The following is a 110,862-nucleotide window of genomic DNA, read 5'->3' as shown; positions in this document are numbered from 1 at the left end:
GCGCGGCGTGCGGGCAATCAGGCCCTGTTGCAACAGGAAGGGTTCGATCACCTCTTCCAGCGCGTCGCGCGGCTCGGCCAGGGCGGCGGCAACCGTTTCGATCCCCACCGGCCCGCCGCCGTAGTTTTCCGCAATCAGGCCAAGATATCGACGATCCGCCCCGTCCAGACCCAGCGTATCGACACCCAGCCGCGTCAAGGCGCGGTCGGCGATGGCGCGCGTCAGCCGCCCATCGCCCTCGACCAGCGCAAAAATCGATCACGCGGCGCAGCAGGCGCCCGGCGATGCGCGGGGTGCCGCGGGCCCGGCGCGCGATCTCGGCGGTGCCGGCCGGCTCGGACTCCAGCCCGGCGAGCCGCGCGCCACGCGCCACGATGTGATCCAGCTCGGCATGGGTGTAGAAATTCAGCCGCGTCGGGATGCCGAACCGGTCGCGCAGCGGCGTGGTCAGCAGCCCCAGCCTTGTCGTCGCCCCCACCAGCGTGAAGGGCTGCAATTCGATCCGCACGGTGCGCGCCGCCGGCCCCTCACCGATCACGAGGTCGAGTTCGAAATCTTCCAGCGCAGGATACAGCACCTCTTCGACCGCCGGGTTCAGGCGGTGGATCTCGTCGATGAACAGCACGTCGCGTGCCTCGAGATTGGTCAGGATCGCCGCCAGATCCCCCGCCTTGGCCAGCACCGGCCCCGATGTCATGCGGAAATTCACGCCCAACTCGCGCGCCATGATCTGCGCCAGCGTCGTCTTGCCCAGCCCCGGCGGGCCGTGGAACAGGACATGGTCCATCGCCTCGCCCCGCCGCCGCGCGCTTTCGATGAAGACGCGCAGGTTCGCGCGCGCCTCTTCCTGACCGATGAAGTCGTTCAGCGTCTGCGGGCGCAGGGCGCGGTCGGCATCCTCGGGCAGAGGGCCAGGACGCAGGGTGGGATCAGGCTCGGTCATGGGTGGGGGTTATGCCGCAAGTGGGGGTGTGTGGCCAGCATCACGCCTGGTCTCGCGGCGCCAGCAGGCGCAGGGCCGCGCGGATCAGGGCCGAGGTCTCGGCCGCCCCGTCATGGCCCGCGGCCTCGGCCACGGCGCGGGCCGCATCGGATGGCGCATAGCCAAGGTTCTGCAGCGCCGACAGCGCATCGGCCTGGGCACTGCTGGAGGGGGCCTGCGCCGGTGGGGATGGGGTGGCCACGGGATCGGGCGCGATCACCTGCGCTGGGGCATCGCCCATGGCCGCGCCCATGCTGCCGCCCATCGCCATCGTGGCCGGCGCCTTGTCCTTCAACTCGTTGACCACCCGTTGCGCCAGTTTCGGGCCGACGCCCGGCGCGGCCTTGACCGCCGCCGCATCGCCGAGGGTGATGGCCCGCGCGACCCCGTCGGCCCCCAACGTGCCCAGAATGGCCATCGACGCCTTGGCGCCCACCCCCTGAACCGAAACCAGCAGGCGGTGCCATTCGCGCTCATACGGGGTGACGAAGCCGAACAGCTGCAACAGATCCTCGCGCACCAGCAACTCGGTATAAAGCGCCACCGCCTCGCCCGGCCCCGGCAATGCGGCCAAGGTGCGGTCCGAACAATGCACCACATAGCCGACACCGCCGACATCGATCAGCACGTGATCACCCGCCTTGTAGTCAAGCCGCCCTGCCAGTTTGCCGATCATCGACGCCCCTCCGCCGCGGCCAACGCCGCCGACAAACGCCCGGCCGACTGTGCGTGAAAGGAATGGCACATCGCAATCGCCAGCGCATCCGCCGCATCGGGACCGGCCAGGGCCACACCGGGCATCTGCAGACGCACCATGTGCTGGATCTGGCGTTTGTCGGCATGCCCCACGCCGACCACGGCCTTCTTCACCGCGTTCGGGGCATATTCCGCCACCGACAGCCCGGCCTGCGCCGGCACCAGCATCGCGATGCCGCGCGCCTGCCCCAGTTTCAGCGTCGCCACGCCGTCGCGGTTCATGAAGGTCTGCTCGACCGCGGCGGCGGCAGGCCGGTGTGTGGCGAACACATCGCTGAGCTGCTGGTGCAGCGACAGCAGCCGTTGCGCCAGATCCGGTCCGGACGAGCGGCATTGCCCATTCGCAACATGCCTGATTCGCCCCTGATCGGCGTCGATGACGCCCCAACCGAGGCATGCCAGCCCCGGATCGATCCCGATGATGCGCATCTGCCGCCCGCCTGCCCCTGCTGCGTCGCCTTTTCCGCGACCTTTCCGCATCATTAGCACGAAAGGCGAACATTTGCCAAGCGATGCGCGTTTTCGACACCCCGCGATCCGGTTGCGACACGCGGCGTTTCCGGCGGTCGAAAATCGTCATTCGAAGGTTGAAAAACGACACGAGTCTAGGCGAATTTTTGCCATTTAATCCATTGGCTTAGGCGGAATTCGAGACATGCAGACCGCGCATGGAACCCATGCAAAAATCACGACTTGTGAGCGGGGTTTTCGGCAGCTAGTTGCGGAGTATTCGCACGGGCATCGTCTAGGTGCCCCAAACCGTGACTTCGACCGGAAAGGATGAGACCAATGGCCATCATCACCAACCGCCCCCTCGGCGCAGGGATCAGCGCCACGACCGTCCTTGCCGGGATGGTCGGCCGCATCGCCGCATGGAATGATGCACGCGTGACGCGCAAGGCGCTGTCGCAACTGACCGACCGCGAGCTGGACGATCTGGGCCTCGTGCGGGGCGACATCGACATGATCGCCGAGGGCCGGCACCGCTGACGCAGAACGCGCGGCAGGCGTGAACTGCCCGCCACCGATCCATCGACAGACAAGGCGCGCGGGCCAGGCCAGCGCGCCTTTCTTGTTGCCGGATGTCGGCCGGTATCGCTTAGGCGGCCGATCGCGCCAGAGCGTCAGTCACAAGACGCGACACCGCCTCGTACCCATCCACCACCCAAAGCGAGACAGCATCAGGCGCCAAGATCAGGCCGGCGACGCGCTCCAAATCGGACCCAGCCAGCAGCTGGGCCACGGCCGCGCCATATGCCTCCATGCCAATTGCCGACATCAGAAAGGCCTTTACGGCGACGATCAGCGCAAAGGCGAGCATCAGACCGCGCAAGGGAAAAGCGAAGCTGAAGCGTCGTTCCCGAGGTCTGTTGTAGGTGATCACACCATCGGGATGCATTACCACGCCCCGCGGCATCCTGCGGGCGCGACGGCGACGAAATAATCCTTTCGAGCGGGCACGCTCGATGCGCGCGACACGGTCTGCAAAAGTCGTTTCTTTATAAGCCATTAGGGCAACCTGACAATTCCAAGTCACCCCCACCGACGCTGTAGGTACCACAATTGCGGCTGAATTGCGACAAAATTTAAGCAATCAGGGTTAATGTCGTCCATTCGCCGATTTCCGACCGGGTCAGCACGCGCATGTTTTGCGCGGCGTAGGCGGCGATCACCTCGTCGGCCTGCTCGTTCAGAATGCCCGACAGGATCACATGCCCGCCAGGCGCGACATGGGCCGCCATGGCGGGGGCAAGGTCGATCAGCGGACCCTTTAGGATATTGGCAAAGACCAGATCGAAGGGCGCTTTCGCCGCGAGGTCGGGGTGATCGAAGCCGGCGGCCTCGACACAGCGGACGCGCCCCGCGACCCCGTTGGCCGCTGCATTGGCCAATGCGACCTCGACGGAAACAGGGTCGATATCGGAGGCGAGGACAGGGTTCGGAGAGGTCTTGGCCGCCGCAATGGCCAGCACAGCCGTGCCGCAGCCGATATCGACGGCATTTTCGGGCACGACCCCCTGCGAAAGCAGCGCGTCATATGCCTCGAGGCAGCCCTTTGTCGTGCCGTGATGCCCCGTGCCAAAGGCCATCGCCGCCTCGATCAACAGCGGTGTGGCCGTGGCCGGGACCGTGTCGGCGTCATGAGATCCGTGCAGATAGAACCGCCCCGCCGCGACCGGGTGCAACTCGCGGCGTACATGGGCGACCCAATCGGTTTCGGGCAGTTCAGAGACGGCAAAGGGCTGCGCGCCATGGGCCGCGGCCAGCAGCGCAAGGGCAACCTCATCGGGGCTTTCGGTGAAATACGCCCCGACCTCCCACAGGCCCGAGCCGTCCTCCAGTTCGAAGACCCCGACGCCGGTCGGCTCGGGCATGATATCTTCGAGCGCGAGGCCAAGCGCCTCGGCCTTGTCCTTTCCGGGAAGAGTGGTGAGCGCCGTGAAAGTGGGCATGGCGGGGCCTTTCCTGCGTATGTCACCCACCGCATAGCCTGCGCCGCCCCGTTAGGCCAGCCACGCGGTGCCCTCGGGCAACCATGCGCCGCGCTGCCGAGGATCGCGGCCCCGGGCCGTGTCGTGCCGGGCGCGTCTGTCGGGAACCCCGGAGGGTCGGAAAACCCGGCCTGCCCGCGCGCCCTCCGTTCGGGCTAGTATGGAATGACGGACGGCAGGAGGGACAAGGCCATGCTCAAGAGTCCAGTGGGCGTTTTCGCCGTCATCGGCGGGGCAATAAGTTTCGGCTTCCCGGATCAAAGGGGCGATAGCCGCACGGCGCGCGAATTCCTGGCCCTTGGCGGCTCCGGTCAGATCGCCGAGGCACGCGCGCTACTCCACCTCGGCACCGCCGACAGCCTGAGCGAGGACGCTATGCGCGCCATCTTCGACCCGCTTGCGGCCTTTTCGGAGGTCAGCTTCACCTCGGTCGCGTGGTCCATGTCGAACGGCGTGCGGCAAGGCCGGATCGAAGGCACCGGCACCATGGCGGACGGGTGCAGCAGCCGTTTGGCGTTCGAGATGCTGAACGGCGCGATCACGCATTTCTCGATCGCGCCCCTGTGCCAGCGGCAGCGGCGGTCTGTCTGATCTACTCGGCCGGGGCGGGGGCTACGGCGGGCCGACGAGCAACGTCTCGCGGCCCGGTTCGGGGTGGCGCGGCACCAACAGCGACAAGAGCAGCGACACCAGCGCCATGGCCGCCGCCAGCACGAAGACCGACACGGGCGAGGTCAGCCAGAGATACCCCAACCCCGCCGGCAGAAACACCGCCGCGATATGGTTGATGGTGAAGGCCACGGCGGCCGTGGGCGCGATATCGCCCGGCGCGGCGATTTTCTGGAAATAAGTCTTGATGGCCAGTGCCAGCGCGAAAAACAGGTGGTTCACCACGTAAAGCGCCCCGGCCATGACCGGCCCCCAGTCGAACCAGTAGAGCCCGGCATAGAGGATGAAAACCATCCCCAAGCCCGCATATTCGATGATCAGGGCCAGACGCTCGCCAAAGCGCGCGACCACCGCCCCCAACAGGGGCGCCGCCACCATGTTGGCCAAGAGCGTGCCCATGAACAGCGCGGTGATCTGGTGCACCTCGAACCCGTAGCGTTCGACCATCATGAAGCCCGCGAAGACGACGAAGATCTGCCGCCGCGCGCCGGACATGAATTGCAGCGCGTAATACAGCCAGTAGCGCTTGCGCAGGACCATCTTCTTGGTCTGCGGATTGGGGCTTTCGAATTGCGGGTAGGCGAGGAAACAGAACAGCGCGATGGCCGCCGTGGTGCCGCCCGCGACCCAGTAGACCAGATCGTAGCTGAGGTCATAGGCCCGCCAAGTCAGCACGATTAGCGCATAGGCCACCAGTGTCGCCCCCGACCCGATCGACAGCAACCACCCCAAGGTCTGCGGCGCCTTTTTCTTGTCGATCCATTGCAGCTGCAGCGACTGGTTCACCGTCTCGTAATAGTGAAACCCGATCGAACTGAGCAGGGTCACGAACAAAAGCCCGCCAAGCGACGGGAATTGCGCCGTCATCGCCGTGGCGATGCCCAACAGCATCAGGGAGATCAGCCCCAGCACCTGTTCGCGGATGAAGAGGATCAGCAAGATCACACCGATGGCCAGGAAGCCCGGGATCTCGCGCACCGTGTGCAGCCACCCGATGTCCGACCCGTCGAACCCCGCCATTTCGATGACGAAATTGTTCAAAAGCGCCGACCAGGTCGCAAAGGCGATGGGCATGGCAAAGGCCATGACCGCCAGCAGGGCCACGGGCCGCCGCCAGATCGGCAGCGCCTCCGCCTCGGACAGGGACAGGGTTTTCAGGGTATCACCAAGTGCCATCCCCGTGCAGATACGCCGAAACGCATCGCCTGACGAGGGGTATGTCTGTGCGCTGACGCAGAGAGGGATGGCCTTTTGGGGCCATCGCGCCATGCACCATGCGACCGACGCTGGGCAACAGGGGGGCCGACGCCCTGTTGCGGCGGTGAAATTCTGGTATGACTGCCCCCGTGAGGAGGTGACGCCGAATGATCACGCTTTCGGTGAACGGGCGGCAGGTGGACTGTGCAGAAGGCAGCAGCCTTCTGGACGCTGCGCGGGCGGCGGGCGTGCATGTGCCGACCCTGTGTCACTACCCCGGCCTTCCGGCCAAGGCCGTCTGCCGCATGTGCCTTGTCGAGATCGACGGCGCCGACCGCCCGCAGCCGGCCTGCAGAACCCTGGCGCGGGATGGTGATGTCGTGACCACCGACTCCAATGCATTGCAGGCCTTTCGCCTGGCCGATGCGCAATGGCTCTTGGCGCGCCACCCGAATGACTGCATGCGCTGCGAAGTGAACGGGGCGTGTCAGCTTCAGCGGCTTGTCAGCGAAAACCAATGGGACGAGTTCTGGCCCAAGGTCCCCGCGGGTCCGGCGGATGGCCCCGATACCATGGCGTCGGACCATACCTCGCCCAGCATCTGGCGCGATCTGTCCAAATGCATCGAATGCGGGCTCTGCGCCGAGGTGTGCGGTGACGCGGTGCAGGACCAGAACGTGATCGGCTTCGCGCAACGCGGATTTGACCGGCACCCCGTCACCGTGTTCGACCAGCCGCTGGGTCGAACCAAGTGCATTTCCTGCGGGCAATGTACCCTTGTCTGCCCGGTCGGGGCCCTGATCGAAGCGCCGCATTGGCACGAGGTTTTGCGCACGCTCGATGGCCATCGCCGTGTCTCGGTCGTGCAGGTGGCGCCGGCCACCCGCGTGGCCATCAGCGAAGAGTTCGGCCTTGCCCCGGGAACGGTCAGCACCGGCCGCCTGATCAATGCGCTGCGCGCGCTCGGCTTCGATTTTGTGTTCGACACCAATTTCGCCGCCGATCTGACGATCATGGAGGAAGGCTCGGAACTGCTTGCGCGCATTCGCGGCGGAAAGGACCTGCCGCTGTTCACCTCCTGCTGCCCGGGCTGGGTGAACTGGGTCGAACTGAACCGCCCCGATCTGCTGCCGCATCTGAGCACGACCAAATCCCCCCAGCAAATGCACGGGGCCATCGCCAAGCGCGGCATGTTCGCCCGGGCGCTCGGGGGGGATTTCGCCTCGGGCACCGCGGAACCCTATGTCGTCAGCGTCATGCCCTGCACGGCGAAAAAGGACGAGGCCCAACGCCCCGGCATGTCGGGCGACGTGGATCACGTGCTGACGACACGGGAGTTGGCAAGGATGATCCGAACGCGCGGGATCGCCTTCGGCGCATTGCCCGAGGATGGCGCGTTCGACAGCCCGCTGGGCGAAAGCACCGGCGCGGCGCAGATCTTTGGCGCATCGGGCGGCGTGATGGAGGCAATGGTGCGCACCGCGACCCATCTGCAGGGCGCGGACGAGTCCCTGCCATTGGAGTGGGAAGCGTTACGGGGCGTGCGCAGGGGCGTGAAAACGGCCACCATTCCCGGTGTCGGCACGGTGGCCGTCTGCAACGGCATCGCTGCGGCGCAACGGCTATTGGAGGAAGACACCTGGCGCGACGAGTTCGTCGCCATCGAGGTCATGGCCTGTGTCGGCGGCTGCCTGGGCGGTGGTGGAGAGCCGAAGTCGCTGGACCCGCACATCCTCGAAAAACGCGCGAGGTCGATCTACGCGGTCGACGCGCAAGCGCCGCGTCGCCGGTCGCACGAGAACACCGACGTCCAGACCCTCTATGCGACCGAGCTTGGCGCGCCGAACTCTCCGGCGGCACATCAGCTACTCCATACCCGCTATGCGGCCCGTCAGAGCCCGCGTGCCCTGCTGATGCAGTTTCTCGATTGCGTCGACCGACGCGACGGGCCGGCGGCGGCCCGCCTGTTCCATCCGGACGCCGTCTGGTCCACCGCCTCGCCCTTCGGTGAGATCGTGGGCGCCGAGGCGATCGAGGCGTTCATCGCCTCCGTGCTGCCGCCGCGCGGCTATGGCGCCCAATTCGCGCGCCATGTGATGGAGTCCGCCGCCGACCCCGAGGACCTGACCGTTCTGGCCCCGGATGGCAGCCGCTGCCGCTTTGAGGTCGAAACCTGCCCTTCGGATGATCCACAAAAGCCAAACCCGGCAATCAAGCGCCTGACACGTCACGTTCTATGAGGCCAAGGCGCGGGTTGGGGATGGCTGGATGATCACCCGCGCCACCCGAGCATGTCGTAGGCAAGGGGCCCAGCCGGGCGGCCAGTCTTTCGATGATGGTCATCCGCGCGCCTTGCAAGGCCACGGGGTGCGCGCATGTCACTTGGGGCACATGAGCGTCGACCGGTCTCACTTTCGGCCTGCGCGGGGGTTATCGGCACCAAGCAAAAAGCGCCGCCCCCCAAGGCCATCCACCACACGAAAAAGGCCGCCCGGGCGGGCGGCCTTTTGTCATTCGGATTGGCGCGAACCTTAGTTCTGCGCGTAGTATTCGATGACCAGGTTCGGCTCCATATGGACCGGGTAGGGCACATCGGCCAGGCCGGGGGTGCGCACGAAGCTTGCGGTCATCTTGGAATGGTCGACGTCGAGATAGTCGGGCACGTCACGCTCGGGCAGTTGGCTGGCTTCGAGGACCAGCGCCATCTGCTTGGACTTTTCGCGCACCTCGATCACGTCGCCTTCCTGCACGCGGTAGGAGGGGATGTTGACGCGCTTGCCGTTCACCAGAACATGGCCGTGGTTCACGAACTGGCGTGCGGCGAAAACGGTCGGCACGAATTTGGCACGGTAGACGACGGCGTCGAGGCGACGCTCGAGCAGGCCGATCAGCTGTTCACCGGTGTCGCCGCGCAGGCGCTCGGCCTCGGCGTAGATGCGGCGGAACTGCTTTTCGGTCAGATCGCCGTAGTAGCCCTTGAGTTTCTGCTTGGCGCGCAGCTGCAGGCCGAAATCCGACATCTTGCCCTTGCGGCGCTGGCCGTGCTGGCCGGGGCCGTATTCGCGGCGGTTGACCGGCGACTTGGCGCGGCCCCAGATGTTTTCGCCCATGCGGCGGTCGATCTTGTACTTGGCAGAGGTGCGTTTGGTCACCGTCTGATCTCCTTCGATAGGGGCCCCGGATGGGGCGCAAGTGAAGGGCGTTGTCCTTTGGACTTATCCGGACGGGGTCCGGGGCCCGACAGGCTTCCCCTCGCGGGGGCCGCCAACACCAAATGAAGACCCCGGCCTGAACGACCGGGGTTGAGGCGCGCTTTTACACCTTGGTGTGCAGGTGTCAATGGCCGGGGCGTCCGGCCGTCGCCTAGGCCGCCGTGCGTACGGCGCCGGGGCGCATGCGGGCGCCCTCCAGCAGGATCGCCGCCTCGGCCTGGGTCAGCGCGCGGCGCGCTGGCGCGCCATAGGCGTGGGGGTCGGCCTCCAGCTCGGGGCGCATGTCCAGCAGGCAGTCGCGCTGCAACCGGCTCAGGTGATCGAGCCCCATGAAACCGGGATGAAAGGTCTCGACCTCGAGGCCGTTGGCCCAGACGACCTGATGACGGTCGAGCATGAGGTGAATGTAATAGGTTTCCCGCAGCGAATGATCGACGGTCACCCGCGTATCGCCCACAAGGTCCGCGGCCCGCACAAGCACCTCGGGCTCGCCCCACAGATCGCGCGAGGCCGCCCCCCCCACCAGAATCCGGTGTTCCGGGCTGACCACCAGATCGGCGTCGGGCCGGTCCACGCCCAAGGCCCCGGCCCGCAGACGGATAGGGCGCTGGTCAGGCATGGCGAAAAGGCGGGCGCCCGACATGCGGCGGTTCCCGCTCCAGATTACCTCTTGCGGGCCGTCGTCACGGGTCAGGATGCGGTCGCCCGGCCCCAGATCCTCGATGGCGGCCTCGCCCTGCTCGGTGCGCAGACGGGTGCCGGGCGTGAAACAGATGACCGATGCCGCCGCCTGACGGTCCTGCGGCACGAACCGCTCGGACCGGGCGATGATGGTGTGGTCGCGGCCGGGGGCGGGCAGGCCATCGGGAAACATCAGGATCGGCGTGGCGCCATCCTCGACCGGAACGGGAACGGCCGTGAAAAAGCCGGCGCCGTCAGAGACGATGAACCCGCCCGACAAAAGCGGATCCTCGGGGTCGTCGGAAAGGTCGGCGGGGCTGCGCGCAGGGTGCTGGAGGAGTTTCCTCACCACCCGCGCCGCACGCGCACGGAGCTCTTCGTGATCCCGGCTGGCGGAGAGCATGAGGGCGGCGCCGTCGCCTTCCAGTGGCAGGGCGCGGCCGTGCCAGCGCCATGTCATCCCCTCGGCCAGTTCTTGATTTGGTTCTGCCGGTAATCCTTCGATCCAGGTTTGCGCCCATGCCAACATGAACGCGCCCCGCAAGCCCGTGCCCATTGCCCCGCCTCATAGGTTCTGTTCTTCGCCGGTTGTCCGGCGTTATGCGGGGCAACCTAGCATGTGCGAATCAGCCTGTGAAGCCGCTGATTCGCATCGGCGCCGGCGTTTCGGGTTTAGAACCGGATGTCGATGGACAGCGTTCCCACGACCTGGCCCGCCGGCTGGGCCTCGAATTCCTCGGACAGGTAGGTGACGCCGTAGAAGAAATTGCTGTCGCCGATCCCGTAGTTCACGCCGGCCCGCAGACGATGGCGGACCTCTTCCAGGGGCGCGCCACGGTCCTCGGGCAGAAAGACCGAGTCGCTGATGTATGCCATGTCGCCCCCGAACAGAAAGGACCAACCGCCCAGGGTTTCGGCCGAGTTGAGCCCCGCGATCCGCTGGCCGGTGACCTCGTCGCGCAGGCGCACGCCCCCCTGCCCCCAGATTGCCGAAGGTCAGGTCGACCCCTGCGCGGGCCAGGGTCTCGACCCCCGCCTGAACGGCGACGAAGGGGCGCAAGGCGAACCGATCGAATTCGAAATTGCGCGACACTTCGAGACGGCCGTGCAGATAGACCCCGTCATCGATCTCGAACGCGTCGATATCGACCGGGTTGTTGCCGAAAAACTCGTGCACATGGCTATGCAATCGCATCAGCCCCGTCTGCTGACCGACCATGACCACATCCGCCCCCGCGGCGATGTCAAAGCCCTGCCATCCGAAATGGGTGGCCGCACCCAGCCACCAGCTCGAGGCATAGGGCCTGTCGCCAGGCATGGGGGCCGCCAGGTTGTCAGGGGCAATCACCTGTCCGCGCAGACGATATTCCATCAGCTCGAAGGGGCGATCCGGCAGGGCGTCCCGCCACGGGTCGCCGTGCAGCAGCGAAACGGCGAAACTGCCCGTCTGCCAGCGATCGTAGCGGTCACCCACCGGGATGCCGTACCAGTCATTGTCGAAAATGCGCACCACACCCAGGATGCGCCGGCCCTCGTCAGGGTCGAGTGGCTGCGCCGTCACCGCAGGATCGACCTGCGGCGCCTCGGTCGAAAAGCCGTCGGCCTGTGCCGCGCCCGCCGCCACCACAAACGTGACCGCATAGAAGAAGGGGGCCGCCCAGGGGCCTTGTCCTGCCATCACCATGCCTCGTGTTTCTTTTATTCTTTCCGCGCTTGGTGGCGGATGATTGTGGCAAAAATAGTGCTGCACGGGTCCACAAGGCAAGAAAAGTCACCACTGCCGCCGCTGCCCCCCCTGTGCGCTGTGGGGTTTTCGTCACCCTTTTCCGTGTCCACCATGCCGCGACAACAGGGTCGCGCACAGAAGACGCGAGGCGAAAGCAACGACCTCGTCGGCGATCTGACCCATCCTCCAGCCGCATGACCGGGTCACCGGCCGCCCGGGTCCATCTGGTGCCGGGTCTGGGTCAGGATGCGCCCGATCCGGCGGAACACGTCCTTGCGCGCGCTCGTCTTGCGCCAGGCCAGAACGACCTGCCTCGGGCACGCCTCGGGCAGGGGCGTCAAGGTCACCGCCCCGCCCGCCGCCACGCCCGCGTCAACGGCAAGGTTCGGCAACAGGGTGATGCCCAACCCCTCGGACACCATGGCGATCAGGGTCGTCAGGCTGGTGGCAGAAAAGCTTTCGTCCCGTTCCAGATGCCGGTCGGGAAAGGCCTGCAGCGCGTGGCGTTGCAGGCAGTGACCCTTTTCCAGCAGCATCACCTGCCCGCCAAGGCCAAGCGCCTCGGGGCCCGAAGCGGCCATCGGGCCGGGCGGCGTGGCCAGTTGATAGCCATCTTCGAACAAGGCCATGTGATCGAGCGATCCGATCTCGAAGGGCAGCGCGATCAGGATCACGTCAAGCCGCCCCTCGCCCAACCCGGCGATCAGGCTGTCGGTGATTTCCTCGCGCAAGTAGATCTTGAGCTTTGGAAACGCCCCGCGCAACGCCGGCAGGGCGGGCGGGATCAGGTAGGGCCCGATCGTGGGGATCGCCCCCAGCCGTAACGCCCCCTCATCGGGGCGCAGATGCGCCTCGGCCAGCTTGTCGATCTCCTCGGCCTCCAGCAGCAGGCGCCGCCCGCGGGCCGCGATCTCTTCGCCCAGGGGGGTCAGCATCACGCTACGCCGCGTCCGTTCGACCAGTTGCACGCCCAGGCGCGCCTCCATCTCCTTGATCCCGGCGCTCAGCGTCGGCTGGGTCACGAAACACGCCTCGGCCGCACGGGAAAAATTCAGATGATCGGCCACGGCGGTGAGAAACCTAAGCTGGCGCAGCGTCACCATGTTATATCGCCTTTTTCTATATCTGATAGCTTTTTAATTGATTTCACCTCTCATTCGCCAGCCACTATCTCTGCCTCATCGCAACGCACCAACCCCGACGGAGACAGAGATGACCGATCAGATCCAGCCCACCGGCCCCCGCCTGAACGAAACCGCCCCGGCCTTTGACGCGCCGACCACCCACGGCCAGAAACGCCTCGAGGATTACCGCGGCAAATGGCTGATCCTGTTCTCGCACCCGGCCGATTTCACGCCCGTTTGCACCACCGAGTTCATCGCATTCGCGCGCAAACAGGATGAGTTCACCGCGCTGAACACCGAGCTTTTGGGCCTGTCCATCGACAGCCATTACAGCCACATCGCCTGGATGCTGAACATCAAGGAGAAGTTCGGCGTCGAGATCAAATTCCCGATCATCGCCGATCTGAACATGGCCGTGGCCCAGGCCTATGGCATGATCCAGCCCGGCGCGTCCGATACCGCCGCCGTCCGCGCCACCTTCATCATCGACCCCGAAGGCGTGCTGCGCGCCATGGTCTACTACCCGATGAACGCCGGCCGCTCTGTCGATGAAATCCACCGCCTGCTGGTCGCGCTGCAAACCGCCGATGAAAACGCCTGCGCCATGCCCGAAAACTGGAAACCCGGCGACGAGGTGATCGTGCCCACCCCCAAAACCCCCGAAGAGGCCGCCGCGCGCGCCGGCGAAGGCTACAACACGGTCGATTGGTATTTCTCGACCCGCGCGCTCTGACCGCAAGCGCCCCCTTCACGACCCCGTGAATGGGGCGAACCAAAGCACGGCCCGTGCATTAGCTTTGCAAAAGATTGACCAAGACAAGGAAAGGGACATCCCATGCCGAACCCGATCGTCAAACCCTTCTGGGACGAACCCACGGGCAGCTGGCAATACGTCTTTCACGACCCCCAGACCATGAAAGGCGCCATCGTGGACCCGGTCCTCGATTACGACGCCAAGGCCGGCGCGACCCAGACCACGAATGCCGAAAGGATCCTGTCTTATGTGCAGGACACCGGGATCGAGATCGAGTGGATCCTCGACACCCACCCCCATGCCGACCATTTTTCGGCCGGGCCGTGGCTGAAGGAGAAACTTGGCGGGAAGACCGCCATCGGCGAGAACGTCGTGGGCGTGCAAAAGCTGTGGCAGGAGATCTACAACCTGCCCGCCGATTTCCCCACCGATGGCTCGCAATGGGATCACCTCTGGGCCGATGGCGACAGGTTCAAGGTCGGCACGATCGACGTGCGCGTGATCTTTTCGCCCGGTCACACGCTGGCTTCGATCACCTATGTCGCCGGGGATGCGGCCTTCGTGCATGACACGCTGATGATGCCCGACAGCGGCACCTCGCGCGCCGATTTCCCCGGCGGCTCGTCCAGGGACCTGTACGAAACGATCCAGAAGATCCTGTCGCTGCCCGACGAGACACGCCTGTTCATCGGCCATGACTATGCCGATGGCCGCGAGGCGCAGTGCGAGGCGACCGTCGCCCGGCACAAGGCCGAGAACATCCACCTGCGCGACGCCCCCTCCGAGGCGGAGTATAGCAAGGTCCGCGATGCGCGCGATCAGACCCTGCCGTTGCCCAAGCTGATGCTGGCCGCCTTGCAGGTGAACATCCGTGGCGGGCGCCTGCCCGCGCCCGAGGGCAACGGGCGATCCTACCTCAAGGTGCCGATGAACTATTTCGAACCTCGATAGGGCGTGACTCGACGCAGCACCAAAGCCCGGCCTTAGCGGTCGGGCTTTGGCCGCCATGGCCACAGCCGCGCCTGCCACGCCACGTATCGCCCCGGCCCGCTGGCCGCCAAGATCAACAGCCCCCCGGCAATCGACCAGTTCTTGACCATGATCGTTACCTGCCACGGGTCGGCGCGCAGCTGCCAATGAAAGAAACTGGTGAACAGGCAATAGCCGGCCAGCACAAGGGCCCAGGCCCGCACCCATGGGCCCAGCACCAGCGCCACTGCCGCGACCAAGTTGAACACCGCCACCGGCCAGACCAGCCAGGTCGACAGCCCGATGCCCATCAGCATGCCCTGCACCTGCGTCGGGTCCAGCAGCTTTTGACCCGTGCCGCCAAGAAACAGCACGGCGATCAGCACGCGGCCGGCAAGGTTCAGGGCGTCCGACACGGGCGATTGTGACAGCGGCGCGCTCATTTCAACTGGCTGTCTTTCGAGCCACGCCGATTGATCCCGCCACGCGCCTCCGTCCGTCCGTCGCGTGCGCTTGCGCAGTCGATGCACAGCTTGACGCCAGGAATCGCGCGCCGGCGCGCCTCGGGGATCTCTTCCTCGCACTCGACGCAGCACATGGCGCTTTCACCTTGCGGCTGCGCGCGCGCCTTCATCCGCGCCAACTCGTCCTCGATCGAGGCTTCGATCTGTTCCGATACCGCGCCATCGCGCGCCCATCCGCCTGCCATGGCAAACCCCTTGTGACTGGTAAGGCCCAACCCGCCTGGGTCAGTCGAGTTCCGTCCACGGCCAAGGCTTCACATCCGAGGCCGCCGACTGGTAGCGCGCGGCCTTGGCCATCCAGATGCCAAGATCGGTGCCGAAATCGGCCAGACGCGCGTTCTTTTCGCCGTTATTGACCAGCATTATGATGAATTGCACCACGGTCAGCACCGTCAACACGGTCTGCGAGATCGACAGCATGAAGGCGATCAGCAGCATATAGATCAACCGCATCCCCATGCCGTCCTTGTCGGCATCCGGCTGGTCGCCATGAATGCGCCCTTCGATCTTGTCCTCGTCCGCCACGACCACAGCTCCCCTGACATACGGCACGGCGCGTATGGTGATCCTATTCTGGCCGCGCTGCAACACCCGCCGCGTCGCGCCCGTGTGGCCTCTTGCGACAGCTTTGCTTTCCTTGCGGCTGTGTCACCGGGCGCGTGGCCACTGCGCCGCGATCAGATCGCGCGCAGGACCGCGTCGATGACGGCCTGCGTGCCGCGCGAGAACTCCAGCGGGCAGGCAAAGGGCGCGCCATCCAGCAGACTGGCTGAAACCGCCTCGACCTGAAGCTTGTACTGATCGACGGCGGGGAACCGGATACGCAGCTCGTCCTGTCCCGCACGGCGCCAGTGCAGCGCCGCCTCGCCATAGCTGCCGGGATTGAAGGGCGCTTCGACCACGATCGAGCCGTCGCTGCCGTGAAACACCATCTCCTGCCGCAGATCCGCCCGCATGGACACGTAAAAGGAAAAGCGGACATCGCCGGCCCGCGCCTGCACCCATGTGCTTGCATCCACGCCCTGTTCGAGGACGGCCTCGGCGGCCGTGACCTCGGGCTCCAACCCTGTGGCCCGACGAAAGGTGCCGATCGGATAGACCCCCACATCGCGCAGCGCCCCGCCCCCCAGATCGGCGCTGTTGCGCACATTCGCGGGGTCGCGCAAGGGAAAGGCGAAGACGCCGGTGACGCTGTGCAATCGGCCGATGCCACCGTCGGACAGGATCTGCGCCACACGATCCCATTGCGGGTGATGGGCGGGCATCCAGGCTTCGGCCAGAAAGCGGCCGGTGGTGTCCCGCACGGCGATCAGATCGTCGATCTCGGCCAGGCTGAGGGCGATGGGCTTTTCACACAGCACCGCCTTGCCGGCCCTGACCGCGCGTTCGCACCATTCGGCATGCATCGCGTTGGGCAAGGGAATGTAGATTGCATCGATCTCGGGATCGGTCAGCAGATCGTCGTAGCTGTCATGCAGCCGCAGCCCCGGCGCAAAGGCCTGAAACGCGGCGGCCTTGCCGCGATCGCGCGTGGCAAGCGCGCTGAACTGCGCGCGCTCGGCGCGATGAATGGCCGGCGCCATGGTTTTGCGGGCAAAGGCCGCCGCGCCCAGAACGCCCCAGCGAAGACCGTCTTGCATGACACCCCCTCCGTTCGACTATGCGCCTTTCAGGCGTAGCGCCTGCGCCATGTTGCACGCAACCCATTCCGATCAAATGACAAAGGGCGCCGGATCCAGCCGGCGCCCGTTTTGGCCGCATCACGGGTCAAAACCTCAGGCCGAGGCCATCATCCCCTGCTCCCTGGCCAGGTCGCGCATGCGCTTTTGCAGCTTTTCAAAGGCGCGCACCTCGATCTGACGGATGCGTTCGCGGCTGACATTGTAGACGCCGGACAGATCCTCAAGCGTGACGGGGCTATCCTGCAGGCGGCGCTGGGTCAGGATATCGCGCTCGCGGTCATTGAGCACCTCCATCGCCTCTTCCATCAGGGCCATACGCTGGGTGAATTCGTCCTTCTCGGCGTAGTCCTCGGCCTGGTTCGCGCCTTCGTCTTCCAGCCAGTCCTGCCATTGCGCCGAGCCGTCATCTTCCGACCCGATCGTCGCGTTGAGCGAGGCATCGCCGCCCGACAGACGCCGGTTCATCGAGATGACCTCGGTCTCGGTCACGCCCAGGTCATTCGCGATACGGGCCACGTTTTCGGGGCGCATGTCGCCCTCTTCCAATGCCCCGATGCGCGCCTTGGCCTTGCGCAGGTTGAAGAACAGCTTTTTCTGCGCGCTGGTCGTGCCCAGTTTCACAAGGCTCCAGGATCGCAGGATGTATTCCTGAATTGCGGCACGGATCCACCACATCGCGTAGGTGGCCAGGCGAAAGCCCTTTTCGGGATCGAACCGTTTGACCGCCTGCATCAGGCCGACATTGGCCTCCGAGATCACCTCGGCCTGCGGCAGCCCGTAACCGCGATAGCCCATGGCGATCTTGGCAGCCAGACGCAGGTGACTGGTAACCATCTTGTGCGCGGCCTCGGTATCCTGGTCCTCGACCCAGCGCTTGGCCAACATGTATTCTTCTTCGGGTTCTAGCATCGGGAACTTGCGGATTTCCTGCAGGTAGCGGTTCAGCCCCTGCTCCGGCGACGGTGCCGGCAAATTTGCAAAATTGCTCATGTCTCGGTCCCCCTGTTCGACCGTTTTGAGACTTATGTAAACCGGATTAACTTTATGTCAAGTTAACCGGACTGATCACTAATCTCGTTATGCGCCTTGCGAAAACGAACAGCAACCATGTTTCAATCGCCATCACGTGCAATTGCGCACATCTCACAGGCCCGTTTCGCGCAGCATCGCCATCAACTCGGCCATGTCGGTCGGCAGATCGGCGGCAAAGCGCATCGCTTCGCCACTGACCGGATGAAGAAATCCCAAGGTTGCCGCGTGCAGGGCTTGCCGTGGAAAACCGTTCAACCCCGCCGCCGGTTCCGCGCCCAACACCTTTTCCGACACTTTGCGCCGCCCGCCATAGACGGGATCGCCGATCAGGGCGTGCCCGACATGGGCCATGTGAACGCGGATCTGGTGCGTCCGACCCGTCTCCAACCGGCAGGACACGCGCGCCACGGCCGCGGCAAAACTTTCCTCGACCCGCACCCGCGTCACCGCATGACGCCCGCCCGAAAACAGGACCGCCTGCCTTTGGCGGTCGGTCTTGTGGCGGCCCAGATGCGTGGTGATCTTCAACACGCCACCCTCTTCGAAGCTGACGCCGCGCACGCCGCGCAGGCGCGGATCGGCCGGCTCGGGCACCCCGTGGCAAAGCGCGACATACGCGCGCTCGGCGCTGTGGGCGGCGAACTGCTCGGCCAGGCCGTGATGGGCGCGGTCCGATTTCGCCACGACCAGCAGACCGCTGGTGTCCTTGTCGATCCGATGCACGATGCCGGGACGTTTCTCGCCCCCCACGCCCGACAGGTTGCCGCCGAAATGATGCAGCAGCGCGTTCACCAGCGTGCCCCCCGGCGTGCCCGGCGCGGGATGCACCACCATGCCGGCGGGCTTGTTGACCACGATCAGGTCGTCATCCTCGAACAGGATGTCCAGCGCGATGGCCTCGGGGCGGGTTTCCACCTCGGCGGCCTCTTCGACCGTGATCTCGATCAGGTCGCCCTCGGCCAGTTTGGCGCGCGCGTCCAAGACCACGGCCCCGTTCACGGCCACGGCCCCGGCCTCGATCAACCGCGCCAGGCGCGACCGGCTCAGGCTTGCGCCCTCTGGCACGTCGCGGGCCAGTGCCTTATCAAGACGCGGGGCCGGGTTCGGCCCGATGGGAAACGTGACAAGGCGGGCGGACATGGACATGGACGAAGCTCCGAAGGATCAAGCCGGCCTGCCACGCGATCTGCGTTTCCTGAAAACGCTGGTCACGGTCCTGACCGGGGTGATGATCGCAGGGGTGATAACGATCACGGCCCTGCTTGTCATCCGCCTGAACGACACGGCCGAGGCCCCCATCCTCACCGTCGCGCCGGGGGAGTATGCGGTGCCCGAGGGCGTGGGCGTGACCGGCTTTCAACTGGTCGGGCGGCATGTCGTCATCATCGGCGATGACAATGTGATCCGCGTGTTCGAGCGCGACAGCGGCCTGCAGGTGCGGGTGTTTGCGCTGCCCGAGGGCTGACCGAACCCGTATCGCGTGTGTGTGGGGGGGGGGGGTGGTACCAGCGCCCCGGCTCGAACGGGGGACCTCCTGATCCACAATCAGGCGCTCTAACCAACTGAGCTACGCCGGCACTGTGGGGCGGGATACTCGTGCCGCGCGGGCATTGCAAGGGGGTTTTGGGCAGGTTTTCGGACTCAGTCGGCGGTCAGATCCAGCCGCCAGGCCTGCTCGACCAGATCCACGCCAAAGGACCGGACAGGCTTGAAGGCAAGGCATGCGAACCCCGCCTTTTTGTACAGGGCACAGGCCGAGCGATGGCTTTCATGCGTCCAAAGGGTCAGCGCGAGATAGCCCTGCGCCCGCGCATGGGCGATACAGGCATCGAGCAGGCGTTGGCCCAACCCCGTGCCGCGCGCCTGCGGCATCACCAGAAACAGACGCAGTTTCGCCTCGTCGGGCCTCTCGCCCCGGACACAAAAGATCGACCCAAGGCGTTTGCCGTCGCACCAGGCGATCCAGGCCCGTTCGCAGGACGGATCGCGCGTTTCGATGAAATCCGCGAGAATTCGGGCCACCAGCACCTCGAAGCTGGCGTCGAACCCCTCGTCGCGGTGATACAACTCGGCATGGTGCTGGATCAGCCATCCGGCATCCCCGATCCCAAGATCGCGCAACTCGATCCCATCGCTGGCCATGCGACCCTCCCTTGCCTTGGCGGGGCGGAGCGACTACGCCCTTTCGTCAATGTGACGGAGGCCGGATATGAGCATCAACAGCGAAAGCGACATCGAGGCCAATCTTCAGATCGGGCCGACGACACTCGGGATGGTGCGGATCTATCTCGAGGGTCAGGGCATCGACCTGCCGCTGGATTTTGACCCCGAGGAAGCCGAGGAAATCGCCGAGGAATTGCGCGCCGCGGCCGCGGCCGCCCGCAAGATGGGCAAAAAGGCCAAGGGCTGATCCGCTGGGCGGCGGAAATCTCGAGAATTCCGCTCCGAAAAACCCGGGTTTTTCGGACCCCTGCCTGACCGAGGTCAAGGCATCAGACCGCACCTGTATCCAATCTGGCCGGCATGGATGAGATCGCGCGCCTGTTTCTGACGCTTGGGGGCCTGTTTCTGGCCGGGTTGGCCGCCGATGCGCTGGGGCGGCGCACCGCCCTGCCCCGCGTCACGCTGCTGTTGCTGATCGGGGTCGCGGCGGGGCAGTCGGGCCTTGGCCTGATCCCCGAGCAGACGACCGCGCTTTTCGAACCGCTGTCGGTGGCGGCCCTAACGCTTGTCGCGTTTCTGCTCGGCAATGCGCTAACCGCTCGAAAGCTTGCCGAACACGGGCGCAGCATCCTGATGGTGTCCTGGGCGGTGGTCCTCGTCACTCTATGCGTCGTGACACCGGGTCTGATCCTGGTTGGCCTCGACCCCGCGCTGGCGCTGATCCTCGCTGCAATCGCAACCGCCACCGCCCCCGCTGCGACCAGCGACATCCTCAGGCAGGCCGCGTCGACCAGCGCGTTCAGCGAGCGTATCCGCGGCATCGTCGCGGTAGACGACGCCTGGGGCCTGATCGTGTTCAGCGTGGCCCTGGTGGGTGCCGCCACCCTGGCCGGGACGGGGGCCGGATCGGCGGCCTTGGGGCACGCCGCGCGGGGTCTCGGCGGGGCGATCGCCGTCGGCCTGGTGGTCGGGCTGCCCGGCGCCGTGCTGACCGGGCGCCTGTCCCCGGGCGAGCCCTTGCAGACCGAGGCCCTGGGCCTTGTTTTCCTGACGGCTGGTCTGGCCTCGTGGCTGGACGTGTCGGTCTTGCTGGCCGGTCTGGTCGCGGGGGCCATCATCGCGAACTTCGCGCGGCATCACGACCGCGCCTTTCACGAAATCGAGCACCTTCAATGGCCGTTCATGCTGCTGTTTTTCGTGATGGCCGGCGCGGTGCTGGAGATCGGCAGCCTTGCCGAAATCGGCCTGCTGGGGCTGGCCTATGTCGTGCTGCGGGTGGCGGCCCGCATCGTCGGGGGCTGGCTTGGGGGATATCTGGCCGGATTGCCCGCGCCCCAACGGCGCTGGATCGGCCCGGCGCTGCTGCCGCAGGCGGGTGTCGCCGTCGGCATGGCCCTGGTGGCCGGCGATGCCTTTCCCCAGTGGCATGACACGATCGTGACCCTGACGGTGGGCACGACGGTGATCTTCGAAATCCTGGGGCCACCCCTGACCCTGCTGGCCCTGAAACGCGCCGGCACGGATCAGAGCACCGCGCCCGGATCGCGCAACATCTGAAGCCGCTGCGCGGCGATCCGCGCAAAACGCTGCGTCACCGCCTTGCGCCGGGCACCGGCCAGTTTCGCCTCGGGTCCCATGCGCAGGATCTCGGCATCATAGCCATCGGCGATGATCAGCCCGGTATCGGGCGGCAGCAGATCGGTCGGAAACGCCTCGTCCACGGCCCAGAAATATCGATCTCCCCAATCGAGATAGCCGGTCCATTTGCTGTCCGAGGTGAAGTCGGCGCGGCTGGACTTGCACTCGATCACCCAAAGCTCGCCCTTTGGCCCCAAGGCCATGACATCCAGACGCTTGCCGCGATCGGGGGTGAATTCCTCGAGCGTGGCAAAGCCATGCGCCGACAGGTGACGGCACACCCCCCGTGCAAGCACCTGGCCCGGCATCAAGGCGTCGATCGTTGGGGTAAGGGATGTGTCGGTCATGGGCCAAGACTGGAACATCCCGCGAACATGCACAAGCCCATGTGATCGCGCCACCCCTTGCCGCAGGCCGTCCGGCGTCATATGTCCCTGCGTGACGGGTGCTGCTCTTCCCGTATCTGTGGCAACATTCCGGTGGCCTTAAGCATTTCCGAGGGGGCTGGCTCTGTCCGGGCCGTGGTTCGGTTACCTGGCGCCCACCTGTCTATACAGGCTCTCGGGAATTCACGCCTCTACGGTCGCTGCGGGCCCGTCACCTTTCGCAAGACACAAAAAAAACGCCGACCGTGTTGGTCGGCGTTTTTTTTGTGTTTTACGGTGCGTTTCAGGCGCGGGGGCGCTTGCTTTCGACCGGGATCGGCACAGCGATGGCGTCAAGCGTCGGGATCGCATCGCGCTTGCCGCCGCTGCGATCATCGTCGTCGTTCTCTTCGCCCATCATCATGATCTTGTAGCCGATCTGGGCCGAACCAAAGGTGATCGTACAGAACACGATCAACATCACCGTCGCGATCGGCCCTTCGGCCGTGTGGGTCACGAGATGCCACAGATTTGCGACGTTCAGGTACAAAAGACCGCCGACAAAGGCCAGCGCCAGCAGAAAGCCGACGAATGCGTGGCGCAGGATGAACTTGATATGGTCTGGCATCGTGACCTCTCTGCTTGAGTTGCTTTCAAGGTAACACCGATCCGCCCGAGAACAACCCCGTGCGGCATTCCGGGCGCCCTACGGCAAAAACGCGCGGGCCAGCCACCCGACATAGGCCAGATACCCCGTCAGCAGGATCATCGCCGCGACGCGCCCGATGCGTCCGACCCACAGAAAGGCCGCCAGAAGCAACGCCGATCCGGCCAGCGTGACGGCATCGACCACCCCGATCGAAGCCGGCACGACAAGCGGCGAGGCCACCGCCGTCACACCAAGGATACCGGCGATGTTGAACACGTTCGACCCCAGGATATTGCCAAGGCTCATCGCACCCTGACCGCGGAACGCCGCCACCACGCTTGTCGCCAGTTCCGGCAACGAGGTGCCCACCGCCACAAGGGTCAGGCCGATCACCGCCTCGGGCACGCCCAGGTCGGTTGCCATGCGCGTCGCCGCGCCCACCAACAGATGCGCCCCGAGAATCGTCGCGGCGATCCCGCCGATGGCCAGTGCAGCCCCCGTCCATACCGGTGGCCGGGCGACCGGAACGGCGATGTCGGCGGGCACATCCACCCGTGCGCCAGACCTCAAGCTCACCCAGAGGTAAGCGGCCAGACCCAACAACAGGACCACCCCCGTACCACGCCCCGCCTGCCCCGATGCCAGCACGGCCAGGCCCGCCAGCGTCGCCAGCAGCATCGCGACCACATCGCGCTGCGATACGGCCCCGCGCGCGACCATCGGCGCGATCAGCGCCGCCACCCCCAGGATCAGCAGGATGTTGGCGATGTTCGACCCGACCACATTGCCCAGCGCGATGCCCGGTGCCCCGGCAAAGGCCGCCTGCAGCGATGTCACCAGTTCCGGCGTCGAGGTGCCAAAGCCCAGAACGACCGCCCCGATCATCGCCGGGGTCATGCCCAACCTGTGCGCCAGCGCAAGGCCACCCCGCACAAGGATTTCGCCGCCACCCAGCAGCAGGCCCAGACCGGCCAAAAGAACCACGATGTCCAAGGATGCGCTCAACGTCGCGATGCCACCGCGTCCCGGCGCGGCCCCCACGCATAGATGGGATGGCGGCCCCACGCCACAAGCACCGGGACCGCCCGTTCCTCAGATTTCCGGCACCTTGGACAGATACAGGCGCACGGCCTCCTGCACATGGCGAAAGCGGTCGCCGCCCAGATGCTTTCCGCCGTACCAGCGCGTCACGACGACGATATGATCCTGCCGCGCCGCCCGTTCCAGCATGCGCAGGATGACCATGCCGGCCCCGGCCTCGCCATCATCGTTCTTCAGCGGCCCGTCGGCCGTCAACACGCCCCAGCTGCTATGGGTCGCCTTGGCAAACTTCTTTTTGCGTTTCAGCGCCTTGAGAAAGGCAGCGGCGTCCTCGGCCGTGCTGCATGGCCCGCCCGAGACGGCATATTTCGACCCGCGGTCGCTGATGATATTCTCGAAGACCTGCATGGCCGTGGCCTAATGGCCGGTTCGCAGCCATGCAAGATGCCATGCTCTCGCCAAGGCGGGTTGGCCGATCAGAACGCCTCGGGCTGCGCCTCGCGCGCGACATGATCCAGAACGGCGTTCACGAATTTCACTTCGCGCCCCTCGGGGAAAAAGGCGCGGGCGACATCGACATATTCGGTGATGGCCACTTTGGGCGGGGTCGCGCCGTTGATCAACTCGGCCCCGGCGGCCCGGAACAGGGCCCGCAGGGTCGGGTCGATGCGGTCGATCGGCCATTTCGCCACCAGCGCACGATCCGTCATCTGGTCGATCCGGGCCTGGCGCGTCACCGCCCCCTCCAGGATCTTGGCAAAGAGATAGGGGTCGCCCTCGGCCATCTCGTCGCCTTCATAGACCGCGCCGAAGCGGTGCGTTTCGAATTCGCGCCGCACGTCGTCAAGGGTCTGGCCCGACATCTCCATCTGGAACAGCGCCTGCACCGCATAGAGCCGCGCGGCCGAGCGCATCTGGCGCTGTGCCTCCCGGCCGGGTTTGGGCATCTGACGCCGTGCGTCGTCGGTTTTCTGCTCGTCGCTCATGCGGTGCCGGGCCCTTCGCTGCCCCCCGCGATCTCGATCGTCTCGGCGCGGGGTTTGAATCCGACGCCGCCCTTAGGCCGTCCGAACCGGCGCGTCAACGCGATCAGGTGGAGCGCCGCCGCCGCCGCGCCGCCGCCCTTGTTCTGATCCTCGGGATTGGCGCGTACCGCGGCCTGGTCGTAATTCTCCACGGTCAGGATGCCGTTTCCGATGCAGGCCCCTTCCAGCCCCAGCAACTGGATGGCCCGCGAGCTGTCATTGCAGACAGTATCATAGTGGGTCGTCTCGCCCCGGATGACACAGCCCAACGCCACGAACCCGTCGAAATTCGACTGGCGATAGGCGATGCGGATGGCGGTGGGCACCTCCAGCGCGCCGGGCACCTCGATCACCTCGCAGCTGCCGCCGACCTTCTCGATCTCGGCGCAGGCCCCGGCGATCAGCCAATCGGCGATCTCCTTGTAATAGGGGGCCACCACGATGGCGAGTTTCACCGGCTTGTCGAACTCCGGCAGGTCAAGGACGTAGTGCGAGGCTCCGGCCATCAGTCCACCTCCGATATCTTGCGCGTGTCGAGGATGCTCAGCCCGTAGGCATCCAGCCCCACGACCTTGGGTTTCGGCGAGTTGGTCAGCAGGATCATCTCCGACAGGCCCAGCGACGACAGGATCTGCGCCCCCAGACCGTATTGCCGCAATGTCTGGGGCGAGGCCTCGCCCGCGACCGCCAGTTTCATGGTCAGGTCCCGCAGCAGCACCACGACCCCGCGCCCCTCGCTGGCGATCAACCGCATGGCGTCGGCGAATTCACCGGCCCGCCCCTTGGGTCCGGCGCCCACGATATCCATCACCGGGTCCAGCGCGTGCATCCGTACCAGCACCGGCTCCTCCGTCGTGATATCGCCCTTCGATCAGCACGATATGCTCGGCGCCCTGCGTCTCGTCGGTGTAGATGCGCATGCGCCATTGGCCACCGAACTCGCTTTCGATGACCTCCTCGGCGCGCACCTTGACCAGGTTGTCGTGTCGCCGGCGATACGCGATCAGGTCCGAGATCGTCCCGATCTTCAGGTTGTGGCGCTGCGCGAATGCGATCAGGTCGGGCAGACGCGCCATCGACCCGTCCTCGTTCATGATCTCGCAGATCACCCCCGAGGGGTTCAGCCCCGCCAAGCGCGAGATATCGACCGCCGCCTCGGTATGGCCCGCGCGCACCAGCACGCCGCCATCCCGCGCCCGCAGCGGGAACACATGGCCCGGCGTCGCGATATCGGCGGCGCCCTTGGACGCGTCGATGGCCACCTGCACCGTCTTGGCCCGGTCGGCAGCCGAGATGCCCGTGGTCACCCCCTCGCGCGCCTCGATCGAGATGGTAAAGGCCGTCTCGTGGCGCGACGAGTTGTTCGTCGACATCAGTTGCAGGCCCAGCTGCTCGATCCGATCGCCGGTCATCGAGAGACAGATCAGCCCGCGCCCATGCATCGCCATGAAGTTGATCGCATCAGGCGTCGCCCATTGCGCGGGGATCACCAGATCACCCTCGTTCTCGCGGTCCTCGTGATCGACAAGAATGAACATGTGCCCGTTCTGGGCATCCTCGATGATCTCCTCGATCGAGGAGATGGCGTCGGACCAGTCCCGCTCGACCGGGCCGGGGGTTTCGTATGCTTGCGTCATGGTCGCCCCTTCACGCGTCGGTTTGTGCTGGCAGATAGACCATGCCGCCGGACTTTGCCAGACGCGCCGGCCCGCGACGCGGGGGCGCGGGCGCGCGGGGCTGCCGGCTCAGGTCTGCCGGTCAAAGAACCGCTCTGCCGGGATCGTGCCGGCCAGGCCCGCCGTGGCGCACCATTCGGCCTCGATCCCCGTGGCCGCCACCAGCACCACACCATCCAGCGGCAGACGATGCGCGTGGAGAAGGCCGCGCAATCGCGCGCGTGCAGCGCCCCACGACACGCTCATCGCGGGCGCCTCGGCGGTGGCCTCCAGCCGTGCTGCGTTCGCCGCCAGCACCGCCTCCGGCGCCCGGTAAACCGCGCCCAGCCGCACCGCCGCCCCGGACAGGCCCTCCAGCCGGTCCGCCTCGACCGTCGGGATCGCGATGCGGCGCGCGGTCAGGCCCAGCGCGTTGCCCGAAAACAGAAAGGCCACGATATCCCGCCCCGCCGTCGCGCGGATCGTGGCATAGGTGCGATAGGGCAGGCCGAGACGCTCGGCCCGCGCCACGCGCACCCGCACCACCTCCAGCGGCAGGGCCGGCAACAGCGCCTTGCGCGCCTTGCTCCAGGCCAGTTTGCGAAACCCGTGACCTGCCTCAAACGACGGCCCGCCATTATGTCCGATGCCACTCATGCGCGATCCTCCTGGGCCAACCATGCCACCGCGCGCCGCGCCGCGACAAGGGCCTCGCCCTCCGATGCGAACCCGCCCAGGGGCGCGGTCACCCGCCGCCAGCCATGGTCATCTTCGGGATCGCGGCGGCATTCGACGAACGCCCAACCGCCCGATCCCAGCCGGATCAGGTCAACACAGCGTTGCGCCGAGCCATCCTCGATCGACCGCATCACCACGTCCCGCGCCATCCCGCCCCGATCTTTATCCCGCAAAATATGCCCGCCGGAGGCGCCCGCAGCCGACCTCGCACGCAACGACTGGACCGCCGCGAGCCGATCCGGGCCGCCGGCGACAGCCCGGCCAGCGCCCGCCAAATGTGCCCGCAGGGCGCGTGCGGCGGGCGCTCCCCCCTCTCGGCGCGCGGCCCGGCCCTCAGCCCGGCCAGTCCTGCAACCGCGCGACGTAGCGGGCCAGCGTGTCGATCTCCAGGTTCACCCAATCGCCCGCCCCGGCATCGCCCCAGGTCGTCATCTCCTTGGTGTGGGGGATGATGTTAACCCCGAACGTGGCCCCCTCGACCTCGTTCACCGTCAGGGAGGTCCCGTTCAGCGCGACCGACCCTTTCGGCGCGATGAAGCGTGCCAGAGACTCGGGCGCGCGGAAGGTGAAGCGCGTCGACTCGCCCTCGTCTTCCGTTGCCACGATCTCGGCCACGCCATCGACATGGCCCGACACGATATGACCGCCCAACTCATCGCCCACACGCAAAGACCGCTCCAGGTTCACCCGCTTGCCCTCGGCCCAGTCGCCCAGGGTCGTCTTCGAGACCGTCTCGGCCGAGATATCCACCTCGAACCAGTCGTCTCCCTTGGCCGTCACTGTCAGGCAGACGCCATCGCAGGCGATCGAGGCGCCGATCTCGACCGTGGCCATGTCATAGCCGGTGCCGATCCGGGCATGCAGGTCGCCGCGGTGATCCACACCGCGCAGGGTGCCGATATCGGTGATCAATCCAGTAAACATTGGGGGCCGCTCCCTAAGCAAACGAGTCCGCCCGACCTAGCGCCACCACCACCTTGGGGGCAAGTGGGTTTGCACCGTGGGCCGCCGGCCACAGCCGGGCCGCATTCCCGCCCCGCCCCCGCCGCAAGGAATTGTTCAGATCTGCCAGGCAGGCTATGGGTCTCCCGTCATCCGGCGGGTTCCCGGCTGTTTGAAAAGGTATCTTCGTTGACCCCGCGACCGACACAGCGCCGTTTCCTTTTTCTTCAGGGTCCGCATGGCCCTTTCTTCGCGCGCCTGTCACGCCTGCTGACCGATGCGGGCGCACGGGTCTGGCGTGTGGGGTTCAACCGCGGGGACGAGGTGTTCTGGTCCGATCGCGCAAGCTACATCGCCCAGACCGACCCGATCGAGACCTGGCCCGAGACGGTCGCGCAGCTGCTCGACGCCAAGGCGATCACCGATCTGGTGCTCTATGGCGACACCCGCCCGATCCACGCCACCGCCATCGCCGCCGCCCGCGCCCGCGGCCTCACCGTCCATGTCTTCGAGGAAGGCTACCTGCGCCCCTATTGGGTGACCTATGAACGCGGCGGCGCGAACGGGCATTCGCGCGTCATGACCACCGATGTCGCGGCCATGCGTCACGCCCTCACTGGGCTGGACCTCGACCTGCCGGACGCCCCCGCGCGCTGGGGTGACATGCGCCATCACGTCTTTTACGGCGCGCTCTACCATTGGTTCGTCATGGTCGGGAATGCCCGCTACGCCGCCTTTCGGCCGCATCGCGCGCTGAGTGTCCGGCAGGAGTTTCGCCTTTATCTCAGGCGGCTGGCCATGATGCCCTGGCACTGGATGGATCGTGTGCGGGCCACGTTGCGCGTCAAGACCGGCGGCTTTCCCTTTCATCTGGCCTTGCTGCAGCTGGAACATGATGCCAGTTTTCGCGATCACGGCCCCTTCGACAGCATGACCGACTTTCTCGAGGTGCTGATCACGGGCTTTGCCAATGGGGCACCCACCCACCACCATCTGGTATTCAAGGCCCACCCGCTGGAGGATGGCCGCGCGCCCATTCGCGCCGACATCCGGCGCATCGCGCGGCACCATGGTGTGGCGCACCGCGTCCATTACGTGCGCGGCGGCAAGCTTGCGCCGTTGCTCAACGACGCGCGCAGCGCGGTCACCGTCAACTCGACGGCCGCGCAACAGGCGTTGTGGCGCGGCCTGCCGCTCAAGGCATTCGGCCAGGCCGTGTATCTCAAGCCGGAATTCGTGTCCGACCAGCCGCTCAGCGACTTCTTCCAGATGCCGCAGCGCCCCGACAGCCGGGCCTATCGCGACTACCGCCACTACCTGCTGGAAACCTCGCAGGTCACCGGCAGCTTCTACTCGGCGCGCGGGCGGCGGCAATTGCTGCGCCAGGTCGTGGACATGATGCTCAGCGCCGAAGACCCCTATGACGCGCTCGAGGCCGGGCGTCCGGCACCGCGGCAACACCTCAACCTCGTGAAATGACACGAGGGCTTCCTTATGGGCGCGGAATTCGCTACCTTCAGCGGCAATAAAAAGACGACCCGAGGCAGTTTCAGAGCGTAAGGAGCCCACTCCGTGACATCGCAGGCGTTGAAAGCGGCCCGCCCGGTCGTGCTTTTTGCCGTTGTATCGGCTGTCTCGTCATGCGGGATGCTGAACGGTTTTCTGCCCTCGGCGGGCCCGACACGCAATCAGATCTACGCCGCCTCGGTCCAGCGCGAGGGCGACGCCTTCGTGGTCGAGGTCAACAGCCGCGTGACCGCCGTCACCTCGGCCGTGCCGGCCATGAGCTTTCCCGCGGCGCTGCTGAATGCGGGCAACGCCAATACCGAGATCATCCGCCCCGGCGACATCCTGCGCCTGACCATCTACGAAAACGTCACCGACGGCCTGCTGGCGGGCGAGGGGGCGAACGCCTCGGTCGTCTCGGGGGTGCAGGTCGATGGCGCCGGGTTCATCTTCATCCCCTATGCCGGGCGCATCCGCGCGGCCGGGAACACGCCGGAACAGCTGCGCGAAATCATCACCCGCAACCTCGACGAACAAACCCCCGACCCCCAGGTCATCATCGAACGCGAGGTCGGCGACGGGGCCACCGTGATCCTGTCGGGGCAGGTCGGCGGCGAAGGGGTCTACCCGATCGAACGCTCGACACGGCGTCTGTCCGGCGTTCTGGCCGCGGCGGGGGGCGTCACCCCCAACCCCGAGATCACGCAGGTCACGGTGATCCGCGGCAGCCATTCCGGGACGGTCTGGTATCAGGACATCTTCCGCGAGCCCGAGGTCGACATCGCCCTGCGCGACGGCGACCGCATTCTGGTCGAGGAAGACGGGCGCAGCTTTACCGCGCTCGGGGCCACCGCGTCGCAGACGATCGTGCCCTTCGAAAGCCAGACAATTTCCGCGATCGAGGCCATCGCCTCGGTCGGCGGTCTGAACACGGCCCAGGCCGACCCAACCGGCGTCTTCGTTCTCAGGAACGAACCCGAGGAAATGGCCAATGCCGTGCTCGGCCGCTCGGACCTGATCGGCACGCAGCGCTTCGTCTATGTTCTTGACCTGACGGCGCCGACCGGCATGTTCGAGGCACGCGATTTCGTCATCCGCGACGACGACACGGTCTATGTGACCTCGGCCCCGATCACCCAGTGGAACAGCGCCATCAGCGCTCTGACGGGCACTCTGACCAGCGCCGTGGGCACGGCCGACACGCTTTCGTCCCTCGGTCAGTAGACTGGTGCCCGGGGCTGCCGACATGCGCCCGCGATCCGCTTCCAACCACGCGGGAACCGGTGCGCGGCAGCGGGCCTACCATTTCAACGCCGGGTTTCTCACCAACGCGCGCGTCCGGCGCATCCTGACCCTAGCCGGATACGACCTGCGCCTGGGCAAACCGGGGCCGGAGGATTGCGTGCTTGTCTGGGGTCATTCGCGCTATGCCCCCCGCGGCGAGAAAGCCGCCACTGCCAGCGATGCCACCCTGGTGCGGATCGAGGACGCGTTTCTGCGCTCGCTGCATCCCGGCCGCTCGGGCGACGCCCCACTGGGGCTGGTGATCGACGGCCAGGGCATGCATTTCGATGCGTCGCGCCCCTCGGATCTCGAGGATATTCTGGCGCGTCATCCCTTGGACAACACCGCCCTGATGGACCGCGCGCGCGAAGTCATGGCGCGGATCGCCGACGCCCACCTGACGAAATATTCCGCCACCGATCCCGATCTTGCCCCGCCCCCGCCCGGCTACGTGCTGGTCATCGACCAGACGCGCGGCGATGCCTCGGTCCGGTTGGGGGCGGCCAATGCCGACAGTTTCGCCGAGATGCTGACCTGGGCACGGCAGGATCACCCCGACGCGCAGATCGTCATCAAGACCCACCCTGAGACGCGCAGCGGCCACCGCCACGGCCATTTCGATCCGGCCACCCTGCCCGAGGGCGTCGTGATCGAGGATCGTCCGATCTCGCCCCAGCGCCTGTTCGAGGGCGCGCGTGCGGTCTACACCGTGAGCTCGCAACTGGGGTTCGAGGCCATCATGGCCGGCCATCGCCCGGTGACCTTCGGCGTGCCGTTCTACGCCGGCTGGGGCCTGACCGACGACCGGCGGCCGATACCGGCGCGCCGCAACCGGACGCTCAGCCGCGCGCAACTGGTGGCCGCCGCGCTCATCCTCTACCCGACCTGGTACGATCCCTATGACGACCGCCTGTGCGACATCGAAACGGCGCTCGGCGCGCTCGAGGCGATGACCCGCGCCTGGCGCGAGGATCGCACCGGCCATGTCGCCGTCGGCATGCGGCGGTGGAAACGTCGGCATCTCAGGGCCATGTTCCAGACCTCGGGCGGCACGCTGGATTTCATCGACGAGCCCGCGCGCGCCGCCGCCGATGGCCGCCCCGTCATGGTCTGGTCCGGTCACGAGACCCGCCCCCTCCGCGCGGCCTGCGCACAGGCCGACCGCCCCCTGCACAGGGTCGAGGACGGGTTTCTGCGCTCGCGCGGGTTGGGCGCGGCCCTTGTTCCGCCATTGTCCTTGGTCCTCGACGATCTGGGCATCTACTACGACCCGACGCGGGACAGCCGGCTGGAACAGCTGATCGCCCAGGCCGCCCTCGCCCGGCCCGAGGCGCTGCGCCGTGCCGAGCGTCTGCTGGGCCGGCTGCGCAAACTGCGTCTGACGAAATACAATCTCGATGGCGCGACCGCGGTCACCCGCCCCCCCACGGGCCGCGCCATGATCCTCGTGCCCGGCCAGGTCGAGGATGATGCGTCGATCCGGCTGGGTGCCGGAGAAATCTGCACCAACGAGGAACTGCTGCGCACCGCGCGGCGGCTGCACCCTTCGGAATGGATCGTGTACAAGCCGCACCCGGATGTCGAGGCCGGATTGCGCCCCGGCCAGATCCCCGAGGACCGCCTCGCCGCGCTGGCCGATCACGTCGCGCACAGGGCAGATGCCGACGCCTGGCTGAACGCGGCCGATCGCGTCGTGACCATGACCTCGAACATGGGGTTCGAGGCACTGATCCGTGGTGTTCCCGTGACCACCCTGGGCGCGCCCTTCTATGCCGGGTGGGGCCTGACGACCGACCTTGGCGACGTGCCCGCGCGCCGGTCGGCGCGGGTATCGCTGCCGGCGCTGGTCCATGCCGCCCTGATCGCCTATCCGCGCTATCACGACCCGGTGACAGACCGGCCCTGCCCCGTCGAAATCGCGGTGGACCGTCTGTCCCGAGGCCAGACCGGCGCGCGCCCCGTGCGGCTCCGGGCGCTGGCAAGGCTGCAGGCTTGGCTTTCGGATTACAGCCATCTGTGGCGCGGCCGGGGCTGACCCGCGCCGGGCGGGCCGGCTACGCCTCGGCCGATCGCGACCAGAGCGACAGCACGTCCCCATCCAGCACCTGCGTATCGCGCAAGGCGAAGCGCGGCGCGTCCGACAGGGCCGCGATCCCCATCGCGCCGATCGAAGGCGTGCCCTCGGCCCCAAGCGCCAGACCGGCCGCCAACATGGCCAGGTCGTCCACCAGATCCGCCGCCAGCAACGTCGCGGCCAAGGCCCCGCCGCCTTCGCAGAACACCCGCGTCAGCCCCCTGGCCCCAAGGGCCGCCAGCGCCGCCGCACCGTCAAGCTGCCCCCCCGGCCCGGCCGCCACCTCGATCAGTGTCGCGCCCGCCGCGTCCCAGCGGTCGCGGGCCCTGGCCGGGGCATCGGGGCCATGGCAGATCCAGACCGGCACCTGCCGCGCCGTCCGGCCAAGGGTGCTGTCGAGCGGCAGGTCCAATCGCCGTGACAGCACCACGCGCACCGGCTGATGCACCATCCCCAGGCCCCGCACGGTCAGCGACGGGTCATCGGCCCGCGCCGTTCCCGCCCCGACCAGCACCGCATCATGCCGCGCCCGGGCGCCATGCACCCAGCGCCGCGCCTGCGGGCCCGTGATCCAGCGGCTTTCCCCGGTGGCCGTGGCGATCCGCCCGTCCAATGTCGCCGCCAGCTTCAGCGTCACGGCGGGCCGCCCCAGCCGGACACGGGTCAGAAACCCCGCGTGATCGCGCAGGGCCTCGGCCTCGCACACCCCGGTCTGCACGGCGATTCCGGCGGTGCGCAGCCGCGCCACGCCGCCGCCATCGGTGCGCGGGTCGGGGTCACGCGTGGCGACGACGACCCGCGCAAGCGCGGCCGCGATCAGCGCCTCGGAACAGGGCGGTGTCTGTCCATGATGATTGCACGGCTCGAGGCTGACATAGGCCGTCGCCCCATGGGCGTGCGACCCGGCCTGCGCCAGCGCCACCACCTCGGCATGGGGCCGGCCCCCCTGGCTGCGTCCAGCCGCGCCCGATGACGCGCCCCGCCTTGACGATCACACAGCCCACCGCCGGGTTGGGCCAGCACCGCCCCTGCCCCCGACGCCCCCAGCGCCAGCGCCAGACGCATCCAGCGCGCGTCCTGCTCGTCATGGTCCATGGGTCAGCTGCCGGGCTGCACCGGCGGTCGCAACTCGGCCAGGAAATCCTCGAAATCGTCCGTGGCCTGAAAATTCTTGTAGACGCTGGCAAACCGCACATAGGCGACAGTGTCGATCGCGGCCAGGCGCTCCATGACGATCTCGCCGATGGTTTTCGACGGGATATCCGTCTCGCCCATGCTTTCCAGACGGCGCACGATGCCCGAAATCATCTGGTCGATCCGCTCGGGCTCGACGGGGCGCTTCTGCAACGCGATCCGCACCGAGCGCTCCAGCTTGTCGCGCTCGAAATCCTCACGTTTGCCGTTCGACTTGACGACGACCAGATCGCGCAGCTGCACGCGTTCATAGGTGGTGAACCGCCCCCCACAGGCCGGGCAAAAGCGCCGCCGCCGGATCGCCACGTGATCCTCGGCCGGGCGCGAATCCTTCACCTGGGTGTCTACATTTCCGCAAAACGGGCAGCGCATGGCCGTCCCCTTTCCTGTCCCATCGCGCGGGGATCTCGCCGCGCCTGCCTCATACCTTGGGTCTGATGCCCACTTATCCACAGGCACTATAGGTCAGCGGTCAGGGCTTGGGTAGAGGTCAATTCCCGCCACAAGATCAAGGGGGATCAAGGGTGGCGAAACGGACTCACCCCGCCCGGTCGGGCAGGAAATGCGCCGCCACGCGCCGCCGATGGGGCCGCGCCCGATGCTCGACCAGGTAGATGCCCTGCCATGTCCCCAAACGCATCCGCCCGCCCAGCACCGGAACCTGCAACGACACCGGCAACAACGCCGCCTTGATATGGGCCGGCATGTCGTCCGGCCCCTCCAGCACATGGGCCAGCCACCGCATCGACGGGTCGTCGGCCGGCGGGACCAACCGGTCGAAAAACCCCATCAGGTCCGCCTGCACATCCGGATCGGCGTTTTCCTGGATCACCAGACTGGCCGAGGTGTGGCGCACCATCAGCGTCAGCACCCCGTCGCCCTGCCCTGCAATCCACCGCGCCACATCGCCCCGTGAACGCGACCATCCCGGCCCCGCGCGTCTCGATCTCGAATTCCGTCTGCATGGCATGCCTCCCCGCCCCCATCTTTATCCTTCAAATATGCCACGTGCGCAGCACGTCAGCGAGGCAAGGGGCTCGATGCCCCTTGCCTCGCTTCCCCGGGCGACGCCAAAGGCGGCGCAATCCCTCAGCCCGACAGCGCCGCCTGCCCCGCCGCGCTCAGCGCATAGATCCCCGTCTCGACCTTGACGAACCAGCCATAGTGATTGTCCCGCATGATCGTCGTGGCGCGCACGACCCCTGTCGCGGCTTTCACCGCCGCCCCCTTGCACGGGCCTTGACCCGCCAGATGCCGCGCGCAGGCCAGCGCGTCCTGCCGATAGGCCGTCATCCGCACCCCTTGCGTGCCGCCCGCACTCGGGTCGCCCCGGCGGCGCGCGAATTCCGACAGCATCGCATCGCGCCGCCGCGCGTTGCGGCGCGGTGCATAGGGCCCCGGATCGCAATGCACCTCGACCAGCCCCGTCTCCAGCCGCACCGTCAACAGGCCCAGGCCCAGGCGCCGCGCCAGTTTCACGTTGTCGGCCAGCGCCTTGCCAAAGGCCCGCCCCCGGCCGCGCGGCACGGCAAGATACACCGCCTCGCTGACCGCCAAACGCGCGATCCCCTGGTGAAACAGCGCCAGCGAAAAGCCCGTTTTCAACTCCACGATCACCGGCTCGGCGCCGTCCTTCACCGCCATCACGTCGGCCGGGCCGATCTCGCCCTTCACATCATAGCCGGCATCCTCGAGAAAGGCCTTGATCGGGGGGTAGAGGTCGGTCTCGCGCATGGTGGCGTCACTCTAGCGCCTGCACCGCGACGCACAATCCCGGGCGATGGAACCCGGCCCTGCGGCCCATGTTGACCCCGCAACCACCAAGGAGATCTCCCATGACCAAGACCCTCTTCATCACCGGCGCCTCCACGGGCATCGGCGCCGCCACCGCCCATGCCGCCGCCAAGGCCGGCTGGAACGTCGCGCTTTTCGCCCGCTCCGCCGACAAGCTCGACGCGCTGGCGGCCGAGATCGGCGAGCAGGCCCTCGCCCTGCCCGGCGACGCGACCTCCTACGACGATCAGGCCGCGGCCCTGCAGCGGGCTGTCGATCATTTCGGCGGCCTCGACGCGGCCTTCGCCAATGCCGGCCGCGGCCTTGGCACACCGGGCACCGAGGCCGGCGACCCCGAGGAATGGCGCGGCCTCGTCGATCTCAATATCATGGGGCTGCTCTACACGGCCAAGGCCGCGATTCCCCACCTCAAGCCGAACAAGGGCAGCCTCGTGCTGACCGGCTCGGCCGCCGGGCGCCGCCATATCAAGGGCTCGATCTACGGGGCGTCGAAATGGTTCGTGCATGGCTTTGCCGGCAACCTGGCCGAGGAGATGCGCGACTGGGGCGGGCGCTGCACCGTCATTGCGCCCGGCATGGTGGACACGCCCTTTTTCGACCAGGCCAAGCCCGATAAACTCAGGCCCGAGGACGTGGCCGACGCGGTGATGCACGCCCTTCGGGCCGACCCGCGCAACACGGTGCTCGAGATCCATCTCTTTCCGACGCATTGACCCCGATCGCGGCCGATTCCCGGCTTGACACCCCAGGGTGGCGCGCTTAAAGCCTGCGCAGATTTATCGGGCGTGGAGGCCCTCTCCGCGCCCTTTTGGTTTCCGCAGCTCCGGCACTTGGCCCCGATGGCCCGGTCCACCGGCCCGCTGCCCAGAACGAGGACGAAGACCATGTCGCGTGTCTGCGAACTGACCGGCAAGGGCCCGATGACTGGCAACAATGTCAGCCACGCCAACAACAAGACCAAGCGCCGTTTCCTGCCGAACCTGAGCGAAGTGACCCTCGGCTCGGACATTCTCGACCGCCGCTTCCGCCTGCGCGTTTCGAACGCCGCGCTGCGCACGGTCGACCATCGCGGGGGCCTCGATGCCTTCCTGTCCCGCGCGAAAGAGGCCGACCTGTCGCCCAAGGCCGTCAAGATCAAGCGCGAGATCGAAAAGGCGCAGGCCGCACAGGCCTGATCCAGCGATCCAGCGAAGTTTCGCACGCCCCGTTGGCCCCGGCCTGCGGGGCGTTTGCGTATGACCCGGCCCCATCCGCAGCCATTTTGCCGCAGCGCGGGCGCGCGGGGGCGTCATTAGACTGAGGGGGATGAGAACGACCCACTTCATCCTCGGCTTCGCGCTCGCGATGCTCATGTCTATCACGGGCCTTGCGACCGCCATGGCCCGTGGCGCGATGGCGGCCGATGGCGTGCTGTGCGGCTATGGCGGCGCGCAAATCGTTCTTGCGGTCGATGGCCTGCCCTTGTTCGACGACCGGGGCGATCCGGTCGAACTGACCGAACACCCCTGCCCCGATTGCGTGATCGGCGCGCTGGCGCTTGCCCCGGGGACACTCGTGGCCCCGCCTGTCACCGGCCCCGCCTCCGCGCTCTCCGACACGACCTTCTCCGCCCTCGCTCCGACGCTCTGGCGTCTGGGGGGACAGGGGCGCAGCCCGCCCCGCGCGGCCTGATCCCACCCCTCCAACCAAAGCCAGACCTTTTCGGACAGACGGAGACAGACATGTCCTTCAAATCCCTGATCCTCGCGGGCGCCTGCGCGCTCATCCCCGCGCTCGCCTCGGCCCAGATGGCCGTCGAAGACCCCTATGCCCGCGCTGCCAGCGCCATGGCGATTTCCGGCGCGGCCTTCATGACCATCACCAACGAGGGCGAGGTGGATGACCGCCTGATCGCCGCCGCCTCGGACGTGTCCGAGCGGGTCGAGTTGCACACCCACATCATGGATGGCGACGTGATGCGCATGGTCGAGGTCGAGGAAGGCTTTGCCGTGCCCGCAGGCGAAAGCATCCAACTGCAACGCGGGGGTCTGCATGTCATGTTCCTCGGCCTGCGCGAGCCGCTGGAAACCGGCAACGAGATCGAGGTCACCCTGACCTTCGAGAATGCCGGCGACATGACCGTGACCATCCCTGTCGACAACGAGCGGATGCCGGCCCAGATGGGCACCGGCGGCATGATGCATGGCGCGCCCGAGAACGCGGGCGGTCACATGATGATGGACAGCGACGGCTGACATCGCCCCATCCGGGCGCGGCGGCCTGTTCCTTGGTCACCGCCCCGGCCCCGTGCCCCGCGCCGGCAAGGGTGGGGCCGGCGACGGCGCGCCAGACTGTTCCATCCATCGACAGGCGCGCCGCCGTTATGCCCCCAGGACCTCGGCCACCCAGGCCGGCACCGCCTCGGTCGCCTTGCCCGCGATCATGCGGTCGAACCGCCCCGGCGCAGGCGCGGGATCGAGGTTGATCTCCAGCGTCTCGGCGCCCGCCTCCTGCGCGATCTCGACAAAGCCGGCCGCCGGATAGACCTCGCCCGAGGTTCCGATCGCCACGAACAGATCCGCCGCGCCCAGCGCGGGCAGGATGCGCTCCATGTGATAGGGCATCTCCCCGAACCACACGATATCGGGGCGCGTGGCGGGGGTGCCGCAGGCGGGGCAGGTATCGGCCGGGTCCATCACGCGCGGCGCGTCCCAGCGATGCCCGCAAGCGGCACACAGCGCGCGGGTGATTTCCCCGTGCATATGCACCACCGCGCCGCTGCCGCCGCGCTCGTGCAGATTGTCGATATTCTGCGTGACCAATAGCACCTCGCCCGGAAAGCCCGCCTGCAAGCGCGCCAGCGCCGCATGCGCGGCGTTCGGGCTGGCCTCCAGCGCATTTGCCCTTCGCGCATTGTAGAAATCCAGCACGAGACGCGGGTTGCGGGCGTAGCCCTCGGGCGTGGCGACCTCCGACAGGTCATAGCGGGTCCATAGCCCGTCCTTGTCGCGAAACGTGCCCAGCCCGCTTTCGGCCGACACGCCCGCCCCGGTCAGAATGACGATCCGCTCCATTGCGCCCCTCCGCATTCGCTGGCACTTCTTCCTGCATGACCGACCGTATCCTGTGCGTCTGCCTTGGCAATATCTGCCGCTCGCCCACCGCCGAGGGCGTTTTGCGCGCCCGCCTGCCCGACCACCACATCGACAGCGCCGGCACCGGCGACTGGCATATCGGCAAGCCGCCCTACGGCCCTGCACAGGCCGCGGCCCTGACGCGGGGCTATGATCTGTCCGGCCTGCGCGCACGGCAGGTCAGCCGGGCCGATTTCCACCGGTTCGACCTGATCCTTGCAATGGATTCGGAAAACCATGCCGATCTCGCGCGCATGGCGCCCGAGGGCGCGCGCGCCGCGCTGGCGATGTATCTGGATCCGCTCGGCGGGGGCGACGTGCCCGATCCGTATTTCACCCGCGATTTCGAGGGGGCGCTCGACCTGATCGAACAGGCTGCCCATCTCTGGGCGGCCCGCCTGCGCGGGGCGTCCGGCTAGCCGACGCTGCCTAGCGGCACATGGCCTCGGCCATCTCGCCGAAATTGCGCCAGCGCTGCCAGATCGCTTCGTCCCGCGGGGTATCGGAAAGCTGCACGCGTTGCGCCTCTTCCGGGTCGCGGAAAAACCGCGCGCCCAGGCGCATGTCGGCGCGCGTCAGGGTCCGGTCCGCCGCCTCGCCGATACAGGCGCACAGCACGCGCGAGGCCGAAGGCCGGTCGGAACTCAGGCAGGCGCGTTCGATAGGGTTGGCAAAGGCCGGGGCCGCAAGGGCCGCGCAGATCGTCACGGACGCGATCAGAATGCGTGTCATGTCACTGTGCCTCGGGTTGGTATGGGTCCACGGGTCTTGCGCCCGTTGGGGACAGAATGCGCCAAAGGCGTGATTCTGTCCATGGCGGGGCCGATCACATCAGCCCCGGCCATTTCGCGATCGGATCAGAACGACCAGACGATGGTGCCCTCGGCCGCCATGGCCCCGGCCATGGCCGGGGGCTGGGCCACGCCCACGCCGTCGATCAGCACGCTTTCATCCGCGCCCAGGCCCGGCAGGTAGATGGCGCAGACCTCGACCGTGGCGCCAGCCTCGATCAGGTTCATCAACAGGCCCTGCGGGCTGGCGCCGCGCGGAGGCTGCGGGGCGGTGGCGCTTTCGGGCGCATCGGCCAGCGCGAGGTCGCCGCCGGGGCCGCACAGCAGCACGCGCACCGGGTGGCCCTGCTGGGCGGCCTGGCCGGTCAGAACCATCGACATCAGCTGGGTCTGCGGGTTCTCGGCGGTCACGACCGTCACCAGCGGGGCGGCGTCCTGGGCCAGCGCCATGGGGGCGGCGGCACCGAGGGTCAGGCCGGCGGCAACGAGCATCGAAACGAAACGCATGGGGGTCTCCTGTGAAACATAAGCAATTATTTGCTATGTCACACATATACCTTATCGGCGCCCGGATGCCCGCGCGACCTCTCGCCGCGTGCCCGTCCGATCCCGTCAGGCGGCGCTGTCGTGTCGCAGCAGTCGCTCGGCCACCACGTCATCGGCCACGCGATGCGGGCTGACGGCCTCGGCCTCGGAACGGGCGAGGATGCGCGCGGTCATCACGCGCAGCGCGGCCAGCTTGTCGCTGACGAAACGGCGGCGGTCGGCCAGCCCCAGGATTTCCGTGGCCACATTCACGATGCCGCCCGCGTTGGCGACGTAATCCGGCACATAGAGGATACCGCGCGCCCGCAGCGCATCGCCGGCCGCGTCATCGGCCAACTGGTTGTTCGCCGCGCCACAGACGATTTCGGCCTGGACGCCCGCAACACTGTCCTGCGTCAGCACACCGCCGACGGCACAGGGCGCCAGGATATCGCAGGGCACGGACAGGATGGCCTCGGGCGCCACCACCTCGGCGCCGAAACTCGTCGCGGCCCAGGCGGCCCGCTCGGCATCCATGTCGGACACGATCAGATCGGCCCCCGCGGCCCGCAGCAGCTTGGCCAGGTGCCAGCCGACATGCCCCAGACCCTGGATCGCCACGCGACGCCCCTGCAACACGGGGCTGCCCCAACGCTGTGCGGCGGCCACGCGCATCGCGTAGAAGACGCCGCGCGCCGTCACCGGCGACGGATCGCCCGAGGCATGCGCCCCCTCGTCCAGCCCCGCGACATAGCGCGTCTCGCCGCGGATCACCGCCATGTCGGCGGGCGACATGCCCATATCCTCGGCCGTCCAGTACCGCCCCGCCAGCCCATCGATGGCCCGCGCAAAGGCGCGCAATTGCGCTTCGGTCTTCTGCGCCGGGTCGCCCAGGATCACCGCCTTGCCGCCACCCAGCGGCAGATCGGCCGCCGCATTCTTCAGCGTCATGCCGCGGCTCAGGCGCAGCACATCCTCCAGCGCCTCGTCCTCGGACCCGTAGGGCCGCATCCGCAAGCCGCCCGCCGCCGGGCCGCGCGCGGTGGAATGAATGGCAATGAAGCCGGTCAGCCCCGCCTCCGCGTCCTCGACGCGCAAAACGGTCTCGTGGGTGTCGGTGTCGATCCGGGTCGTGTGCATGGGAAACCTCCTGTTGGACTTTTCGTCCCTTCCTGCATCCAGCCTAGGCGACAACCGGCAGCGTGTTTCACCAAACTGACCCCAGAAAACTGGCCTCGCGCGCGCATTTCCACTATTATGGGGATATTCCTTAGGGGAATACGCCAATGGACAAGATTGACAGCCAGATCATCGCCCAACTGCAGCAGAACGCGCGCCTGTCGATCACCGACCTGGCCGACCGCGTGGGCCTGACCCCCACCCCCTGCGCCCGCCGCGTCCAAAGGCTCGAGGAAGACGGCATCATCACCGGCTACACCGCCCGCGTCGACGCCGCGAAACTGGGCCTGCCGCTGACCGTCTTCATCTTCGTCGAGCTGGAACGCCAGAGCCACGAAACCTTGCGCAATTTCGAAACCGCGATCCGCCGTTTCGACGAGGTCGTGGAATGCCACCTGATGACCGGCACCCGCGATATCCTGCTCAAGGTGGTGGCCCCCGACCTCAAGGCCTTCGATCGCTTCCTCGAGGATCACCTCGTCCACGTCCCAGGCATCCGCGCCACGCGCTCCAGCTTCTCGCTGCGCACGATGGTCAGCCGCGAGGTGTTGCCGAGGGGATGAGCCACACGCGAGGGGCCGCGGCGACGCCGGGTTTGCCGCGTGACTTGCCTGACGGTGCCGGGTAGAGGTCCATCATGACGCCGACGGTTTTCCGACCGGCGCCGAGTGAATGCAAGGGAAACGCAAATGCAGCGACTTGATGGAACCAGCTTTTCCTCGCCCCAGGCTTTCGCGGAAGCAAGCGATGGACAGGAACGGCTCATCACGACGTTGCACCCCAAGGACAACATGCTGCCCGCAGGGCAAGAAGGTCTGTACTATTGGATGGGTCGCACGGCCCTCGATTGCATCAAGGCGGTTGCGCCCGACCGAGACTTCGACCGCATCCTCGATCTACCCAGCGGTTACGGAAGGGTCATGCGCCATCTCCGCGCTGAATATCCGAACGCCGCCATCGTCGCGTGCGATATCGACACCGATGCGATTGCCTTTTGTGCCGAAACATTCGGCGCACGCCCGGTCCCGTCTTTCGCGGATATCAGCCGCACAGACATCGACGGCACGTTCGATCTGATCTGGGTCGGGTCTCTCTTCACTCATTTGGATGCGGCCTCGGCAGACGCTTTGTTCAAGCTGCTGCACGACAAGACGGCAGCTGGCGGTCTACTCGCATTTTCAATCGCCGGTCGTTTCGTCTACGAGCGGGCGGTCGAAGGTGAGTTGGGCGGCCTGCAACCGGCCACGTTCGCAGAGATGCGGGTGCAGTTCGAAAAGGACGGCTTCACCTTTGGCTCGTATCGCCCCGGCATCGTGGACGAAGCCAACTATGGGCGGGCTTTCATTGCCGAGGAATGGCTCGAAGCGAAGCGCAGGGAATTGGGCGGGTTCGACCCGCTCGCATATATCGACCGCGGTTATGCACGTCGCCAGGATGTCGTGATCTGGGAAAAGGCGTAGCCGGACTAGGCACAGGGCGAATTCGCCACACCTTGGGCCAAGATCCGCCGCCTAGACGCGGTCGTGACCTGTCATCTGATGATCGGCAGTCGCGCCATGCTTTGCAGCTTATCGCTGCCCGGAACGCTTGCATGCGGGCGGTTGCCGTGAAGCGGCCTGGGTGGGGCGGCCCCTGCGTCCGGGGCGAGGCGCCGGCACGTCACTGCGCGGCGCGTACCGCCTCGGTGCCAATATCCGGGTCGACGCGCAGCACCGGCTTGCACAGCCCCACGGCACGCCGCACGGCCTCGGCGGTCGGGCGCCCGCAGACACCATTCACCCGCAGCCAGTCCTCGTGAACCCCGACGATGCGCAAGGGAAATCCATGCCGGAGACCGACGATCCGTGCCGCGGCCAGGCGATGCGTCGCCCCGTTCTCGTGAACCAGACTGCCATCGTGCCAGACAATGGCCCGACCCAGGCCGCCGGTCCCGAAGGCCGACCTTTTATCGGCGCGATAGCCCTCACGCGACATGCTTTCGAGCAGATCGAGGTAACAGGCCTCAATCAAGGCCGGGATCTGCGACACCTCGGTAATCTCGTAACGCTTGTGCCGGTAATGCCCTGTCCGGGCCAGGGCGTCTTCGATGTCACGAAAGGTGGCGCTTGTCGCAAGATCCGCGCGGTGGATCCAGATATCGCGCATCCGGCGGTAGGTTTTGCCCGCCTCGAACGGGGTCGCGACAAAACGGCCACCGGTCACGACCATGCCCCGACTGGCCCGCGCGGCGCGGTTCACCGCGGCGGTCACCGGACGTGGCAAATACCGCACCCGCTGGGTCGTGGTCCAGACACGGCGCAGCGCCACATCCCGGACAGTTGTCACGATTTGAGAAGGATCCGCTTCGACAGTAAACGGTTTGGGACGATTGCTTTCTTTCATGCACCACACGCCTGCTGGTGCCCCCGGCGCGCAAAATGCGCACAAATCGACCCTCCAGACAAGCGTTTTCGCGTCGCATCGACCAAAGTGGCCCGGCGCGGCAATGGCGCTCCACCGCACCACGGCCGAACGGGGCAGTCCGCGCGCGACGTTCACCGCAAAGACAGGCGCGCCGCGCCCTTCCCTCTCGACATGCCTTAAGCTACATCCCCTCTTGACCCAATCCCATGCAGGCCGCCATGACCGACCTCTCCCGTATTCGCAACTTCTCGATCGTCGCCCATATCGACCACGGCAAGTCCACACTCGCCGACCGTCTGATCCAGCTGACCGGCACCGTGGCCGAGCGCGACATGAAGGAACAGCTGCTCGACGCGATGGATATCGAGCGCGAGCGCGGCATCACCATCAAGGCCAACACCGTCCGCATCGAATACCCCGCGCAGGACGGGCATACCTATATCCTCAACCTGATCGACACGCCCGGCCACGTGGATTTCGCCTATGAGGTCAGCCGCTCGATGCAGGCGGTCGAGGGATCGCTGCTGGTCGTCGATGCCACCCAGGGGGTCGAGGCGCAGACACTGGCCAATGTCTATCAGGCCATCGACGCCGATCACGAGATCGTCCCCGTCCTCAACAAGATCGACCTGCCCGCCGCAGAACCCGACCGCGTGAAGGAACAGATCGAGGATGTCATCGGGATCGAGGCCCATGACGCGATCGAGATCAGCGCCAAGACCGGCCTCGGCATTCCCGACGTGCTCGAGGCCATCGTGGCCCGCCTGCCCGCCCCCACGGGCGACCGCGACGCGCCGCTCAAGGCGATGCTGGTCGACAGCTACTACGACCCGTATCTCGGCGTCGTCGTCCTGATCCGCGTGATCGACGGCGTCATCAAGAAAGGCGACCGCGTCCGCATGATGAAGACGGGCGGCACCTACCAGATCGACAGGCTGGGCGTCTTCCGCCCCAAGATGCAGGACATCGCCGAGCTTGGGCCGGGCGAGATGGGGTTTCTGACCGCCTCGATCAAACAGGTGCGCGACACCCGCGTGGGCGACACGATCACCCATGAAAAACGGCAATGCGACACCGCGCTGCCGGGCTTCAAGCCCTCGCAGCCCGTGGTGTTCTGCGGCCTTTTCCCGGTGGACAGCAACGATTTCGAGGATTTGCGCGACGCGATCGAGAAACTGGCGCTGAACGACGCCTCCTTCTCCTCCGAGATGGAGACCTCGGCCGCGCTCGGCTTCGGGTTTCGCTGCGGGTTCCTCGGGCTGTTGCATCTCGAGGTCATCCGCGACCGTCTGGAACGCGAATACGATATCGACCTGATCACCACCGCGCCCTCGGTGATCTATCACGTCCACATGAAGGACGGCACCATGCAGGAGTTGCACAACCCCGCCGACATGCCCGACCTGACCCATGTGGACCATATTGAAGAGCCGCGGATCAAGGCGACCATCCTCGTGCCCGACGACTATCTGGGCGATGTGCTGAAACTCTGCCAGGATCGCCGCGGCATCCAGCTGGATCTGACCTATGCCGGCAGCCGCGCGATGGTGGTCTATGACCTGCCGCTGAACGAGGTGGTGTTCGATTTCTACGACCGGCTGAAATCGGTGACCAAGGGCTATGCCAGCTTCGACTATCAGATGATCGGCTACCGCGAGGATTTCCTCGTCAAGATGCAGATCCTTGTGAATGACGAACCCGTCGATGCGCTGTCGATCATGGTGCATCGCGACCGGGCCGAGATGCGCGGCCGCGCCATGTGCGAAAAGCTCAAAGAGCTGATCCCCCGCCACATGTTCAAGATTCCGATCCAGGCGGCCATCGGCGGCCGCGTGATCGCGCGCGAAACGCTGGCCGCCCTGCGCAAGGACGTGACCGCCAAATGCTATGGCGGCGACGCCACGCGGAAAAAGAAGCTGTTGGAAAAGCAGAAGGCCGGCAAGAAGAAGATGCGCCAGTTCGGCAAGGTCGAGATCCCGCAATCGGCCTTCATCAACGCGCTGAAGATGGATGGGTAGGGCGGGACTTGTCCCGCCGCCCCCCGGCCCGGGTGGGGCATTGATCGCAACACGATCTACAAAAGCTTTGGGTCGGCCCGGCGCCTGAGCAACGCTTGAAAACCCCGGCCGCCCCTGATCGGGACGGCCGGGGCGGGTCATGCCTCACCAATGGTGGTCGCAGGTCGCGTACATGGTGATCGACGCCTCGTTGATCGCCGTCGGGCGGCCCGAGCGGTTGGTCACCTCGATGCGCCAGCTGCGGGTCGAGGCCGGGTAGCTGGCCGTCACCACCAGCGGACCGGCCGGGTTGAGCTGGTCGTTGTTCTCGAACCCGCCCGCGACGACATAGTGATGCGCCGGGCAGGTGATCGTCACCTCCTGCGAGCCGCCCGCCGCGATGACCGGCAGCGTCATCGTTTCACTGAAGACCTCGTGAGCGCTCGCCTGTGTCGCGACCGCAAGACCGGCGGCGACGATGGTCGTAGCAAGGACGTTTTTTGAACAGAGCATGATAACCCCCCTTTGGTTGCAATAGGGGATCAGGGTCCCGATTCGTTGACCTAGCGTCAAGATTCGTACCGCCCGATTCGCGGTCAATAGCGGAATCGACGCAAGCCCCGCATCCGGCTCCGCACGCTCAGCCCGAGCCGCGCACCGCCTCGGGATGCGCTGTCATGTAGCCCCTCAGTACCGCGAACAACGCCTTGGCATGGGCCACGTCATCGGCGTGCAGCGCCGCGCGGATATCTTCGCAGATCTTCAGTTGAACCTTCTGCGGCCCGCCATGTTCGTGCATCAGCCGCTCGACCTCGGCGACGGCGGCGGCTTCGGTGATGTGGTCATGCTCGGCCACCGCCGCGATCTCTTCACGGGTCAGGCTGCACATGTCTTCCATGTCATCCAGCGTGATCATCTTCCCCCCTTTCCGGACGCACCACCCCCCGTGGTGCCCCGACGGGGGTAGTCTAGCATCATCGGGGCCCCTAGGTCTTGACCCCCGTCAAGGCGGCGCGGCGACCGCCGGGCGGGCGGGTCCATGTATGCACGGGGTGTGTACAGGGTGTGACGTCGTGAGTCCGGGCGCTTGATCGGGATCAAGGCAGTGTGACCGCGTATATGATTGACAGGGGCAAGGATACGTTTCACCCGTTCGGAGGGCTATTCATGCGCCTGTTCTTGCTGATTTATACCTTGGCCTCGACCGCGCTTGCGGGCATTGGCATCACCGCCGTCCTCGCCGCCGGCATGGACGGCTGGCAGCCCATCGTCATCGCCGCCGCCATCGGCGCCGTGGCCGGCCTTCCCGCCGCCTGGGTTTCGGCCAACAAGATCCGCGAACTCTGAAATTCCCCGTTTGCCTTGCGTATGATAGGCTGGACAGGACCCGCCTGAAACAGGAGCCTGTCCATGTCCGACGCTGCCGGTTACTCGCGCACGCAGATCCTGCTGCATTGGGGCACGGTCCTGTTGGTGGCGCTGCAATACCTGCTGCATGGCGGTGTCGCGACGGCCTATGATCGCGCCGTGGAGACAGGGGATTACGCCGTGACCCTGCCGGTGGCGCTGCATGCCGCCGGGGGTATGGCGATCCTGCTTCTGGCGACGGCGCGGCTGCTGTTGCGCAAGGAACACGGCACGCCCCCACCGCCCGAGGGCGAACCGCCCCTGTTCCAGAAACTGGGCCATGGCACGCATCTCGCCTTTTACGGCCTGCTGTTCTTGCTGCCGGTCACGGGGGCCGCGGCCTGGGGTGGCCAGATGGCGGGGGCCAGCACCGCGCACGAGGTGCTGAAAACCGTCCTTCTGATCCTGATCATCGCCCATGTCGGGGCGGTGGCCCTGCATCAATGGGTCTGGAAAACCGGGCTTATCCGGCGGATGACGGTGCCCCGCCCGGAGTGAGAAAGGCGCGCAGGGCGGCCTCGAACTCGCGCGGTTTGTCGGCGTGCAGCCAATGCCCCGCGCCGGGCAGCTTGGCAAAGCGCGCCTGCGGAAACAGCGCCTTGATGGTGGGGCGATCTTCGCGCTTCACGTAATCGGACCTGGCCCCGCTCAGGAACAGGCTGGGGCCGTCGAACGCGCCCTGGACCTTCGGAAAGGACAGGATCGCCGTCATATCGCGTTCCAGCACGTCGAGGTTCAGGCGCCAGCGCCGCCCCTTGACGTCGAGCGATTGCAGCAGAAAGGCCCGCACCCCCGCCTCGGGCACATGCCGCGCCAGTTGGGCATCCGCGTCGCGCCGCGTCGCGATCGCCGACAGGTCCAGACGCCGCATCGCATCGATCAAGTGCTGCTGCGTATGCGTATAGGCCACCGGCGCGATATCGGCGACCACCAGCCGGCGCACGGCGCGCGGCGTGCTCAGCGCCAGCACCATGGCCGCCTTGCCCCCCATCGAATGGCCCACCACGTCCGCCAGGCCGCCATGCGCGGCGATCACCTCGGCCAGGTCCCCAGCAAGATCGGGATAGGTATGGCTGGCCTTCCACGGGCTGTCGCCGTGATTGCGCATGTCCACGCACAGGACCCGGCGGGTATCGGACAACCGCTTGGCGATGACGCCCCAGTTCCGGCCCGAGCCGAACAGACCATGCACGATCAGGATGGGCGGCTGCGCCTCGTCCGCGCCATATGGGTACACCGTCAGCATGGCCGCCTTCTATCGCCGCCACGGACCGGATGCCAGCATGGGCTTGCGTCGCGCGGACAGGACGGTATGTGGAACGGACGAAACCCGAGGGCTGCCCATGGCGCAGGAGCGCGACGACATCCTTGCCGAGATCACGCCCCAACCGCTGCGGCGCGGCCTGGCCGTGGGCATGTTGGGGGCGCTTGGCGCGCTTGTGCTGAACCTGGCGGCCCAGCATCCGCCGCAGGAGCTGGGGTTCCTGGTCTTTCTGGTGGTCTTCGGGCTCGGCGCGCTATGGCTGGCCTGGCGCATGTGGCAGGCCAGCGCGGTGACGCTGGAACTGACGCGCGAGGACCTGCGCGAGGCGGGGCCGGAGGGGCGCATTCTGTGCCGCCTCGACAATGTCGTCCGGGTCGAACGCGGGCTGACCGCCTTCAAACCCGCGAACGGGTTCGTGGTGCGCCTGAAATCGCCCATGTCGCGGGTCTATGCGCCCGGTCTGTGGGTCCGCTCGGGGCGGCGTCTGGCCGTTGGCGGGGTCACGGCCGGCAGCCAGGCGAAATCGACCGCCGATCTGATGAACGTGCTGCTGGTGCAGCGCGCGCAACAGGGCGATTGATCAGATCCCCTTGGCCTGATAGCTGGCGGCCACCCTCTCGATCCCCACGATGAAGCCCGCAGTGCGCAGATCGGTAACATCGTCGCGGCCCCACCACACCTCGCGCATGGAGCCATAGGCCGCGCGCATCGTGTCATCGAGGCCCGAGCGCACCAGTTCCAACTCGTCAGCTCCGCGCAGGTATTTCTGCTTGAAATCCGGCGTCATGGACCACGCCCCGCCCAGATGCTCGTCCAGGCGCTGCAACTCGTCCACGATCAGCTGGTGGCGCGCCTCTTCCTGGCGGCGCTGCATCCGGCCAAAGCGGATATGGCTGAGGTTCTTGACCCACTCGAAATAGGACACGGTCACGCCGCCCGCATTGGCGTAAAGATCGGGGATGATCACCGCTCCCTTGTGGCGCAGCACCTCGTCGGCCCCGGCGGTGATCGGGCCGTTGGCGGCCTCGATGATCAGCGGCGCCTGGATGTCGGCGGCGTTGTGCATGTTGATCACCCCCTCCAGCGCCGCCGGGATCAGGATATCGCACTCGGCCTCGAGCACCTTGACGCCATCCTCGTGGTAGGTGCCGAAGGGGCAATTCCTGACGCCGCCATGGCCCAGGATCCAGTCATGCACGGCCTGCACGTCAAGGCCGGCCGGATTTTCCAGCGCGCCGTCGCGCTCGACCACATGGGTGATCTTGCACCCGTCCTCGGTGCTCAGAAACAGGGCGGCGTGATAGCCCACATTGCCCAGGCCCTGCACGATCACGCGCTTGCCGTCGAGAGACCCGGACAGCCCGGCCTGCTTCACGTCCTCGGGGTGGCGGAAGAACTCGCGCAGGGCGTATTGCACACCGCGGCCCGTAGCCTCGACCCGGCCCTGGATGCCCCCGGCATGGGGCGGCTTGCCCGTCACGCAGGCCCGCGCGTTGATGTCGGTCGTGTTCATGCGCTGATACTGGTCGGCGATGATCGCCATCTCGCGCTCGCCCGTGCCCATGTCGGGGGCGGGCACGTTCTGCGCCGGGTTGATCATGTCGCGCTTGATTAGCTCGTAAGCGAAGCGGCGCGTGATCTTTTCCAACTCGTCGGGTTCGTATTGACGCGGATCGATGCACAGACCGCCCTTCGATCCGCCGAAAGGGGCCGTGACCAGGGCGCATTTGTAGGTCATCAGCGCCGCCAGCGCCTCGACCTCGTCCTGATGGACGGTGGGGGCATAGCGGATGCCGCCCTTGACCGGCTCCATATGCTCGGAATGGACCGAGCGATAGCCGGTAAATGTGCGAATTTCGCCGCGCAGCTTGACGCCGAAGCGCACCGTGTAGGTGGCGTTGCAGACGCGGATCTTTTCCTCCAGCCCCGGTGGCAGGTCCAGCAGGGCCGCCGCGCGGTTGAACATCAGATCGACGGACTGGCGGAAACTCGGCTCTCCGGTGGGCGTGGACATGGCGCAACCTCCCCTTGCAGCGTGACGAACCGGGGGGCGCGATCCGGGCGACCGGGCCCCGTGCACATCCCGGAAGGTCGACATGATCGTCCCCGCCAGCACAACCCCAAAATGCGAAATACCGCCGAAATCGCCCGGCAACCGATTGGTCAGCTTTTGGAAACGTCGCGTTTCTTGCGCGGTCTCGCCCCAATTCCGCCTTGCTTGGCGAGGACAAGGTGCGGCGCCGCAATGTCTCTTGACGGACGTTCACGACGGTTCTTGGGAGAACACACCATGGGTGACCGAACAACGCCGGCCGGGCGCCGCGCCCGCCACCAGGCCAAGGCCCGCAGGGGCCGTCTGCTGACCCGGTTCATGGGGGACGAGGACGGAACGATCACGTCCTTCGCCCTGATGATCTTTGTTCTGATGGTCGGCGTCGGGGGCATTGCGATCGACATCATCCGCTACGAGACACAGCGCGCGCAGTTGCAATACACGCTCGACCGCGCGGTTCTGGCCGCGGCGTCCGTGACACAGCCGCTTAACCCCATCGGGGTGGTCGAGAATTATTTCGAGGTCTCGGGACTGCAGAACTATCGCCTGAATGTCGAATTGGACGAAGGCTTCAACTACCGCCGGGTCGATGCCTATGCCGAGATGGAGATCAACTCGCTGTTCATGCACATGTTCGGTGTGCGGGTCCTGACCTCGCCGGCCACGGGCGCCGCCGAAGAGCGGATCCGCAATGTCGAGATTTCCATGGTGCTCGACATCTCGGGCTCGATGCGGTCGCACAGCCGCATCCAGAACATGCGCAATGCGGCGCGCGAATTCGTCACGACCGTTCTGGAGGCCAACGAAAGCAACCAGGGCAACCTCGTGTCGATTTCCATCGTGCCCTATAACGGCATGGTCAATGCCGGCGACACGATCGCCTCGGTGTTCACCCTGACGAACGAGCACAGCCAGTCGAACTGCGTCCGCTTCAGCGAGGCCGAGTTCGCCCGGACAGAGATCTTCCCCGATCAGGCGCTGCAACGGATCGCGCATTGGGACCATGACGATCACAACCAGTATGACGATTTTGACGATCCCTATTGCCCGACGAACAATTACGGGGCGATCCTGCCCTGGGAGCATGACGAAACCACGTTGCACAACCACATCAACAGCCTGAACGCCGATGGCTGGACCGCGATCGACCTTGGCATGAACTGGGCCGTGGGCCTGCTGGACCCCGCCGCGCGCCCCGCCTTGAACGCGCTGATTGCCGCTGACGAGGTGGACGCGGATTTCGAGGACCGGCCCGCCGACTATACCGATGACGAGACGATCAAGGTCGTCGTGCTGATGACCGATGGCGAGAACACGAACCAGTACGATCTGCGCAGCCCCTACAAAAGCGGCAATTCCCCGATCTTCTATCACGCAGATCACGACCGCTATTCCGTCTATGTCGCGTCGCGCGATCAATACTGGGTGTCGCGCTACGACCCGGACGACTATTCGGGCTGGTGGTCGGACGAGCCCTATGACGGCGACGAGTCGGTCGCCCTGTCCTGGACCTATCTCTGGGCCAACTACACGGCGCGCTACATCGCCGATCGCTACCTCAAGGTGCCGGCGCATTATTCGGGCAACTGGTCGGTCTATAACGGCGTGCGCTACGACGCCGACTACCAGTATGCGGGCCGCAGTGCCGCGGATGCCAACCTGCGCTCGGTCTGCACCGCCGCGCAGAACGCCGGTATCCTGATCTTCTCGATCGGGTTCGAAGCCCCGGACGGCGGCCAGCGTGTCATGCGCGACTGTGCCAGCTCGGATGCCCATTATTATGACGTGGACGGGATCGAGATCTCGGATGCCTTCGCCTCGATCGCGCGCAGCATCAACCAACTCAGGCTGGTGCAATGACGCGAAAACCGACAGCGACAGGCATCCTGCCCTCCCGGCTGGTCCGTTTCCTGCGGGACGAGACGGCGACGGCGACGATGGAGTTCGTGATCATCTTTCCGGCCATCATGATGCTGTTCATCGCGTCCTTCGAGACGTCGATGATCATGACGCGGCAGGTCATGCTGGAACGGACGCTGGATCAGGCCGTGCGCGTGCTGCGCCTGGCCAAGGGGCTGACCGTGTCCTCGGATGATATCCGCGACACGATCTGCGCGAACACCAGCCTGCTGCCCGACTGCACCGAGTATCTGACCGTGGATCTGCAGGTCATCGACCGTGCGAGCTATGACACGCCCGACGACAATGACCTCTGCGTCCACCGGTCCGACGAAACGGCAAGCCCGCAGAACCAGTTCACGGTCGGTGTGGACAACGACATCATGCTGGTGCGCGTGTGCATGATCGTGGACCGCATCGTGCCGTTTTCGGGCTACGGGCTGAACCTGACACGCGACGACTCGGGCGGGCTGCACATGACCGCCGCCTCGGTCTTCGTCAACGAGCCGGATTGAAGGAGACCGCCATGCCCTCTCGCCTCCTTCGCCGTTTCTGGAATGATACCGGGGCCGCCGTGGCCTTTGAGACCGTGCTGGTTCTGCCCATGCTGATCTGGGCCTTTATCGGCAGCTTCGTCTTTTTCGATGCGTTCCGCGTCTACAACACGTCGATCAAGGCGACCTACATGATCGCCGACATGATCTCGCGGCAGACCTCGACCGTCTATGCCTACGATATCGCGGGCATGACCAATATCATGGGCTATGTCGTCCGCGACGTGCCCCCGGTCGAGATGCGGGTGACGCAGATCGGCATGGTGAGCGGGACGTACCGGGTGGATTGGTCCTATGGCGTCAACGGGGCGGCCCGGCTGTTCAATGCCAGCCTGTCCCAAGTCGAGCATCTGCTGCCCGAAATGGGCAATGGCGAGCGTATCGTTCTGGTCGAAACCACCGTGGCTTATGACCCGCCCTTCGACTTGGGGCTGACGGCCATCGACTTCGAGAATCAGACGCTGGTGCGGCCGCGCTATGCCGGCCAGGTTCCCTTCGACGACGACGACACGCCCCCCAACTCGTGACCGCAGTCCCGGTCGCCGCGCACCGGGCGCATGTCGCATGCAGGCTTTTGTTTTCGGCGTGATCGCCCAATAGTGGATCGGGGGCGTCGCGCGCGCCCCCATCGAGCCGAATTGGGGGCGAGGCATGCGGTATTCCGGCTGGCAGGTGCTGGCACAGGGGCTGACGGGCAACCGGGGCTGGCATCCTGCCTGGCGCTCGCCCGATCCCAGGCCCGACTATGACATCGTCCTGATCGGGGGCGGTGGGCACGGGTTGGCCACGGCCTTCTACCTTGCCAAGGAACACGGCCTGACCAATGTCGCGGTTCTGGAAAAAGGGTATCTGGGCGGCGGCAATGTCGGGCGCAACACGACCATCGTGCGCGCCAACTACATGCTGCCGGGCAATTCCGAGTTCTACTCGCATTCCCTGAAGTTGTGGGAAAAGCTGTCTGGCGAATTGAATTACAACGTGATGCATTCGCAGCGCGGCATCATCAACCTGTTCCATTCCGACGGTCAGCGCGACGCCTATGCACGGCGCGGCAATGCCATGATCAATCAGGGCGACGACGCGATCCTGCTGGATCGCGAGGGCGTGCGGCAGATCCTGCCCTATCTCAATTTCGACCAGACACGCTTTCCGATCTATGGCGGGCTTTGGCACAAACGCGGCGGCACCGCGCGCCATGACGCCGTGGCCTGGGGCTATGCGCGCGGCGCGGATCGGCGCGGCGTCGACCTGATCCAGAATTGCGAGGTCACCGGCATCGACATCGAGGCTGGCCGCGTGCGCGGGGTGCAGACGACGCGCGGCGCGATCCGGGTAAAAAAGGTGGGCATCGTGGTGGCGGGCCGCTCCAGCCAGGTGGCGGCGATGGCGGGGCTGCGCCTGCCGATCGAGTCCCACATCCTTCAGGCCTTCGTCACCGAGGGGCTGAAACCCGCGATCGACCATGTCGTAACCTACGGGATGGGCCATTTCTACATCAGCCAATCCGACAAGGGCGGGCTGGTTTTCGGCGGCGATCTGGATTTCTACGCCTCCTACGCGGCGCGCGGCAACCTGCCCATGGCCGAACATGTGATGGAGGCAGGCATGACCCTGATGCCGATGATCGGCAAGGCCAAGCTGTTGCGCAGTTGGGGAGGGATCATGGACATGTCGCCCGACGGCTCACCCATCATCGACAAGACGGGGATCGAAGGGCTCTACCTCAATTGCGGCTGGTGCTACGGCGGGTTCAAGGCGGTGCCGGGATCGGGCTATTCCTTTGCCCACCTGATCGCGCAGGACAGGCCCCACGCCCCCGCCGCGCGCTTTCGCCTCGACCGCTTTGCCACCGGCCACGGGTTGATGGACGAGGAAGGCACCGGCAGCCAGCACAACCTGCACTAGGGGGACCAGATGCACATTCCTTGCCCCCTTTGCGGGGAGCGCGACATCCGCGAGTTTACCTATAAGGGGCACGAGACCTATCTGGCCCGCCCTGCCGCAGGGTCGGCGCAGCCCCTGTGGGACGACTACCTGCACAACCGCGAGAACCCGGCGGGCCGCACGCGCGACCTGTGGTTTCACGGCCAGGGCTGTGGCGCATGGCTGCTGGTGACGCGCGATACGGTCACGCATCAGGTCTTGGGGGCGCACCTGTCGCGGGAGGCCGATGATGCGGGTTGAGGGGCGCGGTCGCATCGACCGGTCGCGCACGGTCAAGTTCAGCTTCAACGGCACGACGCTGTCGGGCTTTCCGGGCGACACGCTCGCCTCGGCCCTGCTGGCGCGCGGCAGGCGGCTGGTGGGGCGCTCGTTCAAGTATCACCGCCCGCGCGGCATCCTGACCGCCGGGTCCGAAGAACCCAACGCCCTGATGGAAATCGGCGAAGGGGCGGCCATGGTCCCGAATGTCCGCGCCACAATGCAGGAGATCCACGAAGGGCTGGTCGCCCACAGCCAGAACCACCTCGGCCCGCTGGAGCGTGACCTGCTGGCGGTGAACGATGTCCTCTCGCCGGTCCTGAGCGCCGGGTTCTACTACAAGACGTTCATGTGGCCGCGCGGGTTCTGGGAACGGGTGTACGAACCTGTGATCCGCCGCGCCGCCGGTCTGGGCCGGGTGACGCGCACGCCCGCCCCCAGCGACAACGAACGCGCCTATGCGTATTGCGATCTGCTGGTGATCGGGGGCGGGCCGGCGGGGTTGATGGCGGCACTGACCGCCGCGCAGGCCGGGGCGGATGTCATTCTTGCAGAAGAAAGCAGCGAGGTCGGCGGGCGGCTGCTGTCCGAGACGCAAGAGATCGACGGTGAGGCTGCGCAGCTTTGGGTCGACGGTGTCGTCAGATCGCTTAAGGCGTCTGGCCGCGTGCGCATCATGGCGCGCACCACCGTGACCGGGGTTTATGACGGGCTGACCTTTGGCGCCCTGGAACGCGTCGGCCTGCACCTGCCCGGCGCAGCCGACCTGCCACGCGAATGCTTCTGGCGCATCCGCGCGAAACAGGCCGTGCTTGCGGCGGGCGCATTGGAACGGCCCATCGCCTTTCCCGACAACGATCGCCCCGGCATCATGATGGCCAGCGCGGTTCGCAGCTACCTCAACCGCTATGGGGTCGCGGCGGGCCGGAACGTGACGCTGTTTGCCACCAACGACGCCGCCCATGATGTCGCGGTCGAGTTGCAAGAGGCCGGGGTGCGCGTCGCCGCCGTGATTGACAGCCGCGCGGGCGTCGCGGCCAAGGGCGATTACCACCTGATCGATGGCGCGCAGGTCGTGGGCAGCAAGGGGCGGCTGGCCTTGCGCGAAATCACGGTGCGCGAGGCAGGTGGCAAGACGCACCAGATCGTCACCGATTGCCTTGGCCTTTCGGGCGGGTGGACCCCGTCTGTTCATCTGACCTGTCACCTTGGGGCACGGCCCGTGTGGGATGCGGGGCTGAGCGCATTTCTGCCCGCCCCCAACGCCGTGCCGGGGCTGATCCCGGCAGGGGCCTGCAACGGGGCGTTTTCGACCGCATCCTGCCTGCAGCAGGGGCACGACGCCGCGCTGCGGGCCCTGGACGCGCTCGGCATCACGCCACAGACCGTCGACATCCCGCAGGCATCGGACGTGACCGGCGGGGGGCAGGCCCTTTGGTGTGTCGAGGGCAAAGGCCGCGCCTGGCTCGATTTCGCGAATGACGTGACGACCAAGGACGTTCGGCAGGCCGCAAAGGAAAACTTTGCTTCGGTCGAGCATATGAAACGCTACACGACGCAGGGCATGGCCCCGGACCAGGGGAAGAATTCCAACATTTCCGCGCTCGCCGTTCTGGCCGATACCACCGGGCGCGGCATTCCCGAAACGGGGACCACAACCTATCGCCCGCCCTTTGTCCCGGTTTCCATCGGGGCGATGGGTGCGGGCGCGACCGGCAAGGGGTTCGCGCCGGAACGCCTGACGACCTCGCACGCGGCGACATGCGCGCGCGGCGCGCCGATGATCGAGGCAGGGCTGTGGTATCGGCCCAGCTATTTCCCGCGCGAGGGCGAAAGCCACTGGCGCCAGTCCTGCGACCGCGAGGTCACGATGGTGCGGGAGGCCGTGGGCGTGGTCGATGTCTCGACCCTCGGCAAGATCGACATCCAGGGGCCGGATGCGGGCGCGTTCCTCGACCTCGTCTATTGCAACGCCTTCTCGACGCTCAAGGTCGGGCGCACGCGCTACGGGTTGATGCTGCGCGAGGATGGGCATGTGATGGATGACGGCACCACCGCACGACTGGGGGAAACCCACTACCTCATGACCACCACGACCGCCGCCGCCGGACAGGTGATGCAGCATCTGGAATTCGTGCACCAAGGCCTGCGCCCCGACCTGGATGTGCGCTTCATCAGCGTGACCGAGCAATGGGCGCAATTCGCCGTGGCGGGGCCAAAATCGCGCGAGGTGCTGAACGGGGTGCTGGACCAGCCCATCGATGACGCACGCTTCCCCTTCATGGCCTGTGGCGAGGTCGGGGTGTTGGGCGTGACAGGACGGCTGTTCCGCATCTCGTTTTCCGGCGAACATGCCTACGAGGTCGCCGTGCCTGCCCGCTACGGCGCCGCGCTGTTCGACACCCTGGTCGCCCGCGCCGAGCAGGTGGGGGGCGGCGCCTACGGAATGGAGGCGCTGAACGTGCTGCGTATCGAAAAAGGGTTCATCACCCATGCCGAAATCCATGGCCGCGTCACCGCCGACGATATCGGGTTCGGGCGCATGGTCTCGGCCAAGAAGGACTGCATCGGCAAGGTCGCCTCAGAACGCCCCGGCCTGTCGGGCGAGACGCGCGAGCAATTGATCGGCCTGCGCCCCATCCACCCGGCCAAGGATCTGCCGGCCGGCGCGCATCTGTTTCCGCGCGGGGCCGAACCGAAGGCGGCGAATGATCAGGGCTACATCACCTCGGCCTGCTATTCGCCGACACTGGAGGGGTATATCGCGCTCGGCTTTCTGCGCAACGGCCGCGCCCGGCACGGAGAGCGGGTGCGCGTCGTCGATCACCTGCGCGGCGTGGACGTGACCTGCGATGTCTGCGATCCGGTCATGTTCGACCCTGACGGAGGGCGCGCCCGTGGCTGACATCCCCCTGCCCCCCCGGTCCGCGGCGGCGGGCCTGCTGCCGGAAACGGCCGGAAATGTCACCCTGTCCGAGGCCGCTCAGGCCCGGATCTGGGCCATCCTGCCCTTTTCTGGCCAGGTGCCGAAGCTGTCCGACGCGATGCTGGCCGCCCATGGTGTGCGTTTCCCGTCCCCCGGCACACTCGCGCAAGCCGGTGACCTTCGCGCCGTCTGGAGCGGGCTGGACCAATGCTTTCTCTTCGGTGTGCCGGACCAAAGCCTCGCCGCCCATGCCGCCCTTGTCGATCAGTCCGACAGTTGGGCCCACATGATCCTCGAGGGGGGCGACGCGCGTGCCGTGCTGGCCCGCCTTGTTCCCGTCGACCTGTCGGACGCGGCCTTGCCGCAGGGGCGCGTGATCCGCAGCGGGCTGGGCCACATGCAGGCGTTGATCCTGCGCGCGGCCCCGGATCGCTTCGAGATCCTCGTGTTCCGCTCGATGGCCGGCACGGCGGTGCACGAGATCACGCGCGCCATGCGCACGGTGGCGGCCCGCGCCGCGCTTTAGTCGCGCAGCGGCGGCTCCGGCACAAAATCGATCCCGTCCGGGCCGTCCAGCATCTGCATCGCCTCGGACAAGGGGGCGCCGGGGGCAAGATGCTCGAAGCCGCGCAGCGCCGTGTGAAACGCGCTTTCGGTCAGGATCTCTTCGACCCGGTCGGGAAAGAGCGACAGGACGTAAACCGTGCCAAAGCTGCGGCTGGTGCGTTCGACGACGATCAACTCCGGGATCGTATCGCCGGTGTGATCGGACGCCCCGCTGACATAGAGTTGGAACCGGCCCGGATCGGGCGGCAGACGCCAGACCGGCACCCCATCGTGCAGAACACGCAAGCCGCCCTCGGGCGTGGTGCGCTCGACGGTGTATCCCGTCGCCCCCACCCCGCTGGCCGCATTTGCCGCGGTGGACAGGCCGACGAGGGCGACAAGGATGGCAAGTGATTTCGGCTGAAAACGGCGCATGACCCCTCGCAATCTGAAAAGCGGTTCGTCGTGCGAGGTGTCGCACCGAACCCGCCTGCGGTGCCTTGACGAAGGTCAAGCCCGGCCCGGCCGTAGCCATCGCAAAAGACTTGTGGATTATCCGGCATCCCGGTCGCCGTCTGCGTCGCGCGACTGGACTCGGGCATGTGGCGCCCCGATATATGGAACATGAGCCTGCCCCCCGGATTCCTTGACGAGCTACGATCGCGCACCTCGCTGGCGCAGGTGGTCGGGCGCAAGGTCATCTGGGACAATCGCAAATCGAACCAGGCCAAGGGCGACATGTGGGCGCCCTGCCCCTTTCACCAGGAAAAGACGGCCAGCTTTCACGTCGATGACCGCAAGGGGTTCTATTACTGCTTTGGCTGCCATGCCAAGGGCGACGCCATCGGCTTCGTGAAAGAGACCGAGAATGTCGGCTTCATGGAGGCGGTCGAGATCCTGGCCCGCGAAGCGGGCATGCAGATGCCCGCCCGCGACCCGCGCGCGCAGGAAAAGGCCGATCACGCCACCCAGCTTGCCAATGCGACCGAGGCGGCGGTGGCCCATTTCCGCCTGCAACTCAAGACCGCGGCCGCGGCCGAGGCGCGCGCCTATCTGGACCGGCGCGGCCTGAGCCAGGCCACGCTGGCCGTTTCGAGATCGGCTTTGCCCCGGCGCAGCGGCAGGGGGCCTTTACCGCCCTGACGGGCAAGGGGCTGCCTGCCGAGCATGTGATCGAGTCCGGGATCGCGACGCGCCCCGACGATGGCGGCGCACCCTATGACGCGTTTCGCGACCGCATCACCTTTCCCATCCGCGACACGCGCGGGCGCTGCATCGGCTTTGGCGGGCGCGCGATGGACCCCAACGCGCGTGCCAAATACCTCAACAGCCGCGAGACCCCGCTCTTCGACAAGGGCCGCGCCCTCTACAACCACGCCCCCGCCCGCGAGGCGGCGGGCAAGGGCCATCCGCTGATCGTGGCCGAGGGCTACATGGACGTGATCGCGCTGGTTCAGGCCGGGTTCGAGGGGGCCGTCGCCCCCCTTGGCACCGCCATCACCGAGGACCAGTTGCAACTGCTGTGGCGCATCGCGCCGGAACCCGTCATCGCGCTGGATGGCGACAAGGCGGGCCTGCGCGCCGCGATGCGGCTGATCGATCTTGCGCTGCCGCACCTGTCGCCCGAACGCAGCCTGCGGTTCTGCCTGATGCCCGAGGGGCTGGACCCCGACGACCTGATCAAGACACGTGGGCCAAAGGCCATGCAGGACGCGCTGGACGGCGCAGATCCGCTGGTCGACCTGCTGTGGCGGCGCGAGACCGATGGGCAGAGCTTCGATACCCCCGAACGGCGCGCGGCGCTGGACCGGCGGCTGCGCCAGGCGGTGGGCCGCATTCCCGACACCTCGTTGAAACGCCATTACGCCGAGGCGCTGGCCGACAAGCGGCGCGCGCTGTTTCGACCGGCCCGCAGCCCGATGGGTCAAAGGGGTGGCTGGCGGCCGCGCGGCTTTGCCGAGGCCGCCAGCCCCCTGGCCCATACGCGCGCACTGGCCACGACGCTGGATGGCGAGGCGCTGCGCGTCGCGCTGATCCTGACGACGCTGGTGCGGTTTCCCGACCTGATCGACCAGTACGAGGACCGTCTCGAGCGCCTTGCGCCCCGCGACGCCGAACAGGCCCGCCTGGCAAATCACCTGCTGGCCACCGAGTCGCGCACGCCCGATGCCCTGCGCAGTGAAATAATGGCCGCTGGCCTTGGCCCGACCCTTGAAAGCCTCGAGGCCACGGGCCATCTGCGCGTAACACCGTTTCTCATCGGTGCCGGAGATGTGGAACAGGCGGCGATCTGCCTTGGCGAGGAATTCGCGAAACACGCCGCGGCCCACGCGATCGAAGAGGAAATGGCCGAGGCGCTCGAGGATCTCGGCCAGACCACGGACGGAGAAGACGCGACACTGTCCTTTCGCCTGAATCAGGCCGTCCGCAGCAAGCACGCCGCCCTCTCGCCCCGCGATGACGGCCCCGCCGAGCAATTCGGCGACACACAGGAGGCCCGCGCCGCCTTCCATGAGTTGCTAAACAGCGCCGGTCGCGCGAAGAAAAGGCCGTGACCGCCCTATGCGAATCAGTGATTCGCGCTAAATGATTGGTTGCGAACGCAAGGGTCACGCCGCATGGTTCCCGAATCCGGGCGCGGCGCGCTCAAGCCGAACAAGGATATTTGCCCATGGCCAAAGACACCGACGATCGAAAGGCGGAAGGCGACGAGCCCGAAATCGGACTCGACATGAGCCAGGCCGCCGTCAAGAAAATGATCGCCGAGGCCAAGGCGCGCGGATACATCACCTACGACCAACTCAACACCGTTCTGCCGCCCGAACAGGTCAGCTCGGAGCAGATCGAGGACGTGATGTCGATGCTCAGCGAGATGGGCATCAACGTCATCGAGGATGAGGAAGCCGAAGACACCGACGAGCAAAAGGAATCGACCGACGTGGTCGAGACCTCGACCTCGCGCGAGGTGGCCGTCGCCCAGACCGAGACCGAGAAACTCGACCGTACCGACGACCCCGTGCGCATGTACCTGCGCGAGATGGGCAGCGTCGAGTTGCTGAGCCGCGAGGGCGAGATCGCAATCGCCAAACGCATCGAAGCCGGCCGCAACACGATGATCGCCGGTCTGTGCGAGTCGCCCCTGACCTTTCAGGCGATCACGATCTGGCGCGACGAATTGCTGGACGAGGACATCCTGCTGCGCGATGTGATCGACCTGGACGCGACTTTCGGCAACCAGCTGGACGATGAGGAGGATAGCGCCCCCGTCGTCGAAACCCTGACCCCCGGCGCCGCGCCCAAGCCCGAAGCCAAGAGCGATCAGCCCGAACTGGACGCCGACGGCAATCCGATTGCCAAGGACGACGACGACGACGAGGACGAGCAGGCCAATATGAGCCTTGCCGCGATGGAGGCCGCGCTGAAGCCGCGCGTGCTGGAAACCCTCGACCGTATCGCCGATGATTACGCGCGTCTGGCGGAAATGCAGGATTTGCGCATCTCGGCCACCTTGAACGAGGATGCCAGCTTTTCCACCGATGACGAGGCCGAGTATCAGCAACTGCGCTCGGAAATCGTCGAGCTGGTGAACGAGCTTCACCTGCACAACAACCGCATCGAGGCGCTGATCGACCAGCTATACGGCATCAACCGCCGCATCATGTCGATCGACAGCGCGATGGTGAAACTGGCTGATCAGGCCCGCATCAACCGCCGCGAATTCATCGAGGAATATCGCGGGTCCGAGCTGGACCCGTCGTGGGTGGACCGCATGACGGGCAAGTCGGGCCGGGGCTGGCAGGCCCTGATGGACCGTTCGCGCCCCAAGGTCGAAGAGCTGCGCGCCGACATGGCGCAGGTCGGCACCTATGTGGGGCTCGACATCCAGGAATTCCGCCGCATCGTGGCGCAGGTCCAGAAGGGCGAGAAAGAGGCCCGTCAGGCCAAGAAGGAAATGGTCGAGGCGAACCTGCGCCTCGTGATCTCCATCGCCAAGAAATACACCAACCGTGGGCTGCAATTCCTCGACCTGATCCAGGAGGGGAACATCGGCCTGATGAAGGCTGTGGACAAGTTCGAATACCGCCGCGGCTACAAGTTCTCGACCTACGCGACCTGGTGGATCCGGCAGGCCATCACGCGGTCCATCGCGGATCAGGCCCGCACGATCCGCATCCCGGTTCATATGATCGAGACGATCAACAAGCTGGTGCGCACCGGCCGCCAGATGCTGCACGAGATCGGCCGCGAGCCGACGCCCGAGGAACTGGCCGAAAAGCTGCAGATGCCGCTGGAAAAGGTTCGCAAGGTGATGAAGATCGCCAAGGAGCCGATTTCGCTGGAGACGCCCATCGGCGACGAGGAAGACAGCCAGCTTGGCGATTTCATCGAGGACAAGAATGCCGTCCTGCCGCTGGATTCCGCCATTCAGGAAAACCTCAAGGAAACCACGACCCGCGTTCTGGCCTCGCTCACCCCGCGCGAGGAACGCGTGCTGCGCATGCGTTTCGGCATCGGGATGAACACCGACCATACGCTGGAAGAGGTCGGCCAGCAGTTCAGCGTGACCCGCGAACGCATCCGCCAGATCGAGGCGAAGGCGCTGCGCAAGCTGAAGCACCCCAGCCGAAGCCGGAAACTGCGGAGCTTCCTCGATCAGTGAGTGGTTGTGGCAAGACTTGGCCGGCGGCCTTGACGTCTCTTGCCGCGGACCGACGGTCGCAGGTGTTGGCCCGCAAAATCCTGCTCTTGCGCCAGCTTCGGCGTCCATCCCGCAGAAACCTTTATTCGCATTGCACGCGGCCCTGTCTGTAAGGGCCGACTACGGCATCTTTGGCCGAGGGGTGTTTGCGACGCGACGCTGAGCCACTCCCCCGGACGGCGAGGCCCTGTGATTGATATCCGCGATGGCATTCTCGCAATATCAGACTGCAAAGATCCTTTTGAACACGCCATATCTCCTGCAAATGGCGCATCCAGATTGTGCCCAAATAGAACCGGGCGGTGGACTAACTATCGACTCGAAGTGTTTCAGCCCAGCCAAATCCGAGCACGTCCGGTCGCGTGGGCGGCCGGTTGATGCGCGCCAATCCTCGAGAAAGTGTCATGACGCCGGATCACGTACCTCGGCCCGCCGTCGCGCCGGATTCGACGACACCACGGATTTCAGGTCTTTGGCGTCCGGGCGCACGATGACCAATCACCGATGTGTCGGTTTATCTTTGGCTACACGCGAAAACTCCGCGTGAATTGCCTGACCATCCGCCACCGGCTTGCCATGACAAAGACAGCTGACTTTGACCGGGGCGAAGCGTGCCCCTGAAATGAATTGGTGCTGATGTATTCCGTATGGACGCGTTTGCTCTGAATGAGAAGTCGATCCGATTTCCCGAGGTCGAAACCGTGACATCGTGGGTTAGTGGGCCATCCTGCCAGCCATGTGAAACGGTTGCACGACCCGGTCGATTCAGATTGATAACGACCTGGTGTGGCATGAGCGACGCACTCGAATTGGGATCAAGCCTGCAGTCAAAGGTTTCCGCCGGCGAATTGGACGCAAGAATGCTGATGGCAGCGGCAGCGAGCAGGGTTTTTGTAGGCATCGTATCGTCTTTCTTCAGTCAAATCTTTTTATCGGCAAAAGGCCGATCTTTTCGGATGGCCGTTCTCTTGCTAGTCACAGTCCGTTAGCAGGAACATTTACGCATACTCGACAAAAATTGGCAAAGTATAGAATCGCATGTCCGCCATCCGCTCCTTCCTCGCTGACATCCCTTATTCCATCCTGATCGTCCTTTGCCTGACACTCGGCCTGTCGCCCTTTTTCCCCGAGCCGCATATCTGGGAGAAACTCAAGATGCTGGCCGCCGGGGAACTCACCCGACCGCTGGACATCTTCGACCTTCTGCTGCACGCGACGCCGTGGCTGGTGTTGATGGCCAAACTGACATGGGGACGACAGCGGGCCGGATGATCGCTCCGGTTGCGCGGCCCGGATAAGCCCCTACCTGTCGGGGGCACAGGCAAACGGAGGAATCGCCATGTCCCTGTTCTCGAAACTCTTCGGCGGCAAGGGCACGCCCGAGGTCGAGCCCGAACTCTACAAGGGCTTTCGCATCTATCCGGCGCCACAACAGGCCGATGGCGGCTATTTGCTGGGGGCCCGGATCGAGAAGGATCTCGATGGCGACACCAAGGTGCATCACCTGATCCGGGCCGACCGGTTCCAGAGCGCGGACGAGGTCGCGCCCTATGCGATCCTCAAGGCAAAGCAGGTGATCGACGAACAGGGTGACCGGCTTTTCGGGTAATCCGCTCGCCCAAAACCACTTACCTGTTGCAATTGCAATAGTTGGACTGCTCTCCTATCATGCCCCGGCGCGAATGTGGGAGGAGATGGGAGGGCAATATGTCCTTAAGTTCATATTTTGCGGTTGGCGCGGTGTGTCTGGCGGTCAGTGCCACGGCCGCCTTTGCCCAAGGCACGGGCGCCGGATACACCGGCTACGGGTTCAACCTGTTTCAGGAGAACTGCGCCGTATGCCATGGTACGATGGGGCATGGCGATGGCTCGGTTGCAGAGCTGTTTGCGGTTGCGCCAAGTGATCTGTCCATGCTGGCGGCGGCAAACGACGGAGTCTTTCCCTTTGACGCCGTGATGGCCTCGATCGACGGGCGCCAGATGGTGCGCGGGCACGGTAGCGAGATGCCGGTTTGGGGCACCTTGCTGTCGACCGAGGCGCAGGCCATGATCCTGCCCAACGCCGCGACGGCGGAGGAGGTGGTGCAGGGGCGTATCCTGGCCCTGACCTATTTCCTTCAGTCGGTACAGCGCTGATCGGAAAACCTGAGCGAGGTCAGGCCGAAGACAGCCGGGCAAGCATTTGCCCGGCCGCAGCGTCCGGCGTAAGCCGCCCCTCGGCCACGTCTTGCGCACGATCGGCCATGGCCGCGCGGATCTCGGGATCGGTGTGCAGCTTGCGCAACAGGCCCCAGCGGACCTCTTCCTCGAACCAATGGGCCGCCTGTTCGGCACGCCGCCGGTCCCACCAGCCGCTTGTCTTGCGCGCCTCGGCAAGGGTTTGCATATCTTCCCACGCGGCCGCAACCCGCTGCCCTCGACGGCCGAGACCGGCAGGGCCTTGGGAAACCCCTCGGGGTCCTGCGGGCGTTTGCGCAGCAGCCTGAGGGCCCCGGAATAGTCCGACACCGTGCGCGTGGCCGTCGCCTTGAGGTCGCCATCGGCCTTGTTGATCAGGATCAGGTCAGCCATTTCCATGATGCCGCGCTTGACGCCCTGCAACTCGTCGCCGCCCGCCGGCGCCAACAGCAGGACGAACAGGTCGCACATCTCGGCCACCATGGTCTCGGATTGGCCGACACCGACCGTTTCGATCAGCACCACGTCGAACCCCGCCGCCTCGCACAGGGCCACGGCCTCGCGGGTGCGCCGCGCCACGCCGCCCAGTTGCGACGACGAGGGCGAGGGCCGGATGAACGCGCCTTTCTCGCGGCTGAGGCGCTCCATCCGCGTCTTGTCCCCCAGGATCGAGCCCCCTGACCGGGCCGAACTGGGATCGACCGCCAGAACCGCCACACGCAACCCGGCCTCGGTCAGCATCATCCCGAAGGCCTCGATGAAGGTGGATTTGCCCACCCCCGGCGTGCCGGATAGACCGATGCGCAAGGCCTGCCGCCCCGACCCGCGCAACCCCTCCATCAACGCCGTCGCTTTTGCGCGGTGATCGTCGCGCGTGCTTTCCACCAAGGTGACCGCACGGGCCAGCGCACGGCGGTCACCTGACAGGATGCGCCGGGTCAACTCTGCGATTTCGGTCATGGATTGCCTGTCTTTCCCTGTTATCATGCGCCCAGTCTGGAAGGGAGTATTCCGACCGTGCCACCGTTGTTTGCCCGCATCCGCCCCTTTCTGTCCAGCCCGGTCAGGCGTGTGCGTCGCTGCGTTCTGGCGGGTCTGGCGGGCCTGGTCATTGCGATGGCGCCGCAGGCGAAGGCCCAGGACAATTTCGCCTTCGATGTCATCTACGGGCCGCTTACCGTGGCCCGGATCGCGGTCGCCCATCGCGAGAGCGGCAATGCCTACGCCGTCGGCGCGAACATTCGCGCGACCGGCTTGGCCGCCGCCTTTGCCCGGGTGAATTTCCGCCTGAACGCCGAGGGCGTGTTCGGATCGCCGCGGCTGAGTGCGCTCAGCTACCGCGAAACCGTCGATACCGGCCAGCGCCAAAGTGCGGTGGACATGATCTGGCGCGGCGGCACGCCTGTCGTCCGCAGCCAGCAGGCCGGTACGGCGACCCCGGTTCCGCCATCCCGCGCACAAGGATCGGTCGATCCACTGACCGCGATGTACCGTCTGGCTCGGGCCCGCCCGGAAAACCAGCTCTGCAACTGGAGCGCGTCGATCTATGACGGTGCGCGTCTGGCCTCGGTCACCGTCGGCAGCCCGCGGCGCAGCGGCGATGTCATCACCTGCAACGCCACGCATCGCCGGCTGGAGGGGTTTCCCGCCGACGATCTGGCACGGCACCCGCATTTCAACTTCACCGCGACATTCGAGCCCGTGGGCGATCTTTGGCATCTGACCGAGGTCGCTTCGCCCACGATCTACGGCACGGTCCGCATCGTGCGACGGAACTGACGCCGCGGTGACCCTGCCCATCGACACGATCCTGCCAGAGCTGATCGCGGCCCTGGAGGCCCAAGGATGCGCTGTTCTGCAGGCCCCGCCCGGCGCGGGCAAGACCACGCGCGTGCCGCTGGCGCTGTTGCAGGCCGGCAGTTTCAAAGGCCGGCTGTTGATGCTGGAACCCCGCCGACTTGCGGCGCGCGCCGCCGCCGAACGCATGGCCGACACGCTTGGCGAGACCGTGGGGGGCACGGTCGGCTACCGCATCCGGGGCGAGGCGCGCGTGTCCAAGGAAACACGGATCGAGGTGGTGACCGAGGGCATCCTGACCCGCATGATCCAGGACGATCCGGACCTTGCCGGGGTCGGTGCGCTTGTGTTCGACGAATTCCACGAACGCTCGCTCAATGCCGATCTGGGTCTTGCCTTGGCGTGGGAAGTGCGCGGCGCCCTGCGGCCCGATCTGCGCCTGCTGGTGATGTCGGCGACGCTCGATGCCGGGCCGGTCGCGGCGATGCTGGACGATGCCCCCCTCGTCACCTCGCAGGGGCGGGCCTTTCCGGTGACAACCCGCTGGCTCGACCGCCCGCTGCCCCGCGACACCCGGTGGGAGGGCGAGATGGCGCAACTGATCCAACAGGCCATGGCCGAGGCGCCCGGCGGTTGCCTTGCCTTCCTGCCCGGTGAGGGCGAGATCCGGCGCGTCGCGGCGCTGCTTGAGGGTCGTTTGCCGTCCGACGTGCATCTGCGCCCGCTATACGGCCCGATGCCTTTTGCCGAGCAGCGCGCCGCCATCCGCCCCGAGGCACGGGGGCGCAAGCTCGTGCTGGCCACGTCCATCGCCGAAACCTCGCTGACCATCGAGGATGTGCGCATCGTCGTCGATGGTGGCCGGTCGCGGCGGGCGCGGTTCGATCCCGGCAGCGGCATGTCGCGGCTGGTGACCGAACCCGTCAGCCGCGCCGAGGCCGAGCAGCGCCGCGGGCGTGCGGGCCGCGTGGCCGAGGGGGTCTGCTATCGCCTTTGGACCAAGGGGCAGGAGGGCGCGCTGCCGGCCTTTCCCCCGGCCGAGATCGAGGCCACCGATCTGGCGGGCCTTGCCCTGGAACTGGCCGCCTGGGGCGCGGATGACGGGCTTGCCTTTCTGACGCCCCCGCCCGAGGGCGCCATGGCCGAGGCCCGCGCCCTGTTGCAGGGGTTGGGGGCGCTGGACGCGGCGGGCCGCATCACCGCGCATGGCCGCGCGCTGGTGCGCCTGCCGCTGCATCCGCGCCTCGGGCATCTGGTCCGCCTTGGCGGCCCCGGTGCGGCGCGCCTGGCCGCGCTTCTGGCCGAGCGTGACCCCCTGCGGGGGCGGGGCGCCGATCTGGCGCTGAGGCTGCGCGCCCTTGATGACCCTGCGGCGATGGGGGCCGATCGCGGGGCCGTCGCCCGCATCCGGCAGGAGGCCAAGCGCCTCGCGCGGTTCGAGGATGGTCCACCCCTGTCGCTTGGCGCGCAGGCCGCGCTGGCCTATCCTGATCGGGTCGGCCTGCGGCGCAAGGGCGGTGCCCCGCGCTACGTCCTGTCGGGCGGCAAGGGCGCCGTTCTGCCCGAGGGCGACAGCCTGGCCGGTCAACGCCTGATCGTCGCGACCGACCTCGACGGCGACCCGCGCGAGGCACGGATTCGGCAGGCCGCCGTGCTGTCCGAGGCCGAATTGCGCGCCAGTCATGGCGACACCATCCGCTGGGTCGAGACCTGTCGCTGGTCGCGACGCCACCGCCGGGTCGAGGCGCGGCGCCAAGAGAGGTTCGGCGCCCTTGTTCTGGAGGACCGTGCGTGGAAAGACGCCCCCCCTCGAGGCGGTTACCGCGGCCCTGCTCGATGGCATCCGCGACCTGGGGCTGGATGCGTTGGGGTGGTCGACCCGCGCACGGCTGTTGCGGGCGCGGGTGCGTTTCTCGGGCGTCGCGGACATGTCCGATGCAACACTTCTGGCGCATCTGTCAGATTGGGCCGCGCCCTATCTCGCCGGCATCCGTGATGCCGAGGGGCTGGCCCGGTTCGACCCGGCCGAGGCCCTTATGGACTGGATCGGCTGGGACCGGATGGCCGAGGTCGATCGCCTCGCCCCGCGGGCCTGGACGACGCCGCTGGGGCGCGCCCTGTCCATCGACTATTCCGGCGCGGTGCCCGAGGTGGCCGTGCGCCTGCAAGAGGTGTTCGGCGTCACGACGCATCCGACCGTCGGACATGACCGCCTGCCGGTGCGCCTGGTGCTGCTGTCGCCGGCGCAACGCCCGGTGCAGGTGACGACCGATCTGCCGGGGTTCTGGGACGGCTCCTATGCCGATGTGCGCAAGGATATGCGCGCGCAATACCCCAAGCATCCCTGGCCCGAGGACCCGCGCAGCGCCGAGGCGACCCTGCGCGCGATCCGGCGCAAATCATGATCCGTCTCCTGATGTCGGCGCGACCGCCGCGCGCCAGCGCGGCCACCGCCGTCGTGGGCGCAGGCCGCAGGCCGAGCCACGCGGCAACGCCCCCGCTCAGGCTGGAACGGTCGGCGCGGGGGATGGCGCGTCGGGCAGGTCAGACCACGCGCCACCGCCGCCGGACGCGCGCTGGGGTGCAGGTATTCCGACGGGTCCAGCCCGACATGGCGGCGATGGCGCAACAGGAAATATTTGCCCGCCCCCATGAAGGTGCCGATCGATGGCGCGGTCGCGTCCGTCACGTAACGGTGCCGCCACACCATCGGGAGTGGCAGGCCCGCGGCCTCGGCCTCTTGCAGCATCCAGACCAGCGGGATGTTCGACAGGCCGCGCGCCGGCGACCAGCCGTCGATCTGCCCGCCCACATCGCCATGGGTGCCGCGAAACCACATCTGCTGCACATGGCGCGGCGCCGCGTCGTCCGGCGGGCAGGTCCACATGACGGGCGCATAGACATCCCGCGTCTCGTCCAGGGCGAGGGCCTGCCGCGCCGCCCGGACCGATGGCCCCAGGATGTGGGAATGGAACGGATGCGGCATGGGCAAGAGCCGCCACAGGATCGGCCAGCGGATGCCGAGGGCGCGCACCGTGTCGTAGACCCCCAGGAAATCCACGGTCACGCGCTCATGGCAGCGCGCGGCCCTCAGGGCACGCGCCTCGGCGCTTTGGGGGGCGTGGCGGTAGCAGTCATAGACCCGGTCCAGCGTGTCCTCATCGACCTGCGCGGGCCGCAGCAGGCCCATCGTGTCGATCAGCCCCGCCAAGGAACGCACCGCATAGGCCCCGCGCGAAAACCCCATCAGGATGATACGGTCGCCGGGCCGGTAATTGCGCGCCAGAAACAGGTAGGCGCGGCGGATCTGCCGGTTGATCCCGATCCCGGCGATGACCTCATGCGCGCGTCGCAGGCCGCGCCACTGGATCCCCGGTTCGTAATAGACCGTGACCGGGGCATCGGAGGGCAGGCCCAGCAGCAGCCGGTAGGTCAGGCCGATATTCGTCTCGTACCCTCGTCGCAGCGAAGACATCGTGCCATCCAGCAGCACCACATGGGTCTGTGGCGGGCGCACCTGTGGCAGGCGCGGCGGGGCGCTGCGGAACCCGACAAGCCGGGCCCATATGCCCCTACTCGGCCGCGATCTTCCCATCGGTCTGATCCTGCAACATCGCCCAGACGCGTGCGGGCGTGAAGGGCATGTCCACCTGCCGGATGCCGAGCGGCCAGAGGGCATCCTGCACCGCATTCGCCACCGCCGCCAGCGCACCGACCGTGCCGGCCTCGCCGCAGCCCTTCATGCCGAGCGGGTTCATGATCGAGGGGACCGGTTGGGTGTAAAAGGCCACAAACGGCGTGTCGTCGGCGCGCGGCATGCCGTAATCCATGAAGGTCGCGGTCAATAGCTGCCCGTCCTCGTCGAACACGACGCGCTCGGTGATGGCTTGCCCGATGCCTTGCGCCACGCCGCCATGGACCTGCCCCTCGGCCAGGCGCGGGTTCATCAGGTTGCCGAAATCATCCACGACCGTGTAGCGCACGACGCGCGTGTCCCCGGTTTCGCGGTCGATCTCGACCTCGGCCACGTGGCACCCGTTGGGGTAGGACCGGCCCGGCAGTTCCTCGTGGCGGGTCGCGCTGCAGAGTTCGGCCTTGCCGGCGGCGCGGGCCCGATCTGCGGCCTCGATCAGCGTCACGACCACGTTCGAGCCGGGCGCGCGGAACACACCCTCTTCCGCATCGAAACTGATCTCGCGCTGGTCCATCTCCTCGGCCAGGAACTCGGTCAGCCCACCGATCAACGCGGTTCCGGCCGACCGCATCGCCATGCCCTGCACCGTGACCGAGCGCGACCCGCCCGTGCCGCCGCCCGTGGCGATGCGGTCACTGTCGCCCTGCACGATCTCGATCGCCTCCAGCGGCAGGCCCGTCTGATCGTGCAGCAGTTGCGCATAGACCGTCTCGTGCCCCTGCCCGTTCGACTGGGTGCCCACATAGACGCGTGCGCCGGTTTCGGTCAGTTCGATGGTCGCGGTCTCGTCCGGGTCGCCCAGGATCGACTCGATGTAGTAGCACACGCCAAGGCCCCGCAGCCGCCCCTGCCCGTAGGACCCGGCGCGGCGATCCTCGAACCCGGCAAGGTCCGCCTCGATCACGGCGCGATCCAGCAACTTGGGGAAATCGCCCACGTCGTACAACTCGCCCGTGGCCGAGCGGTAGGGGAACTGGTCGGGCTTGATGAAATTGCGGCGCCGCAACTCCAGCGGGTCGAGGCCCAACTCGCGCGCGGCATAGTCCATCGCGCGCTCCAGTGCATAGATCGCCTCGGGGCGGCCCGCGCCGCGATAGGCGTCGACTTGCGTGGTGTTGGTGTAGACGCCGCGATTGCGCATGAAGACGGTCTGAATGTCATAGGTGCCGGTCAACACCTTGGAAAACAGCGAAGACTGGATGCCCTGCCCGAATTGCGAGTTGTAGGCCCCGAGGTTCGAGATGCTGTCGACGCGGTAGGCGGTCAGCTTGTAGTCGTCATCGAACCCCAACTCGCAGGTCACGTCGAGGTCGCGGCCCGCATTGTCCGACAGCATCGACTCGGTCCGTTCGGCCATCCAATGCACCGGCTGGCCCAGGTCGCGCGCGGCCAGGGACACAAGGAACTGCTCGGGGTAGCCCATGGCCTTCATGCCGAACCCGCCGCCCACATCGGGCGTGGTGACATGGACGCGCCCGGCCTCCCAGCCGAACCATTTGGCAAGGTCGCGCTTGGGCCCCCAGACCCCCTGCCCGTTCAGGGCAAGGTGGATGCGGTCGCCGTCCATCTCGGCATAGCAGCCGCGCGGTTCCAGGCTGTTGACGATGATGCGGTTGTCATGGGTCGTCAGCGTCACGCGATGGGCCGCGGTCGCCAGCGCGGCCTCGGTCGCGTTGGCATCCCCGATGGCCCAGTCATAGGCGACATTCTCGGGGGCCTCGGAATGAATGGCGGGGCCGCCCGGTGCTAGGTCCAGTTTGACCGGCAAGTCGTCGATATCGACCTCGATCAACTCGGCGGCATCGCGCGCCTGATCAAGTGTTTCGGCCACGACGAAGGCGATGGGGTCACCGACAAAGCGCACGCGCCCCTCGGCGAGGATCGTGCGGTCAGGCGCGGCGCCCTTGCTGCCATCCTGGTTCGGGACGGTGGAAAAGCGCATGGCGTTCTTCAGCCCCTGCGCGGCCAGGTCCTCGGCGGTGTAGACGGCCCGCACACCCGGCGCCGCGCGCGCCTCGGAGGCATTCAGCATCGTGATTTCGCCATGGGCCTGCGTGCTGCGCACCACAACGGCGCGCAACGCGCCCTCGGGGGCGGTGTCGTCGATATAGCGGCCCCGTCCGGTCAGAAAACGCGTATCCTCGACCCGCGTGACTGGCTGGCTGCTGCCGAATTTCGTCATCTCTGATGTCCCCGTGCCATGGCCGTCTTGTCCCATCGGACACTAGGGGATCGTGGCGCACTGTCCAGTGGGCGGCCGCGCACGAAGGCTCAGCTCAGGCTGCGCACGGTGGCAAGGCGCATCGCGCCGTAGCCGTTGAACCGCGTCACCGTCGCCGTGGAATAGGCCCCCATCCCGTGGATCAGCACATAGTCGCCCTCGGCCATGTCCTCGGGCAACGGCACTGCGCCGGGCATGCGATCGAGGCTGTCACAGGTCGGCCCCCAGATCAGGCGCGGCACGGGCGCGCCGGAGCGTGGTCTGCCATCGGGGGCCACAACACCCAGCCGGTCCGTCATGCCCATGACGGGCTGCTCGGCCAAGGCGCCATAAATGCCGTCATTGAGATAGACCATGCCGGGGCGCAGCGCCTTGACGCGCAGGGCAAGGCTGACCGCCTCGGCCACCATGGCGCGGCCCGGCTCGCAAATCAGGGCCGGGCGCGAGGTGCCGAAGGCGCGGGCCACCGCCCCGTCGATCGCCCGGAAAATCGCCTCGAGTGGCGGGGTATCGGCCTGCATCCGGCGCGAGGGAAAGCCGCCGCCGACATTCAGACGGTCGAGCGTGACGCCCGCCGCGCGGGCGATCCCGGCGCTCGCATCGATATAGGCGACCCATGCCGCGGGGTCGGTGCATTGCGTGCCGGGATGAAAGGTCAGCGATGGGCGATACCCGGCCTTGGCCACGGCGCGCAGCAGGTCGGCGGCAGCCTCGGGCGTCGCGCCGAACTTCTCGCCGAAATCATAGGCGGCACCGGCAACCGGCAGCTTGAAGCGCACGGTCATCTCGGCACCGGGGGCGACCCCCTCCTCGACCAGTTTGGCAAACTCGCCCGCGTCATCCACCGAGTAGGAGGTCACGCCCATGCCGATGGCCGCGTCGATCTCGGCGCGCGAGCGGACGGGGTTGTTGTAATGCAGCGCCGCCTCGGGCGCGATCGAACGCACCAGCGCGATCTCGGCGGGCGAGGCCACGTCAAAAGCCGTGAGGCCCGCGCGCGCCAGATTCTCGATCACCGGGCCCGCGGCGTTGGCCTTGACCGCATAGGTGACGAGACCGGGAAACCCGTCGATGAACTGCCGCGCCGTTGCGGCCAGGATCTCCGGCGACAGAAACAAGACCGGATCGTCGGGTCGTTCAGCCACCAGATACGCCTTTGGCGTCATGTGAAAGGGGCGGGTGACGGTCATGGCGCGTCTCCTGTTGTCCTGCTCGCAAGGACAGGATGACGCAGCACTCGGGCGGTTTCACTGGTCACTTTAAACATTTTGCGCAATGATTTCGGCAAAACGACGAAATCACAGGCCATTCTGATGATGGACGAAATCGATAGGGATATCTTGCGGCTGCTGGCGGGGGATGCGCGCATGTCCGTGGCCGTGATGGCGCGCAAGATGAAGGTCGCCCGCTCGACCCTGCAGGCACGGCTGGAACGGCTGGAAAATTCCGGCGTGATCGCGGGGTATACCCTGAAACTGGGCGAGGCCGCGCGCGCAGGCCGTATCCGCGCTTCGGTGCTGTTGAACATCGAACCGCGCAGTCAGGCCGCGATCCTGTCGCGTCTGCGCGCGGTGCCCGAGGTCGAGCGCATCCACACCACCTCGGGGCGGGTGGACCTGCTGTTGGAGGTCGCGGCCCCGACCACCACGGCACTGGATGCCGTCCTGGACCGCATCGGCGAGATCGACGGGGTCAAAAGCTCGGAAAGCCTGATCCACCTGTCGACCAAGCTGGACCGCGCGTTGTGACACTCAGATCAGGGTGATCCCGGCCGCTTCGGTCACTGTGCCGATGATCGCGGCGTCATGGCCAAGCGCGCGGATTTGCGGCAACACGCGTTGGGCGTCCGCCTCGGGCAGGGCGGCCAGCAATCCACCCGCCGTCTGCGGGTCAAAGCACAGATCGGCACGCGCTGTATCGGGGGCCGTGACCATCCATCGGAGCGTGGCGCGATTCTGCGGGTAGAGGGTCGAGCGGAGGCCATGAACGGCCAAGGCCTCGGCCCCGTCCAGCAGCGGCAGCGCGGCAAGATCCACGCGCGCCCCGACGCCCGACGCCGTGCAGATGTTCGACAGATGTCCCACCAGGCCGAACCCCGTCACATCCGTCATCGCGCGCGCCAAGGGCGCCAACAGCGCCGACGCGTCGCCCTGCGGGCGCGCCATCGCCTGCCACGCAGCCATGACCTGATCGCCCGGTGCCTTCGCCTGCATCTCGGCGGCCAGGATCACGCCCGTTCCCAAGGGTTTCGTCAGGATCAGCGCATCGCCCGGCCGCGCGCCCCTCAGCGTCAGGGTGGGGCCGTTCAGCAGCCCCGTCACCGTGAAGCCAACGGTCAGCTCCGTCCCCATCGAGCTGTGGCCCCCCACCACCTCGGCCCCTTCGGCGGCAAAGACCTCGGCCGCGGCAGCCATCACCTCGTCCAGCCACGCGCCCTGCATCTGCGTCGCCATGCGCGGCAGGATGACGGTCGCCAGTGCCGATTGCGGCACCGCGCCCATGGCCCAGACATCGCCAAGCGCATGGATCGCCGCCACGCGGGAGACCAGCGCCGGGTCCAGCGCAAAGGCGCGCAGATGGTCGGTCGAAATCACCTGACGCGTCTTTCCCATCACCAGCACGGCGGCATCGTCGCCGGGCACACGCTCCACATCCGCACGGCCCGCCGAGGGCAGGCCCGACAGCACGCCCGACAGCGCCCCCGCACCAAGCTTCGCGCCGCAGCCACCGCAGGGCGCCGGCCCCACCATCTCGGCCGACACGCCCCTGGCCGCATTGGCGGGGGGCAGGGGTTTGTCCATGCGCGGCAGCTGTCGGAACTGGTCCATGAATTTCTGGTCGATGGCGTTTTTCCACCGCCACAGCGCCCCGCCCGCCACGGCGATGCCCGATTTCTCGGCCACCGCGCGCTGCCCGCCCATCGAGATGAGTTTCAGGAAATCGCGCTGCGGCTTGAACGCGCGGCGCTGTGCCCCGATCAGATCAGCGCGCAGGTTATGGGCCAGAACAGGGGCCGCGCGCACGGCATAGACACCGGCCTTGGGGCGCGGATCGGGGGCGAAATGGGCGCAATCGCCGGCGGCATAGATCGTCGGGTCGCTGACCGAACGCAGGTATTCGTCGACCACAAGGAACCCGCCCTGCACCGCCAGCCCGGTGTCTGCCACCCAAGCCTGCGGCACGGCCGCGGCGGTGCCAATCGTCAGGTCAGAGGCGATACGCCGCCCATCTTCAAGCCGGATGTCGCTGGCCGTGACCTCGGCCGGGGCCGTTCCCTCGTGCCGGGTGATGCCCCACCCGGCCAGAGCGCCGAGCAGATGCCGCCGCGCCGCCGGGACCACCCCGCCAAGGATCGGGCCGCGGTCGATGACGCATATCTCGGCCGCGCGCCCCAGGGTCTGCATCCGGTGGGCGCAGACCATGGCCACTTCGCAACCCGCGACACCACCGCCGACGACGGAGATCCTGATCGGCCCGGTGCCGGCACAGACCTCGGCCCACCGATCGGCGAACCGCGCCAATGGCTTGGCCGCCACGCCATGCGCGGCAAAACCGGGCAGCGCGGGCATATCCGAGGTGATGCCGATATCGAGCGAACAGATGTCATAGGTCAGCGCCCGCCCCCCGGCGAGGGTCACGCGTTTGGCCGTCGGGTCCAACGCCACCGCCCGATCGCAAATCAGCCTTGCCCCGGCGAAGCGCGCCAGTTTCACGAGGTCGATCTCAAGCGCATCGCGCGCATAGTGCCCGGCGATATGGCCCGGCAACATCCCCGAATAGGGGGCGGTCGGACCGGGGTTGACCACCGTCAACCGCACCCCCGGCACCGGGTTCATCCCCCACATGCGCAGGGCCAGCGCATGGGCATGCCCGCCGCCCACGAAAAGCAGCTCTTTCACCAGGGGGACCGGGCCGGTTTCCATCGTCTCAACCTTGTGCAAAGGGATCTTCGGGGTAGCCGACCCCGGTCAGATACAGGCCCTGCGGCGGGGCCACGGGGCCGCATTGGGCGCGATCACAAGCGGCCAGCACCTGCCCCACCCGTTCGGGCGGCCACGCGCCCGCGCCGACGCGTTCCAGCGTGCCGACGATCGAGCGCACCTGATTGTGCAGGAAGGACCGCGCGCGCAGGTGGACCCGGATTTCCAGGCCATTGGCGCGCGGAACCGGCTCGACCACCACCGCGTCCATCGTCTTGACCGGGCTGGCGGCCTGACAGATGGACGCGCGAAACGTCGTGAAATCATGCCGGCCGACCAACGCCCTGGCCGCCTCGGCCATGGCCTCCGCATCCAGAGCGCCGCGCACATGCCACGCCTGCCCCGCGTCATGCACCAGCGGCGCGCGTCGTACGATCACGCGGTAGGTGTAGCGCCGTTCCACCGCCGAAAACCGCGCATGCCAGTCCTCGGCCACACGGGCGCAGGCAACGATGGCGACGGGGTCTGGTTTCAGATGGTGGTTCAACGCCTCGGACAGGCGGAACGGATCCCAGTCGCGGGCCATGTCGCACTGCGCCACCTGGCCCGTGGCATGCACCCCGGCATCCGTCCGCCCCGCCGCGGCAATCGAAGGCACACCCTCCTCCAACCGCGCCAGCGCAGCCTCGATCGCGCCCTGGACCGAGGGCTGATCGGCCTGGCGCTGCCACCCGGCAAACGGGGCGCCATCATATTCGACTTTCAACGCATAGCGTGGCATGCCCGCCCCGCTAGCGCATCGTACGGGCGGCGTCCACGGGGTCTGACGACGCGCGCCGGCTTCTCCCCTGTAAACGCCGCCCGCGAATACCTATTGTCAGGGTCACTCCAGTGGAAAGGGCGCAGCGGCGTGGTGATCGGACGAGTAGCAGACGGGTTGGGCCGCGGGGTCGAAGGGGTCACGCAAGCCGTATCCGAGGCGTTCTTCGAGCCGGTGATCCGGCTGGGCGTGACCGGTCTGGCACGCTCGGGCAAGACGGTGTTCATCACATCGCTGGTGGCCAACCTGCTGGATCGGGGCCGCATGCCGGGGCTGGAGGCGGCCCATTCCGGCCGGATCGAGGCCGCCTATCTGCAACCCCAGCCCGACGATACGGTGCCCCGCTTCGCCTACGAGGACCATCTGGCCGCCATGACCGGCCCAGCGCCTTATTGGCCGGACAGCACGCGGTCGGTCTCGGAACTGCGCCTGTCGCTGCGGGTGCGGCCCACGGGCCTGCTGGGCGGGGTGACCGGGCCACGGACGGTGCATCTGGATATCGTGGATTATCCGGGCGAATGGCTTCTGGACCTTGCCCTGCTGGACCAGGATTTCGAAACCTGGTCCCAGGCGGCGCTGGCCTCGGCCCGCGCCCGTCCCGAGGGAGCGGCCTATGCCGCCTTGATCGACCGGACGGACACCGCCGCCAAGCTGGAGGAACCCACCGCCGCGGCCCTTGCGCGCGCATGGACCGACTATCTGACCGCCGCGCGCGACGCGGGCTATTCCGACTGCACGCCGGGGCGGTTCCTGCTGCCCGGCGATCTGGAGGGCAGCCCCGCCCTGACGTTCGCGCCCCTGCCCGCCGGCGACAGCCCGCGCGGATCGCTGGCGCGCGAGTTTGCCCGCCGGTTCGACGCCTATACCGCGCAGGTCGTCAAACCCTTCTTCCGAAACCACTTTGCCCGGATCGACCGGCAGATCGTGCTGGTCGACGCGCTTGGCGCGATCCATGCCGGCCCGCCCGCGCTCGAGGATCTGCGCCGCGCGTTGGCGGGAATTCTTGGCGCGTTCCGGCCCGGGCGCAACACCTTCCTGACGGCGATCCTTGGTAAACGGGTCGACAAGATCCTGTTCGCCGCGACCAAGGCCGACCACCTGCACCACGAACACCACCCGCGCCTTGCCGCGATCATGGAGGCGCTGGTCGCCGAGGCGCGGCGGCGCGCCGATTTCAGCGGGGCCGAGACGCAAGCCATGGCCATCGCCGCCCTGCGCGCCACGGTCGAGGAGACGCGGCGCGTGCGCGGCGAGGATCTGGGCGTGGTGCGCGGCGTGCTGGAGGCGACCGGCAAACAGGCGGCCCTGCACCCCGGCGATCTGCCTGCAGACCCGGCGGCGCTGCTGGCCCCGGCGCGGGACGGCGCGCAAACCTGGCTGGATGGCGATTACGGCGTGATGCGCTTTGCCCCGGCGCCCCTCAGCCTGCGCGCGGGCGAAGGGCCGCCGCATATCCGGCTGGATCGGGCGGCGGAATTCCTGCTGGGCGACCGGCTGCGATGAGGACACCGAGATGAAAGAACGCAAAGGCCCCATCCTGATCGAGCTGGACGAGGACGACACCACCCCCCGCCCCGGCCCCGAAACGGCCGAGCCGGTGCCCGACCTGCCGGGCATGGCCCCCGAAGGACGCGCGATGCAGGTCGTGGCCACCCTTGGCGCGCGCAAACCTTCGCGTATCGCGCGCTGGTTCTGGGCGGCGTTGACGGCGCTGATCGGTCTGGTCGTGTCGCTGGCGGCATGGGATTTCGTGACCGGCCTTTTGGCCGCGAACCCGGTCTTGGGGTGGACCGCGACGGGGTTGATTGCCGTCGTGATCGGGACGCTGGCCATCATCTCGTTGCGGGAACTGGCGGCGTTTTCGCGCCTGGGGCGACTGGATGCCCTGCACCGGCAGGCCGAAAGCGCGCTGGCCTCGGGCGATCTGACCGAGGGGCGCGCGGTGCTGGACCGTCTGTCCGGCCTGTATCGCGGGCGGGCCGAGCTGCGGCTGGGGCGCGAGACGATCGACCGGCAGAAAGGCGACGTGTTCGACGTTACCAGCCTGTTCGCGCTGGCCGAGACACAGATGCTGGCACCGCTGGATGCCGCCGCCACGCGCGAGGTCGAGGCCGCGGCCCGACAGGTGGCGACCGTGACCGCGCTTGTGCCGCTGGCCTTTGCCGATGTCTTTGCGGCGCTGACGGCGAATTTGCGGATGATCCGGCGCATCGCCGAAATCTATGGCGGGCGCGCGGGCACCCTGGGCGCCTGGCGGCTGACCCGCGCTGTGCTGACGCATCTCGTCGCCACGGGCGCCGTTGCGGTGGGTGACGATCTGATCGGCTCGGTCGCGGGCGGATCGGTCCTGTCCAAGGTGTCGCGCCGCTTTGGCGAGGGGATCGTGAACGGGGCGCTGACCGCACGGGTGGGCGTGGCCGCGATCGAGGTCTGCCGCCCCATCCCCTTTACCACCGCCAAACGCCCCAGCGTCACCGCCACGGTGCGCCGTGCGTTGACGGGGCTGTTCGGGCAAAAGCGCTGACGCCGCCGTCGGATCGGACGTGACAGCGCCGCTGCCCCGTGCCACAGACTGGCGCATGAGCCAGCCCCACGCAGACCGCCCGCTTCTCGGCATTCTTCTGATGCTGGGATTTTGCGCCATCGTGCCCATCGCCGATGCAATGGCCAAGCTGTTGGGCGACTATCCCCTGACGCAGCTGGTACTGATCCGCTTTGCCGCGCAGGCGGTGCTGCTGCTGCCCTTGGCCTTGTGGCTGCGCCAACGCCTGTTTCCCAACTCCCGTGTTCTGGGCCTGACGCTGGCGCGCACGCTGTTGCAGATGTCGGGCATCGGCCTGATGTTCACGGCGCTGCGCTATCTGCCTTTGGCCGATGCCATCGCCATCGCTTTCGTCATGCCCTTCATCATGCTGCTTCTGGGCTGGTGGGTGTTGAACGAAGACGTCGGGCCGCGGCGGCTGGCGGCCTGTGCCGTGGGCTTTGTCGGGACGCTGATGGTGGTGCAGCCCAGTTTCGCCGAGGTGGGCCTGCCCGCGCTGCTGCCGCTGGCCGTCGCCGTCATCTTCGCCCTTTTCATGCTGGTCACACGCAAGGTCGCCAAGGAGATCGAGCCCATCGCCCTGCAAGGGGCCTCGGCGCTGTTGGCCTTGCCGATCCTGATCCCCTTTGCCTTTCTGCCCGTCGCCAGCGACAGTCCGCTGACGGGGTGGATCACGCCCATGGGAACGGACCTGGGGCTGTTCGCAATCCTCGGGTTTGCGGGGGCGGTGGCGCATCTCTTGATGACATGGTCGCTGCGCTTTGCGCCATCGGCCACGCTGGCACCGATGCAGTATCTCGAGATCCCGCTGGCGACACTGGTGGGGTTTCTTATCTTCGGCGACCTGCCCGACGGGCTGGCGGCCTGGGGGATCATGGTGACCATCGCCGCGGGCCTCTACATCGTCTGGCGCGAACGCGTGCTCAGTCGCGCGGCCCCGCCCGCCGCCTGATTGATCTGCCGCAAGGCGCGTGCGCCGATCGCGGACGCATGATCGCGCCATGGCGCACGCGCACGGACACAGCCAGGCCGAGGTCGAGGCCCGGATCAACGCCCCGACCGGGCATGGCTACCTGCGCGATCTGGTCTATGGCGCAATCGACGGGGCGGTGACGACATTCGCCATCGTGGCGGGCGTGGCGGGGGCGGGCCTGTCGCCCGCGGTGATCGTGGCCCTTGGACTGGCCAATGTACTGGCCGACGGGCTTTCCATGGCCGCCGGCAACTATTCAGGCACCAAGGCCGAGCGGGACGATGCGCGCCGACTGGCCGATATCGAACGGCGGCATCTGTCCGAGACGCCCGAAGGCGAACGGCGCGAGATCCGCGAAATCCTCAAGCAAAAGGGCCTGTCGGGCGATGTGCTGGAGGCCGCGACAGATCAGATCGCGGCGAACGAGGATGCCGCCGTACGCCTGATGCTGACCGACGAATACGGGCTTGCCCCGGTCGAGCCGCGCCCGATGCGGGCCGCGCTGGCGACCTTCGGTGCATTCCTTTTGGCAGGCGCGGTGCCGCTGATCCCGTTCTTGCTGGGCCTGTCCGATGCCTTTCGTTTGTCGGCGATCATGACGGGCGTGGTCTTCTTCGGGATCGGGGCGGCCAAATCCATCTGGTCGGTCGCCCCATGGTGGCGATCGGGGGGCGAGACCTTGGCCATCGGCGGCGCGGCGGCGGCCGTCGCCTACATCGTGGGGACGGTCTTTGCCGTCTAGAGCACCCCCAACCCCGCCTTGCGTGCCCGACATACCGGGCGACCAGCCGCCCCCGTTTCCCTCGTAGAAAGCGTACCCATGTCCTATTCCCATCTCACCACACTGTCGAAACTGGCCCTGCTGCTCTCGGTCCTCGGTCTTGTCATCGGCGTCCAATCCCTGACCACCAGCACGGTGAACGGCGTCACCCAGTGCAGTTTCATCGATTACGGCGCGCTGCTTTTCGGGGCGGCGGGTGCCTTTGCCGGTTCGCTCGGCGAGGTCCGGGCGCTCGGCATGGCCGAGGGCAAACTGGAGAACCTGATCGTCTCGGGCGCGGCGGTGATGATCGGCATCTTCAACGTGCTGCGCGGCCTTGGCGTGATCTGGGGGCCGTGCTGACGCATCCGCCCGCCCTGCCCTTTACGCTGCGCCCGAGCGGGCCTATACCCGCGCCCATGATGACGTTTGCCGCGATCCTCATTCGAATTAGCAGCCCGGCGCTCTGACCCGATCAGGCCGCCGGGACAAAGGTGCTTGAGCTATCGCACCGCCCTGCTATTCCCCTTTTGACATCCGCAAAGCCCGAGGAGCGCCCGACCATGTGCGCCGACACGCCCGACCAGACGGTCGATTACAAGGACACGCTGAACCTTCCGAAAACCGACTTCCCGATGCGCGCCGGCCTGCCCAAGCGCGAGCCGGCCTGGCTGGAGCGGTGGAACCGGATCGGCATCTACGACCGCCTGCGCGACAAGGCCAAGGATGGGTCGCGCAAGCCCTTCACCCTGCATGATGGCCCGCCCTATGCGAACGGGCACCTGCATATCGGCCACGCGCTGAACAAGATCCTCAAGGATTTCGTGGTGCGCAGCCAGCAGATGATGGGCCGCGATGCCCGCTACATCCCCGGCTGGGACTGCCACGGCCTGCCCATCGAATGGAAGATCGAGGAAGCCTACCGCGCCAAGGGGCAGGACAAGGACAAGATCGACGTCGTCGATTTCCGGCAGGAATGCCGCCGCTTTGCCGAGGGCTGGATCGACATCCAGCGCGAGGAATTCAAGCGCCTTGGCGTCACGGGGATGTGGGACAAGCCTTACCTGACGATGGATTTCCATGCCGAGCGTGTGATCGCCGAGGAGTTCCAGAAATTCCTGATGAACGGGTCGCTCTACCAAGGCTCCAAACCCGTGATGTGGTCGCCGGTCGAAAAGACCGCGCTGGCCGAGGCCGAAGTGGAATATCACGACCGCCAGACGGACGCGGTGTGGGTGCCGTTCGACATCGTTGACGTGGCTGTGCCCGGGATCGACTCGGGCGCGATGAAAGCGTCCGACATGGACCCGGACACGGTCGAACGCATCGCCTCGCTCGCGACGGCGAAGGTCGTGATCTGGACCACCACGCCCTGGACCCTGCCGCAGAACCGCGCGATCTGCTTCGGCCCCACGATCAGCTATGGCCTCTATGAAATCACCGGCCGCCCCGAGGAATGCTGGGCGCGGATCGGTGACCGCTACCTCCTGGCCGATGCCTTGGCCGAAGAGGCGCTGTCGGCCATGCGGCTGGAGCCCGAGATGTATCGCCGCCTGCGCGACGTGACGCCTGACGAGCTGGCCACGCTGAGCTGTGCCCATCCCCTGCGCGGGGCCGAGGGCGCGGGCGGCGAATGGGACTACGACGTGCCGCTCTTCCCCGGCGATCACGTCACCGACGACGCGGGCACCGGTTTTGTCCATACCGCGCCCAGCCACGGTGACGACGACTACCAGATCGGGCGTCAGCACGGGCTGGAGATGACCTACAACATCCTCGACGACAGTTCCTTCCGGGCCGATCTGCCGTTTTTCGGCGGTGAGCGGATCATCAAGGAAAACGGCAAGCCGGGCGGTGCCAACAAGGCCGTCATCGACAAGCTGGTAGAAACCGGAAAACTGCTGGCGCGGCGACGCATCACCATCAGCGACGCGCATTCCTGGCGGTCCAAGGCGCCGGTGATCCGCCTCAACCGCCCGCAATGGTTTGCCGCCATCGACCGCGAGATCGGCGGCGACGGCACCTATGGCAAAACGATCCGCGAACGCGCGCTGACCTCGATTGACACGCTGGTCGAGTGGACCCCGCAAACGGGCCGCAACCGCCTGCATTCCATGATCGAGGCGCGGCCCGACTGGGTTCTGTCACGCCAGCGCGCCTGGGGCGTGCCGCTGACCTGCTTCGTCAAGAAAGGCACCGCGCCCACCGATGCCGATTTCCTGTTGCGTGATCCGGCGGTCAACGCTCGCGTGCTCGAGGCATTCGAGAATGAAGGCGCGGATGCGTGGTACAAGCCCGGCGCCAAGGCCCGTTTCCTCGGCAACGAGCATGACCCGGACCAATATGAACAGGTCTTCGACATCCTCGACGTGTGGTTCGACTCTGGCTCCACCCATGCCTTCGTCCTGCGCGACCGCGAGGACGGGTCCGAGGATGGCATCGCCGACCTGTATCTGGAAGGCACCGACCAGCATCGCGGGTGGTTCCATTCCTCGATGCTGCAAGCTTGCGGCACCATCGGCCGCGCGCCCTATCGCGGTGTGCTGACCCACGGCTTCACGCTGGACGAAAAGGGCATGAAAATGTCCAAGTCGGTCGGCAACACGGTCGCCCCGCAAGAGGTGATCGACCAGTACGGCGCCGACATCCTGCGCCTGTGGGTGGCGCAGTCGGATTACACCGCCGACCTGCGCATCGGCCCCGAGATCCTGAAAGGGGTCGCCGACAGCTACCGCCGCTTGCGCAACACGATGCGCTTCATGCTTGGCTCGCTCGCCGATTTCACCGAGGCCGACCGCGTGGACCCCGCCGATATGCCCGAGCTGGAGCGGTGGGTGCTGCACCGTCTGGCCGAGTTGGACGAGAACGTGCGCAAGGGTTACGACGCCTACGACTACCCCGGCGTGTTCAACGCAGTGTTCCAGTTCGCCACCAGCGATCTGTCGGCCTTCTACTTCGATATCCGCAAGGATGCGCTGTATTGCGATGGCGACACGGCGCGCCGCCGCGCCGCGCGCACCGTGCTGGATATCCTGTTCCATCGGCTGACGACATGGCTGGCGCCGATCCTGGTTTTCACGATGGAAGAGGTCTGGCTGGAGCGTTTCCCCGGTGACGACAGTTCCGTGCATTTGCAGGACATCCCTGCAACGCCAACCGAGTGGCGCGACGCGGACCTGGCCGCGAAATGGGCCGAGGTGCGCAGCGCCCGCCGCGTCGTGACCGCCGCGCTGGAAATCCAGCGCCGCGACAAGGTGATCGGTGCCAGCCTCGAGGCCGCACCCGTCGTTCATATCCGCGACAAGGCGATGCTGGCGGCGCTGAAATCGGTGGCGTTCGAGGATGTGGCCATTACCTCGGATATCGTCCTGACAGCCGACCCGATGCCGGCCGAGGCCTTCCGCCTGCCCGAGGTCGAGGGGGTCGGCGTCGTCTTTGAAAAGGCCGAAGGGCAGAAATGCCAGCGTTGCTGGAAGATCCTGCCCGATGTCGGTCAGCACAGGCACGCGGGCGTCTGCAAGCGATGTGACGCGGCCTTGGGCTGACACGAAAAAAGGCGCGCCCGAGGGAGCGGCGCGCCTTTGATACTCGTGACGTTTTCGGCACCTTGGTCGTGTCGTGTCAGGCGGCCTTGGCCTCATCCGTTTTCAGCCAGGCCAGCGCGGCCTCTTCGGTGTCGAACGACTTCGCCTCGACCGGCAGCGCCTTGCCCACGGTCTCGACGATGCTGCCCGCATCACCGGGCGCATTCGCAACGACGTAGTTGCGCACGCTGGTCACGGCCTTGGCCTGTGCCTTCATCGCATCGACCGACCAGTTGGCGCCCGGTTCGGCGCTGCGCTCGGTCTCGAAGACCAGCAGCATGTCGATCTTCTGATCCTTCGGAACGGCGTCGAACAGCGTGTTCATGCGCTCGCCCATTGCCGCCATGTCCTCGCGGGTCACGGCGCCGGTGATGCGAAAGGCATGCACGTTTGCGATGCCGGGATCGAATTCCGTAATGGTGTCGGTGGTCAGCATGGCACCCTCCTTTCGATTGCTTGGGGGACCAACGCAGCCGGGCGCACAGGGTTCCTGCATGTCTGCGCATTGGTCTCGGGGCCCCGCATGGCTATGTGTGAGGCAACGGCAGCAGAAGGATTCGTGCGATGACGGACACCCAAGGTTACACACCCCCCAAGGTCTGGACATGGGATGCGGAGAATGGCGGCACATGGGGCAGCCTGAACCGCCCCATCGCGGGCGCGACCCATGACAAGGATCTGCCGGTCGGCAAACATCCTTTCCAGCTCTACTCGATGGGCACGCCAAATGGCGTGAAGGTCACCGTGATGTTCGAGGAGCTGCTGGCTGCGGGCCATGAGGCGGAATATGACGCCTGGCTGATCCGCATCGGCGATGGCGACCAGTTCGGGTCGGGCTTTGTCGAATTGAACCCCAACTCGAAAATCCCCGCGCTTCTCGACCGATCGGGCGACACGCCCGTCCGCGTGTTCGAATCCGGCGCGATCCTGCTGCATCTGGCCGAGAAATTCGGGGCCTTTCTCGGGCGGCCCGAGGATCGGCCCGAATTGCTGTCCTGGCTGATGTGGCAGATGGGCAGCGCGCCCTATCTTGGCGGCGGCTTTGGCCATTTCTATGCCTATGCGCCCGAGCCGATGGAATACCCGATCAACCGCTTCGCGATGGAGACCAAGCGGCAGCTTGACGTGCTCGATAAACATCTCGATGGACGCGACTGGGTTGTGGGCGATGACATCACCATCGCGGATATGGCCATCGCGCCGTGGTACGGCCGCCTTGTGCAGGGCGAGGCCTATGACGCGGGCGAGTTCCTGTCGGTGCACGAGTACAAGAACGTGGTCGCCTGGGCCGATCGGTTCTTCGACCGTCCCGCCGTACAGCGCGGCAAGATGGTCAACCGCACCTTCGGCGATCCGTCCGAACAGTTGTGGGATCGCCACGACGCCTCGGATTTCGAGACCAAGACGCAGGACAAGGTGCAGGCGGCCGAGTGACCGAGGCAAGCGATGATGTCATCGCTGTCGAATTGATGCGCCTCGCGCGTTTGCGCGGGGCCGACAAAACCTTTTGCCCATCGGAGGTCGCGCGGGAGCTGTCCGCAGATTGGCGTCCGCTCATGCCCAAGGTACGCCGTGTGGCGGCTGGTCTGCCGCTGATCGCCACCCAGCGGGGCGCAGCGGTCGATCCGGTCACGGCACGCGGTCCGATCCGGTTGCGGCTGGTGGGCGGGTTTTCGTGAGAGGATCGGTGGACACCCCCCTCGGCTCGGTTTGGGTCGAGGTCGCGGACCGGGCGGTCGTGGCAAGCGGCTGGGGCGCGGCCCAGGGCGGCGACGATCCGGTTTTGCGCACGGCGCTGGACGAGGTGGTGGCCTATTTCGACCGAAGGCTGGATCGGTTCACCGTACCGATACGGCCGCAGGCGAGCGGCCTGAGCGGGCGCGTTCTGGACGCGCTGTCGGCCATCCCCTTTGGTGAAACGCGGACCTATGGCGACCTGTCGAAAGACCTGGGCGCGCCAGCCCAAGCCATCGGTCGAGCCTGTGGGTCCAACCCCGTGCCGATCCTCATCCCGTGCCACCGGGTTCTAGGTGCCACCTCGCTCGGCGGGTTCAGCGCACCGGGCGGCATCGAGGCCAAGGTCTGGCTTTTGGGGCACGAAGGGGCGGCGGGGCTGTTGATCTGAGCTTGCGTATTCCAAGCAAACTCACAGGTTTTTACACAGGCTTCTCCCCATTCCACGACAGCTTTGCGGTATCTGCTACCATCCCGTCTTTGGCGCGATCATAGCGCAGATGGGCGATGCCCCGACCGTTTGCCTGTGTATAAAGCGTGCCAACCGCCCGGCCGTCGGCATCGACAATGGCCGTGCCTGCGGGGGCCGACCCGGCCACTGTCACGGTCACCAGGCCTTTGCGCAACTCGGTCTTGTGCTTCATCCGGGCGGTCACCTCCTGGCCGACATAGCAGCCCTTGCGGTGGTCCACGCCGGCCAGCCGATCGAACCCGGCTTCGAGAATGTAGGTGTCATCGGGGATCAACTCGATGCCCGTCTCGGGGATGCAAGCCGCGACGCGGATGGCGTCCCAGTCGATCCGGGGCGCGTCCCCCTCGACCCCATAGGCGCGCCATCCCAATGACGGGTGCCGCGGATCGGGCCACGCCCCTTGCGGCGGGGCGCCGAGGCCGCGCGCGACGGGCAGACCGCTGTCTTCGATCACCACATCCGCCCGCAGCTTGTACATCATCAGCCGCTGCGCCAGCGCCTGCGCGATGTCGGCATGCACGTCCAGCAAGATGTCATCGCCCCGGTTCAACAAAAAGAAATCGGCAAGGTATTTTCCCTGCGGCGTCAGCAAGGCGGCATAGGTCAGGCCGTCGTCGGGGCTGCCCAGATCGTTCGTGACAAGGCCGTGCAGGAAGTGCTCGCGCTCGCTACCCGCGATCCGCAGCACCACCCGGTTCTCCGCCCGCTCACCCATCATGCATCACCTCCGCTGATTTTCTGTCTCACAGCTAATCATGTGGACGCCCGGCGCAAGCCGTGACGTGAGATTGACCCCGACCCTGCGCAGGCGTAACCCTCACCCGTCCGAGAGAAGGAGCCCCCCGACATGAGCCTTGCCAACGGTCGCCATTACCTTGCCATTCCCGGCCCGTCCGTCATGCCCGACCGCGTGCTGCAGGCGATGCACCGTCCGGCGCCGAACATCTATACCGGCGAACTGGTCGACATGGTGCATGGTCTGGTGCCAGACCTGAAGGCCGTGGCACGGACCGGGCATCATGTAGCGATGTATATCGCCAATGGCCACGGCGCATGGGAAGCGGCCCTGACCAATACCCTGTCGCGCGGGGACAAGATCCTGGTTCTGGGCACCGGGCGTTTCTGCCTCGGGTGGGGCGAGTTCGCGGCGGCCATGGGCGTTGATTGCCAGGTGATCGATTTCGGTCAGCAATCCGACGTGGATCTGGCCCGCGTGGCCGAGGTGCTGAAGGCCGACGCCGATCACGACATCAAGGCCGTCATGGCGGTGCAGGTCGATACCTCGACCAGCGTCAAGAACGACATTCGGGGCCTGCGTGACGTGCTGGATACGGTGGGGCACCCGGCGCTGCTGTTTTCCGACAACATCGCCTGTCTTGCCTGTGACGAGTTTCACATGGACGACTGGGGCGTCGACCTGATGGTTACAGGCAGCCAGAAGGGCCTGATGACGCCACCGGGCATGGGGTTCGTCTTTTTCAACGACAAGGCCGACCGCGCGCGCGCCGAGGCGAACCTGGTCACCCCCTATTGGGATTGGCGCCCGCGTGTCGAGGTGACCGAGTTCTATCGCTATTTCAACGGCACGGCGCCCACGCATCACCTCTATGGTCTGCGCACCGCGCTGGACATGATCGCGGAAGAAGGGCTGGAAAACGTCTGGGCGCGTCACCGGACGCTGGCCAAGGCCGTCTGGGCCGCTATCGACGTCTGGGGACAGGCCGGGCCGGTCCGCGCCAATATCGTCGAGGAGGACAAACGCTCCTGCGCGGTGACGACGGTCAATTTCGGCCCCGGCAACGGTCAGCGCCTGCGCGACTGGATGACGGCCGAGGCCGGCGTCACGCTGGGGATCCCCCTTGGCGGGGTCGAGGGGCCGGGGGGCGACCCCGCAGATTTCCTGCGCATCGGGCATATGGGCCACGTGAACACGCATATGGTGCTGGGGGTTCTGGGCAGCCTTCAGGCCGGGATGGCCGCCTTGCAGATCCCGCACGGGCCGACCGGCCTGGAAGCGGCGATGAAGGTGATCGCCGAGGCGTAACCCCTACCGGTCCCCGCGAAACGCGCGGTGCAGGTCCTCGGCGCGGGTCTTGCGCGCCAGTGCCATCTGCGCGTCCTGCTGGCGCTCGCAGGTGCGCAACAGCAGGTACGTCAGGGTCGCCGCGACCACGGCCCCGACAGGGCCCGTCAAGGCCCAGATCACGAACAGGGCAAAGAGGCCGAAGGCGACAAGCACCCCGGAAAAGAGGCGAGAGAGCGTCATGGCTGGGGTCCTTGGGCTGGGGTGCATCTGGCGAAAGACCTAGCGCCAGATTGTCGCAGGGAAAGGCGCCGTGCCTCAGCGGGCCTCGGCCAGGGCCAGCGGAAGTGCATCAGCCAAGCGGTCGAGATCGGCGTCCGTGCCGCAGGAAATGCGGATGCAGCGATCCTGCGGGGCGACGAAGGGCATGCGCACGAAGATGCCGCGCGCGACAAGGCGAGCCAGAACCGCGCGCGCGAAATCGCCATCCGCGCCGCAATCGACGGTGACGAAATTCGTCGCCGAGGGCAGAGGCGTCAGGCCATTGTCGCGCGCGATCTGCGCGATGCGATCCCGAGCCTTGGCAATGCGCGCGACGGTGGCGTGCAGGTAATCCTGATCCTGCAGCGCCGCCAGCGCGCCCGCCTGCGCCAGCCGGCCCATACCGAAATGGTTGCGGATGCGGTTGAAGGCCGCGATGAAATCGGGATGCGCAAGCGCATAGCCCACGCGCAGGCCCGCCAGGCCGTACGCCTTGGAAAACGTGCGGAACCGGATCACGCGGGGGTGGCCCAGATCCAGCGGCAACACCGCCTCGGGCGGGGCGGTATCGACATAGGCCTCGTCCAGCGCCAGCACCGTGCCCTCGGGCAAGGCGTCGATCATGTCGGCCATGCGGGCGGCGTCGTGCCAACTGCCCATCGGGTTATCGGGATTGGCGATGTAAATCATCTTGGCGTCGACCTCGGCCGCCTTTGCGATCAGGGCCTCGGGGTCCTCGGCATCGCCTTTGTAGGGCACCTTGTGCAGCGTGCCGCCGAACCCGGCCACGTGATAGTTGAAGGTCGGATAGGCCCCGTCCGAGGTAACGACGGCATCGCCTTGGGCGACCAGCATGCGCACGAGATAGCCCAGCAACCCGTCGATCCCCTCGCCCAGAACGATGGCCTCGATGGGCACGTCATGATGGCTGGCCAAGGCACTGCGCAACGCGAACCCCTCGGGGTCGCCGTACATCCAGGCGTCCTTGGCCGCTTCGGCGATGGCGCGGGGGCTGGGGCCGAACACGCTTTCATTCGCGCCAAGACGCGCGTCAAACCCCGCCCCGCGCGCGCGTTCCTGCGTCTCGGGGCCGACAAAGGGCACCGTGGCCGGCAGGCGGGTCAGCAGATCGGTGTAGCGCGGGGGGGCGGATGCGGTCGACATGGCGCGGAGAAAAATCCGAAAAACTCCCCCCGCGCAAGATGTCTTGTGGCTTTAGGATACGGGGGGTTCTCCAAAATCGGGACATCCGATCATGCCAAAGCTGACACGACGCGGGTTCCTTGCCCTCAGTTCCGCAGCCAGCGTGGCGCGGGGTCTGCCCCCGATCGCGACAAGGGTCAGGTCGCGGCGCGTGCTGACACTGGTCCATGACCGTGCTCTTGGCGCGATGCGGGCCGTTGACCGGGTGGTGCGCTGACGCGCGGGCTACGGGGCCTGCTTGCGCCCAAGGCGGATGGCGTAGATCAGCGCCGCCAAACCAAGCGCCGCGATGATCCCGGCCGTTGCGGCGGCCCCGATCGTGGCGGTCATCCCGTCGACGACGCCGCCGACCAGGCCTGAGCGCCGCCCGGCGATCCCCGCATCCGCGGGCCCGAGCGTCCAGACACGCCAGGCCAGCACCCACAGGCCGGTGCCCGTGACGACGCCCAGACCATATGTCACGATGTGAGGTGGAACCGTCATGGGCCTAGTCCATATCCTCGGTCAGGAAACGGCGATTGACCCAGCCCCGTTGCACCCCCTGCCATTCGACAAGGCACCACGGCGTATAGGCGTTCAGCGCCGCCTGATCCGCAGGGCCGAGGGCGAAATACTGGTCGCGGGTGACGGTGGGCACGCAGATATCCATCTGAACGCCCCGCGCATCATGGGGCAACGCATCGATCACGAAATAGGCGGTGCCGGGGCCGACCCGGACATTCAGAACGTCATCGGACGCCACCCCGGTCACGCGCCACGCATCCGGACCATCGGCAGTGGCATGGCCGGTCTGGGGCGCGAGGGTGATGACAGCAAGCAGGGTGGCGAACAGGCGGCGCATGGCACGGTCCTTTCTTTGGGCTTATCCAGAGTGACCGCTCCACCGACGCCCGGGCAATGGAGGTTTTACCGCATGAAGGCCTTGCGCGCCTCGGTCGCGATCGCGCATTTCAACTGCAATTCGGCGATCCGGGCCATGGCGCGGCGTTTTTCATGGTCGGTCTTCGCCTCGGCATAAGCGGCCTTGGCGGCCTCGACCGCACGGCGCAACTCGATTTCCTCGGGCAGCGCACCATGTTCCGCCATCATGCGATAGCCCACGGCCTCGCCCGCGCTGACAAAGGCCCCTTCGGGGCGATCGGGCAGGGGTTTGCCCTCGCCCTCAAGGCACGAGAGCTTCCCCTCGGCCAGGGCTTTCTGCATCTGGCGTTCAGCAAGCTTGTCGAAGAACGCGGACATGCGCGCAGGTTACCGCATCCGGCGGCCCGGGGCGACGGGCAACCCGATGCCGGCCGGTCCATCACCCAAGGGCGCTCAGACGCTCCAACGCGGCTCGGATCTTGCCCTCTTCCTCCTCGCGCGCGGCAAGGTTGTCGCGGGTGTCCTGCACCACCTCTTCCGGCGCGCTTTCGGCGAATTTCGGGTTCGAGAGCCGCCCCTTGAGGCCGCCGATTTCCTTGGCCAGTTTGCCAAGCACCTTTTCAAGGCGCTCCTTCTCCTGCTCGACATCGATATAATCGGCAATCGGCAGGCCGAATGTGCCCCCTTCGACCGCGACGGTGACCGCGCCTTTGGGCATGTCGCTGATCACGCGCAACTCCTCGATCCGGCCAAGCCGTTCGATCATCATCGCGTTGGCGTCATAGGCGGCCTGCTTGTCCGCATCGAGTTGCAACTGCAACAGCGGCACCTTGAGACCAGCGGGCACATGCATCTGCTGCCGGACCGAGCGGACCTCTTCGATGAGGCTGAGAACCCAGGTCATCTCCGCATCGGCGGCCGGGTCGATCAATTCGTCGCCATAGCTCGGCCAATCGGCATGGATCAGCATGGTGTCGCGCGCGGCGATCTCGCCCCACAGCTCTTCGGTGACGAAAGGCATGGTGGGGTGCATCAGGATCAGGCACTGGTCGATCACCCACGCCATCGTGGCGCGGGTTTCCGCGATGATGGCGGCATCGCCACTGTCGAAAAGCGGCTTGGCGAATTCCAGATACCAGTCGCAGACGCGCCCCCAGACGAAGGCATAAAGCCCGTTGGCCGCATCGTTGAAGCGGAAACCCGACAGCGCCTCGTCATGGGCCAGACGCGCGCGGGCTGTCTCGCCGATGATCCACTTGTTCACCGTCTGGGTTACGCCGGCCGGGTCGAACCCCGGCACCGGCTTGCAGTCGTTCATCTCGGCAAAGCGCGCGGCGTTCCACAGCTTGGTGCCGAAATTTCGATAGCCCGCGACGCGGTCCTTGGACAGTTTCAGGTCGCGCCCCATGGCGGCCATCGCGGTCAGGGTAAAGCGCACCGCGTCCGCGCCGAACTCGTCCACCAATTCGAGCGGGTCCAACACGTTGCCGATGGATTTCGACATCTTGCGGCCCTTTTCGTCGCGGACGAGGGCATGGACATAGACCTGCTTGAACGGGATCTCGTCCACCACGGCCAGTTGCATCATCATCATCCGGGCGACCCAGAAAAAGATGATGTCGAAGCCCGAGACAAGGACCGAGGTCGGGAAGTAGCGCTGCAATTCGGGCGTCTGCTCGGGCCAGCCGAGCGTCCCGATGGGCCAAAGACCCGAGGAAAACCATGTGTCCAGCACGTCAGCGTCGCGCCAGACAGGATAGACCAGATGCGTGGGATCCTCGCTGAGGTTGTATTGCGCAAGGCTTTCGGCCAGCGCGTGGGCGGCGGCGTGGCGATCCTCGACCTCGATCACCTGCGCATGGTTCAGCGGCGCCGGCAGTTTGGCCAGCACATCGGCGAACTGGTTTGAGACGGCCTCGAAATCATGGGCGGCGTGGTGGCGCTCGTCCCCTTTCAGCAGGGTCTGCGCTGACAAAAGGCGCAGCATCTCGACGATATCGAGTTGCCCGTCGCCCTCGTCATCGGTGAAGCCGTGGCTGCCAAGGTCGAACCCGTACCAGACGGGGATCTGGTGGCCCCACCACAGCTGGCGCGAGATGGTCCAGGGCTCGATATTCTCAAGCCAGTGGAAATACACCTTGCGGTGCTGTTCCGGCATGATCGTGGTGCGCCCGTCGCGCACGGCATCCAGCGCGGGGCCGACGATCTTGGCGGTATCGACGAACCACTGGTCGGTCAGCATCGGCTCGATCACCACCTTGGAGCGGTCGCCAAAGGGCTGCGTGATCAGCTTTTCCTCGACCAGCGGAACGGGGTGCGACGCGGCTTCGTCATCTGCCTTGACCGCGGCCTTGCCGAGCCGCGGATCGTCGGCGCGGGTCATCACGGCGAGGCCTTCCTCGGTGATCTCGGCCACGACACGCTTGCGCGCCTCGAACCGCTCCAACCCGCGCAGGTGATCGGGCACGAGGTTCAGCGCGTCGGCCTCGGTCTCGGACAGGGTGCGGGTGCCGTTGGCGACCTCCTGCGCGATGGCGGCGGCCTCGGCATAGGGCAGCCCGTCTTCGCGCAGATGGGCCTTTTCATCCATCAGACGGTAGCACGGAATGTCGCCGCGCTTGGCCACGCCATAGTCGTTGAAATCATGCGCGCCGGTGATCTTGACCGCGCCCGAGCCGAAATCGGGGTCGGGGTATTCATCCGTGATGATCGGGATCAGGCGGCGGTGTTCCTTGGGCCCGACCGGGATCTCGCAGAGCTTGCCGACGATCGGCGCATAACGGGCGTCATCGGGATGCACCGCGACGGCACCATCGCCCAGCATCGTCTCGGGCCGGGTCGTGGCGATCGAGATATAGTCGCGCTCTTCCTCGAGGGTGACGTTCCCCTCCGCGTCCTTCTCGACATAGGTGTAGGTTTCACCACCGGCGAGCGGGTATTTGAAGTGCCACATATGGCCCTGCTGGTCGATATTCTCGACCTCGAGATCGGATATGGCGGTCTCGAAATGTGGGTCCCAGTTCACCAGCCGCTTGCCGCGGTAGATGAAGCCCTTGTTGTACATGTCCACGAAGACCTTGATGACGGCATCGTGGAAATTACCGTCCTCGCCCTGCGGTGCACCAGGGGCACCGGACATGGTGAAGGCCTCGCGCGACCAGTCGCAGGAGGCACCAAGGCGCTTGAGCTGTTCGCGGATCGTGTTGCCGGATTTCTGCTTCCACGCCCAGACATGGGACAGGAAATCCTCGCGGCTCATGTCGCGGCGGGATTTGCCCTCTTTCGCCAATTCGCGCTCGACAACCATCTGCGTGGCGATGCCCGCGTGGTCGGTGCCCGGCTGCCACAGCGTGTCGAAGCCGCGCATCCGGTGCCAGCGCACCAGCACATCCTGAAGCGTGTTGTTGAAGGCATGGCCCACATGCAAAACACCTGTCACGTTCGGCGGCGGGATCATGATGCAGAACGGATCGGCACCGGGTTTGGCGTTGGCGCCGGCCTTGAAGCAGTCCTTCGCCTGCCATTCCTGCATGATGCGGGCCTCGGCCTCGGCCGCGTTGAAGCTCTTGTCCATGGGTTCCACGCCTCTTTCCTCGCGTCGCGGGTTCCCTACCGAAGCCAGGCGGAAAGGCCAAGGGGGCACCGGCGCGGCATAGCGCGACGGCCGGGCCGGGGCGGGCGGAAAACGCGCGTTTTCCGGGCCGTTTTCCTCGAGGAAAACGCCCGCTCAAGCGTCGAGCGTGTCGCAGATCCGGGTGGCCAGCGATTTGAGCGCGGCGGGATCGAGCCTGTCGGACTGGAGCCGGGCCAACACCGGGCTTTCATCGCCCTTGCGCAGGCGGGCATAGGCCGGGTCGTAATGGCGTTCGACCAGTGAGGCGGACAGGTCGACCAACCGCCCCTCCCCCAGCAGCGTCAGCCATCCATCGACGGTTTCGTGCCCCGCGAGCGTCCGCAGCTTGTTCAGCCGCTCGGTCAGGGCGGATGTGTCCGCGGCAAGGTCGGCGTAAGCCTCGGCGAGGAATTCCGCGCGGGCCGCAATGGGTGCCTCGATCACGATGCGGGCGCTGTCGCGCATGGCGACCCATAATTGCGGCGGGATGCGCAAGCGACCGATGCGGGCGGACTCGGCCTCGACCAACACGGGGCGGGATGGGTCCAGCCGGTCCAGCGCCGCCACCAGCGCGGACTCGAACCCTTTTTGAGCGGGCTGATCGCCCTCGACATCCCCCAGGATCGACCCGCGATGGTTCGCCAACCCCTCGAGGTCGATCACCTGACCGCCCTGCGCCGCCACTTCGGCCAGAAGCGCCGTTTTGGCCGTGCCGGTGAAGCCATCCAGCCGCAGCACACGCAGTGGCAGAGCCTCTTCATAGAGCGTTTTCACCACCAGCCGCCGCCACGTGCGGTAGCCGCCCTGCAACACCTCGGCCCGCCAGCCGATCTGTTGCAGAATCGAGGTGAACGCGCCCGACCGTTGCCCGCCGCGCCAACAATAGACCAGCGGCCGCCAGCCGCCATCAAAGCCCATCAGGCTGTCCTCGATATGGCGGGCGGCGTTGCGGGCCACCTTGGCCGCGCCGATCTTGCGGGCGCGAAACGGGCTGTCCTGCACATAGATCGTGCCGACCTCGGCGCGTTCGGCATCCGACAGCACGGGCAGCGAGATCGCGCCGGGCAGATGATCCTCGGCATATTCCGAGGGCGAGCGGACATCGATGATCGTGTCGAAGCCCGCCCCCGCAAGCGCGCCCGTCTCGGTCAGGGTAAAGGGCACCGAGGCGTCAGACCTCTTCGCCATGCATCCGGCGGAAGCGCTGGATCAGGCTGGAGGTGTCCCACCGGCCGCCGCCCAGCTGCTGCACCTCGGCATAGAACTGATCGACCAGCGCTGTCACGGGCAGCGACAGGCCCATCTCGTCGGCCTGCGTCAGGGCGATATCCAGATCCTTGCGCATCCAGTCGACGGCGAAACCATGGTTGAACTCGTTGTCCACCATCGTGCCCGCGCGGTTGGCCAGTTGCCACGACCCGCCCGCGCCCTGGCTGACGAGGTTGGCGACCTTCTTGGGGTCGAGCCCCGCCTTCATCGCGAAATAGAGGCCTTCGGAAATCGACTGGATCGCGCCCACGATGCAGATCTGGTTGACCATCTTGGTCTTTTGCCCCGACCCGACCGGGCCGAAACGCTCGGTCATCTTGGAGTAGCACTCCATCACGGGCGCCGCGGCCGTGAAATGCGCCTCGTCGCCCCCACACATGATGGCAAGCTGGCCGTTCTCGGCCCCGGCCTGCCCGCCCGAGACAGGCGCGTCGACCCAGCCGATCCCCTTCTGCGCGGCCTGGGCGGCCATCTCCTCGGTCACGATCGCCGACACTGTCGTGTGGTCGACAAAGATCGCACCCCCTTTCATGCCGGCCAACGCACCGTCCGCGCCGGTCACGACCGAGCGCAGATCGTCGTCATTGCCGACACAGGCCATGACGAAATCGCATCCCTCGACGGCCTCGCGCGGGGTCGGGGCAAAACTGCCGCCATGGTCCTCGGCCCATTTCTCCGCCTTGGCGGTGGTGCGATTGTAGACGGTCACGTCATGGCCCGAGGCCTTGAGATGCCCCGCCATCGGGTAGCCCATGACCCCCAGACCCAAAAACGCAAGTTTTGCCATCAGTCCCTCACTCCCCTTGGTTGGCCGGCCCCTGCCCGCGCCGCGCAGCGGGCGTGGCGGGGTGTCCGGCGGCTGACCCGGGTTTTGCCCTTTGGGGCCTCCGGGTGCAATGGGAATGGGTCAGGCCGCGCGCGGCGACGTGCTGGCCGACAGCGCGAGGTCCTCGAGAACTTCGGCATATTCGGGGTCCTGCGCGGCGAGGTGCAGGGTCGCACGCAGCATGCCCGGCTTCGAGCCACAGTCGAAGCGGATGCCGGAAAAGCGCCACCCGGCAAGGCCGTAGTCGGCAGCGCCACGGGCGATGGCGTCGGTCAACTGGATCTCGCCGCCGGCGCCGGGAGTCTGCGTCTCGAGCGCGTCGAAGATGTCGTGATGCAGGATGTAGCGCCCCACCACTGCTTCGTGCGACGGGGCCTCGGCCGGGTCGGGTTTCTCGACCATGCCATCGGCGCGCATCAGGCGCCCCTCGGCGGCGGTGACGGACAGGATGCCGTATTTCCGGGTGTCTTCCGGGGCGACGGTCATGGTGGCGATCATGTGCCCGGCATTGGCCGTCTCATAGGCCTCGACCATTTCCGACAGGCATCCGGGCTCGCCCAGGATCAGGTCGTCGGGCAGGATGACGGCCACCGGACCGGGCAGCACGAAGGGTTTCGCGCAAAGAACCGCGTGCCCGAGGCCAAGCTGTTCGTTCTGCATGGTAAAGGCTACGTCATCGGCCTTGGGGCACAGCGCGGCCTCCTGCAACTCGTCGGCGAGATCGGCCTTGCCGCGTTCAGCCAGCTCCTGTCGCAGGCGCACGTTGTCCATGACATGGCGCTGGATGGCGGTTTTGGACGGGTGGCTGACAAACACCATCCGCTCTATGCCGGCCGCCCGCGCCTCGTCGATCGCGTATTGGATCAGTGGCGTATCGATGACCGGCAGCAACTCTTTCGGCGTCGCCTTGGTCGCCGGAAGAAAGCGCGTGCCCAGACCGGCAACGGGAAAGATCGCGGTGCGAACGGTGGTGGTCATCTGGGGAGGCCTCCTGTTGGTTTCTGCAACGCAGCATAAACGACTGCAGGCAATAGGTAAGCGCGCCACGACGAAAAGTCAAAAAACGACACATGCGGTGTCGCTTTCCGGCAAAAAATGTGTGATACGGGGGAAAATTGGACATGGGCGGCCGGGATCTGCCCAATTCTTGTGCAGCAGCAGAAAGACAGGGGGTTTCCTTGCGCCGGCAGGGCCAACGGCTTGAAGAAACCGGTGACAACCCCATCCTTATGGTATGGACGTTCACTGACCACGACGCTGAAGGCGCAATCTGCGCCGCTCCGCCCCCGCCGGACTGCATCGGTCAAGATGCCTCGCTCTCCCAAATCCGGCGCGATTCGATGCCAGCGCGCTCCTCGCGCCAGAAGAAGGAGACGACATGAAAATCCAATCCGTGAATGGCGAGCCGCTGCCGCATGATGCCAAGCCTTTTGCCCGCATGGCCGTGATCGGGGCGGGATCCTGGGGCACGGCGCTTGCCGCCACCGCAGCCCGGTCGGGCGCGCAGGTGCGGCTGTGGGGCCGGTCGGGCGACGTTGTCGATGCCATCAACCGCGATCACCGCAACCCGGCCTATATCAGCGACGTCGATCTGCCCGAATCCCTGCTGGCCGTGCGTGAAATGCGAGACGCCCTGCGCGACGCCGATGCCGCGATGATCGTGGTCCCGTCCCAGTCGGTGCGCCTCGTGTCCCGACAGGTCGCCGCCCACGCCCCCGCCGGCATTCCCATCGCGCTCTGCGCCAAGGGGATCGAGGGGGAAACCGGCCTGCTGATGACGCAGGTCGCGGAAGAGGAACTGCCGGGACACCCCGTCGGCGTGGTCTCGGGCCCGACCTTCGCGCGGGAGACCGCGTTGAACCACCCGACGGCGGCCGTGGCGGCGTTTCCCTTCGCCTATCGCGATCGCCTCCACCCCGAGGACAGCGCCGCCGCCCGCTTTGCCGTGACGCTGACGACCGAAAGCTTCCGCGCCTATGTCTCGGACGATCCGATCGGGGTCGAGGTTGGCGGCGCGGTCAAGAACGTGATCGCCATCGCCTGCGGGATGATGACCGGCGCCGGATTTGCCGAAAACACCCGTGCGGCCCTGATCACGCGCGGCGTGGACGAGATGAAGGCCCTGGCCGAGGCGCTTGGCGGCCGCCGCGAAACGGTGACTGGCCTGTCCGGGGTCGGCGATCTGACGCTGACATGTTCTTCGCCCACGTCGCGGAACATGTCGCTGGGTCAGCAGTTGGGTCAGGGTACGCCGCGATCCGACTGCTTCGATGGCGCGCCGGTCGTGGTCGAGGGCGAGAAGAACGCGAAATCCGTCACCGACCTTGCCCGGCGGCTGAACGTGCCGATACCGATCTGCGACACGGTGCGCGCCATCCTGCACGATGGCACCCCGATTGGCGACGCCTTCGCGGCGCTCTGGGCCCGACCCATCGAGTCCGAGCCGCGCGCGATGGCCCTGTCGCTGACTCACCCGGCGGACGACACCGCCGTACAAACGCTTGCTGAAAGGATGTCATGACCCGACACGAAACAATGCAAATCCCGACCATCGCCGAAAAGGATCTTGTGCTGGCCACCGATCTGGACGGCACATTTCTGGGCGGCACCGAGGACGAGTGCCGCGCCTTCTACGATTGGATCGAGGAAAACCGGTCCCGTGTCGGGCTGATCTTCGTGACCGGGCGCGACCCCGGTTTCATCAACCATCTGACGCGCAAACAGGGCGTGCCGCGCCCCGATTACGTGATCGGCGATGTTGGCACCACGATCGCCGCCTTCGACGACAGTTACCATGTCTCGCCGATCGAGGCGCTGGAAACCGAAATCGCCGAGGCCTGGGGCGATGCCAATCGCAAGGTCGAGTCCGCCCTGCACCGCGTGTCGGGCCTGAAGCTGCAATCCGCGGCCTTCCGGTACCGCGTCAGCTATGACATGGACCCCTCGCGCTTTGATCCCGTGGCCTTCGACCTGGTGGCCGAAATGGGGCTCGATGCGCTGATGTCGGCCGATCGCTATTTCGACGTGCTGCCCAAAGGCGTCAGCAAGGGGCCGTCGCTGCTGCGCCTGCTGGACCATCTGGGCATCGACAATCGCAAATGCCTGGTCGCGGGCGACACGATGAACGACCACTCGATGCTGGCCATGGGCCTGCAAGCCGTGGCCGTCGGCAATTCCGAACCGGCCCTGGTCGAGGCGCTGGACGGGCATGACCATGTCCACCGCGCCAAGGAACACGGCGTCGCCGGCATCGCCGAGGCGATCCTGCGGTTCGGCTTTCTGACCAAGGACTGAGGGGGAACACAGCCATGGCATCGGATCTGGTCATCGTCTACCACCGCCAACCCTACGAGGAAGTCGAGGACGCGGACGGCAAGGTCACGTTCCAGGAAAACAAGAGCCCCAACGGCATCGTCCCGACTCTGAAAAGCTTTTTCGGGGCGGTCGATCACGGGGCCTGGATCGCGTGGAAGCTGGCCGAGGACAGCGCCAATCCCGGCTTCGACCAAGTGGTCGAGATCGACGATGCCTATGGCAAATACTCCGTCTCGCGCCTGCCCCTGACCAAGGAGCAGGTAAGCGAGTTCTATCACATCACCTCGAAATCCGCCTTTTGGCCGATCCTGCACTCGTTCAAGGAACGCTACGATTACGACCCGGTGAACTGGCCCAATTTCCGCGAGGTGAATTGGCGCTTTGCCGAGGCGGCGGCGGCCGAGGCATCCGAGGGCGCCCTGGTCTGGGTGCATGACTACAACCTGTGGCTTGTGCCCGGCTACTTGCGCCAGATGCGGCCCGATCTGCGCATTGCGTTCTTCCACCACACGCCCTTCCCCTCGGCGGACGTCTTCAACGTGCTGCCCTGGCGGCGCGAGATCGTGGAAAGCCTGCTGGCCTGCGATGTGGTCGGGTTCCACATTCCGCGCTATGCGACGAATTTCGTCTCGGTCGCGCGCAGCCTGCTGGATGTGACCGTCGAAGACCGCGAAACGGTCGGCCCGCACCTGACCTTCGAGGGGACGGCCCTGAACGAACGCACCGTGCCCACGCGGATCTCGTACCAGGGACGCGATACCGAGATCAGCGTGGCGCCCGTGGGGGTCGATGTACCCTTTGTCGAACGCAACGCCGACAGCCCCGAGACCACCGCCCGCGCCGCCCAGATCCGCGAGGAAATGGGGGGTGCGCAGCTGATCCTGTCCGTGGGGCGCACCGACTACACCAAGGGCGGCATCGAACAACTGGCCAGCTTCGAACGCCTGCTTGAAAAACACCCCGACCTCGTGGGCAAGGTGCGATTGATGCATGTATCGGTCGCGGCCAATCGCAACATGACCGCCTATGAGGATATCCAGAACGATATCGAACAGGTGACCGGCCGGATCAACGGGCGGTTCGGGCGGCTCGACTGGCAGCCCATCGCCCTGATTTCGCGGGCGATCCCCTTTGCCGAACTGGTCGCCTATTACAGGGCGGCCGATGTGGCCTGGATCACGCCCTTGGCTGACGGGATGAACCTGGTCGCCAAGGAATTCGTCGCCTCGCGCACCGATGGCGACGGCGTCCTGGTCTTGTCGGAATTCGCCGGGGCCGCTGTCGAACTGGGCTCGGCCGTCATCACGAACCCGTTCTCGAACCGGTCGATGGATTCGGCCATCCACACCGCCCTGACCATGCCCGAGGACGAACGCCGCCAACGCATGGCCGACCTGCGACGCGCCGTCAGCCGCTACGACGTGCGCGCCTGGGGCCGCGCCATCGGGGCGGATCTGGGTGTCAAGAACGACGACGCCCGGCAAGGCGACGGCGGCAACGCACCGGCGGCGGCCTAGAACCCGCCACAGCCGATCCGGGACGGCCTCCAGCGCCGTGCCGGCCAGCGGCATGCACAGATGTGACACCGCGTCATGAACGAAAATCAGAAATTGGTCTGATCCGGCCGGCGCCGCCATGACCGGCGGCACATCACAGCCAAAATTCTCATGTGGACGGCACCCCGCACCGGGCGGGTGTCGCCATGGCAACACGTGAAACGCTCTTACGCGCGGGCGAAACCTATGTTTTACACCGCAGGCGGCGGTCGTTACCTATCGCCTCTATCGCAAGCTGCATAGGATCGACGCATGAGCCACGCGGGCCATCTGCTGTTCTACATCGCGCTCCTGCCCTTTGTCGGGGCGCTCATTCCCGGGTTGATGATCCGTGCCGGACGCACCGCGTCGGCGATGTTCACCGCAGTCCCCACAATTCTGGCGCTGGTGATGCTGATGATCCTGGCCCCCGCCGTTCTGCGCGGCGAGGTGATCCAGGCCGAGATCGAATGGCTGCCGCAACTGGGGCTGTCGGCCTCGTTCTTTCTGGACGGGTTGGGCCTGCTGTTCGCCGGCATGATCCTGGGCATGGGCCTGCTGATCACGCTCTATGCACGTTTCTACCTGTCGGGCGAGGACCCGATGGGGCAGTTCTATACCTATCTGTTGCTGTTCCAGGGCGCGATGCTGGGCATCGTCATTTCCGACAACATCCTGCTTTTGCTGATCTTCTGGGAGCTGACCTCGCTGTCGTCCTTCCTGCTGATCGGCTATTGGAAACACCTGCCCGAGGGGCGGCAAGGCGCGCGCATGGCCCTGGCCGTGACCGGCGCGGGCGGGCTGGCGATGATCGGGGGCATGCTGATCCTGGGCAATATCGCGGGCAGCTACAACCTGACCGACATTCTGCAGGCGGGCGAAGCGATCCGGGCCTCCGAGTGGTACCTGCCCGCGCTGATCCTGATCCTGCTGGGGGCCTTCACCAAATCGGCACAGTTCCCGTTCCATTTCTGGCTGCCGCACGCGATGGCCGCACCCACGCCCGTCTCGGCCTACCTGCATTCGGCCACCATGGTGAAGGCTGGCGTCTTTCTGATGGCGCGGATGTGGCCGGTTCTGGCGGGCACCGATGCGTGGTTCTACATCGTGGCGACCACGGGCCTCGTCACGATGGTGCTGGGCGCGCTGATCGCGCTGTTCAAGGATGACCTCAAGGCGCTGCTGGCCTTTTCGACTGTCAGCCACCTTGGCCTGCTGACCATGCTTTTGGGCTTCGGCACCGAGGCGGCGGCCGTCGCGGCCGTGTTCCACATCATCAACCACCTGACCTTCAAGGCCGCCCTCTTCATGACGGCGGGGATCGTCGATCACGAGACCCACACCCGCGACATAAAACGGTTGGGGGGCTTGCGGCACCTGATGCCCGTGACCTTTGTCATCGGCACGGTCGCGGCCCTGTCGATGGCAGGCATCCCGCTGTTCAACGGCTTCCTGTCCAAGGAAATGATGCTGGAAGAGGCGTCGCATACCGACTGGTTCGGCAGCCCCTATGCCGTGCCGGTGCTGGCAACGCTGGGGGCGCTTTTGTCGGTCGCCTATTCGTTGCGCTTCATCGCCCATGTCTTCCTGGGGCCGCAACGCGACGACTACCCGCACAAACCCCATGATCCTCCCTTTGGGATGTGGGCCGCCCCGGCATTGCTGGCCACGCTGGTCGTTGTGATCGGCGTTGCGCCCTTCCTCGCCGAGGGGGTCGTGACCGCAGCGGCCAATGCGGTGACGGGCAGCGATCTGCACCCGCATCTGAAGATCTGGCACGGCGTCACGCCCGCGCTGTGGATGTCGGTGATCGCCGTCGCGGGCGGCGCGTTGCTTCTGCTGATGCATCGCCCGCTGGACCGCGCCTGGATCGCGGCCCCCCGACCCGAGGCCAAGGCGATCTTCGACCGGCTGGTTGCGGGCCTCGTGGCCCTGTCGCGCGCGATCACCGAAGCCACCCATAACGGCGCCATCAGCCGCTATCTGGCCATCTTCACGGTCACCTCCGTGGCCCTCGGTTACATCGCGTTTTCGGGCGGCGGCCTGTCCGAGCCGACCCGCGGCATGCTGCCCGCGCCTGCGGTCATCGTTGTGGGCTGGGTGATGCTGCTGGTGGCGACCGTCTCGGTCGTGGGGATGCATCACCACCGGTTCCGCGCGCTGGTGCTGATCGGGATCATCGGCCTCGCGATTTCGGCGGGGTTCGTCTATCTGTCGGCCCCCGATCTGGCGCTGACCCAGATCTCGGTCGAGACGGTCACGATCATGCTGCTGCTGCTGGCGCTGCATTTCCTGCCCAAGACCACCCCGCGTGAAAGCCCCATCGGCCTGAAACTGCGTGACGGGCTGATCGCCCTGACCGCCGGCGGCGGTGTTGGGGCCTTGGCCTATGCCTTCCTGGTGCGCGACATCGAAACGATCTCGGACTATCACGTCGCCAACAGTTACGAAGGCGGTGGCGGCACCAACGTGGTCAACGTGATCCTCGTGGATTTCCGCGGCTATGACACCTATGGTGAGATCATCGTTCTGGGCATCGCCGGCTTCCTGATCTACGCACTTATGCATGCCTTGCTGAATGGCCCCGCCGCGCGCCGCCTGAAGAATACCGATTACGATCAGGACCGTTCGCGCGACCGGCACCCGCTGATGATGGTGGTCGTCACCCGCGTGCTGATGCCCATCGCCATCGTCGTGGGCATCTACATCTTCCTGCGCGGGCACAACCAGCCGGGCGGCGGCTTTGTCGCGGGGCTGGTCGTCGCCATCGCGCTCTTGATGCAATACATGGCCTCGGGCTTTGCCTGGACGCAGGAGCGCAAGCGCATCGAGTACCATACCCTGATCGGGATTGGCGTGGTGATCGCCGGCCTGACCGGCGCGGGCGCCTGGCTGGCGGGCCAGCCGTTTCTGACCAGTGCCTATACCTACGTCCATCTCCCCCCGATCGAGGAGTTCGAGCTGGCCACGGCCATGCTGTTCGACCTCGGCGTGTTCATGACCGTTCTGGGCGCGGTGATGCTGATGCTCTACAGCCTCAGCCGGATCGCGCGCTACGCCGGCGAAACGGTCAACCCGGACCCGATGGATTACGACCCCGGCGCGGCCGCCGCCGCAAGAGACCTGGAGGATTGAGATGGAACTGATCGTGGCAAGCACGGTCGGCACGCTGACGGCTGGCGGGGTTTACCTGATGCTGCGCCTGCGGACCTTTCCGGTGATCCTGGGCCTTGCGTTGCTGTCTTATGCGGTGAACGTGTTCATCTTCGCCAGTGGACGGCTGGCCATCGACCAGTCGCCGATCCTGTCGCGCTATGGCGAGGCCAGCTATACGGACCCGCTGCCGCAGGCCCTGGTTCTGACGGCCATCGTGATTTCCTTCGGGATGACGGCGGTTTTGGTGATGATCGGGCTGGGCGCCTATCTCGAGGCCGATAGCGACCGCATCGATATCGAGGCCGAAACGACGGAACCCGACCCGCAAAGCGACCCCGCGCGCGGCGCGCCGGAGGAGACCAAGGCATGATGCACTGGATCATCCTGCCCGTCATCCTGCCGGCGATGCTGGCGCCGCTGATCGGCTTTGTCATGCGTCACGACATGACCCTGGCGCGCACGGCGTCGGTCGCGGGAACCTCGTTGCTTCTGGCGATCGCCATCGGCCTTACGGTCATGGCGGCGGACGGTCAGACCCATATCTATCGCCTGGGCGACTGGCCCGCGCCCTTTGGCATCGTCCTCGTGCTCGACCGCTTGTCGGCACTGATGATCCTGCTGACCTCGGTGCTGGCGCTGATCGTCCTGATCCATGCGATCACGACGGGCTGGGACGCCCGCGGGCGGCACTTCCACACGCTGTTCCAGTTCCAGTTGATGGGGATCTGCGGTGCGTTCCTGACCGGTGACGTGTTCAACCTCTTCGTCTTTTTCGAGGTGCTGCTGATCGCCTCGTACGGGCTGATGATCCACTCAGGCGGGCGCGAGCGGATGCGGGCCGGCCTGCAATACGTGGTGATGAACCTGGCCGGCTCGACCCTGTTCCTGTTCGCCCTCGGCACGCTTTATGCGGCGACCGGCACGCTCAACATCGCCGATCTGGCCGTGCGCATCGCCGAGATCCCGCCAGAAGAGGCGGCGCTGGTTCGCGTGGCGGCGGTGCTGCTGATGATCGTGTTCGCGGTCAAGGCGGCGCTGTTTCCGGTGCAGTTCTGGCTGCCCGCCACCTATGCCAACGCCCCCGCGCCGGTGGCGGCGCTGTTCGCGATCATGACCAAGGTCGGGGCCTATGCCATCCTTCGCGTGCATACCACGGCCTTCGGGCCTGGCCAGGCCGGCACCGAAGACATCGCCACCACCTGGCTGTTTCCGGCGGCCATCGTGACCATCGCGGTGGGGGCCTTTGGCGTGCTGGGGGCCAAGCGCCTGATGCCCTTGATCGCGTTTTCGGTGGTGGGCTCGATGGGCACCCTGCTGGTCGCGGTTGCGGCCTTTGCCCCTGCTGCGATGACGGCGGCGCTCTATTACATGGTCCATTCGACCTTCGCCGCCGCCTGCCTGTTCCTGATCGCCGATCTGGCCGTCACCCAGCGGGGCGGCGACCATCTGCGTGCGGTTCCCGCAACGGTGCAGAACGGCCTCTTCGCCGCCTTGTTCTTTGCCGGCGCGATCGCGATGGCCGGCATGCCGCCGCTCAGCGGCTTTCTGGGCAAGCTGCTGGTTCTGGATGCGCTGCGCGCGCCCGGGCAGATGGTCTGGGCCTGGTCGGCCATCCTGGGCGGATCGCTGTTGACCATCGTTGGGTTCGCCCGCGCGGGCAGCATCGTGTTCTGGAAATCGACCGCGACCCTGCCCGCGGCCGCCGCCCCCGAGACCGCCCCCGAGATCGCCGAGGCCGCCGAGCACGCCGCCCCCGCAGCCGCGCGCCCCATGCAGATCGCCCCCAGCATGATCGCCCTGGCCGCCCTTGTCGCATTGTCGATCTTCGCCGGTCCGGCCACAACCTATCTCGAAGGGACGACCGCCCAGTTGTTCGACCGCGACGGCTATGTTGCCGCCGTGCTCGAGCCGTCCCCCGGCACGGAGGACTGACGGATGCTGCGACACCTCATCCCCCACCCGCTTCTCAGCGTGACGCTGGTGCTGGTCTGGATCGGGCTGGTCAATACCTTCACGCTGGGCAACCTGATCCTCGGTGTGCTGTTCGGCCTTGTCATTCCGATGGTCACCGCCCCCTACTGGCCCAACCGCCCCAAGATCGGCCATCCGATCAAGGTGATGGAATACATGCTGGTCGTGCTGTGGGATATCATCGTGGCGAATGTACAGGTGGCCATGATCATCCTGTTCCGGCGCGAACGCAGCATCCGCTCGCACTGGATCGCCATTCCCCTCGATCTGACCTCGGCCGAGGCGATCACGGTACTGGCCGGGACGATCACGATGACACCGGGGACCGTCTCGGCAACGCTGTCGGCCGATGGCCGCAGCATCCTGGTGCATTGCCTGCACAGCGACGACCCCGACAGCGTGCGGGACGAGATCAAGTCCCGCTACGAACGGCGCCTGAAGGAGATCTTTCAATGATCGAATATGCCCTGATCTTTGCCGCCAGTTGCTACGGCATCGCCCTGCTGCTGGACCTGTGGCGCATCGGCGTCGGCCCCGACTCGGCCGATCGCATCCTTGCGCTCGACACCATGGTCATCAACGTGATCGCGCTCCTGGTGCTCTACGGTGTCTGGCGCGGCACCGCGATCTATTTCGAGGCCGCCATGCTGGTGGCCATGGTCGGATTCGTCTCAACCGTCGCCTATTGCCGCTTCGTGCTGCGCGGCGACATCATCGAGTGAGGGGCAGAGCATGGGATTTGTCGCGGAATTGCTGATCTCGGCCTTTCTGGTCATCAGTGGCGTCTTCGGGTTCGTCGGGTCCTATGGCCTTGTGAAACTGAAGAACACGCTTCAACGCCTGCACGCGCCGACGAAGGCGACGACGCTTGGCGTGGGCGGAGTGTTGATCGCCTCCATGATCTTCTTCTACGTCGAGAAGGGCCAATTCTCGATCCATGAGTTGCTGATCACGCTGTTCCTGTTCCTGACGGCCCCGATCACGGCGAATTTCATCGCCAAGGCCTACATGGCCCGCAATCTTCGGGAAAAGGATCTGCCCGACAGCAAGGGCGACTACGGCTGGTCGGTCTATGACGACCCGCCGGAACAGACCCCCGACACCTGACGGAACGGCATCCGGGCAACGTCGGCATCCGACGCATGGGGAAAGGGGCTGGTGCGCCACGGCGCGTCACCTGAAACAGGCGTCGTGATCAGTTTGAATGAGAGAATTTGGTGGAGCCAAGGGGAGTCGAACCCCTGACCTCTTGCATGCCATGCAAGCGCTCTCCCAACTGAGCTATGGCCCCACGTTGCATCGGCACCCCGATGCGGTCGGTAGCGGCGGTTTAGTGGCACTGGCGGGGCAGTTCAAGCGAAAAAATCGCCGCCCGTGCCGGATACCCGCCGCCCCGTGCAATCAGCTTTCGTCGCTGTCGTCCGAGGCGACATCCGCGAGATCGTCGAGCGCGACGGTGTCCGAATCGTCGTCATCGTCGAGCACATCGTCATCTTCGATCTCGACATCCGAATCGTCCTCGATATCGAGATCGTCATCGATCACCAGATCGTCGCCATCGGTTTCCTCGGCCTTTTTCTTGGCCGATTTCGGATCCGCCTTGTCCGCCACCAGGGTGCGGCCACCCTTGCCGGTGTCCAACACGACAACGTCACCCGTGTACGGGCTGACGATCGGATCGCGGTTCAGATCGTAAAACCGTTTGCCGGTGGTGGGGCAAACGCGTTTGACGCCCCATTCCTCTTTGGGCATGACACCCCCTCCAATCATCGCTATCGAGTGAATTGCGGCCATCTGCCATACTGTCGAGACCCTGTAAACCCTTTCCCGGAAAACCGGGTAAAGGTCGCGATCACCCTAGCCCGGAGCTGAGATTGGCACCCGACACGCCCGTTTCAACCCATATCCTGCCCGGCGATCCGCCGGTCGTCGTTCGACTGCGGCGCAGCGCCCGTGCCAAACGCTTTTCCCTGCGGGTCAGCCGCGCCGATGGCCGCGTGTCGCTCAGCCTGCCGCAATGGGCTTGCGAAGCCGAGGCCCTGGCCTTCCTGCGGGATCGCGAGGACTGGGTGCGCCGCCACCTGCGCGACGCCCCCGACCGGAAACTGGCCCGCATCGGCGCTTTGGTCCCGGTTTGCGGAACCCCCCGCCCGGTCGCGCCCGGACCCGGACGCGCCGCGCGCTTCGATGGCGGGGTCATCCATGTTCCCCCTGGCCCACGCGAAGGGCCGCGCATCAAGGCGCTGCTGACGGCGCTGGCACGCGAGCGGCTGTCAACCTCGGTCGCGCGGCATGCCCAAACCCTGGGCCGCGTACCCGGTCGCCTCACGTTGCGCGATCCGCGCTCGCGCTGGGGCAGTTGTTCGGCGCGCGGGGACCTGATGTTCTCGTGGCGGCTGATCATGGCCCCGCCCGAAATCCTCGACTATGTCGCCGCCCACGAGGTCGCGCATCTGGCCGAAATGAACCACTCCGCCGCCTTCTGGTCGGTTTGTCATACCCTGTGCCCCGAAACCGACCGCCACCGGCAGTGGCTGAGGTCCCATGGCGCGGAGCTGCTGGCCTGGCGCTTCGACACGGCCACGAACGAATAGGTCCCCGCCATGCTGATGAACCCCCGCCCGACCGATACCGGCGCCGCCGTGGCCCATGACAGGGTCTATCGCGCGCTGCGCTCGCGCATCATGCATGGCGAGGTCGGCCCGGGT

General features: G+C 66.5%; 111 protein-coding genes, 2 tRNA genes and 8 pseudogenes (2 of these 121 running past the window's edge). 60 read left to right on the top strand and 61 right to left on the bottom strand.

Annotation, left to right across the window (positions count from 1 at the left end; genetic code table 11):
• From ruvB to ruvC, 3 genes and pseudogenes are all read right to left on the bottom strand, one after another.
• A pseudogene (gene ruvB / locus ROSELON_RS08745) lies at positions 1 to 943 on the bottom strand (Holliday junction branch migration DNA helicase RuvB); it reaches 81 nt to the left of the window's first position.
• Positions 944 to 983: 40 nt separating this feature from the next.
• On the bottom strand, positions 984 to 1,658 hold the full coding sequence (ruvA, locus tag ROSELON_RS08740; RefSeq protein WP_025312032.1) for a Holliday junction branch migration protein RuvA: 675 nt from the start codon (positions 1,656 to 1,658) through the stop codon (positions 984 to 986).
• Positions 1,655 to 2,167, bottom strand: a complete 513-nt coding sequence (gene ruvC, locus ROSELON_RS08735; protein ID WP_025312031.1) for a crossover junction endodeoxyribonuclease RuvC — start codon at positions 2,165 to 2,167, stop codon at positions 1,655 to 1,657. Before ruvC ends, ruvA begins: the two co-directional genes overlap by 4 nt.
• Before the next feature lie 360 nt (positions 2,168 to 2,527).
• On the opposite strand from ruvC, the gene ROSELON_RS08730 reads away from it, so the two are divergent.
• Positions 2,528 to 2,728, top strand: a complete 201-nt coding sequence (locus ROSELON_RS08730) for a DUF1127 domain-containing protein (RefSeq protein WP_025312030.1) — start codon at positions 2,528 to 2,530, stop codon at positions 2,726 to 2,728.
• A 109-nt stretch (positions 2,729 to 2,837) separates the two neighbouring features.
• Here the strand turns inward: ROSELON_RS08730 and ROSELON_RS08725 are convergent, their stop codons facing one another.
• Together ROSELON_RS08725 and ROSELON_RS08720 are read right to left on the bottom strand one after the other, a co-directional pair.
• Positions 2,838 to 3,122, bottom strand: a complete 285-nt coding sequence (locus ROSELON_RS08725) for a hypothetical protein (protein WP_217520143.1) — start codon at positions 3,120 to 3,122, stop codon at positions 2,838 to 2,840.
• 202 nt (positions 3,123 to 3,324) lie between these two features.
• Entirely contained in the window at positions 3,325 to 4,191 is an 867-nt protein-coding gene (locus ROSELON_RS08720) for a 50S ribosomal protein L11 methyltransferase (protein ID WP_025312028.1), read from the bottom strand.
• A gap of 231 nt (positions 4,192 to 4,422) precedes the next feature.
• Here ROSELON_RS08720 and ROSELON_RS08715 point away from each other — a divergent pair, with 231 nt between their 5' ends.
• Entirely contained in the window at positions 4,423 to 4,821 is a 399-nt protein-coding gene (locus tag ROSELON_RS08715) for a hypothetical protein (RefSeq protein WP_156945907.1), read from the top strand.
• A gap of 21 nt (positions 4,822 to 4,842) precedes the next feature.
• On the opposite strand, the gene ROSELON_RS08710 is transcribed toward ROSELON_RS08715, so the two are convergent.
• On the bottom strand, positions 4,843 to 6,075 hold the full coding sequence (locus tag ROSELON_RS08710) for an MFS transporter (RefSeq protein WP_198020739.1): 1,233 nt from the start codon (positions 6,073 to 6,075) through the stop codon (positions 4,843 to 4,845).
• A 188-nt stretch (positions 6,076 to 6,263) separates the two neighbouring features.
• Here ROSELON_RS08710 and ROSELON_RS08705 point away from each other — a divergent pair, with 188 nt between their 5' ends.
• A complete protein-coding gene (locus ROSELON_RS08705) occupies positions 6,264 to 8,336 on the top strand; it encodes a [FeFe] hydrogenase, group A (RefSeq protein ID WP_025312025.1) in 2,073 nt (690 codons plus the stop codon).
• Between the two features lie 291 nt (positions 8,337 to 8,627).
• Here the strand turns inward: ROSELON_RS08705 and rpsD are convergent, their stop codons facing one another.
• The 3 genes from rpsD to ROSELON_RS18420 all read right to left on the bottom strand — a co-directional run bounded on the left by rpsD (position 8,628) and on the right by ROSELON_RS18420 (position 10,958).
• On the bottom strand, positions 8,628 to 9,248 hold the full coding sequence (gene rpsD / locus ROSELON_RS08700; RefSeq protein ID WP_025312024.1) for a 30S ribosomal protein S4: 621 nt from the start codon (positions 9,246 to 9,248) through the stop codon (positions 8,628 to 8,630).
• Between the two features lie 211 nt (positions 9,249 to 9,459).
• Positions 9,460 to 10,518 carry a Hint domain-containing protein gene (locus tag ROSELON_RS08695; RefSeq protein WP_217520141.1) on the bottom strand — a complete coding sequence of 353 codons (1,059 nt, stop codon included), beginning with the start codon at positions 10,516 to 10,518 and terminating at the stop codon, positions 9,460 to 9,462.
• A gap of 143 nt (positions 10,519 to 10,661) precedes the next feature.
• Positions 10,662 to 10,958 (bottom strand): lipid A-modifier LpxR family protein, encoded by a 297-nt coding sequence (locus ROSELON_RS18420; RefSeq protein ID WP_025312022.1) that lies wholly within the window; start codon positions 10,956 to 10,958, stop codon positions 10,662 to 10,664.
• Here ROSELON_RS18420 and ROSELON_RS18720 point away from each other — a divergent pair.
• Positions 10,936 to 11,913 carry a hypothetical protein gene (locus ROSELON_RS18720; RefSeq protein WP_025312021.1) on the top strand — a complete coding sequence of 326 codons (978 nt, stop codon included), beginning with the start codon at positions 10,936 to 10,938 and terminating at the stop codon, positions 11,911 to 11,913. The genes ROSELON_RS18420 and ROSELON_RS18720 overlap by 23 nt on opposite strands.
• Before the next feature lie 5 nt (positions 11,914 to 11,918).
• On the opposite strand, the gene ROSELON_RS08685 is transcribed toward ROSELON_RS18720, so the two are convergent.
• Positions 11,919 to 12,818 (bottom strand): hydrogen peroxide-inducible genes activator, encoded by a 900-nt coding sequence (locus ROSELON_RS08685; RefSeq protein WP_025312020.1) that lies wholly within the window; start codon positions 12,816 to 12,818, stop codon positions 11,919 to 11,921.
• A gap of 109 nt (positions 12,819 to 12,927) precedes the next feature.
• On the opposite strand from ROSELON_RS08685, the gene ROSELON_RS08680 reads away from it, so the two are divergent.
• Together ROSELON_RS08680 and ROSELON_RS08675 are read left to right on the top strand one after the other, a co-directional pair.
• Positions 12,928 to 13,572, top strand: coding sequence for a peroxiredoxin (locus ROSELON_RS08680; RefSeq protein WP_025312019.1), 645 nt, complete (start codon positions 12,928 to 12,930; stop codon positions 13,570 to 13,572).
• 102 nt (positions 13,573 to 13,674) lie between these two features.
• Positions 13,675 to 14,544: an MBL fold metallo-hydrolase gene (locus ROSELON_RS08675; protein WP_025312018.1), complete on the top strand. Its 870-nt coding sequence runs from the start codon at positions 13,675 to 13,677 to the stop codon at positions 14,542 to 14,544.
• 32 nt (positions 14,545 to 14,576) lie between these two features.
• On the opposite strand, the gene ROSELON_RS08670 is transcribed toward ROSELON_RS08675, so the two are convergent.
• From ROSELON_RS08670 to ROSELON_RS08645, 6 genes are all read right to left on the bottom strand, one after another.
• Entirely contained in the window at positions 14,577 to 15,005 is a 429-nt protein-coding gene (locus ROSELON_RS08670) for a DoxX family protein (protein WP_051508383.1), read from the bottom strand.
• A complete protein-coding gene (locus ROSELON_RS08665; RefSeq protein ID WP_025312016.1) occupies positions 15,002 to 15,271 on the bottom strand; it encodes a DksA/TraR family C4-type zinc finger protein in 270 nt (89 codons plus the stop codon). Before ROSELON_RS08665 ends, ROSELON_RS08670 begins: the two co-directional genes overlap by 4 nt.
• A 40-nt stretch (positions 15,272 to 15,311) precedes the next feature.
• Positions 15,312 to 15,611 (bottom strand): DUF4389 domain-containing protein, encoded by a 300-nt coding sequence (locus ROSELON_RS08660; protein WP_025312015.1) that lies wholly within the window; start codon positions 15,609 to 15,611, stop codon positions 15,312 to 15,314.
• Positions 15,612 to 15,763: 152 nt separating this feature from the next.
• Positions 15,764 to 16,726, bottom strand: coding sequence for a Gfo/Idh/MocA family protein (locus ROSELON_RS08655; RefSeq protein WP_025312014.1), 963 nt, complete (start codon positions 16,724 to 16,726; stop codon positions 15,764 to 15,766).
• A gap of 135 nt (positions 16,727 to 16,861) precedes the next feature.
• Entirely contained in the window at positions 16,862 to 17,758 is an 897-nt protein-coding gene (rpoH, locus tag ROSELON_RS08650; RefSeq protein ID WP_025312013.1) for an RNA polymerase sigma factor RpoH, read from the bottom strand.
• Positions 17,759 to 17,911: 153 nt separating this feature from the next.
• Entirely contained in the window at positions 17,912 to 18,940 is a 1,029-nt protein-coding gene (locus ROSELON_RS08645; protein ID WP_025312012.1) for an RluA family pseudouridine synthase, read from the bottom strand.
• Positions 18,941 to 18,944: 4 nt separating this feature from the next.
• On the opposite strand from ROSELON_RS08645, the gene ROSELON_RS17440 reads away from it, so the two are divergent.
• On the top strand, positions 18,945 to 19,265 hold the full coding sequence (locus tag ROSELON_RS17440; RefSeq protein WP_156945905.1) for a DUF6476 family protein: 321 nt from the start codon (positions 18,945 to 18,947) through the stop codon (positions 19,263 to 19,265).
• Between the two features lie 35 nt (positions 19,266 to 19,300).
• Here ROSELON_RS17440 and ROSELON_RS08635 read toward each other — a convergent pair.
• Both ROSELON_RS08635 and ROSELON_RS08630 read right to left on the bottom strand, forming a co-directional pair.
• Positions 19,301 to 19,377: transfer RNA gene (locus tag ROSELON_RS08635), tRNA-His, on the bottom strand.
• 64 nt (positions 19,378 to 19,441) lie between these two features.
• A complete protein-coding gene (locus ROSELON_RS08630; RefSeq protein ID WP_025312010.1) occupies positions 19,442 to 19,942 on the bottom strand; it encodes a GNAT family N-acetyltransferase in 501 nt (166 codons plus the stop codon).
• A 67-nt stretch (positions 19,943 to 20,009) separates the two neighbouring features.
• On the opposite strand from ROSELON_RS08630, the gene ROSELON_RS08625 reads away from it, so the two are divergent.
• Complete coding sequence (locus tag ROSELON_RS08625; protein WP_025312009.1) at positions 20,010 to 20,210, top strand: DUF6324 family protein; 201 nt, start codon at positions 20,010 to 20,012, stop codon at positions 20,208 to 20,210.
• 113 nt (positions 20,211 to 20,323) lie between these two features.
• Positions 20,324 to 21,520, top strand: a complete 1,197-nt coding sequence (locus ROSELON_RS08620) for a cation:proton antiporter (RefSeq protein ID WP_025312008.1) — start codon at positions 20,324 to 20,326, stop codon at positions 21,518 to 21,520.
• On the opposite strand, the gene ROSELON_RS08615 is transcribed toward ROSELON_RS08620, so the two are convergent.
• The 10 genes and pseudogenes from ROSELON_RS08615 to ROSELON_RS08570 form a co-directional block, all read right to left on the bottom strand.
• Entirely contained in the window at positions 21,487 to 21,948 is a 462-nt protein-coding gene (locus ROSELON_RS08615) for an MmcB family DNA repair protein (protein WP_025312007.1), read from the bottom strand. The two genes, ROSELON_RS08620 and ROSELON_RS08615, sit on opposite strands and share 34 nt — an antisense overlap.
• A 322-nt stretch (positions 21,949 to 22,270) precedes the next feature.
• Entirely contained in the window at positions 22,271 to 22,594 is a 324-nt protein-coding gene (locus ROSELON_RS08610; protein WP_025312006.1) for a hypothetical protein, read from the bottom strand.
• Between the two features lie 78 nt (positions 22,595 to 22,672).
• Positions 22,673 to 23,599 carry a calcium/sodium antiporter gene (locus ROSELON_RS08605; RefSeq protein WP_245605449.1) on the bottom strand — a complete coding sequence of 309 codons (927 nt, stop codon included), beginning with the start codon at positions 23,597 to 23,599 and terminating at the stop codon, positions 22,673 to 22,675.
• Between the two features lie 108 nt (positions 23,600 to 23,707).
• Positions 23,708 to 24,064 carry a YigZ family protein gene (locus ROSELON_RS08600; RefSeq protein ID WP_025312004.1) on the bottom strand — a complete coding sequence of 119 codons (357 nt, stop codon included), beginning with the start codon at positions 24,062 to 24,064 and terminating at the stop codon, positions 23,708 to 23,710.
• 68 nt (positions 24,065 to 24,132) lie between these two features.
• Positions 24,133 to 24,570, bottom strand: coding sequence for a transcription antitermination factor NusB (nusB, locus tag ROSELON_RS08595; RefSeq protein ID WP_025312003.1), 438 nt, complete (start codon positions 24,568 to 24,570; stop codon positions 24,133 to 24,135).
• Between the two features lie 68 nt (positions 24,571 to 24,638).
• Entirely contained in the window at positions 24,639 to 25,187 is a 549-nt protein-coding gene (locus ROSELON_RS08590; RefSeq protein ID WP_025312002.1) for a 6,7-dimethyl-8-ribityllumazine synthase, read from the bottom strand.
• Positions 25,187 to 26,318: pseudogene (ribB, locus tag ROSELON_RS08585) on the bottom strand (3,4-dihydroxy-2-butanone-4-phosphate synthase). The gene ROSELON_RS08590 and the pseudogene ribB overlap by 1 nt, the downstream one beginning before the upstream one ends.
• A 108-nt stretch (positions 26,319 to 26,426) precedes the next feature.
• Positions 26,427 to 26,993 (bottom strand): hypothetical protein, encoded by a 567-nt coding sequence (locus ROSELON_RS08580; protein ID WP_051508382.1) that lies wholly within the window; start codon positions 26,991 to 26,993, stop codon positions 26,427 to 26,429.
• Positions 26,990 to 27,223 (bottom strand): hypothetical protein, encoded by a 234-nt coding sequence (locus ROSELON_RS08575; protein ID WP_025312000.1) that lies wholly within the window; start codon positions 27,221 to 27,223, stop codon positions 26,990 to 26,992. The genes ROSELON_RS08580 and ROSELON_RS08575 overlap by 4 nt, the downstream gene beginning before the upstream one ends.
• Positions 27,224 to 27,407: 184 nt before the next feature.
• Entirely contained in the window at positions 27,408 to 27,998 is a 591-nt protein-coding gene (locus tag ROSELON_RS08570) for a riboflavin synthase (RefSeq protein ID WP_025311999.1), read from the bottom strand.
• A gap of 207 nt (positions 27,999 to 28,205) precedes the next feature.
• Between ROSELON_RS08570 and ROSELON_RS08565 the strand changes: the two genes are divergently transcribed.
• From ROSELON_RS08565 to ROSELON_RS08555, 3 genes are all read left to right on the top strand, one after another.
• On the top strand, positions 28,206 to 29,495 hold the full coding sequence (locus ROSELON_RS08565; RefSeq protein ID WP_025311998.1) for a capsule biosynthesis protein: 1,290 nt from the start codon (positions 28,206 to 28,208) through the stop codon (positions 29,493 to 29,495).
• A 168-nt stretch (positions 29,496 to 29,663) separates the two neighbouring features.
• Positions 29,664 to 30,746 (top strand): polysaccharide biosynthesis/export family protein, encoded by a 1,083-nt coding sequence (locus tag ROSELON_RS08560; protein WP_084613738.1) that lies wholly within the window; start codon positions 29,664 to 29,666, stop codon positions 30,744 to 30,746.
• 22 nt (positions 30,747 to 30,768) lie between these two features.
• Positions 30,769 to 32,841: a capsular polysaccharide biosynthesis protein gene (locus tag ROSELON_RS08555; RefSeq protein WP_025311996.1), complete on the top strand. Its 2,073-nt coding sequence runs from the start codon at positions 30,769 to 30,771 to the stop codon at positions 32,839 to 32,841.
• Positions 32,842 to 32,860: 19 nt separating this feature from the next.
• On the opposite strand, the pseudogene ribD reads toward ROSELON_RS08555, so the two are convergent.
• The 4 genes and pseudogenes from ribD to ROSELON_RS08535 form a co-directional block, all read right to left on the bottom strand.
• A pseudogene (gene ribD / locus ROSELON_RS08550) lies at positions 32,861 to 33,945 on the bottom strand (bifunctional diaminohydroxyphosphoribosylaminopyrimidine deaminase/5-amino-6-(5-phosphoribosylamino)uracil reductase RibD).
• A gap of 33 nt (positions 33,946 to 33,978) precedes the next feature.
• Positions 33,979 to 34,446 (bottom strand): transcriptional regulator NrdR, encoded by a 468-nt coding sequence (nrdR, locus tag ROSELON_RS08545; protein ID WP_025311995.1) that lies wholly within the window; start codon positions 34,444 to 34,446, stop codon positions 33,979 to 33,981.
• A gap of 166 nt (positions 34,447 to 34,612) precedes the next feature.
• Positions 34,613 to 35,039: pseudogene (locus ROSELON_RS08540) on the bottom strand (secondary thiamine-phosphate synthase enzyme YjbQ).
• Between the two features lie 124 nt (positions 35,040 to 35,163).
• Positions 35,164 to 35,808, bottom strand: a complete 645-nt coding sequence (locus ROSELON_RS08535; RefSeq protein WP_025311994.1) for a DUF2161 domain-containing phosphodiesterase — start codon at positions 35,806 to 35,808, stop codon at positions 35,164 to 35,166.
• 101 nt (positions 35,809 to 35,909) lie between these two features.
• Here ROSELON_RS08535 and ROSELON_RS08530 point away from each other — a divergent pair, with 101 nt between their 5' ends.
• From ROSELON_RS08530 to ROSELON_RS08515, 4 genes are all read left to right on the top strand, one after another.
• Complete coding sequence (locus ROSELON_RS08530; protein ID WP_025311993.1) at positions 35,910 to 36,581, top strand: SDR family oxidoreductase; 672 nt, start codon at positions 35,910 to 35,912, stop codon at positions 36,579 to 36,581.
• Positions 36,582 to 36,752: 171 nt separating this feature from the next.
• On the top strand, positions 36,753 to 37,043 hold the full coding sequence (gene rpmB, locus ROSELON_RS08525) for a 50S ribosomal protein L28 (RefSeq protein ID WP_025311992.1): 291 nt from the start codon (positions 36,753 to 36,755) through the stop codon (positions 37,041 to 37,043).
• 130 nt (positions 37,044 to 37,173) lie between these two features.
• A complete protein-coding gene (locus tag ROSELON_RS08520; protein WP_025311991.1) occupies positions 37,174 to 37,539 on the top strand; it encodes a hypothetical protein in 366 nt (121 codons plus the stop codon).
• Between the two features lie 50 nt (positions 37,540 to 37,589).
• Positions 37,590 to 38,102, top strand: a complete 513-nt coding sequence (locus tag ROSELON_RS08515) for a copper chaperone PCu(A)C (protein ID WP_025311990.1) — start codon at positions 37,590 to 37,592, stop codon at positions 38,100 to 38,102.
• Positions 38,103 to 38,228: 126 nt separating this feature from the next.
• Here ROSELON_RS08515 and ROSELON_RS08510 read toward each other — a convergent pair whose 3' ends face one another.
• Positions 38,229 to 38,921, bottom strand: a complete 693-nt coding sequence (locus tag ROSELON_RS08510; protein ID WP_025311989.1) for an NAD-dependent deacylase — start codon at positions 38,919 to 38,921, stop codon at positions 38,229 to 38,231.
• Between the two features lie 35 nt (positions 38,922 to 38,956).
• Here ROSELON_RS08510 and ROSELON_RS08505 point away from each other — a divergent pair, with 35 nt between their 5' ends.
• Complete coding sequence (locus ROSELON_RS08505) at positions 38,957 to 39,400, top strand: low molecular weight protein-tyrosine-phosphatase (protein WP_025311988.1); 444 nt, start codon at positions 38,957 to 38,959, stop codon at positions 39,398 to 39,400.
• 10 nt (positions 39,401 to 39,410) lie between these two features.
• Here ROSELON_RS08505 and ROSELON_RS08500 read toward each other — a convergent pair whose 3' ends face one another.
• From ROSELON_RS08500 to ROSELON_RS08490, 3 genes are all read right to left on the bottom strand, one after another.
• A complete protein-coding gene (locus ROSELON_RS08500; RefSeq protein WP_025311987.1) occupies positions 39,411 to 39,713 on the bottom strand; it encodes a hypothetical protein in 303 nt (100 codons plus the stop codon).
• Between the two features lie 125 nt (positions 39,714 to 39,838).
• Entirely contained in the window at positions 39,839 to 40,279 is a 441-nt protein-coding gene (locus ROSELON_RS08495; RefSeq protein WP_025311986.1) for a DsrE family protein, read from the bottom strand.
• Positions 40,280 to 40,384: 105 nt separating this feature from the next.
• Positions 40,385 to 41,437 carry a Glu/Leu/Phe/Val family dehydrogenase gene (locus ROSELON_RS08490; RefSeq protein WP_025311985.1) on the bottom strand — a complete coding sequence of 351 codons (1,053 nt, stop codon included), beginning with the start codon at positions 41,435 to 41,437 and terminating at the stop codon, positions 40,385 to 40,387.
• A gap of 146 nt (positions 41,438 to 41,583) precedes the next feature.
• Between ROSELON_RS08490 and ROSELON_RS08485 the strand changes: the two genes are divergently transcribed.
• The gene (locus tag ROSELON_RS08485; protein WP_025311984.1) at positions 41,584 to 42,039 is read left to right on the top strand and encodes an Lrp/AsnC family transcriptional regulator; all 456 of its coding nucleotides are present in this window, start codon (positions 41,584 to 41,586) and stop codon (positions 42,037 to 42,039) included.
• A 126-nt stretch (positions 42,040 to 42,165) separates the two neighbouring features.
• A complete protein-coding gene (locus tag ROSELON_RS17435; protein ID WP_025311983.1) occupies positions 42,166 to 42,936 on the top strand; it encodes a class I SAM-dependent methyltransferase in 771 nt (256 codons plus the stop codon).
• A 199-nt stretch (positions 42,937 to 43,135) separates the two neighbouring features.
• On the opposite strand, the gene ROSELON_RS08475 is transcribed toward ROSELON_RS17435, so the two are convergent.
• Positions 43,136 to 43,801 (bottom strand): hypothetical protein, encoded by a 666-nt coding sequence (locus ROSELON_RS08475; protein WP_217520200.1) that lies wholly within the window; start codon positions 43,799 to 43,801, stop codon positions 43,136 to 43,138.
• A 296-nt stretch (positions 43,802 to 44,097) separates the two neighbouring features.
• Between ROSELON_RS08475 and lepA the strand changes: the two genes are divergently transcribed.
• The gene (lepA, locus tag ROSELON_RS08470) at positions 44,098 to 45,897 is read left to right on the top strand and encodes a translation elongation factor 4 (protein ID WP_025311981.1); all 1,800 of its coding nucleotides are present in this window, start codon (positions 44,098 to 44,100) and stop codon (positions 45,895 to 45,897) included.
• Between the two features lie 144 nt (positions 45,898 to 46,041).
• Here the strand turns inward: lepA and ROSELON_RS08465 are convergent, their stop codons facing one another.
• Both ROSELON_RS08465 and ROSELON_RS08460 read right to left on the bottom strand, forming a co-directional pair.
• Positions 46,042 to 46,389: a hypothetical protein gene (locus tag ROSELON_RS08465; protein ID WP_025311980.1), complete on the bottom strand. Its 348-nt coding sequence runs from the start codon at positions 46,387 to 46,389 to the stop codon at positions 46,042 to 46,044.
• A gap of 127 nt (positions 46,390 to 46,516) precedes the next feature.
• Entirely contained in the window at positions 46,517 to 46,792 is a 276-nt protein-coding gene (locus tag ROSELON_RS08460) for a hypothetical protein (protein ID WP_025311979.1), read from the bottom strand.
• 251 nt (positions 46,793 to 47,043) lie between these two features.
• On the opposite strand from ROSELON_RS08460, the gene ROSELON_RS08455 reads away from it, so the two are divergent.
• Together ROSELON_RS08455 and ROSELON_RS08450 are read left to right on the top strand one after the other, a co-directional pair.
• The gene (locus tag ROSELON_RS08455; protein WP_025311978.1) at positions 47,044 to 47,223 is read left to right on the top strand and encodes a hypothetical protein; all 180 of its coding nucleotides are present in this window, start codon (positions 47,044 to 47,046) and stop codon (positions 47,221 to 47,223) included.
• Between the two features lie 63 nt (positions 47,224 to 47,286).
• Positions 47,287 to 47,781, top strand: coding sequence for a cytochrome b (locus tag ROSELON_RS08450; RefSeq protein ID WP_025311977.1), 495 nt, complete (start codon positions 47,287 to 47,289; stop codon positions 47,779 to 47,781).
• On the opposite strand, the gene ROSELON_RS08445 is transcribed toward ROSELON_RS08450, so the two are convergent.
• On the bottom strand, positions 47,747 to 48,529 hold the full coding sequence (locus ROSELON_RS08445) for an alpha/beta fold hydrolase (protein WP_025311976.1): 783 nt from the start codon (positions 48,527 to 48,529) through the stop codon (positions 47,747 to 47,749). The two genes, ROSELON_RS08450 and ROSELON_RS08445, sit on opposite strands and share 35 nt — an antisense overlap.
• Positions 48,530 to 48,626: 97 nt before the next feature.
• On the opposite strand from ROSELON_RS08445, the gene ROSELON_RS08440 reads away from it, so the two are divergent.
• A complete protein-coding gene (locus ROSELON_RS08440) occupies positions 48,627 to 49,127 on the top strand; it encodes a hypothetical protein (protein WP_025311975.1) in 501 nt (166 codons plus the stop codon).
• Here the strand turns inward: ROSELON_RS08440 and ROSELON_RS08435 are convergent, their stop codons facing one another.
• Positions 49,128 to 50,561, bottom strand: a complete 1,434-nt coding sequence (locus ROSELON_RS08435; RefSeq protein ID WP_025311974.1) for a Glu/Leu/Phe/Val family dehydrogenase — start codon at positions 50,559 to 50,561, stop codon at positions 49,128 to 49,130.
• 276 nt (positions 50,562 to 50,837) lie between these two features.
• Between ROSELON_RS08435 and ROSELON_RS08430 the strand changes: the two genes are divergently transcribed.
• From ROSELON_RS08430 to ROSELON_RS08400, 7 genes are all read left to right on the top strand, one after another.
• The gene (locus ROSELON_RS08430) at positions 50,838 to 52,460 is read left to right on the top strand and encodes a TadE/TadG family type IV pilus assembly protein (RefSeq protein ID WP_025311973.1); all 1,623 of its coding nucleotides are present in this window, start codon (positions 50,838 to 50,840) and stop codon (positions 52,458 to 52,460) included.
• On the top strand, positions 52,457 to 53,014 hold the full coding sequence (locus tag ROSELON_RS08425) for a TadE/TadG family type IV pilus assembly protein (protein ID WP_025311972.1): 558 nt from the start codon (positions 52,457 to 52,459) through the stop codon (positions 53,012 to 53,014). Before ROSELON_RS08430 ends, ROSELON_RS08425 begins: the two co-directional genes overlap by 4 nt.
• A gap of 11 nt (positions 53,015 to 53,025) precedes the next feature.
• Complete coding sequence (locus ROSELON_RS08420; RefSeq protein ID WP_156945902.1) at positions 53,026 to 53,580, top strand: TadE/TadG family type IV pilus assembly protein; 555 nt, start codon at positions 53,026 to 53,028, stop codon at positions 53,578 to 53,580.
• 124 nt (positions 53,581 to 53,704) lie between these two features.
• Positions 53,705 to 54,958: a sarcosine oxidase subunit beta family protein gene (locus ROSELON_RS08415; protein WP_025311970.1), complete on the top strand. Its 1,254-nt coding sequence runs from the start codon at positions 53,705 to 53,707 to the stop codon at positions 54,956 to 54,958.
• Between the two features lie 9 nt (positions 54,959 to 54,967).
• Positions 54,968 to 55,237: a sarcosine oxidase subunit delta gene (locus ROSELON_RS08410; protein WP_025311969.1), complete on the top strand. Its 270-nt coding sequence runs from the start codon at positions 54,968 to 54,970 to the stop codon at positions 55,235 to 55,237.
• Complete coding sequence (locus ROSELON_RS08405) at positions 55,227 to 58,160, top strand: sarcosine oxidase subunit alpha family protein (protein ID WP_025311968.1); 2,934 nt, start codon at positions 55,227 to 55,229, stop codon at positions 58,158 to 58,160. The genes ROSELON_RS08410 and ROSELON_RS08405 overlap by 11 nt, the downstream gene beginning before the upstream one ends.
• Complete coding sequence (locus ROSELON_RS08400) at positions 58,153 to 58,707, top strand: sarcosine oxidase subunit gamma (RefSeq protein WP_245605435.1); 555 nt, start codon at positions 58,153 to 58,155, stop codon at positions 58,705 to 58,707. Before ROSELON_RS08405 ends, ROSELON_RS08400 begins: the two co-directional genes overlap by 8 nt.
• On the opposite strand, the gene ROSELON_RS08395 is transcribed toward ROSELON_RS08400, so the two are convergent.
• Positions 58,704 to 59,162 (bottom strand): hypothetical protein, encoded by a 459-nt coding sequence (locus ROSELON_RS08395; protein WP_025311966.1) that lies wholly within the window; start codon positions 59,160 to 59,162, stop codon positions 58,704 to 58,706. The genes ROSELON_RS08400 and ROSELON_RS08395 overlap by 4 nt on opposite strands.
• Before the next feature lie 189 nt (positions 59,163 to 59,351).
• Between ROSELON_RS08395 and dnaG the strand changes: the two are divergent.
• The 6 genes and pseudogenes from dnaG (at position 59,352) to ROSELON_RS08370 (ending at position 65,562) form a co-directional block, all read left to right on the top strand.
• Positions 59,352 to 61,282 (top strand): annotated as a pseudogene (gene dnaG / locus ROSELON_RS08390) (DNA primase).
• A gap of 116 nt (positions 61,283 to 61,398) precedes the next feature.
• Positions 61,399 to 63,387: an RNA polymerase sigma factor RpoD gene (rpoD, locus tag ROSELON_RS08385; RefSeq protein ID WP_025311965.1), complete on the top strand. Its 1,989-nt coding sequence runs from the start codon at positions 61,399 to 61,401 to the stop codon at positions 63,385 to 63,387.
• A gap of 830 nt (positions 63,388 to 64,217) precedes the next feature.
• Positions 64,218 to 64,415: a hypothetical protein gene (locus ROSELON_RS18175; RefSeq protein WP_156945901.1), complete on the top strand. Its 198-nt coding sequence runs from the start codon at positions 64,218 to 64,220 to the stop codon at positions 64,413 to 64,415.
• Between the two features lie 49 nt (positions 64,416 to 64,464).
• Positions 64,465 to 64,698 carry a hypothetical protein gene (locus ROSELON_RS08380; RefSeq protein WP_038650329.1) on the top strand — a complete coding sequence of 78 codons (234 nt, stop codon included), beginning with the start codon at positions 64,465 to 64,467 and terminating at the stop codon, positions 64,696 to 64,698.
• A gap of 67 nt (positions 64,699 to 64,765) precedes the next feature.
• Complete coding sequence (locus ROSELON_RS08375; RefSeq protein WP_025311963.1) at positions 64,766 to 65,035, top strand: HlyU family transcriptional regulator; 270 nt, start codon at positions 64,766 to 64,768, stop codon at positions 65,033 to 65,035.
• Positions 65,036 to 65,133: 98 nt separating this feature from the next.
• Positions 65,134 to 65,562, top strand: a complete 429-nt coding sequence (locus ROSELON_RS08370; RefSeq protein WP_156945900.1) for a cytochrome c family protein — start codon at positions 65,134 to 65,136, stop codon at positions 65,560 to 65,562.
• 19 nt (positions 65,563 to 65,581) lie between these two features.
• On the opposite strand, the pseudogene meaB reads toward ROSELON_RS08370, so the two are convergent.
• A pseudogene (meaB, locus tag ROSELON_RS08365) lies at positions 65,582 to 66,564 on the bottom strand (methylmalonyl Co-A mutase-associated GTPase MeaB).
• Positions 66,565 to 66,621: 57 nt separating this feature from the next.
• On the opposite strand from meaB, the gene ROSELON_RS08360 reads away from it, so the two are divergent.
• A complete protein-coding gene (locus ROSELON_RS08360; RefSeq protein WP_156945899.1) occupies positions 66,622 to 67,383 on the top strand; it encodes a DUF3108 domain-containing protein in 762 nt (253 codons plus the stop codon).
• A 7-nt stretch (positions 67,384 to 67,390) separates the two neighbouring features.
• Positions 67,391 to 69,806: pseudogene (hrpB, locus tag ROSELON_RS08355) on the top strand (ATP-dependent helicase HrpB).
• On the opposite strand, the gene ROSELON_RS08350 reads toward hrpB, so the two are convergent.
• The 3 genes from ROSELON_RS08350 to ROSELON_RS08340 all read right to left on the bottom strand — a co-directional run bounded on the left by ROSELON_RS08350 (position 69,698) and on the right by ROSELON_RS08340 (position 74,506).
• Positions 69,698 to 70,918: a DUF2235 domain-containing protein gene (locus tag ROSELON_RS08350; protein WP_245605434.1), complete on the bottom strand. Its 1,221-nt coding sequence runs from the start codon at positions 70,916 to 70,918 to the stop codon at positions 69,698 to 69,700. The pseudogene hrpB and the gene ROSELON_RS08350 overlap by 109 nt on opposite strands.
• Positions 70,919 to 70,973: 55 nt before the next feature.
• Positions 70,974 to 73,277, bottom strand: coding sequence for a xanthine dehydrogenase family protein molybdopterin-binding subunit (locus tag ROSELON_RS08345; protein ID WP_025311957.1), 2,304 nt, complete (start codon positions 73,275 to 73,277; stop codon positions 70,974 to 70,976).
• 89 nt (positions 73,278 to 73,366) lie between these two features.
• Positions 73,367 to 74,506 carry a type III PLP-dependent enzyme gene (locus tag ROSELON_RS08340; RefSeq protein ID WP_025311956.1) on the bottom strand — a complete coding sequence of 380 codons (1,140 nt, stop codon included), beginning with the start codon at positions 74,504 to 74,506 and terminating at the stop codon, positions 73,367 to 73,369.
• A gap of 126 nt (positions 74,507 to 74,632) precedes the next feature.
• Between ROSELON_RS08340 and ROSELON_RS08335 the strand changes: the two genes are divergently transcribed.
• The gene (locus ROSELON_RS08335; protein ID WP_025311955.1) at positions 74,633 to 75,064 is read left to right on the top strand and encodes an Lrp/AsnC family transcriptional regulator; all 432 of its coding nucleotides are present in this window, start codon (positions 74,633 to 74,635) and stop codon (positions 75,062 to 75,064) included.
• Positions 75,065 to 75,067: 3 nt separating this feature from the next.
• Here ROSELON_RS08335 and selD read toward each other — a convergent pair whose 3' ends face one another.
• The gene (gene selD / locus ROSELON_RS08330) at positions 75,068 to 77,239 is read right to left on the bottom strand and encodes a selenide, water dikinase SelD (RefSeq protein ID WP_025311954.1); all 2,172 of its coding nucleotides are present in this window, start codon (positions 77,237 to 77,239) and stop codon (positions 75,068 to 75,070) included.
• 4 nt (positions 77,240 to 77,243) lie between these two features.
• A complete protein-coding gene (gene truA, locus ROSELON_RS08325) occupies positions 77,244 to 78,017 on the bottom strand; it encodes a tRNA pseudouridine(38-40) synthase TruA (RefSeq protein ID WP_025311953.1) in 774 nt (257 codons plus the stop codon).
• A gap of 129 nt (positions 78,018 to 78,146) precedes the next feature.
• Between truA and ROSELON_RS08320 the strand changes: the two genes are divergently transcribed.
• From ROSELON_RS08320 to ileS, 6 genes are all read left to right on the top strand, one after another.
• Positions 78,147 to 79,559 (top strand): YcjX family GTP-binding protein, encoded by a 1,413-nt coding sequence (locus ROSELON_RS08320; RefSeq protein WP_025311952.1) that lies wholly within the window; start codon positions 78,147 to 78,149, stop codon positions 79,557 to 79,559.
• A 10-nt stretch (positions 79,560 to 79,569) separates the two neighbouring features.
• A complete protein-coding gene (locus tag ROSELON_RS08315) occupies positions 79,570 to 80,580 on the top strand; it encodes a YcjF family protein (protein WP_025311951.1) in 1,011 nt (336 codons plus the stop codon).
• 55 nt (positions 80,581 to 80,635) lie between these two features.
• Positions 80,636 to 81,550: a DMT family transporter gene (locus ROSELON_RS08310; RefSeq protein WP_025311950.1), complete on the top strand. Its 915-nt coding sequence runs from the start codon at positions 80,636 to 80,638 to the stop codon at positions 81,548 to 81,550.
• Positions 81,551 to 81,599: 49 nt separating this feature from the next.
• Positions 81,600 to 82,313 carry a VIT1/CCC1 transporter family protein gene (locus ROSELON_RS08305; protein ID WP_025311949.1) on the top strand — a complete coding sequence of 238 codons (714 nt, stop codon included), beginning with the start codon at positions 81,600 to 81,602 and terminating at the stop codon, positions 82,311 to 82,313.
• Between the two features lie 78 nt (positions 82,314 to 82,391).
• A complete protein-coding gene (locus ROSELON_RS08300) occupies positions 82,392 to 82,694 on the top strand; it encodes a hypothetical protein (protein ID WP_025311948.1) in 303 nt (100 codons plus the stop codon).
• Positions 82,695 to 82,894: 200 nt separating this feature from the next.
• On the top strand, positions 82,895 to 85,876 hold the full coding sequence (ileS, locus tag ROSELON_RS08295) for an isoleucine--tRNA ligase (protein WP_025311947.1): 2,982 nt from the start codon (positions 82,895 to 82,897) through the stop codon (positions 85,874 to 85,876).
• Positions 85,877 to 85,952: 76 nt separating this feature from the next.
• Here the strand turns inward: ileS and ROSELON_RS08290 are convergent, their stop codons facing one another.
• Positions 85,953 to 86,351, bottom strand: coding sequence for a SpoIIAA family protein (locus tag ROSELON_RS08290; protein ID WP_025311946.1), 399 nt, complete (start codon positions 86,349 to 86,351; stop codon positions 85,953 to 85,955).
• Between the two features lie 128 nt (positions 86,352 to 86,479).
• Here ROSELON_RS08290 and yghU point away from each other — a divergent pair, with 128 nt between their 5' ends.
• Genes yghU through ROSELON_RS08275 form a run of 3 tightly spaced genes read left to right on the top strand, consistent with a single transcriptional unit; the run spans position 86,480 to position 88,040 of the window.
• Positions 86,480 to 87,349, top strand: coding sequence for a glutathione-dependent disulfide-bond oxidoreductase (yghU, locus tag ROSELON_RS08285; RefSeq protein ID WP_025311945.1), 870 nt, complete (start codon positions 86,480 to 86,482; stop codon positions 87,347 to 87,349).
• Positions 87,350 to 87,384: 35 nt separating this feature from the next.
• Positions 87,385 to 87,594 carry a DUF3253 domain-containing protein gene (locus ROSELON_RS08280; protein ID WP_038651193.1) on the top strand — a complete coding sequence of 70 codons (210 nt, stop codon included), beginning with the start codon at positions 87,385 to 87,387 and terminating at the stop codon, positions 87,592 to 87,594.
• The gene (locus ROSELON_RS08275) at positions 87,591 to 88,040 is read left to right on the top strand and encodes a methylated-DNA--[protein]-cysteine S-methyltransferase (RefSeq protein ID WP_025311943.1); all 450 of its coding nucleotides are present in this window, start codon (positions 87,591 to 87,593) and stop codon (positions 88,038 to 88,040) included. The genes ROSELON_RS08280 and ROSELON_RS08275 overlap by 4 nt, the downstream gene beginning before the upstream one ends.
• Positions 88,041 to 88,071: 31 nt before the next feature.
• On the opposite strand, the gene ygfZ is transcribed toward ROSELON_RS08275, so the two are convergent.
• Complete coding sequence (gene ygfZ / locus ROSELON_RS08270; protein WP_025311942.1) at positions 88,072 to 88,839, bottom strand: CAF17-like 4Fe-4S cluster assembly/insertion protein YgfZ; 768 nt, start codon at positions 88,837 to 88,839, stop codon at positions 88,072 to 88,074.
• Between the two features lie 129 nt (positions 88,840 to 88,968).
• Here ygfZ and ROSELON_RS08265 point away from each other — a divergent pair, with 129 nt between their 5' ends.
• Positions 88,969 to 90,165: a pyridoxal-phosphate-dependent aminotransferase family protein gene (locus ROSELON_RS08265; protein WP_025311941.1), complete on the top strand. Its 1,197-nt coding sequence runs from the start codon at positions 88,969 to 88,971 to the stop codon at positions 90,163 to 90,165.
• A 3-nt stretch (positions 90,166 to 90,168) separates the two neighbouring features.
• On the opposite strand, the gene ROSELON_RS08260 is transcribed toward ROSELON_RS08265, so the two are convergent.
• From ROSELON_RS08260 to ROSELON_RS08220, 9 genes are all read right to left on the bottom strand, one after another.
• Positions 90,169 to 90,387, bottom strand: a complete 219-nt coding sequence (locus tag ROSELON_RS08260) for a hypothetical protein (protein WP_156945898.1) — start codon at positions 90,385 to 90,387, stop codon at positions 90,169 to 90,171.
• Positions 90,388 to 90,462: 75 nt separating this feature from the next.
• On the bottom strand, positions 90,463 to 91,569 hold the full coding sequence (locus tag ROSELON_RS08255) for a pyridoxal phosphate-dependent aminotransferase (RefSeq protein WP_025311939.1): 1,107 nt from the start codon (positions 91,567 to 91,569) through the stop codon (positions 90,463 to 90,465).
• 264 nt (positions 91,570 to 91,833) lie between these two features.
• Entirely contained in the window at positions 91,834 to 92,091 is a 258-nt protein-coding gene (locus tag ROSELON_RS08250; RefSeq protein WP_038650323.1) for a hypothetical protein, read from the bottom strand.
• A gap of 4 nt (positions 92,092 to 92,095) precedes the next feature.
• A complete protein-coding gene (locus ROSELON_RS08245) occupies positions 92,096 to 92,449 on the bottom strand; it encodes an SH3 domain-containing protein (protein WP_025311937.1) in 354 nt (117 codons plus the stop codon).
• Positions 92,450 to 92,514: 65 nt separating this feature from the next.
• Positions 92,515 to 92,847 carry a DnaJ family domain-containing protein gene (locus ROSELON_RS08240; protein WP_025311936.1) on the bottom strand — a complete coding sequence of 111 codons (333 nt, stop codon included), beginning with the start codon at positions 92,845 to 92,847 and terminating at the stop codon, positions 92,515 to 92,517.
• Between the two features lie 61 nt (positions 92,848 to 92,908).
• Positions 92,909 to 96,043: a valine--tRNA ligase gene (locus ROSELON_RS08235; protein WP_025311935.1), complete on the bottom strand. Its 3,135-nt coding sequence runs from the start codon at positions 96,041 to 96,043 to the stop codon at positions 92,909 to 92,911.
• A gap of 153 nt (positions 96,044 to 96,196) precedes the next feature.
• Complete coding sequence (gene mnmH, locus ROSELON_RS08230; protein ID WP_084613730.1) at positions 96,197 to 97,270, bottom strand: tRNA 2-selenouridine(34) synthase MnmH; 1,074 nt, start codon at positions 97,268 to 97,270, stop codon at positions 96,197 to 96,199.
• On the bottom strand, positions 97,254 to 98,138 hold the full coding sequence (locus ROSELON_RS08225) for an NAD(P)-dependent oxidoreductase (RefSeq protein WP_025311933.1): 885 nt from the start codon (positions 98,136 to 98,138) through the stop codon (positions 97,254 to 97,256). Before ROSELON_RS08225 ends, mnmH begins: the two co-directional genes overlap by 17 nt.
• A 120-nt stretch (positions 98,139 to 98,258) precedes the next feature.
• On the bottom strand, positions 98,259 to 99,155 hold the full coding sequence (locus ROSELON_RS08220; protein WP_025311932.1) for a UTP--glucose-1-phosphate uridylyltransferase: 897 nt from the start codon (positions 99,153 to 99,155) through the stop codon (positions 98,259 to 98,261).
• Between the two features lie 400 nt (positions 99,156 to 99,555).
• Here ROSELON_RS08220 and ROSELON_RS08215 point away from each other — a divergent pair, with 400 nt between their 5' ends.
• The 9 genes from ROSELON_RS08215 to ROSELON_RS08175 all read left to right on the top strand — a co-directional run bounded on the left by ROSELON_RS08215 (position 99,556) and on the right by ROSELON_RS08175 (position 109,261).
• Positions 99,556 to 100,698, top strand: a complete 1,143-nt coding sequence (locus tag ROSELON_RS08215) for an NAD(P)H-dependent glycerol-3-phosphate dehydrogenase (RefSeq protein ID WP_025311931.1) — start codon at positions 99,556 to 99,558, stop codon at positions 100,696 to 100,698.
• Between the two features lie 14 nt (positions 100,699 to 100,712).
• A complete protein-coding gene (locus ROSELON_RS08210; protein WP_038650321.1) occupies positions 100,713 to 101,471 on the top strand; it encodes an HAD-IIB family hydrolase in 759 nt (252 codons plus the stop codon).
• 14 nt (positions 101,472 to 101,485) lie between these two features.
• Complete coding sequence (gene ggpS, locus ROSELON_RS08205; protein WP_025311929.1) at positions 101,486 to 103,009, top strand: glucosylglycerol-phosphate synthase; 1,524 nt, start codon at positions 101,486 to 101,488, stop codon at positions 103,007 to 103,009.
• Between the two features lie 291 nt (positions 103,010 to 103,300).
• Entirely contained in the window at positions 103,301 to 106,162 is a 2,862-nt protein-coding gene (locus ROSELON_RS08200) for a monovalent cation/H+ antiporter subunit A (RefSeq protein WP_025311928.1), read from the top strand.
• A gap of 1 nt (position 106,163) precedes the next feature.
• Positions 106,164 to 106,553, top strand: coding sequence for a Na+/H+ antiporter subunit C (locus ROSELON_RS08195; RefSeq protein ID WP_025311927.1), 390 nt, complete (start codon positions 106,164 to 106,166; stop codon positions 106,551 to 106,553).
• On the top strand, positions 106,550 to 108,115 hold the full coding sequence (locus tag ROSELON_RS08190; RefSeq protein ID WP_025311926.1) for a monovalent cation/H+ antiporter subunit D: 1,566 nt from the start codon (positions 106,550 to 106,552) through the stop codon (positions 108,113 to 108,115). Before ROSELON_RS08195 ends, ROSELON_RS08190 begins: the two co-directional genes overlap by 4 nt.
• A 3-nt stretch (positions 108,116 to 108,118) precedes the next feature.
• Positions 108,119 to 108,610 (top strand): Na+/H+ antiporter subunit E, encoded by a 492-nt coding sequence (locus ROSELON_RS08185; RefSeq protein WP_025311925.1) that lies wholly within the window; start codon positions 108,119 to 108,121, stop codon positions 108,608 to 108,610.
• A complete protein-coding gene (locus tag ROSELON_RS08180) occupies positions 108,607 to 108,876 on the top strand; it encodes a K+/H+ antiporter subunit F (RefSeq protein ID WP_025311924.1) in 270 nt (89 codons plus the stop codon). The genes ROSELON_RS08185 and ROSELON_RS08180 overlap by 4 nt, the downstream gene beginning before the upstream one ends.
• A 10-nt stretch (positions 108,877 to 108,886) precedes the next feature.
• Entirely contained in the window at positions 108,887 to 109,261 is a 375-nt protein-coding gene (locus tag ROSELON_RS08175) for a Na+/H+ antiporter subunit G (protein WP_025311923.1), read from the top strand.
• Positions 109,262 to 109,369: 108 nt separating this feature from the next.
• Here the strand turns inward: ROSELON_RS08175 and ROSELON_RS08170 are convergent.
• Positions 109,370 to 109,445: transfer RNA gene (locus ROSELON_RS08170), tRNA-Ala, on the bottom strand.
• A 110-nt stretch (positions 109,446 to 109,555) separates the two neighbouring features.
• Positions 109,556 to 109,906, bottom strand: coding sequence for a TIGR02300 family protein (locus tag ROSELON_RS08165; protein WP_025311922.1), 351 nt, complete (start codon positions 109,904 to 109,906; stop codon positions 109,556 to 109,558).
• Positions 109,907 to 110,028: 122 nt separating this feature from the next.
• On the opposite strand from ROSELON_RS08165, the gene ROSELON_RS08160 reads away from it, so the two are divergent.
• Together ROSELON_RS08160 and ROSELON_RS08155 are read left to right on the top strand one after the other, a co-directional pair.
• Positions 110,029 to 110,748, top strand: a complete 720-nt coding sequence (locus ROSELON_RS08160; RefSeq protein ID WP_156945897.1) for a M48 family metallopeptidase — start codon at positions 110,029 to 110,031, stop codon at positions 110,746 to 110,748.
• Positions 110,749 to 110,757: 9 nt separating this feature from the next.
• Positions 110,758 to 110,862 (top strand): annotated as a pseudogene (locus ROSELON_RS08155) (GntR family transcriptional regulator); it runs 550 nt beyond the window's last position.

This window comes from Roseibacterium elongatum DSM 19469 (assembly GCF_000590925.1).
Classification (GTDB): domain Bacteria; phylum Pseudomonadota; class Alphaproteobacteria; order Rhodobacterales; family Rhodobacteraceae; genus Roseibacterium; species Roseibacterium elongatum.
This window is presented reverse-complemented; position numbering and strand designations above follow the sequence as displayed.

Coding starts and splice junctions, on each gene's coding strand:
- ruvA (WP_025312032.1), bottom strand. CDS start 1,658: ATGATCGGCAAACTGGCAGGGCGGCTTGACTACAAGGCGGGTGATCAC.
- ruvC (WP_025312031.1), bottom strand. CDS start 2,167: ATGCGCATCATCGGGATCGATCCGGGGCTGGCATGCCTCGGTTGGGGC.
- ROSELON_RS08730 (WP_025312030.1), top strand. CDS start 2,528: ATGGCCATCATCACCAACCGCCCCCTCGGCGCAGGGATCAGCGCCACG.
- ROSELON_RS08720 (WP_025312028.1), bottom strand. CDS start 4,191: ATGCCCACTTTCACGGCGCTCACCACTCTTCCCGGAAAGGACAAGGCC.
- ROSELON_RS08715 (WP_156945907.1), top strand. CDS start 4,423: ATGCTCAAGAGTCCAGTGGGCGTTTTCGCCGTCATCGGCGGGGCAATA.
- ROSELON_RS08710 (WP_198020739.1), bottom strand. CDS start 6,075: ATGGCACTTGGTGATACCCTGAAAACCCTGTCCCTGTCCGAGGCGGAG.
- ROSELON_RS08705 (WP_025312025.1), top strand. CDS start 6,264: ATGATCACGCTTTCGGTGAACGGGCGGCAGGTGGACTGTGCAGAAGGC.
- ROSELON_RS08695 (WP_217520141.1), bottom strand. CDS start 10,518: ATGTTGGCATGGGCGCAAACCTGGATCGAAGGATTACCGGCAGAACCA.
- ROSELON_RS08685 (WP_025312020.1), bottom strand. CDS start 12,818: ATGGTGACGCTGCGCCAGCTTAGGTTTCTCACCGCCGTGGCCGATCAT.
- ROSELON_RS08680 (WP_025312019.1), top strand. CDS start 12,928: ATGACCGATCAGATCCAGCCCACCGGCCCCCGCCTGAACGAAACCGCC.
- ROSELON_RS08675 (WP_025312018.1), top strand. CDS start 13,675: ATGCCGAACCCGATCGTCAAACCCTTCTGGGACGAACCCACGGGCAGC.
- ROSELON_RS08670 (WP_051508383.1), bottom strand. CDS start 15,005: ATGAGCGCGCCGCTGTCACAATCGCCCGTGTCGGACGCCCTGAACCTT.
- ROSELON_RS08665 (WP_025312016.1), bottom strand. CDS start 15,271: ATGGCAGGCGGATGGGCGCGCGATGGCGCGGTATCGGAACAGATCGAA.
- ROSELON_RS08655 (WP_025312014.1), bottom strand. CDS start 16,726: ATGCAAGACGGTCTTCGCTGGGGCGTTCTGGGCGCGGCGGCCTTTGCC.
- rpoH (WP_025312013.1), bottom strand. CDS start 17,758: ATGAGCAATTTTGCAAATTTGCCGGCACCGTCGCCGGAGCAGGGGCTG.
- ROSELON_RS08645 (WP_025312012.1), bottom strand. CDS start 18,940: ATGTCCGCCCGCCTTGTCACGTTTCCCATCGGGCCGAACCCGGCCCCG.
- ROSELON_RS17440 (WP_156945905.1), top strand. CDS start 18,945: ATGGACGAAGCTCCGAAGGATCAAGCCGGCCTGCCACGCGATCTGCGT.
- ROSELON_RS08630 (WP_025312010.1), bottom strand. CDS start 19,942: ATGGCCAGCGATGGGATCGAGTTGCGCGATCTTGGGATCGGGGATGCC.
- ROSELON_RS08625 (WP_025312009.1), top strand. CDS start 20,010: ATGAGCATCAACAGCGAAAGCGACATCGAGGCCAATCTTCAGATCGGG.
- ROSELON_RS08620 (WP_025312008.1), top strand. CDS start 20,324: ATGGATGAGATCGCGCGCCTGTTTCTGACGCTTGGGGGCCTGTTTCTG.
- ROSELON_RS08615 (WP_025312007.1), bottom strand. CDS start 21,948: ATGACCGACACATCCCTTACCCCAACGATCGACGCCTTGATGCCGGGC.
- ROSELON_RS08610 (WP_025312006.1), bottom strand. CDS start 22,594: ATGCCAGACCATATCAAGTTCATCCTGCGCCACGCATTCGTCGGCTTT.
- ROSELON_RS08600 (WP_025312004.1), bottom strand. CDS start 24,064: ATGCAGGTCTTCGAGAATATCATCAGCGACCGCGGGTCGAAATATGCC.
- nusB (WP_025312003.1), bottom strand. CDS start 24,570: ATGCGCTCGGCCGCGCGGCTCTATGCGGTGCAGGCGCTGTTCCAGATG.
- ROSELON_RS08590 (WP_025312002.1), bottom strand. CDS start 25,187: ATGGCCGGAGCCTCGCACTACGTCCTTGACCTGCCGGAGTTCGACAAG.
- ROSELON_RS08580 (WP_051508382.1), bottom strand. CDS start 26,993: ATGAGTGGCATCGGACATAATGGCGGGCCGTCGTTTGAGGCAGGTCAC.
- ROSELON_RS08575 (WP_025312000.1), bottom strand. CDS start 27,223: ATGGCGCGGGACGTGGTGATGCGGTCGATCGAGGATGGCTCGGCGCAA.
- ROSELON_RS08570 (WP_025311999.1), bottom strand. CDS start 27,998: ATGTTTACTGGATTGATCACCGATATCGGCACCCTGCGCGGTGTGGAT.
- ROSELON_RS08560 (WP_084613738.1), top strand. CDS start 29,664: ATGCTGAACGGTTTTCTGCCCTCGGCGGGCCCGACACGCAATCAGATC.
- ROSELON_RS08555 (WP_025311996.1), top strand. CDS start 30,769: ATGCGCCCGCGATCCGCTTCCAACCACGCGGGAACCGGTGCGCGGCAG.
- nrdR (WP_025311995.1), bottom strand. CDS start 34,446: ATGCGCTGCCCGTTTTGCGGAAATGTAGACACCCAGGTGAAGGATTCG.
- ROSELON_RS08535 (WP_025311994.1), bottom strand. CDS start 35,808: ATGCGCGAGACCGACCTCTACCCCCCGATCAAGGCCTTTCTCGAGGAT.
- ROSELON_RS08530 (WP_025311993.1), top strand. CDS start 35,910: ATGACCAAGACCCTCTTCATCACCGGCGCCTCCACGGGCATCGGCGCC.
- rpmB (WP_025311992.1), top strand. CDS start 36,753: ATGTCGCGTGTCTGCGAACTGACCGGCAAGGGCCCGATGACTGGCAAC.
- ROSELON_RS08520 (WP_025311991.1), top strand. CDS start 37,174: ATGAGAACGACCCACTTCATCCTCGGCTTCGCGCTCGCGATGCTCATG.
- ROSELON_RS08515 (WP_025311990.1), top strand. CDS start 37,590: ATGTCCTTCAAATCCCTGATCCTCGCGGGCGCCTGCGCGCTCATCCCC.
- ROSELON_RS08510 (WP_025311989.1), bottom strand. CDS start 38,921: ATGGAGCGGATCGTCATTCTGACCGGGGCGGGCGTGTCGGCCGAAAGC.
- ROSELON_RS08505 (WP_025311988.1), top strand. CDS start 38,957: ATGACCGACCGTATCCTGTGCGTCTGCCTTGGCAATATCTGCCGCTCG.
- ROSELON_RS08500 (WP_025311987.1), bottom strand. CDS start 39,713: ATGACACGCATTCTGATCGCGTCCGTGACGATCTGCGCGGCCCTTGCG.
- ROSELON_RS08495 (WP_025311986.1), bottom strand. CDS start 40,279: ATGCGTTTCGTTTCGATGCTCGTTGCCGCCGGCCTGACCCTCGGTGCC.
- ROSELON_RS08490 (WP_025311985.1), bottom strand. CDS start 41,437: ATGCACACGACCCGGATCGACACCGACACCCACGAGACCGTTTTGCGC.
- ROSELON_RS08485 (WP_025311984.1), top strand. CDS start 41,584: ATGGACAAGATTGACAGCCAGATCATCGCCCAACTGCAGCAGAACGCG.
- ROSELON_RS17435 (WP_025311983.1), top strand. CDS start 42,166: ATGCAGCGACTTGATGGAACCAGCTTTTCCTCGCCCCAGGCTTTCGCG.
- lepA (WP_025311981.1), top strand. CDS start 44,098: ATGACCGACCTCTCCCGTATTCGCAACTTCTCGATCGTCGCCCATATC.
- ROSELON_RS08465 (WP_025311980.1), bottom strand. CDS start 46,389: ATGCTCTGTTCAAAAAACGTCCTTGCTACGACCATCGTCGCCGCCGGT.
- ROSELON_RS08460 (WP_025311979.1), bottom strand. CDS start 46,792: ATGATCACGCTGGATGACATGGAAGACATGTGCAGCCTGACCCGTGAA.
- ROSELON_RS08455 (WP_025311978.1), top strand. CDS start 47,044: ATGCGCCTGTTCTTGCTGATTTATACCTTGGCCTCGACCGCGCTTGCG.
- ROSELON_RS08450 (WP_025311977.1), top strand. CDS start 47,287: ATGTCCGACGCTGCCGGTTACTCGCGCACGCAGATCCTGCTGCATTGG.
- ROSELON_RS08445 (WP_025311976.1), bottom strand. CDS start 48,529: ATGCTGACGGTGTACCCATATGGCGCGGACGAGGCGCAGCCGCCCATC.
- ROSELON_RS08440 (WP_025311975.1), top strand. CDS start 48,627: ATGGCGCAGGAGCGCGACGACATCCTTGCCGAGATCACGCCCCAACCG.
- ROSELON_RS08435 (WP_025311974.1), bottom strand. CDS start 50,561: ATGTCCACGCCCACCGGAGAGCCGAGTTTCCGCCAGTCCGTCGATCTG.
- ROSELON_RS08430 (WP_025311973.1), top strand. CDS start 50,838: ATGGGTGACCGAACAACGCCGGCCGGGCGCCGCGCCCGCCACCAGGCC.
- ROSELON_RS08425 (WP_025311972.1), top strand. CDS start 52,457: ATGACGCGAAAACCGACAGCGACAGGCATCCTGCCCTCCCGGCTGGTC.
- ROSELON_RS08420 (WP_156945902.1), top strand. CDS start 53,026: ATGCCCTCTCGCCTCCTTCGCCGTTTCTGGAATGATACCGGGGCCGCC.
- ROSELON_RS08415 (WP_025311970.1), top strand. CDS start 53,705: ATGCGGTATTCCGGCTGGCAGGTGCTGGCACAGGGGCTGACGGGCAAC.
- ROSELON_RS08410 (WP_025311969.1), top strand. CDS start 54,968: ATGCACATTCCTTGCCCCCTTTGCGGGGAGCGCGACATCCGCGAGTTT.
- ROSELON_RS08405 (WP_025311968.1), top strand. CDS start 55,227: ATGCGGGTTGAGGGGCGCGGTCGCATCGACCGGTCGCGCACGGTCAAG.
- ROSELON_RS08395 (WP_025311966.1), bottom strand. CDS start 59,162: ATGCGCCGTTTTCAGCCGAAATCACTTGCCATCCTTGTCGCCCTCGTC.
- rpoD (WP_025311965.1), top strand. CDS start 61,399: ATGGCCAAAGACACCGACGATCGAAAGGCGGAAGGCGACGAGCCCGAA.
- ROSELON_RS18175 (WP_156945901.1), top strand. CDS start 64,218: ATGAGCGACGCACTCGAATTGGGATCAAGCCTGCAGTCAAAGGTTTCC.
- ROSELON_RS08380 (WP_038650329.1), top strand. CDS start 64,465: ATGTCCGCCATCCGCTCCTTCCTCGCTGACATCCCTTATTCCATCCTG.
- ROSELON_RS08375 (WP_025311963.1), top strand. CDS start 64,766: ATGTCCCTGTTCTCGAAACTCTTCGGCGGCAAGGGCACGCCCGAGGTC.
- ROSELON_RS08370 (WP_156945900.1), top strand. CDS start 65,134: ATGTCCTTAAGTTCATATTTTGCGGTTGGCGCGGTGTGTCTGGCGGTC.
- ROSELON_RS08345 (WP_025311957.1), bottom strand. CDS start 73,277: ATGACGAAATTCGGCAGCAGCCAGCCAGTCACGCGGGTCGAGGATACG.
- ROSELON_RS08340 (WP_025311956.1), bottom strand. CDS start 74,506: ATGACCGTCACCCGCCCCTTTCACATGACGCCAAAGGCGTATCTGGTG.
- ROSELON_RS08335 (WP_025311955.1), top strand. CDS start 74,633: ATGGACGAAATCGATAGGGATATCTTGCGGCTGCTGGCGGGGGATGCG.
- selD (WP_025311954.1), bottom strand. CDS start 77,239: ATGGAAACCGGCCCGGTCCCCCTGGTGAAAGAGCTGCTTTTCGTGGGC.
- truA (WP_025311953.1), bottom strand. CDS start 78,017: ATGCCACGCTATGCGTTGAAAGTCGAATATGATGGCGCCCCGTTTGCC.
- ROSELON_RS08315 (WP_025311951.1), top strand. CDS start 79,570: ATGAAAGAACGCAAAGGCCCCATCCTGATCGAGCTGGACGAGGACGAC.
- ROSELON_RS08310 (WP_025311950.1), top strand. CDS start 80,636: ATGAGCCAGCCCCACGCAGACCGCCCGCTTCTCGGCATTCTTCTGATG.
- ROSELON_RS08305 (WP_025311949.1), top strand. CDS start 81,600: ATGGCGCACGCGCACGGACACAGCCAGGCCGAGGTCGAGGCCCGGATC.
- ROSELON_RS08300 (WP_025311948.1), top strand. CDS start 82,392: ATGTCCTATTCCCATCTCACCACACTGTCGAAACTGGCCCTGCTGCTC.
- ileS (WP_025311947.1), top strand. CDS start 82,895: ATGTGCGCCGACACGCCCGACCAGACGGTCGATTACAAGGACACGCTG.
- ROSELON_RS08290 (WP_025311946.1), bottom strand. CDS start 86,351: ATGCTGACCACCGACACCATTACGGAATTCGATCCCGGCATCGCAAAC.
- yghU (WP_025311945.1), top strand. CDS start 86,480: ATGACGGACACCCAAGGTTACACACCCCCCAAGGTCTGGACATGGGAT.
- ROSELON_RS08280 (WP_038651193.1), top strand. CDS start 87,385: ATGCGCCTCGCGCGTTTGCGCGGGGCCGACAAAACCTTTTGCCCATCG.
- ygfZ (WP_025311942.1), bottom strand. CDS start 88,839: ATGATGGGTGAGCGGGCGGAGAACCGGGTGGTGCTGCGGATCGCGGGT.
- ROSELON_RS08265 (WP_025311941.1), top strand. CDS start 88,969: ATGAGCCTTGCCAACGGTCGCCATTACCTTGCCATTCCCGGCCCGTCC.
- ROSELON_RS08260 (WP_156945898.1), bottom strand. CDS start 90,387: ATGACGCTCTCTCGCCTCTTTTCCGGGGTGCTTGTCGCCTTCGGCCTC.
- ROSELON_RS08255 (WP_025311939.1), bottom strand. CDS start 91,569: ATGTCGACCGCATCCGCCCCCCCGCGCTACACCGATCTGCTGACCCGC.
- ROSELON_RS08250 (WP_038650323.1), bottom strand. CDS start 92,091: ATGACGGTTCCACCTCACATCGTGACATATGGTCTGGGCGTCGTCACG.
- ROSELON_RS08245 (WP_025311937.1), bottom strand. CDS start 92,449: ATGCGCCGCCTGTTCGCCACCCTGCTTGCTGTCATCACCCTCGCGCCC.
- ROSELON_RS08240 (WP_025311936.1), bottom strand. CDS start 92,847: ATGTCCGCGTTCTTCGACAAGCTTGCTGAACGCCAGATGCAGAAAGCC.
- ROSELON_RS08235 (WP_025311935.1), bottom strand. CDS start 96,043: ATGGACAAGAGCTTCAACGCGGCCGAGGCCGAGGCCCGCATCATGCAG.
- mnmH (WP_084613730.1), bottom strand. CDS start 97,270: ATGGCGAAGAGGTCTGACGCCTCGGTGCCCTTTACCCTGACCGAGACG.
- ROSELON_RS08225 (WP_025311933.1), bottom strand. CDS start 98,138: ATGGCAAAACTTGCGTTTTTGGGTCTGGGGGTCATGGGCTACCCGATG.
- ROSELON_RS08220 (WP_025311932.1), bottom strand. CDS start 99,155: ATGACCACCACCGTTCGCACCGCGATCTTTCCCGTTGCCGGTCTGGGC.
- ROSELON_RS08215 (WP_025311931.1), top strand. CDS start 99,556: ATGAAAATCCAATCCGTGAATGGCGAGCCGCTGCCGCATGATGCCAAG.
- ROSELON_RS08210 (WP_038650321.1), top strand. CDS start 100,713: ATGCAAATCCCGACCATCGCCGAAAAGGATCTTGTGCTGGCCACCGAT.
- ggpS (WP_025311929.1), top strand. CDS start 101,486: ATGGCATCGGATCTGGTCATCGTCTACCACCGCCAACCCTACGAGGAA.
- ROSELON_RS08200 (WP_025311928.1), top strand. CDS start 103,301: ATGAGCCACGCGGGCCATCTGCTGTTCTACATCGCGCTCCTGCCCTTT.
- ROSELON_RS08195 (WP_025311927.1), top strand. CDS start 106,164: ATGGAACTGATCGTGGCAAGCACGGTCGGCACGCTGACGGCTGGCGGG.
- ROSELON_RS08190 (WP_025311926.1), top strand. CDS start 106,550: ATGATGCACTGGATCATCCTGCCCGTCATCCTGCCGGCGATGCTGGCG.
- ROSELON_RS08185 (WP_025311925.1), top strand. CDS start 108,119: ATGCTGCGACACCTCATCCCCCACCCGCTTCTCAGCGTGACGCTGGTG.
- ROSELON_RS08180 (WP_025311924.1), top strand. CDS start 108,607: ATGATCGAATATGCCCTGATCTTTGCCGCCAGTTGCTACGGCATCGCC.
- ROSELON_RS08175 (WP_025311923.1), top strand. CDS start 108,887: ATGGGATTTGTCGCGGAATTGCTGATCTCGGCCTTTCTGGTCATCAGT.
- ROSELON_RS08165 (WP_025311922.1), bottom strand. CDS start 109,906: ATGCCCAAAGAGGAATGGGGCGTCAAACGCGTTTGCCCCACCACCGGC.